Annotated in this window: 114 protein-coding genes, 1 tRNA gene and 1 riboswitch (1 of these 116 cut by a window edge); of the genes, 76 read left to right on the top strand and 39 right to left on the bottom strand. The window is 68.6% G+C overall.

Annotated elements, in window-relative coordinates; translation table 11 throughout:
* The 29 genes from tuf (at position 1) to rplQ (ending at position 17,296) form a co-directional block, all read left to right on the top strand.
* Complete coding sequence (gene tuf / locus ACLBWX_RS14005) at positions 1–1,191, top strand: elongation factor Tu (RefSeq protein WP_447677670.1); 1,191 nt, start codon at positions 1–3, stop codon at positions 1,189–1,191.
* 90 nt (positions 1,192–1,281) lie between these two features.
* The gene (gene rpsJ, locus ACLBWX_RS14010; RefSeq protein ID WP_018044230.1) at positions 1,282–1,590 is read left to right on the top strand and encodes a 30S ribosomal protein S10; all 309 of its coding nucleotides are present in this window, start codon (positions 1,282–1,284) and stop codon (positions 1,588–1,590) included.
* A 50-nt stretch (positions 1,591–1,640) separates the two neighbouring features.
* Positions 1,641–2,381: a 50S ribosomal protein L3 gene (gene rplC / locus ACLBWX_RS14015; protein WP_447677671.1), complete on the top strand. Its 741-nt coding sequence runs from the start codon at positions 1,641–1,643 to the stop codon at positions 2,379–2,381.
* Positions 2,381–3,001, top strand: coding sequence for a 50S ribosomal protein L4 (gene rplD / locus ACLBWX_RS14020; protein ID WP_447677672.1), 621 nt, complete (start codon positions 2,381–2,383; stop codon positions 2,999–3,001). Before rplC ends, rplD begins: the two co-directional genes overlap by 1 nt.
* Entirely contained in the window at positions 2,998–3,294 is a 297-nt protein-coding gene (locus ACLBWX_RS14025) for a 50S ribosomal protein L23 (protein ID WP_018044227.1), read from the top strand. Before rplD ends, ACLBWX_RS14025 begins: the two co-directional genes overlap by 4 nt.
* Before the next feature lie 27 nt (positions 3,295–3,321).
* Positions 3,322–4,158 carry a 50S ribosomal protein L2 gene (rplB, locus tag ACLBWX_RS14030; protein ID WP_055949274.1) on the top strand — a complete coding sequence of 279 codons (837 nt, stop codon included), beginning with the start codon at positions 3,322–3,324 and terminating at the stop codon, positions 4,156–4,158.
* A 5-nt stretch (positions 4,159–4,163) separates the two neighbouring features.
* Positions 4,164–4,442 (top strand): 30S ribosomal protein S19, encoded by a 279-nt coding sequence (gene rpsS, locus ACLBWX_RS14035; RefSeq protein WP_055949278.1) that lies wholly within the window; start codon positions 4,164–4,166, stop codon positions 4,440–4,442.
* 2 nt (positions 4,443–4,444) lie between these two features.
* Entirely contained in the window at positions 4,445–4,831 is a 387-nt protein-coding gene (rplV, locus tag ACLBWX_RS14040; RefSeq protein WP_055949281.1) for a 50S ribosomal protein L22, read from the top strand.
* Between the two features lie 10 nt (positions 4,832–4,841).
* Positions 4,842–5,582: a 30S ribosomal protein S3 gene (gene rpsC / locus ACLBWX_RS14045; RefSeq protein WP_056481096.1), complete on the top strand. Its 741-nt coding sequence runs from the start codon at positions 4,842–4,844 to the stop codon at positions 5,580–5,582.
* Positions 5,583–5,629: 47 nt separating this feature from the next.
* A complete protein-coding gene (gene rplP, locus ACLBWX_RS14050) occupies positions 5,630–6,043 on the top strand; it encodes a 50S ribosomal protein L16 (protein WP_055949287.1) in 414 nt (137 codons plus the stop codon).
* Between the two features lie 13 nt (positions 6,044–6,056).
* Positions 6,057–6,272 carry a 50S ribosomal protein L29 gene (rpmC, locus tag ACLBWX_RS14055; protein ID WP_018044221.1) on the top strand — a complete coding sequence of 72 codons (216 nt, stop codon included), beginning with the start codon at positions 6,057–6,059 and terminating at the stop codon, positions 6,270–6,272.
* A gap of 10 nt (positions 6,273–6,282) precedes the next feature.
* The gene (gene rpsQ, locus ACLBWX_RS14060) at positions 6,283–6,543 is read left to right on the top strand and encodes a 30S ribosomal protein S17 (protein WP_447677673.1); all 261 of its coding nucleotides are present in this window, start codon (positions 6,283–6,285) and stop codon (positions 6,541–6,543) included.
* A 349-nt stretch (positions 6,544–6,892) separates the two neighbouring features.
* Positions 6,893–7,261, top strand: a complete 369-nt coding sequence (gene rplN, locus ACLBWX_RS14065) for a 50S ribosomal protein L14 (RefSeq protein ID WP_055949294.1) — start codon at positions 6,893–6,895, stop codon at positions 7,259–7,261.
* Positions 7,261–7,578 (top strand): 50S ribosomal protein L24, encoded by a 318-nt coding sequence (rplX, locus tag ACLBWX_RS14070; RefSeq protein WP_056183523.1) that lies wholly within the window; start codon positions 7,261–7,263, stop codon positions 7,576–7,578. The genes rplN and rplX overlap by 1 nt, the downstream gene beginning before the upstream one ends.
* Positions 7,571–8,137: a 50S ribosomal protein L5 gene (gene rplE / locus ACLBWX_RS14075; protein WP_447677674.1), complete on the top strand. Its 567-nt coding sequence runs from the start codon at positions 7,571–7,573 to the stop codon at positions 8,135–8,137. The genes rplX and rplE overlap by 8 nt, the downstream gene beginning before the upstream one ends.
* Before the next feature lie 40 nt (positions 8,138–8,177).
* The gene (rpsN, locus tag ACLBWX_RS14080) at positions 8,178–8,483 is read left to right on the top strand and encodes a 30S ribosomal protein S14 (protein ID WP_056183527.1); all 306 of its coding nucleotides are present in this window, start codon (positions 8,178–8,180) and stop codon (positions 8,481–8,483) included.
* Positions 8,484–8,495: 12 nt separating this feature from the next.
* Entirely contained in the window at positions 8,496–8,891 is a 396-nt protein-coding gene (gene rpsH / locus ACLBWX_RS14085) for a 30S ribosomal protein S8 (RefSeq protein WP_055881679.1), read from the top strand.
* A gap of 24 nt (positions 8,892–8,915) precedes the next feature.
* Positions 8,916–9,449, top strand: coding sequence for a 50S ribosomal protein L6 (gene rplF, locus ACLBWX_RS14090; protein WP_055949306.1), 534 nt, complete (start codon positions 8,916–8,918; stop codon positions 9,447–9,449).
* Positions 9,450–9,461: 12 nt separating this feature from the next.
* Positions 9,462–9,824, top strand: coding sequence for a 50S ribosomal protein L18 (rplR, locus tag ACLBWX_RS14095; RefSeq protein ID WP_056183532.1), 363 nt, complete (start codon positions 9,462–9,464; stop codon positions 9,822–9,824).
* A 93-nt stretch (positions 9,825–9,917) separates the two neighbouring features.
* The gene (rpsE, locus tag ACLBWX_RS14100; protein WP_055949312.1) at positions 9,918–10,505 is read left to right on the top strand and encodes a 30S ribosomal protein S5; all 588 of its coding nucleotides are present in this window, start codon (positions 9,918–9,920) and stop codon (positions 10,503–10,505) included.
* Between the two features lie 12 nt (positions 10,506–10,517).
* Positions 10,518–10,709, top strand: a complete 192-nt coding sequence (rpmD, locus tag ACLBWX_RS14105) for a 50S ribosomal protein L30 (protein WP_056469605.1) — start codon at positions 10,518–10,520, stop codon at positions 10,707–10,709.
* Positions 10,710–10,720: 11 nt separating this feature from the next.
* On the top strand, positions 10,721–11,224 hold the full coding sequence (gene rplO / locus ACLBWX_RS14110) for a 50S ribosomal protein L15 (RefSeq protein ID WP_447677675.1): 504 nt from the start codon (positions 10,721–10,723) through the stop codon (positions 11,222–11,224).
* A gap of 121 nt (positions 11,225–11,345) precedes the next feature.
* Complete coding sequence (gene secY / locus ACLBWX_RS14115) at positions 11,346–12,683, top strand: preprotein translocase subunit SecY (protein WP_447677676.1); 1,338 nt, start codon at positions 11,346–11,348, stop codon at positions 12,681–12,683.
* Positions 12,684–12,793: 110 nt separating this feature from the next.
* Complete coding sequence (locus ACLBWX_RS14120; protein WP_447677677.1) at positions 12,794–13,393, top strand: adenylate kinase; 600 nt, start codon at positions 12,794–12,796, stop codon at positions 13,391–13,393.
* A 231-nt stretch (positions 13,394–13,624) separates the two neighbouring features.
* Positions 13,625–13,993, top strand: a complete 369-nt coding sequence (rpsM, locus tag ACLBWX_RS14125) for a 30S ribosomal protein S13 (protein WP_019904471.1) — start codon at positions 13,625–13,627, stop codon at positions 13,991–13,993.
* A gap of 170 nt (positions 13,994–14,163) precedes the next feature.
* Entirely contained in the window at positions 14,164–14,553 is a 390-nt protein-coding gene (gene rpsK / locus ACLBWX_RS14130; protein WP_056091630.1) for a 30S ribosomal protein S11, read from the top strand.
* A gap of 45 nt (positions 14,554–14,598) precedes the next feature.
* A complete protein-coding gene (locus ACLBWX_RS14135) occupies positions 14,599–15,474 on the top strand; it encodes an MBL fold metallo-hydrolase (protein ID WP_447677678.1) in 876 nt (291 codons plus the stop codon).
* 120 nt (positions 15,475–15,594) lie between these two features.
* A complete protein-coding gene (locus ACLBWX_RS14140) occupies positions 15,595–16,614 on the top strand; it encodes a DNA-directed RNA polymerase subunit alpha (RefSeq protein ID WP_056183544.1) in 1,020 nt (339 codons plus the stop codon).
* A gap of 271 nt (positions 16,615–16,885) precedes the next feature.
* On the top strand, positions 16,886–17,296 hold the full coding sequence (gene rplQ / locus ACLBWX_RS14145) for a 50S ribosomal protein L17 (protein WP_264048637.1): 411 nt from the start codon (positions 16,886–16,888) through the stop codon (positions 17,294–17,296).
* A 72-nt stretch (positions 17,297–17,368) separates the two neighbouring features.
* Here the strand turns inward: rplQ and ACLBWX_RS14150 are convergent, their stop codons facing one another.
* From ACLBWX_RS14150 to ACLBWX_RS14185, 8 genes are all read right to left on the bottom strand, one after another.
* Entirely contained in the window at positions 17,369–19,225 is a 1,857-nt protein-coding gene (locus tag ACLBWX_RS14150; RefSeq protein ID WP_447677679.1) for a response regulator, read from the bottom strand.
* A 2-nt stretch (positions 19,226–19,227) separates the two neighbouring features.
* The gene (locus ACLBWX_RS14155; protein WP_447677680.1) at positions 19,228–20,934 is read right to left on the bottom strand and encodes a response regulator; all 1,707 of its coding nucleotides are present in this window, start codon (positions 20,932–20,934) and stop codon (positions 19,228–19,230) included.
* A complete protein-coding gene (cheB, locus tag ACLBWX_RS14160; RefSeq protein WP_447677765.1) occupies positions 20,931–21,971 on the bottom strand; it encodes a chemotaxis-specific protein-glutamate methyltransferase CheB in 1,041 nt (346 codons plus the stop codon). The genes ACLBWX_RS14155 and cheB overlap by 4 nt, the downstream gene beginning before the upstream one ends.
* Before the next feature lie 53 nt (positions 21,972–22,024).
* A complete protein-coding gene (locus ACLBWX_RS14165) occupies positions 22,025–24,235 on the bottom strand; it encodes a hybrid sensor histidine kinase/response regulator (protein ID WP_447677681.1) in 2,211 nt (736 codons plus the stop codon).
* A 121-nt stretch (positions 24,236–24,356) separates the two neighbouring features.
* Complete coding sequence (locus ACLBWX_RS14170) at positions 24,357–26,027, bottom strand: methyl-accepting chemotaxis protein (protein ID WP_447677682.1); 1,671 nt, start codon at positions 26,025–26,027, stop codon at positions 24,357–24,359.
* 108 nt (positions 26,028–26,135) lie between these two features.
* Positions 26,136–26,684 carry a chemotaxis protein CheW gene (locus ACLBWX_RS14175; RefSeq protein ID WP_447677683.1) on the bottom strand — a complete coding sequence of 183 codons (549 nt, stop codon included), beginning with the start codon at positions 26,682–26,684 and terminating at the stop codon, positions 26,136–26,138.
* Positions 26,681–28,132 (bottom strand): CheR family methyltransferase, encoded by a 1,452-nt coding sequence (locus tag ACLBWX_RS14180; protein WP_447677684.1) that lies wholly within the window; start codon positions 28,130–28,132, stop codon positions 26,681–26,683. Before ACLBWX_RS14180 ends, ACLBWX_RS14175 begins: the two co-directional genes overlap by 4 nt.
* A 28-nt stretch (positions 28,133–28,160) precedes the next feature.
* Complete coding sequence (locus tag ACLBWX_RS14185) at positions 28,161–28,658, bottom strand: chemotaxis protein CheW (protein ID WP_447677766.1); 498 nt, start codon at positions 28,656–28,658, stop codon at positions 28,161–28,163.
* A 199-nt stretch (positions 28,659–28,857) separates the two neighbouring features.
* Here ACLBWX_RS14185 and ACLBWX_RS14190 point away from each other — a divergent pair, with 199 nt between their 5' ends.
* The 7 genes from ACLBWX_RS14190 to ACLBWX_RS14220 all read left to right on the top strand — a co-directional run bounded on the left by ACLBWX_RS14190 (position 28,858) and on the right by ACLBWX_RS14220 (position 35,552).
* Entirely contained in the window at positions 28,858–29,130 is a 273-nt protein-coding gene (locus tag ACLBWX_RS14190; protein WP_447677685.1) for a PepSY domain-containing protein, read from the top strand.
* A gap of 326 nt (positions 29,131–29,456) precedes the next feature.
* Entirely contained in the window at positions 29,457–31,232 is a 1,776-nt protein-coding gene (locus ACLBWX_RS14195; RefSeq protein ID WP_447677686.1) for an acetolactate synthase 3 large subunit, read from the top strand.
* Between the two features lie 116 nt (positions 31,233–31,348).
* Positions 31,349–31,891: an acetolactate synthase small subunit gene (ilvN, locus tag ACLBWX_RS14200; protein ID WP_056183565.1), complete on the top strand. Its 543-nt coding sequence runs from the start codon at positions 31,349–31,351 to the stop codon at positions 31,889–31,891.
* Positions 31,892–32,138: 247 nt separating this feature from the next.
* Positions 32,139–32,777: a glutathione S-transferase family protein gene (locus ACLBWX_RS14205; RefSeq protein ID WP_447677687.1), complete on the top strand. Its 639-nt coding sequence runs from the start codon at positions 32,139–32,141 to the stop codon at positions 32,775–32,777.
* An 85-nt stretch (positions 32,778–32,862) separates the two neighbouring features.
* Positions 32,863–33,510 carry a TetR/AcrR family transcriptional regulator gene (locus ACLBWX_RS14210; protein ID WP_447677688.1) on the top strand — a complete coding sequence of 216 codons (648 nt, stop codon included), beginning with the start codon at positions 32,863–32,865 and terminating at the stop codon, positions 33,508–33,510.
* Positions 33,511–33,535: 25 nt separating this feature from the next.
* Positions 33,536–34,555, top strand: coding sequence for a ketol-acid reductoisomerase (gene ilvC, locus ACLBWX_RS14215; RefSeq protein ID WP_056183570.1), 1,020 nt, complete (start codon positions 33,536–33,538; stop codon positions 34,553–34,555).
* 343 nt (positions 34,556–34,898) lie between these two features.
* Positions 34,899–35,552, top strand: coding sequence for a pyridoxamine 5'-phosphate oxidase family protein (locus ACLBWX_RS14220; protein ID WP_447677689.1), 654 nt, complete (start codon positions 34,899–34,901; stop codon positions 35,550–35,552).
* A 47-nt stretch (positions 35,553–35,599) separates the two neighbouring features.
* Here the strand turns inward: ACLBWX_RS14220 and trpS are convergent, their stop codons facing one another.
* Together trpS and ACLBWX_RS14230 are read right to left on the bottom strand one after the other, a co-directional pair.
* Positions 35,600–36,664 (bottom strand): tryptophan--tRNA ligase, encoded by a 1,065-nt coding sequence (gene trpS, locus ACLBWX_RS14225; protein ID WP_447677690.1) that lies wholly within the window; start codon positions 36,662–36,664, stop codon positions 35,600–35,602.
* 148 nt (positions 36,665–36,812) lie between these two features.
* Positions 36,813–37,604 (bottom strand): endonuclease III domain-containing protein, encoded by a 792-nt coding sequence (locus ACLBWX_RS14230; RefSeq protein WP_447677691.1) that lies wholly within the window; start codon positions 37,602–37,604, stop codon positions 36,813–36,815.
* 257 nt (positions 37,605–37,861) lie between these two features.
* A riboswitch (glycine riboswitch) is annotated at positions 37,862–37,970 on the top strand.
* Positions 37,971–38,021: 51 nt separating this feature from the next.
* On the opposite strand from ACLBWX_RS14230, the gene gcvT reads away from it, so the two are divergent.
* From gcvT to gcvP, 3 genes are all read left to right on the top strand, one after another.
* A complete protein-coding gene (gcvT, locus tag ACLBWX_RS14235) occupies positions 38,022–39,152 on the top strand; it encodes a glycine cleavage system aminomethyltransferase GcvT (RefSeq protein ID WP_447677692.1) in 1,131 nt (376 codons plus the stop codon).
* A 48-nt stretch (positions 39,153–39,200) separates the two neighbouring features.
* On the top strand, positions 39,201–39,563 hold the full coding sequence (gene gcvH / locus ACLBWX_RS14240; protein ID WP_447677693.1) for a glycine cleavage system protein GcvH: 363 nt from the start codon (positions 39,201–39,203) through the stop codon (positions 39,561–39,563).
* 309 nt (positions 39,564–39,872) lie between these two features.
* Positions 39,873–42,719, top strand: a complete 2,847-nt coding sequence (gcvP, locus tag ACLBWX_RS14245; RefSeq protein ID WP_447677694.1) for an aminomethyl-transferring glycine dehydrogenase — start codon at positions 39,873–39,875, stop codon at positions 42,717–42,719.
* Between the two features lie 414 nt (positions 42,720–43,133).
* Here gcvP and ACLBWX_RS14250 read toward each other — a convergent pair whose 3' ends face one another.
* Together ACLBWX_RS14250 and ACLBWX_RS14255 are read right to left on the bottom strand one after the other, a co-directional pair.
* On the bottom strand, positions 43,134–43,679 hold the full coding sequence (locus ACLBWX_RS14250) for a helix-turn-helix domain-containing protein (protein ID WP_447677695.1): 546 nt from the start codon (positions 43,677–43,679) through the stop codon (positions 43,134–43,136).
* A 214-nt stretch (positions 43,680–43,893) separates the two neighbouring features.
* Positions 43,894–44,895, bottom strand: coding sequence for a helix-turn-helix domain-containing protein (locus ACLBWX_RS14255; protein WP_447677696.1), 1,002 nt, complete (start codon positions 44,893–44,895; stop codon positions 43,894–43,896).
* A gap of 315 nt (positions 44,896–45,210) precedes the next feature.
* On the opposite strand from ACLBWX_RS14255, the gene ACLBWX_RS14260 reads away from it, so the two are divergent.
* Positions 45,211–45,723, top strand: coding sequence for a methylated-DNA--[protein]-cysteine S-methyltransferase (locus tag ACLBWX_RS14260; protein WP_447677697.1), 513 nt, complete (start codon positions 45,211–45,213; stop codon positions 45,721–45,723).
* 425 nt (positions 45,724–46,148) lie between these two features.
* On the opposite strand, the gene ACLBWX_RS14265 is transcribed toward ACLBWX_RS14260, so the two are convergent.
* Positions 46,149–46,862: a GyrI-like domain-containing protein gene (locus ACLBWX_RS14265; protein WP_447677698.1), complete on the bottom strand. Its 714-nt coding sequence runs from the start codon at positions 46,860–46,862 to the stop codon at positions 46,149–46,151.
* Positions 46,863–47,158: 296 nt separating this feature from the next.
* On the opposite strand from ACLBWX_RS14265, the gene dapF reads away from it, so the two are divergent.
* Together dapF and mtaB are read left to right on the top strand one after the other, a co-directional pair.
* Positions 47,159–48,064 (top strand): diaminopimelate epimerase, encoded by a 906-nt coding sequence (dapF, locus tag ACLBWX_RS14270; protein WP_447677699.1) that lies wholly within the window; start codon positions 47,159–47,161, stop codon positions 48,062–48,064.
* A gap of 1 nt (position 48,065) precedes the next feature.
* Positions 48,066–49,310 carry a tRNA (N(6)-L-threonylcarbamoyladenosine(37)-C(2))-methylthiotransferase MtaB gene (gene mtaB / locus ACLBWX_RS14275; RefSeq protein WP_447677767.1) on the top strand — a complete coding sequence of 415 codons (1,245 nt, stop codon included), beginning with the start codon at positions 48,066–48,068 and terminating at the stop codon, positions 49,308–49,310.
* A 29-nt stretch (positions 49,311–49,339) separates the two neighbouring features.
* Here the strand turns inward: mtaB and ACLBWX_RS14280 are convergent, their stop codons facing one another.
* The gene (locus tag ACLBWX_RS14280; protein WP_447677700.1) at positions 49,340–50,053 is read right to left on the bottom strand and encodes an RluA family pseudouridine synthase; all 714 of its coding nucleotides are present in this window, start codon (positions 50,051–50,053) and stop codon (positions 49,340–49,342) included.
* A gap of 41 nt (positions 50,054–50,094) precedes the next feature.
* On the opposite strand from ACLBWX_RS14280, the gene ftsY reads away from it, so the two are divergent.
* The 3 genes from ftsY (at position 50,095) to ACLBWX_RS14295 (ending at position 53,352) form a co-directional block, all read left to right on the top strand.
* Positions 50,095–51,549, top strand: coding sequence for a signal recognition particle-docking protein FtsY (gene ftsY, locus ACLBWX_RS14285; protein ID WP_447677701.1), 1,455 nt, complete (start codon positions 50,095–50,097; stop codon positions 51,547–51,549).
* Positions 51,550–51,617: 68 nt separating this feature from the next.
* On the top strand, positions 51,618–52,241 hold the full coding sequence (locus ACLBWX_RS14290) for a septation protein A (protein WP_447677702.1): 624 nt from the start codon (positions 51,618–51,620) through the stop codon (positions 52,239–52,241).
* Positions 52,242–52,635: 394 nt separating this feature from the next.
* A complete protein-coding gene (locus ACLBWX_RS14295) occupies positions 52,636–53,352 on the top strand; it encodes a Crp/Fnr family transcriptional regulator (protein WP_447677703.1) in 717 nt (238 codons plus the stop codon).
* Positions 53,353–53,364: 12 nt separating this feature from the next.
* Here the strand turns inward: ACLBWX_RS14295 and ACLBWX_RS14300 are convergent, their stop codons facing one another.
* The 6 genes from ACLBWX_RS14300 to ACLBWX_RS14325 form a co-directional block, all read right to left on the bottom strand.
* Entirely contained in the window at positions 53,365–53,973 is a 609-nt protein-coding gene (locus ACLBWX_RS14300) for a DsbE family thiol:disulfide interchange protein (protein WP_447677704.1), read from the bottom strand.
* A complete protein-coding gene (gene ccmD, locus ACLBWX_RS14305; RefSeq protein WP_447677705.1) occupies positions 53,970–54,134 on the bottom strand; it encodes a heme exporter protein CcmD in 165 nt (54 codons plus the stop codon). Before ccmD ends, ACLBWX_RS14300 begins: the two co-directional genes overlap by 4 nt.
* A 64-nt stretch (positions 54,135–54,198) precedes the next feature.
* Positions 54,199–54,996: a heme ABC transporter permease gene (locus ACLBWX_RS14310; RefSeq protein WP_447677706.1), complete on the bottom strand. Its 798-nt coding sequence runs from the start codon at positions 54,994–54,996 to the stop codon at positions 54,199–54,201.
* Positions 54,997–55,083: 87 nt separating this feature from the next.
* Positions 55,084–57,381: a PAS domain-containing protein gene (locus ACLBWX_RS14315; RefSeq protein ID WP_447677707.1), complete on the bottom strand. Its 2,298-nt coding sequence runs from the start codon at positions 57,379–57,381 to the stop codon at positions 55,084–55,086.
* A gap of 40 nt (positions 57,382–57,421) precedes the next feature.
* Positions 57,422–58,231: a Crp/Fnr family transcriptional regulator gene (locus tag ACLBWX_RS14320; RefSeq protein WP_447677768.1), complete on the bottom strand. Its 810-nt coding sequence runs from the start codon at positions 58,229–58,231 to the stop codon at positions 57,422–57,424.
* 194 nt (positions 58,232–58,425) lie between these two features.
* Positions 58,426–58,677 carry a hypothetical protein gene (locus ACLBWX_RS14325; RefSeq protein ID WP_056220000.1) on the bottom strand — a complete coding sequence of 84 codons (252 nt, stop codon included), beginning with the start codon at positions 58,675–58,677 and terminating at the stop codon, positions 58,426–58,428.
* Between the two features lie 224 nt (positions 58,678–58,901).
* On the opposite strand from ACLBWX_RS14325, the gene ACLBWX_RS14330 reads away from it, so the two are divergent.
* From ACLBWX_RS14330 to ACLBWX_RS14340, 3 genes are all read left to right on the top strand, one after another.
* The gene (locus ACLBWX_RS14330) at positions 58,902–59,117 is read left to right on the top strand and encodes a hypothetical protein (protein WP_056469719.1); all 216 of its coding nucleotides are present in this window, start codon (positions 58,902–58,904) and stop codon (positions 59,115–59,117) included.
* A 726-nt stretch (positions 59,118–59,843) separates the two neighbouring features.
* Positions 59,844–62,036, top strand: a complete 2,193-nt coding sequence (locus ACLBWX_RS14335; protein ID WP_447677708.1) for a TonB-dependent siderophore receptor — start codon at positions 59,844–59,846, stop codon at positions 62,034–62,036.
* A 121-nt stretch (positions 62,037–62,157) separates the two neighbouring features.
* Positions 62,158–63,045, top strand: a complete 888-nt coding sequence (locus ACLBWX_RS14340) for an alpha/beta hydrolase (RefSeq protein WP_447677709.1) — start codon at positions 62,158–62,160, stop codon at positions 63,043–63,045.
* A gap of 312 nt (positions 63,046–63,357) precedes the next feature.
* Here ACLBWX_RS14340 and ACLBWX_RS14345 read toward each other — a convergent pair whose 3' ends face one another.
* Positions 63,358–64,428, bottom strand: coding sequence for a hypothetical protein (locus tag ACLBWX_RS14345; protein ID WP_447677710.1), 1,071 nt, complete (start codon positions 64,426–64,428; stop codon positions 63,358–63,360).
* 165 nt (positions 64,429–64,593) lie between these two features.
* Positions 64,594–67,701, bottom strand: coding sequence for a penicillin-binding protein 1A (locus ACLBWX_RS14350; RefSeq protein ID WP_447677711.1), 3,108 nt, complete (start codon positions 67,699–67,701; stop codon positions 64,594–64,596).
* 216 nt (positions 67,702–67,917) lie between these two features.
* On the opposite strand from ACLBWX_RS14350, the gene ACLBWX_RS14355 reads away from it, so the two are divergent.
* The 3 genes from ACLBWX_RS14355 (at position 67,918) to ACLBWX_RS14365 (ending at position 71,451) form a co-directional block, all read left to right on the top strand.
* Complete coding sequence (locus ACLBWX_RS14355) at positions 67,918–69,585, top strand: alpha-amylase family protein (RefSeq protein WP_447677712.1); 1,668 nt, start codon at positions 67,918–67,920, stop codon at positions 69,583–69,585.
* A gap of 230 nt (positions 69,586–69,815) precedes the next feature.
* Complete coding sequence (locus tag ACLBWX_RS14360; RefSeq protein WP_447677713.1) at positions 69,816–70,796, top strand: phosphoribosyltransferase-like protein; 981 nt, start codon at positions 69,816–69,818, stop codon at positions 70,794–70,796.
* Between the two features lie 4 nt (positions 70,797–70,800).
* Positions 70,801–71,451, top strand: coding sequence for an NADAR family protein (locus ACLBWX_RS14365; RefSeq protein WP_447677714.1), 651 nt, complete (start codon positions 70,801–70,803; stop codon positions 71,449–71,451).
* A 98-nt stretch (positions 71,452–71,549) separates the two neighbouring features.
* On the opposite strand, the gene ACLBWX_RS14370 is transcribed toward ACLBWX_RS14365, so the two are convergent.
* Positions 71,550–71,810: a DUF3892 domain-containing protein gene (locus ACLBWX_RS14370; protein WP_447677715.1), complete on the bottom strand. Its 261-nt coding sequence runs from the start codon at positions 71,808–71,810 to the stop codon at positions 71,550–71,552.
* Positions 71,811–71,951: 141 nt separating this feature from the next.
* Between ACLBWX_RS14370 and ACLBWX_RS14375 the strand changes: the two genes are divergently transcribed.
* Positions 71,952–72,233, top strand: coding sequence for a HigA family addiction module antitoxin (locus ACLBWX_RS14375; RefSeq protein WP_447677716.1), 282 nt, complete (start codon positions 71,952–71,954; stop codon positions 72,231–72,233).
* Positions 72,234–72,266: 33 nt separating this feature from the next.
* Here the strand turns inward: ACLBWX_RS14375 and ACLBWX_RS14380 are convergent, their stop codons facing one another.
* Complete coding sequence (locus ACLBWX_RS14380) at positions 72,267–73,901, bottom strand: ABC1 kinase family protein (protein WP_447677717.1); 1,635 nt, start codon at positions 73,899–73,901, stop codon at positions 72,267–72,269.
* A 284-nt stretch (positions 73,902–74,185) separates the two neighbouring features.
* On the opposite strand from ACLBWX_RS14380, the gene ACLBWX_RS14385 reads away from it, so the two are divergent.
* Both ACLBWX_RS14385 and gyrB read left to right on the top strand, forming a co-directional pair.
* Positions 74,186–74,830: an MBL fold metallo-hydrolase gene (locus ACLBWX_RS14385; RefSeq protein WP_447677718.1), complete on the top strand. Its 645-nt coding sequence runs from the start codon at positions 74,186–74,188 to the stop codon at positions 74,828–74,830.
* 518 nt (positions 74,831–75,348) lie between these two features.
* Positions 75,349–77,796, top strand: coding sequence for a DNA topoisomerase (ATP-hydrolyzing) subunit B (gyrB, locus tag ACLBWX_RS14390; RefSeq protein ID WP_447677719.1), 2,448 nt, complete (start codon positions 75,349–75,351; stop codon positions 77,794–77,796).
* Between the two features lie 114 nt (positions 77,797–77,910).
* Here the strand turns inward: gyrB and ACLBWX_RS14395 are convergent, their stop codons facing one another.
* The gene (locus tag ACLBWX_RS14395) at positions 77,911–78,345 is read right to left on the bottom strand and encodes an EF-hand domain-containing protein (RefSeq protein WP_447677720.1); all 435 of its coding nucleotides are present in this window, start codon (positions 78,343–78,345) and stop codon (positions 77,911–77,913) included.
* Positions 78,346–78,426: 81 nt separating this feature from the next.
* Positions 78,427–78,771: a GCG_CRPN prefix-to-repeats domain-containing protein gene (locus ACLBWX_RS14400; RefSeq protein WP_447677721.1), complete on the bottom strand. Its 345-nt coding sequence runs from the start codon at positions 78,769–78,771 to the stop codon at positions 78,427–78,429.
* 188 nt (positions 78,772–78,959) lie between these two features.
* Here ACLBWX_RS14400 and ACLBWX_RS14405 point away from each other — a divergent pair, with 188 nt between their 5' ends.
* Both ACLBWX_RS14405 and ACLBWX_RS14410 read left to right on the top strand, forming a co-directional pair.
* Positions 78,960–79,679 (top strand): response regulator, encoded by a 720-nt coding sequence (locus ACLBWX_RS14405; RefSeq protein ID WP_447677722.1) that lies wholly within the window; start codon positions 78,960–78,962, stop codon positions 79,677–79,679.
* A complete protein-coding gene (locus ACLBWX_RS14410; RefSeq protein ID WP_447677723.1) occupies positions 79,676–81,094 on the top strand; it encodes an ATP-binding protein in 1,419 nt (472 codons plus the stop codon). The genes ACLBWX_RS14405 and ACLBWX_RS14410 overlap by 4 nt, the downstream gene beginning before the upstream one ends.
* A 128-nt stretch (positions 81,095–81,222) precedes the next feature.
* Here ACLBWX_RS14410 and ACLBWX_RS14415 read toward each other — a convergent pair whose 3' ends face one another.
* Positions 81,223–81,702: a MarR family winged helix-turn-helix transcriptional regulator gene (locus ACLBWX_RS14415; protein WP_447677724.1), complete on the bottom strand. Its 480-nt coding sequence runs from the start codon at positions 81,700–81,702 to the stop codon at positions 81,223–81,225.
* Between the two features lie 53 nt (positions 81,703–81,755).
* Between ACLBWX_RS14415 and ACLBWX_RS14420 the strand changes: the two genes are divergently transcribed.
* From ACLBWX_RS14420 to ACLBWX_RS14445, 6 genes are all read left to right on the top strand, one after another.
* A complete protein-coding gene (locus ACLBWX_RS14420) occupies positions 81,756–83,249 on the top strand; it encodes an FAD-dependent oxidoreductase (protein WP_447677769.1) in 1,494 nt (497 codons plus the stop codon).
* A 706-nt stretch (positions 83,250–83,955) separates the two neighbouring features.
* Positions 83,956–85,653 carry a putative bifunctional diguanylate cyclase/phosphodiesterase gene (locus tag ACLBWX_RS14425; protein ID WP_447677725.1) on the top strand — a complete coding sequence of 566 codons (1,698 nt, stop codon included), beginning with the start codon at positions 83,956–83,958 and terminating at the stop codon, positions 85,651–85,653.
* Positions 85,650–85,829 (top strand): hypothetical protein, encoded by a 180-nt coding sequence (locus ACLBWX_RS14430; protein ID WP_447677726.1) that lies wholly within the window; start codon positions 85,650–85,652, stop codon positions 85,827–85,829. Before ACLBWX_RS14425 ends, ACLBWX_RS14430 begins: the two co-directional genes overlap by 4 nt.
* A 502-nt stretch (positions 85,830–86,331) precedes the next feature.
* Positions 86,332–87,111, top strand: a complete 780-nt coding sequence (locus tag ACLBWX_RS14435) for a DUF4394 domain-containing protein (protein WP_447677727.1) — start codon at positions 86,332–86,334, stop codon at positions 87,109–87,111.
* A 60-nt stretch (positions 87,112–87,171) separates the two neighbouring features.
* Entirely contained in the window at positions 87,172–87,711 is a 540-nt protein-coding gene (locus ACLBWX_RS14440) for a sigma-70 family RNA polymerase sigma factor (RefSeq protein ID WP_447677728.1), read from the top strand.
* Positions 87,708–88,475 carry an anti-sigma factor gene (locus tag ACLBWX_RS14445; protein ID WP_447677729.1) on the top strand — a complete coding sequence of 256 codons (768 nt, stop codon included), beginning with the start codon at positions 87,708–87,710 and terminating at the stop codon, positions 88,473–88,475. The genes ACLBWX_RS14440 and ACLBWX_RS14445 overlap by 4 nt, the downstream gene beginning before the upstream one ends.
* A 481-nt stretch (positions 88,476–88,956) precedes the next feature.
* Here ACLBWX_RS14445 and ACLBWX_RS14450 read toward each other — a convergent pair whose 3' ends face one another.
* The gene (locus tag ACLBWX_RS14450) at positions 88,957–90,579 is read right to left on the bottom strand and encodes a Na+/H+ antiporter (RefSeq protein ID WP_447677730.1); all 1,623 of its coding nucleotides are present in this window, start codon (positions 90,577–90,579) and stop codon (positions 88,957–88,959) included.
* Between the two features lie 167 nt (positions 90,580–90,746).
* Between ACLBWX_RS14450 and ACLBWX_RS14455 the strand changes: the two genes are divergently transcribed.
* Positions 90,747–91,238 (top strand): HAD domain-containing protein, encoded by a 492-nt coding sequence (locus ACLBWX_RS14455; protein ID WP_447677731.1) that lies wholly within the window; start codon positions 90,747–90,749, stop codon positions 91,236–91,238.
* A gap of 270 nt (positions 91,239–91,508) precedes the next feature.
* Positions 91,509–92,246: a hypothetical protein gene (locus ACLBWX_RS14460; protein ID WP_447677732.1), complete on the top strand. Its 738-nt coding sequence runs from the start codon at positions 91,509–91,511 to the stop codon at positions 92,244–92,246.
* Positions 92,247–92,764: 518 nt separating this feature from the next.
* Here ACLBWX_RS14460 and ACLBWX_RS14465 read toward each other — a convergent pair.
* Positions 92,765–92,911: a hypothetical protein gene (locus ACLBWX_RS14465; protein WP_447677733.1), complete on the bottom strand. Its 147-nt coding sequence runs from the start codon at positions 92,909–92,911 to the stop codon at positions 92,765–92,767.
* 98 nt (positions 92,912–93,009) lie between these two features.
* On the opposite strand from ACLBWX_RS14465, the gene ACLBWX_RS14470 reads away from it, so the two are divergent.
* Positions 93,010–93,144, top strand: a complete 135-nt coding sequence (locus ACLBWX_RS14470; RefSeq protein WP_447677734.1) for a hypothetical protein — start codon at positions 93,010–93,012, stop codon at positions 93,142–93,144.
* Between the two features lie 88 nt (positions 93,145–93,232).
* Here the strand turns inward: ACLBWX_RS14470 and ACLBWX_RS14475 are convergent, their stop codons facing one another.
* Positions 93,233–93,475 carry a hypothetical protein gene (locus ACLBWX_RS14475; protein ID WP_447677735.1) on the bottom strand — a complete coding sequence of 81 codons (243 nt, stop codon included), beginning with the start codon at positions 93,473–93,475 and terminating at the stop codon, positions 93,233–93,235.
* Positions 93,476–93,868: 393 nt separating this feature from the next.
* On the opposite strand from ACLBWX_RS14475, the gene ACLBWX_RS14480 reads away from it, so the two are divergent.
* Both ACLBWX_RS14480 and ACLBWX_RS14485 read left to right on the top strand, forming a co-directional pair.
* Positions 93,869–94,243, top strand: coding sequence for a hypothetical protein (locus ACLBWX_RS14480; protein WP_447677736.1), 375 nt, complete (start codon positions 93,869–93,871; stop codon positions 94,241–94,243).
* 247 nt (positions 94,244–94,490) lie between these two features.
* Complete coding sequence (locus ACLBWX_RS14485; RefSeq protein WP_447677737.1) at positions 94,491–94,775, top strand: hypothetical protein; 285 nt, start codon at positions 94,491–94,493, stop codon at positions 94,773–94,775.
* Positions 94,776–94,965: 190 nt separating this feature from the next.
* On the opposite strand, the gene ACLBWX_RS14490 is transcribed toward ACLBWX_RS14485, so the two are convergent.
* Positions 94,966–95,364, bottom strand: a complete 399-nt coding sequence (locus tag ACLBWX_RS14490; RefSeq protein ID WP_447677738.1) for a hypothetical protein — start codon at positions 95,362–95,364, stop codon at positions 94,966–94,968.
* A 242-nt stretch (positions 95,365–95,606) separates the two neighbouring features.
* Positions 95,607–95,801 (bottom strand): hypothetical protein, encoded by a 195-nt coding sequence (locus tag ACLBWX_RS14495; protein WP_447677739.1) that lies wholly within the window; start codon positions 95,799–95,801, stop codon positions 95,607–95,609.
* Positions 95,802–96,035: 234 nt separating this feature from the next.
* Between ACLBWX_RS14495 and ACLBWX_RS14500 the strand changes: the two genes are divergently transcribed.
* Positions 96,036–96,269, top strand: a complete 234-nt coding sequence (locus ACLBWX_RS14500; protein ID WP_447677740.1) for a hypothetical protein — start codon at positions 96,036–96,038, stop codon at positions 96,267–96,269.
* A 161-nt stretch (positions 96,270–96,430) separates the two neighbouring features.
* Here ACLBWX_RS14500 and ACLBWX_RS14505 read toward each other — a convergent pair whose 3' ends face one another.
* The gene (locus ACLBWX_RS14505) at positions 96,431–96,640 is read right to left on the bottom strand and encodes a cold-shock protein (protein WP_447677741.1); all 210 of its coding nucleotides are present in this window, start codon (positions 96,638–96,640) and stop codon (positions 96,431–96,433) included.
* A gap of 253 nt (positions 96,641–96,893) precedes the next feature.
* On the opposite strand from ACLBWX_RS14505, the gene ACLBWX_RS14510 reads away from it, so the two are divergent.
* The 4 genes from ACLBWX_RS14510 (at position 96,894) to ACLBWX_RS14525 (ending at position 98,666) form a co-directional block, all read left to right on the top strand.
* Complete coding sequence (locus ACLBWX_RS14510) at positions 96,894–97,244, top strand: hypothetical protein (protein ID WP_447677742.1); 351 nt, start codon at positions 96,894–96,896, stop codon at positions 97,242–97,244.
* Between the two features lie 201 nt (positions 97,245–97,445).
* Complete coding sequence (locus ACLBWX_RS14515) at positions 97,446–97,688, top strand: hypothetical protein (protein ID WP_447677770.1); 243 nt, start codon at positions 97,446–97,448, stop codon at positions 97,686–97,688.
* A 28-nt stretch (positions 97,689–97,716) separates the two neighbouring features.
* Positions 97,717–98,076 carry a hypothetical protein gene (locus ACLBWX_RS14520; protein ID WP_447677743.1) on the top strand — a complete coding sequence of 120 codons (360 nt, stop codon included), beginning with the start codon at positions 97,717–97,719 and terminating at the stop codon, positions 98,074–98,076.
* A 275-nt stretch (positions 98,077–98,351) separates the two neighbouring features.
* Positions 98,352–98,666 (top strand): hypothetical protein, encoded by a 315-nt coding sequence (locus ACLBWX_RS14525; RefSeq protein WP_447677744.1) that lies wholly within the window; start codon positions 98,352–98,354, stop codon positions 98,664–98,666.
* 334 nt (positions 98,667–99,000) lie between these two features.
* On the opposite strand, the gene ACLBWX_RS14530 is transcribed toward ACLBWX_RS14525, so the two are convergent.
* A tRNA-Glu gene (locus ACLBWX_RS14530) sits at positions 99,001–99,075 on the bottom strand.
* A 166-nt stretch (positions 99,076–99,241) separates the two neighbouring features.
* On the opposite strand from ACLBWX_RS14530, the gene ACLBWX_RS14535 reads away from it, so the two are divergent.
* Positions 99,242–100,237 carry an RluA family pseudouridine synthase gene (locus ACLBWX_RS14535; protein WP_447677745.1) on the top strand — a complete coding sequence of 332 codons (996 nt, stop codon included), beginning with the start codon at positions 99,242–99,244 and terminating at the stop codon, positions 100,235–100,237.
* A 236-nt stretch (positions 100,238–100,473) separates the two neighbouring features.
* Positions 100,474–101,364, top strand: a complete 891-nt coding sequence (gene rpoH, locus ACLBWX_RS14540; protein ID WP_056469801.1) for an RNA polymerase sigma factor RpoH — start codon at positions 100,474–100,476, stop codon at positions 101,362–101,364.
* Between the two features lie 172 nt (positions 101,365–101,536).
* Here the strand turns inward: rpoH and ACLBWX_RS14545 are convergent, their stop codons facing one another.
* The 5 genes from ACLBWX_RS14545 to purB all read right to left on the bottom strand — a co-directional run bounded on the left by ACLBWX_RS14545 (position 101,537) and on the right by purB (position 107,480).
* Complete coding sequence (locus ACLBWX_RS14545; protein WP_447677746.1) at positions 101,537–103,063, bottom strand: histidine kinase; 1,527 nt, start codon at positions 103,061–103,063, stop codon at positions 101,537–101,539.
* Between the two features lie 147 nt (positions 103,064–103,210).
* Positions 103,211–104,503: an adenylosuccinate synthase gene (locus tag ACLBWX_RS14550; protein WP_447677747.1), complete on the bottom strand. Its 1,293-nt coding sequence runs from the start codon at positions 104,501–104,503 to the stop codon at positions 103,211–103,213.
* Between the two features lie 159 nt (positions 104,504–104,662).
* Complete coding sequence (locus ACLBWX_RS14555; protein ID WP_447677748.1) at positions 104,663–105,013, bottom strand: hypothetical protein; 351 nt, start codon at positions 105,011–105,013, stop codon at positions 104,663–104,665.
* Positions 105,014–105,249: 236 nt separating this feature from the next.
* A complete protein-coding gene (locus ACLBWX_RS14560; protein ID WP_447677749.1) occupies positions 105,250–106,110 on the bottom strand; it encodes a D-amino-acid transaminase in 861 nt (286 codons plus the stop codon).
* 62 nt (positions 106,111–106,172) lie between these two features.
* The gene (gene purB, locus ACLBWX_RS14565; RefSeq protein ID WP_447677750.1) at positions 106,173–107,480 is read right to left on the bottom strand and encodes an adenylosuccinate lyase; all 1,308 of its coding nucleotides are present in this window, start codon (positions 107,478–107,480) and stop codon (positions 106,173–106,175) included.
* A 371-nt stretch (positions 107,481–107,851) separates the two neighbouring features.
* Here purB and ACLBWX_RS14570 point away from each other — a divergent pair, with 371 nt between their 5' ends.
* On the top strand, positions 107,852–110,011 hold the full coding sequence (locus ACLBWX_RS14570) for a TonB-dependent receptor (RefSeq protein WP_447677751.1): 2,160 nt from the start codon (positions 107,852–107,854) through the stop codon (positions 110,009–110,011).
* A gap of 312 nt (positions 110,012–110,323) precedes the next feature.
* A protein-coding gene (locus ACLBWX_RS14575; protein ID WP_447677752.1) for a TonB-dependent receptor crosses the window boundary here: on the top strand, positions 110,324–111,724 show its 5' portion. The gene runs 741 nt beyond the window's last position; 1,401 of the gene's 2,142 nt are visible here — the first part of the coding sequence; it begins with the start codon at positions 110,324–110,326; its stop codon lies off the right edge, out of view.

Consider the following 111,724-nt stretch of genomic DNA (forward strand, 5'->3'; position numbering starts at 1 on the left):
ATGGCCAAAGAGAAATTCGCGCGTACGAAGCCGCACTGCAACATTGGCACGATTGGTCACGTGGATCACGGCAAGACGTCGCTGACGGCGGCGATCACGAAGGTTCTGGCCGAGACGGGCGGTGCGACGTTCACGGCCTACGACCAGATCGACAAGGCGCCGGAGGAGAAGGCGCGCGGGATCACGATCTCGACGGCGCACGTCGAGTACGAGACCGCCAACCGGCACTACGCACACGTGGATTGCCCGGGCCACGCCGACTACGTGAAGAACATGATCACGGGCGCGGCACAGATGGACGGCGCGATTCTGGTGGTGTCGGCGGCCGACGGCCCGATGCCGCAGACCCGCGAGCACATCCTGCTGGCGCGCCAGGTCGGCGTTCCGGCGCTGGTGGTGTTCCTGAACAAGGTCGACCTCGTGGACGACGCCGAGCTTCTCGAGCTCGTCGAGATGGAGGTGCGCGAGCTCCTCTCGAAGTACGACTTCCCCGGCGACGACATCCCGATCACCAAGGGCTCGGCCAAGGTGGCGCTGGACAACGGCGACAAGGCGGTCGGCCACGACGCGGTGCTGGCGCTGATGGCGTCGGTGGATGCCTACATCCCGCAGCCGGAGCGTCCGATCGACAAGCCGTTCCTGATGCCCATCGAGGACGTGTTCTCGATCTCGGGCCGCGGCACGGTGGTGACGGGTCGCGTGGAGCGCGGCATCGTCAAGGTCGGCGAGACGGTGGAGATCGTGGGCATCCGCGACACCCAGACCACGACGGTCACGGGCGTCGAGATGTTCCGCAAGCTGCTCGACCAGGGCCAGGCGGGCGACAACGTGGGCGTGCTGCTGCGCGGCACCAAGCGCGAGGACGTGGAGCGCGGCCAGGTCGTGTGCAAGCCCGGCTCGGTCAAGCCCCACACCAAGTTCAAGGCCGAGGCCTACATCCTGACCAAGGAGGAGGGCGGTCGCCACACGCCGTTCTTCACCAACTACCGCCCGCAGTTCTACTTCCGCACCACGGACGTGACCGGCGTGTGCGTGCTGCCCGAGGGCACCGAGATGGTGATGCCCGGCGACAGCGTGACCATGGACGTCACCCTGATCGTGCCGGTGGCCATGGAAGAGAAGCTGCGCTTCGCCATCCGTGAAGGCGGACGCACCGTCGGCGCCGGCGTCGTCGCCGCCATCAACGATTAATCGCGCCGTCCAAACGGTCAGTCTGCAGGGAACGATTGAGGGGCGGGTCCTCGCGCCCGCCCCTTAATCGCCCCGCCAAGGTTTCAGGTCATGAACGGTCAGAATATTCGTATCCGCCTCAAGGCGTTCGACCATCGCATCCTCGATGCGTCGACCCGCGAGATCGTCTCGACGGCCAAGCGTACCGGCGCCACCATCCGTGGCCCGATCCCGCTGCCGACGCATATCGAGAAGTTCACCGTCAACCGCTCGCCGCACATCGACAAGAAGTCGCGCGAGCAGTTCGAGATGCGCACCCACAAGCGCGTCCTCGATATCGTCGATCCGACGCCCCAGACCGTGGACGCGCTGATGAAGCTCGACCTCGCCGCCGGCGTGGACGTGGAGATCAAGCTCTAAGTCCCGCCGGGATTTGGAGCTTACCGTAGAATCGCGCGAGGGAGACACCTATGCGCTCAGGCGTCATCGCACAGAAGGTCGGCATGACCCGCATCTTTACGGATGCTGGGGAACATGTGCCCGTCACAGTGCTTAAAATCGATCAATGCCAGGTGGTTGCCCACCGTACCGTCGAGAAGAACGGCTACGTCGCCCTTCAGGTCGGCGTCGGCAAGGCGAAGGTCAAGAACGTGTCGGCTGCCGAGCGCGGCCGGTTCGCGGTCGCCAAGGTCGAGCCCAAACAGAAGCTCGCCGAGTTCCGCGTGTCCGAGGACAAGCTGATCCCGGTCGGCGCCGAAATCACCGCCGATCATTTCATTCCGGGGCAGTTCGTCGACGTGACGGGCACCACCACGGGTAAAGGGTTCGCCGGCGGCATGAAGCGCTGGAACTTCGGCGGTCTGCGCGCCACGCACGGCGTGTCCATCTCGCACCGTTCGATCGGTTCGACCGGTGGCCGTCAGGACCCGGGCAAGACCTTCAAGAACAAGAAGATGCCCGGTCACATGGGTGTCGACCGGGTCACGACCCAGAACCTGCGCGTCGTGCGCACGGATCCTGAGCGCGGCCTGATCCTCGTCGAAGGCGCCGTTCCCGGAGTCGCCGGTGGCTGGATCCAGATTCGCGACGCGGTGAAGCGCAAGCTCCCCGCGGACGTTCCGCAGCCTGGCAAGTTCCGTGAGCAGGGTGCCTCCGCCCCCGTCACCGAAGCGCCGGCTCCCGAGGCTCCCGCTTCCGAGGAGAACGCGTGATGAAGCTCGATATCACCACGCTCGACGGCACCGGTGCCGGTTCCGTCGACCTGGACGAGACCATCTTCGGTCTCGAGCCGCGTGTCGATCTGCTCCAGCGCATGGTCCGCTGGCAGCTCGCCAAGCGTCAGGCCGGCACCCATGCGGTCAAGAACCGTTCGGACGTGAACCGGACGCGCAAGAAGCTGTACAAGCAGAAGGGCACCGGTAACGCCCGTCACGGCGCCGCCTCCGCTCCGCAGTTCCGCGGCGGTGGACGCGCCTTCGGTCCGGTCGTGCGCAGCCATGCCCACGACCTGCCGAAGAAGGTCCGTGCGCTTGCTCTGAAGCACGCGCTCTCGGCGAAGGTGAAGGATTCGACCCTCATCATCGTCGACGACGTGAAGCTGGCTGAGGGCAAGACCAAGTCGCTCGTTGAGCGCTTCGAGAAGATGGGCCTGTCCAGCGCCCTGATCATCGGCGGTGCCGAGGTGGACGTGAACTTCGCGCGCGCCGCCCGCAACATCCCGCAGATCGACGTTCTGCCGATCCAGGGCATCAACGTGTACGACATCCTGCGTCGCGAGAAGCTTGTGCTGACCCGCGCAGCGATCGAAGCGCTGGAGGCGCGTTTCCAATGAGTGCCGATCCGCGCCACTACGACATCATCGTCTCCCCGGTCATCACCGAGAAGGCGACGAACCTCACCGAGCAGAACAAGGTCGTGTTCCGGGTTTCCCCGAAGGCGACCAAGCCGCAGATCAAAGAGGCGGTCGAGAAGCTGTTCGACGTCAAGGTGACGGGCGTGAACACGCTCGTCACCAAGGGCAAGAAGAAGATTTTCCGCGGGCTTCGCGGACAGCGCTCGGACGTGAAGAAAGCGATCGTGACCCTCGCCGAGGGTGAGACGATCGACGTCACGACCGGCCTCTGAGACAAGTCGGGTTAAGGATTACCACCGATGGCCTTGAAGACATTCAAACCGGTCACGCCGAGCCTTCGCCAGCTCGTGCTCGTCGACCGCCGTGAGCTCTACAAGGGCAAGCCGGTCAAGAAGCTCACCGAGGGCAAGTCGTCGTCCGGCGGCCGCAACAACCTCGGCCGCATCACGGTCCGCTTTCGCGGCGGCGGTCACAAGCGCACGCTCCGCAACGTGGACTTCAAGCGTCGCGAGCAGATGGGCGTGTCCGCAACGGTCGAGCGGATCGAATACGATCCGAACCGCACCGCATTCATCGCCCTGATCGCTTTTCCGGACGGCACGCAGAGCTACATCCTGGCTCCGCAGCGCCTGTCGCCCGGCGACAAGGTGATCGCGGCCGAACAGGTCGACATCAAGCCCGGCAATGCCGGACCGGTCGGCAACATGCCGGTGGGTACGATCGTCCACAACGTCGAGCTCAAGATCGGCAAGGGTGGCGCGATCGCCCGCTCCGCCGGCAACTACGCCCAGATCGTCGGCCGCGATCAGGGCTACGTGACACTGCGCCTGAATTCGGGCGAGCAGCGCCTGGTCCACGGTCAGTGCTTCGCCAGCGTCGGCGCGGTGTCGAACCCGGACCACATGAACATCTCGCTCGGCAAGGCCGGCCGCAACCGCTGGCTCGGCAAGCGCCCGCACGTGCGCGGTGTTGCCATGAACCCGGTCGACCACCCGCACGGCGGCGGCGAGGGACGTACCTCCGGCGGCCGTAACCCGGTCACGCCCTGGGGCGTTCCCACGAAGGGGAAGAAGACCCGCTCGAACAAGCGGACCGACGTCTTCATCCTGTCCAGCCGTCATAACCGTAAGAAGTAACGCCCATGGCACGCTCGCTCTGGAAGGGGCCGTTCATCGACGGCTACCTCCTCAAGAAGGCCGAAGCCGCTCGCGGTTCCAGCCGTAACGAAGTCATCAAGATCTGGAGCCGCCGCTCCACGATCCTGCCGCAGTTCGTCGGGCTCACCTTCGGTGTGCACAACGGGCAGAAGCACATCCCGGTCTACGTCTCCGAGGAAATGGTCGGCCACAAGTTCGGCGAGTTCTCGCCGACCCGCACCTTCCACGGTCACGCAGCCGACAAGAAGTCGAAGAGGCGCTGATCATGGGCAAGCCCGCCACTCCCCGCGCGCTCCCCGAGAACGAGGCTCAGGCCGTCGCGCGCATGCTGCGCGTCAGCCCGCAGAAGCTCAATCTCGTCGCGCAGCTCATTCGCGGCAAGAAGGTCGACTCGGCGCTCGCCGATCTCGAATTCTCCCGCAAGCGGATCGCCCGCGAGGTCAAGAAGTGCCTCGAGAGCGCCATCGCCAATGCCGAGAACAACCACAACCTGGACGTCGACGATCTCGTCGTCTCCCAGGCCTTCGTCGGCAAGGCGCTCGTGTTGAAGCGGTTCCACGCCCGTGCGCGTGGCCGCGGCGCCCGTATCCTGAAGCCCTTCGCGAACCTCACCATCGTGGTGCGCGAAGTCCCGACCGCCGAAGCGGCGTGAGGAGGACCTGATGGGCCAGAAAGTCAATCCGATCGGTCTGCGGCTCGGTATCAACCGGACCTGGGACTCCCGCTGGTTCGCCCAGAAGGGTGAATACGCCAAGCTCATGCACGAGGACGTCGCGATCCGCGCCGCCCTCATGAAACAGCTCAAGCAGGCCGCCGTCTCGAAGATCGTCATCGAGCGCCCGCACCGGAAGTGCCGCGTCACCATCCACTCGGGTCGTCCGGGCGTGGTCATCGGCAAGAAGGGTGCGGACATCGAAAAGCTGCGCAAATTGGTCGGCACGCTGACCAAGGCCGAGGTGACGATCAACATCGTCGAAGTGCGCAAGCCGGAGATCGACGCCACGTTGGTGGCCGACTCGATCGCCCAGCAGCTCGAGCGCCGCGTCGCATTCCGGCGCGCCATGAAGCGCGCCGTGCAGTCGGCCATGCGCCTTGGAGCCGAAGGCATCCGCATCAACTGCTCGGGCCGTCTCGGCGGCGCTGAGATCGCCCGCCAGGAATGGTACCGTGAGGGGCGCGTTCCCCTACATACCCTCCGCGCCGACGTCGATTACGGCGTCGCCACTGCCTTCACGACCTATGGGACGTGCGGCATCAAGGTGTGGGTGTTCAAGGGCGAGATCCTCGAACACGACCCGATGGCACAGGACAAGAAGGCGCAGGAAGAGGGTGGCCGTTCGGGCGGCCGTCGCGAGCGCGATGGTGAGGGTGGCCGCGAGCGCGGCCGGCGCGAACACGCCTGACGGCGTGTTCGTGACCCCGTCACCCAGAAAGGTGTTGAGAGGCTGCCATGTTGCAACCCAAGAAGACCAGGTTCCGTAAGCAGTTCAAGGGTCGCATCCACGGTGCGGCCAAGGGCGGCTTCGACCTCAACTTCGGGACGTTCGGCCTGAAGGCCGTCGAGCCCGAGCGCATCACCGCGCGCCAGATCGAGGCGGCCCGCCGCGCGATCACCCGCGAGATGAAGCGCCAGGGCCGCGTCTGGATCCGGATCTTCCCGGACGTCCCGGTCACGGCCAAGCCCACCGAGGTCCGCATGGGCTCCGGTAAGGGTGCTCCCGAGTTCTGGGCTGCCCGCGTGCATCCCGGTCGTATCATGTTCGAAGTCGACGGCGTGGCCGAGGACGTTGCGAAGGAGGCCCTGCGCCTCGGCGCTGCGAAGCTCCCGATCCGCACGCGCGTCGTTCAGCGCATCGCTGATTGAGAGGGAGGGGATCATGAAGTCGTCGCAGAGACAGTCGGATCTGGCCGCCCTATCGCCCGATCAGCTGAACGATGAGCTGCTGAACCTGAAGAAGGAGCAGTTCAACCTGCGCTTCCAGGGCGCCACCGGCCAGCTCGAGAACGTCGCGCGCGTCCGCGAAGTCCGCCGCGATATCGCCCGTGTCCGTACGCTTCAGCGTCAGAAGACGCTGAAGTCGGCGCAGGCTTGAGGAGTACATCATGCCGAAGCGCGTATTGCAGGGCGTCGTCGTCAGCGACAAGGGCGAGAAGACCATCGTCGTCAAGGTGGAGCGCCGCTTCACCCACCCGGTGATGAAGAAGACCGTCCGTCGCTCGAAGAACTACCACGCCCACGACGAAGCCAACGTGGCCAAGATCGGGCAAACCGTGTCGATCGAGGAGTGCCGTCCCTTCTCGAAGACCAAGACCTGGAAGCTCGTCGAGGGTGCCGCCGCTGGAGCCGCACCGGCCGAGGCCTGAGCGTCCTGCACGGACGTTGAAGCGGGCGCCGATCCTGGCGCCCGCTTTTTCGTTGCGACCTTCGGCTCGACGGCCGAAAGCTGCGCGATCCATGCGTTCCCGACGGAACGCGCGGTTCCGCGATTAGACCTTGCGCGTTGGAGCCGCCCGGTGTAGTGGGCATGCCTTCGCGACAGATAAGAGGGGTGTCCGCACCCCTCGTACGCGGCGACCGCGCCGGGGTCCACGGACACCGATTGCGCGGCGTTTCATATGAGCCGGGGACATCAGATCCCCATCAGGCGTCGTCCGCCGGACAATACCGTCCGCGTGCGGAAACCCGCCTGAAACAATGGAAAGGTCACTGCCCGTGATCCAGATGCAGACGAATCTGGACGTCGCCGACAACTCTGGTGCGCGCCGCGTGATGTGCATCAAGGTTCTGGGCGGGTCGAAGCGCAAATACGCCGGTGTTGGCGACATCATCGTGGTCTCCGTCAAGGAAGCGATTCCCCGGGGCCGCGTGAAGAAGGGCGACGTCATGAAGGCGGTCGTCGTTCGCACGGCGAAGGAAGTGAAGCGTCCCGACGGTTCGGTGATCCGCTTCGACAAGAACGCTGCCGTTCTGATCAACAATCAGAAAGAGCCGATCGGCACCCGCATCTTCGGACCGGTTCCGCGCGAACTGCGCGCCCGCAACCACATGAAGATCATCTCGCTCGCGCCGGAGGTGCTGTGATGGCCGCCAAGGTCAAGAAAGGCGACAAGGTCGTCGTCCTCACCGGTCGCGACAAGGGTCGCTCGGGCGAGGTCATCCAGGTGCTTCCGAAGGAAGATCGTGCGCTGGTGCGCGGCATCAACCTGGTCAAGAAGCACCAGAAGCAGACGCAGAACCAGGAAGGCGGCATCGTCTCCAAGGAAGCTGCGATTCACCTGTCCAACATCGCCGTCGCCGACCCCAAGGATGGTCAGCCCACGCGCGTTGGTTTCCGCATTCTCGACGACGGCCGCAAAGTCCGGTTCGCCAAGCGCTCGGGGGATCTGATCGATGGCTGAGAAGAACACTGACGGGTACGTCCCGCGCCTGCGCAAGCACTACGACGAGGTGGTGCGCCAGAAGCTGATCGAAGAGTTCGGCTACAAGAACCCCATGCAGGTTCCGGTCATCGAGAAGATCGTGATCAACATGGGCGTGGGCGAGTCGACCGCTGATTCGAAGAAGGCGACTGTCGCCGCTGGCGATCTCGCCCTCATCGCCGGCCAGAAGCCGGTCATCACCAAGGCCCGCAAGGCCATCGCGACCTTCAAGGTCCGCGAGGGCATGCCGATCGGCTGCAAGGTGACCCTGCGCAAGCAGCGCATGTACGAGTTCATGGATCGCCTGATCACGATCGCGCTCCCGCGCGTCCGCGATTTCCGCGGCCTGAACCCGCGTTCCTTCGATGGCAACGGCAACTACGCACTGGGCCTCAAGGAGCACCTCGTGTTCCCGGAGATCTCGTACGACAAGGCCGAGGCCACCTGGGGCATGGACATCGTCATCCAGACGACGGCCCGCACCGATGCTGAGGCGCGCGCGCTCCTCACGCAGTTCCGATTCCCGTTCCGGCAGTGAGCCCTTCCTAAGGTCTCAGACGCGGACACCGGAGAGAGAAATGGCAAAGAAAAGCTCGATCGAGAAGAACAAGCACCGCGAAGCGCTGGTGAAGCTCTATGCTCCCAAGCGCAAGGCGCTGCTCGCCACGGCGAATGACGAGTCCCTCGAGATGGAGGAGCGCTTCGAGGCGCGCCTCAAGCTCGCGGAACTACCCCGCAATTCGTCCCCCACCCGCATCCGCAACCGCTGCGGCATGACCGGCCGTCCGCGCGCTTTCTATCGCAAGATGGGCATCTCGCGCATCGCGCTGCGCGAACTCGGCAACCAGGGTCTGATCCCCGGTCTCGTCAAGTCGAGCTGGTAAGGAGCAACCACCATGGTCAACGATCCCGTGGGTGACATGCTCACCCGCATCCGCAACGGTCAGCAGCGCCGCCGCAACGTCGTTCAGACGCCCGGTTCTCGCCTGCGCGCCAGCGTGCTCGACGTCCTCAAGTCCGAGGGCTACATCCGCGACTACGCGACCACGGATTACGGCAACGGCCGGACCGAGTTCGCGATCGAGCTGAAGTACTATGACGGCCAGCCCGTCATCCGCTCGATCCAGCGTGTGTCGAAGCCCGGTCGCCGCGTCTACTCGTCGGTCGGCGAGCTGCCGCGTGTCGCCGATGGTCTCGGCGTCACCATCGTGTCCACCCCGCAGGGCGTCATGGCCGACCACGAGGCGCGCGAGCGCAACGTCGGCGGTGAAGTGCTCTGCAAGGTGTTCTGATCTCGGACTTGGAGGAATAAGGCGATGTCTCGCGTAGGCAAGAAGCCCGTTCCCGTCCCGTCCGGCGTGACGGCCACGGTGACCGGTCAAACGGTGAAGATGAAGGGCTCCAAGGGCGAGCTCCAGTACGTCGTGCCCAACGTGGTCGACGTGAAGTTCGAGGACGGTGCCGTTTCGGTGCAGCCCAAGAACCAGACCAAGGAGGCCCGCTCGCTCTGGGGCACCTCCCGGGCGCAGGTGGCGAACCTCGTTGAGGGCGTCTCCAAGGGTTTCGAGAAGAAGCTCGAGATCACCGGCGTGGGTTACCGCGCCGCGATGGCCGGCAAGGCTCTGAAGCTCTCGCTCGGCTACAGCCACGACATCGAGTACGAGATCCCCGCGGGGATCACGATCGCGGTGCCGAAGCCCACCGAGATCGTCATCTCCGGTATCGACCGGCAGGTGGTCGGCCAGGTGGCCGCCGAGATCCGCGACTATCGCGGCCCGGAGCCCTACAAGGGCAAGGGCGTGAAGTACGCGGGCGAGTTCATCTTCCGCAAGGAAGGCAAGAAGAAGTAAGGGCCGCCGAACATGTCACGCAAATTCGATGCACTCGACCGCCGCAAGGCGCGTGTGCGCCGCGCGCTGCGGGCGGCGGCCAATGGACGGCCCCGGCTCTCGGTGTTCCGTTCGTCCAAGCAGATCTACGTCCAGGTCATCGACGACGCGGCGGGCAAGACCCTCGCTTCGGCTTCGAGCCTCGACAAGGATCTCCGCACTGGCCTCAAGACCGGTGCCGACGTCTCGGCCGCCCAGGCCGTTGGCAAGCTTGTTGCCGAGCGCGCCAAGGCCGCTGGCGTCACCCAGGTGATCTTCGATCGCTCGGGGTACCTTTACCACGGGCGCGTCAAGGCGCTCGCCGATGCCGCCCGCGAAGGTGGCCTCGAGTTCTAGGATTGGCGGAGGAGGGCGGCTCGCGCCGCTCTCCGTTCCAAACGATTCAAGCGAGCGGGTCCGCCACCCGCGCCAGTGAGATGGACATTCAGTATGGCACGTGAACGTGAAGGCGGGGGCCGCGGCCGCCGCGATGAGCGCGAGGAGCGCGACAGCGAGTTCGTGGACAAGCTCGTCCACATCAACCGCGTCGCCAAGGTGGTGAAGGGCGGCCGTCGCTTCGGCTTCGCGGCCCTCGTCGTCGTCGGCGATCAGAAGGGCCGCGTCGGCTTCGGCCACGGCAAGGCACGCGAAGTGCCCGAGGCGATCCGCAAGGCTACGGAAGCCGCCAAGCGCGGACTCGTCCGCGTGGCGCTCCGCGAGGGCCGCACCCTGCACCACGACGTCTACGGTCGTCACGGCGCCGGCAAGGTCATTCTGCGCGCCGCCCCACAGGGCACCGGCATCATCGCCGGCGGTCCGATGCGCGCCGTGTTCGAGACGCTGGGCATGCAGGACGTCGTGGCCAAGAGCCTCGGCTCCTCGAACCCCTACAATCTCGTGCGCGCCACCTTCGAGGCGCTCAAGAACGAAGACAGCCCGCGTTCCGTCGCGGCCCGTCGCGGTCTCAAGGTGTCGGCCCTCCAGGCCCGTCGCCGCGATGCCGATCCGTCCGACATGTCCGAAGCCGCAGTCGCGTAAGGGGAGGGTCCGATGGCACAGAAGACTCTCCGGGTCGAGCAGATCGGCTCGCCCATCCGCCGCGAAGGCGACCAGCGCGCGACGCTGATCGGCCTGAAGCTCAACAAGCTGCACCGGGTCTCCGAGCTGGAGGATACCCCCTCCGTGCGCGGCATGATCCGCAAGGTGCAGCACCTCGTGCGCGTTCTCAGCGACGCGGCCTGAGGGAGGGCATCATGAAACTCAATGAACTCCGCGACAACGACGGCGCCACCAAGAACCGGATGCGCGTCGGTCGGGGCATCGGCTCCGGCAAGGGCAAGACCGCGGGACGCGGCGTGAAGGGTCAGAAGGCCCGCACCGGCGTCTCCATCAAGGGCTTCGAGGGCGGTCAGATGCCGCTGCATCGCCGCCTGCCGAAGCGCGGCTTCAACAACCTGTACTCCACGGACCTGAACGAGGTGAATCTCGGTCGCGTCCAGCAGGCTGTCGATGCCGGCCGCATCGAGGCGGGCGCCACCGTCACCGTCGAGACGCTGATCGCCGCCGGCATCTGCGCTCGCGCGCGGGACGGGGTGAAGCTCCTCGGCGTCGGTGAACTGACCACCAAGCTGACTTTCGAGGTCACCCGCGCGTCGAAGTCGGCGATCGAAGGTGTCGAGAAGGCCGGCGGCTCGGTCGCCGTGACCTTTGGCGACGGCGTCTCGACCCGGGGCAAGCCCGCCCGCGTGGTTGCGTAGCCCAACGCCAGACTTTAAGTCGAAGCTCTGAGCGGCGGCCCGTGCGACCTCGCGCGTGGCCGCCGTTTCAGTTTATGGGGAGCCTGGGCTCCCGTACGGATCGATATCAGGAACCGGTGCCATGGCCTCAGCCGCCGAGCAGCTTGCCGCGAACCTCAATTTCGGGGCCATCGCCAAGGCCGACGAGCTCAAGAAGCGCATCTGGTTCACGCTGGGCGCGCTCATCGTGTTCCGCCTCGGGACCTACATCCCGATTCCCGGCATCGATCCCGAGCAATTCGCGCGAAACTTCCAGCAGCAGTCGGGCGGCGTGCTCGGTCTCTTCAACATGTTCTCCGGCGGTGCCGTCGAGCGCATGGCGATCTTCGCGCTCAACATCATGCCGTACATCTCGGCCTCCATCATCATCCAGCTTCTCACTTCGGTGATCCCGAGCCTCGAAGCGCTGAAGAAGGAAGGCGAATCCGGCCGCAAGGTCATCAACCAGTACACCCGCTACCTCACGGTGGTGCTGGCACTGGTCCAGTCCTGGGGCATCGCCTTCGGCCTCCAGGGGTCGAGCGCCGCGATCGAGCCGGGTCCGTTCTTCATCCTGTCCACCGTCATCACGCTCACGGGCGGTACGCTGTTCCTGATGTGGATCGGCGAGCAGATCACCTCGCGCGGCATCGGCAACGGTTCATCGTTGATCATCTTCGCCGGCATCGTCGCTCACCTTCCGGTGGCGATCGTCGGGGCGCTGGAGCTCAGCCGCACCGGTGCACTCTCCTCCGCCGTCATCCTCGGAATGGGTGTGGCAGCCGTCGCGCTGGTCTACTTCATCGTGTTCATGGAGCGGGCCCAGCGTCGCTTGCTGATCAACTACCCGAAGCGTCAGGTCGGCAATCGCATGTACGAGGGCCAGACCTCGTTCCTGCCGCTGAAGCTCAACACCGCCGGCGTGATCCCGCCGATCTTCGCCTCCTCGCTGCTGCTCCTGCCCGCCACGGTCGCGAGTTTCTCGGCCAATAACGGCGGCACCGGCGTCCTGGCCACGATCACGACCTATATCGGGCATGGCCGGCCGCTCTACATGGTGCTCTACGCGGCCCTGATCATCTTCTTCGCGTTCTTCTACACCGCCGTGGTCTTCAATCCGGAGGAGACGGCAGACAACCTGAAGAAGCACGGCGGATTCATCCCCGGCATCCGTCCCGGCGAGCGGACCGCGGCCTTCATCGACAAGGTGCTGACCCGCATCACCCTGATCGGCGCGCTCTATCTCACCTTCGTCTGCCTGGTACCCGAGATCCTGGCATCTTACTCGTCGGCCGCCATCGGCTTCGGAGGCACCTCCCTGCTGATCGTGGTCTCGGTGACCATGGACACGGTGGCGCAGATCCACGGCCACCTGATGGCCCACCAGTACGAAGGCCTCGTCAAGAAGGCGAAGCTTCGTGGGGCGACGCGCCGGCGCTGATGACGTGGCGGCGGGCTTCGAGCCCGCGTCCGCCCCGCTAGAGTTCAGAAACCCGGCGCCGCCCAGGATCGCCGGATAACCAAGCCGAACCGATCTGAGGAAACGACACCATGCGCATCATCCTGCTTGGGCCGCCCGGCGCGGGGAAGGGGACGCAGTCCGAGCGGATCGTGGCACGCTATGGCATTCCGCAGCTCTCGACCGGCGACATGCTGCGCGCGGCCGTTGCGGCCGGCACCCCGGTCGGCCTGCAGGCAAAGAGCGTGATGGAATCGGGCGGCCTCGTTTCGGACGCGATCGTGGTCGGCATCGTCGCCGACCGCATTGAGGAGGCGGACGCCAAGACGGGCTTCATCCTCGACGGATTTCCGCGCACGGTGGAGCAGGCCAAGGCTCTCGACGCGATGCTGGCGCAGAAGGGCATCGCCCTCGACACCGTCATCGAATTCGCCGTGGACGAAGACGCCCTGGTCGGCCGAATTGCGAAGCGCGCCCAGGAAACGGCGGCCCGCGGTCTGCCCGTGCGTAAGGACGACACACCCGAGGTCTTCAAGACCCGGCTCGACGCCTACCGCAAGCAGACGGCGCCCCTGTCCGACTACTACGCCGGGACCGGGCTCCTGCAGACCATCGACGGTATGAAGCCGGTCGATGCCGTCTCCGAGGATCTCGCGGCGATCCTCGACCGCCACACCGCCTCCGCGAGCTGACCCGATGCGTGGGTGATGCGGCCGTTCCGCCGCGGCCTTCCCGGGTTGACACATTCTCCGGCCCGCGCTAGTGGGCCGGTCTTCGTTCAGCGGAAGTGGGTCCGGATCGCCTCTCCAAGAGGCTGATGCGGGCCGATTTGTCGTTTTGGACGGCGCGCAGGGGCCGGTCTCCACCGGACGCGCGTGACATCTGGCCCGGCCTCAGGTCCGGCGCCCCCATGGAGAGACATCTTGGCTCGTATCGCTGGCGTTAACATCCCGACCAACAAGCGCGTCGTCATCGCGCTGCAGTACATCCACGGCATCGGCCCCAAGAAGGCCGAGGAGATCACCGGCAAGGTCGGGATTCCGGCCGAGCGCCGCGTCAACCAGTTGACCGACGCCGAAGTGCTGTCGATCCGCGAGACCATCGACCGCGACTACATTGTCGAGGGCGACCTGCGCCGCGAAGTCTCGATGAACATCAAGCGCCTGATGGATCTCGGCTGCTACCGTGGCCTGCGCCATCGCCGCAACCTGCCCGTCCGCGGCCAGCGCACGCACACCAACGCGCGCACCCGCAAGGGCAAGTCCAAGCCGATCGCCGGCAAGAAGAAATAATCGGATCGAATTGGGAGGCCTCGCTCTGCTCGGCCTCCCGCCCGTTGCGCGGGATCTCCCGCGCGGCGGATCCCGCCACGTGGCACGGTGATTCAAGGCCGCGCCTCCGGCATCTTAGAAGACTCCCGAGCGCCTGGAATGACGGGCGCGCCTGAAGGACGAGAGAACACATGGCCAAGGAAGCAACCCGCGTTCGTCGCCGCGAACGCAAGAACATCGTTTCGGGCGTCGCGCACGTGAACGCCTCGTTCAACAACACGATGGTCACCATCACCGACGCCCAGGGCAACACCATCTCGTGGTCGTCCGCCGGCGCCATGGGCTTCAAGGGTTCGCGCAAGTCGACCCCCTACGCGGCTCAGGTCGCGGCCGAGGACGCTGCCCGCAAGGCTGCCGAGCACGGCATGCGCACCCTCGAGGTCGAAGTCTCCGGCCCGGGTTCCGGTCGTGAATCGGCGCTGCGCGCCCTGCAGGCTGCTGGCTTCACCGTGACGTCGATCCGCGACGTGACCTCGATCCCGCACAACGGCTGCCGTCCGCGCAAGCGTCGTCGCGTCTGAGCGGACGCCTTCGCGAACCTTTTGGGGCCTGTCACGGAGACGCGCGTGTCGAATGCTCAGAATCCGCTTCCGGGTGTGCTGCGGTGGAGCTTGGGTGATCTGACGGTCACGGTGATGAACGACGGCTACCTTCAAGGGTCGCTGGATCTCGTCACCGGGATTGATCGTGCGGAAGCCGGCGCGCTCCAGGCTGCCGGCTTTCGTGCGCAGGATCCCCGGATCACGCTCAACGCATTCCTGATCACGGGTTTCGGGCGCAAGCCGCTCCTCATCGATAGCGGGATGGGCCATTTCGGCGGCCCGTCCCTCGGCCGTGTCCCGGCCGCCCTCGCGGCGGCCGGCGTCGCGCCGGAAGCCATCGAGACGGTGCTGCTCACCCACCTGCATCCCGATCATGCCGGCGGCCTGATCACGGCGGAGGGCGCCGCGGCCTATCCGAATGCGGAACTCGTGGTGCATGCCGACGAGGCCTCACACTGGCTCGACGACGGGGCCCTCTCGCGCGCGCCGGATGGGTCGAAGCCGTATTTCGAGATGGCCCGCAAGGCGACCTCGCCCTACGGCCGGCGCCTTCGCACCGTCACCGGGGGCAGCGTAGCACCCGGGATCGAGGTGGTTCCGTTGCCGGGCCATACGCCGGGGCATGCCGGCTACCGCATCACGTCGGGCGACGCGTCGCTTTTGATGTGGGCGGACATCGTTCATCTGCCGGCGATCCAGTTCAAGCAGCCGGAAGCCGGTATGGTCTTCGACACCGACGGGGATCAGGCGCGCGCCGTGCGCCGCCGGATGCTCGACGCCGTCGCAGCCGACCGGACCTTCGTGGCGGGTGCGCATCTGGAATTTCCGGCCCTCGGCTACGTCGCCCGGGACGGAGCTGCCTACAGTTTCGTTCCGGAACTCTGGGTCGCGGCCCAGTAACGGTTCGCGCGCGACGCGGACGCAACAGTTTCCAGCCCGCCGGGCGCCGTTGGCGCGGTGCCGACGGGCAATGCGTGGACCACCTGTGTGGCCCGCGCCGATCTTGCGAGAGGTAGCATCGTGGTCATTCAGAAGAACTGGCAAGAGCTCATCAAGCCGAACAAGCTCCAGGTCTCGACCGGGCACGACCCCAAGCGGGTCGCCACCGTCGTCGCCGAGCCCCTGGAGCGCGGCTTCGGCACCACGCTCGGCAACTCCCTGCGCCGTGTGCTGCTGTCCTCGCTTCAGGGCGCGGCCGTGACTTCGGTGCAGATCGACGGTGTCCTGCACGAATTCTCGTCGATCCCCGGCGTGCGCGAGGACGTGACGGACATCGTCCTCAACATCAAGACCATCGCCATCCGCTCGCAGACCGAAGCGCCCAAGCGCCTGACCCTGCGCAAGACCGGACCCGGAATCGTCACCGCCGGCGACATCGGCACGGTCGGCGACGTCCAGATCCTGAACCCCGATCTGGTGATCTGCACCCTCGACGACGGCGCCGAGATCCGCATGGAGTTCACGGTCGCCACCGGCAAGGGCTACGTCCCGGCCGAGCGCAACCGTCCCGAGGACGCACCGATCGGCCTGATCCCGGTGGACGCGCTGTTCTCGCCGGTCACAAAGGTGTCCTACCGCATCGAGACCACCCGCGAGGGCCAGGATCTCGACAAGGACAAGCTGACGATGACGATCGAGACCAACGGCGCCGTGTCGCCGGAGGATGCCCTGGCCTATGCCGCGCGCATCATCCAGGACCAGCTCCAGGTGTTCGTCAACTTCGAGGAGCCCCGCAAGGAGGAGGCGCAGCCCCTCGCTCCGCAGCTCCCCTTCAACCCGGCCCTTCTCAAGAAGGTGGACGAGCTCGAGCTCTCGGTGCGTTCGGCGAACTGCCTGAAGAACGACAACATCGTCTACATCGGCGACCTCATCCAGAAGTCGGAGGGCGAGATGTTGCGCACCCCGAACTTCGGCCGCAAGTCGCTCAACGAGATCAAGGAAGTCCTCGCCGCGATGGGCCTCCACCTCGGCATGGACATCCCCGGCTGGCCGCCGGAGAACATCGAGGACCTCGCCAAGCGCTTCGAAGAGCACTACTAAGCCGCTCCAACGTCGTTCCGGGGCTGCGCGGCAGAACCCGGAACCCAGAAACGCCTGGGGTGCCGACCGGATCGGGACCCGAGGTCTGAATCCCGGGCTCGCCTTCCGCGCCCCGGGATGACGGGGCGGATGAAGCCTGCCAGATCCGGCAAGCTTCCCGGCACCGAGAATCCCGCCGCGGGGTCATGCGGAATGAACAGCCCCGAAGAACCATTCGGAGGGGCGCTTGGCCGTACCGTGGCACGGCGGCCATCAACCAAGGACAGCCATCATGCGTCATGGATTTCGCGGTCGTCGTTTCAACCGCACCACCGAGCACCGCAAGGCGATGTTCGCCAACATGTCCGCCGCGCTGATCAAGCACGAGCAGATCGTCACCACCCTGCCGAAGGCCAAGGACCTGCGTCCGGTCATCGAGAAGCTGATCACCCTCGGCAAGACCGACAGCCTGCATGCCCGCCGCCTCGCCATGTCGCAGATCCGCGACGAGGCTATGGTGCGCAAGCTCTTCGCCGTGATCGGCCCGCGCTACGACACCCGTCCGGGCGGCTACTGCCGGATCATGAAAGCCGGCTTCCGCTACGGCGACAACGCCCCGCTGGCCGTCATCGAGTTCGTGGACCGTGACGTCGACGCGCGCGGCAAGGATTCCGGCCCGGTGCTGGTGGACGACGCGGCGTAAGCGGCACCGCCATCGGACGACGAATCAGGCGGCCCTTCGGGCCGCCTTTTTTGTTGTCCGCCGGCACCGGCCTCAGGCGGCCCGGTCGAGGAGCCGCGAGACCGCAGCCGCGAGCTCGGCCGACTCGAAGGGCTTGCGCAGGACGGGCAGGTCGGCAGGGATCGGGATCGCCTCGGCGTGGCCGGTGACGATGAGCACCGGCACGTCGGACCAGCGCGCGCGCACGATCTCGGCGAGCTCGACGCCCGTCATGCCGGGCATCGCCAAGTCGGCGACGACGAGGTCGAAGCGACCCTGTTCCATCAGCGACAGGGCAGTCGAGCCATCGCTGGCCTCGCGCTCGCTGTAGCCGAAGCTCGACAGGAACGAGGCGGTCACGTGCCGGACCTCGGAATCGTCGTCGACGACGAGGATGCGCGCGGCCCGGGCGGCGGGCATTGCGGCGCCGGGCGGTTCCACTTCGCTCGTGCTCGCCGCCTCGACCCGCGGCAGAATGATCTGAACGCGAGTGCCTTGCCCCGGCGCGCTCTCGATACGAAGGCGCCCGTGGGATTGCTGGGCGAGACCGAACACCATGGCGAGGCCGAGGCCGGTGCCCTGGCCCACCGCCTTGGTGGTGAAGAACGGCTCGCAGACCCGGGCGAGGATTTCAGGGGCGATGCCGCTGCCCGAATCGGCGATCTCCACGGACAGGTACGCCCCGGCCGGCAGATCCGGATCGGCCTCGAGGGCGAGGCTGTGGGTGGCGACGACGATCCGGCCGCCCTCCGGCATCGCGTCGCGGGCGTTGATGCAGAGGTTGAGGATCGCGAGTTCGAGCTGGTCCGGGTCCACGCAGGCGGCGGGCACCTCCGGGGCGAGGATCGTCTCGACGGTGACGAGACCGCCGAGGCTCCCGGCGAGCAGGTCGTGCATCCCGGTGATGAGGCCATTCACGTCGACGGCGCGGGGGCGCAAGTCGCGGGAGCGGCTGAAGCTGAGGAGGCGCTTGGTCAGGGAGGCGCCGCGCTGAGCCGCCTGCATCGCGTTGCCGACGAGGCGCTGCACCCGCGGCTGCTCGGCGACCTTGGGCGCGACGAGTTCGAGGCTGCCGAGGATCGCCATCAGCAGGTTGTTGAAGTCATGCGCGATGCCGCCGGCCAGGGTCCCTAGCGCCTGCATCTTGTCCGACTGACGCAGGCGTGCCTCCAGGGTCTTCTGCTCGGTGACGTCACGCTCGATGGTGGCGAGGTGGGTGATCTGCCCCGATGCGTCGCGGATCGGCACGCGAGTGACGTGGCGCCAGCGTTCCGCTCCGATCGCGCCCTCGGCGATCAGGCTGTCGCTGGGCTCGCCGGCCGCGATGGCGGCGGCATCGGCGCTGCGGATCGCCTCCCCGTCGTCGAGAACCGCATCCTCGGTGCGCCCGAGACAGCCGGCGACATCGCCGCCGAGGCGCGCGGCCTTGCGGGCGTTGAGGCGCACGAAGCGTCCATCCGCATCCTTGAAGGAGATCGCGTCCTCGGCATTGTCGAGGAGGCCGCGCAGGAGCGCCCGCTCGGTGGCGAGGTCCCGGCCGAGCTGGTGGCGCTCGTAGGCCTGGCGCACGGTGTTGCGCAGCAGGGACGCGTCCCAGGGCTTCGTCGCGTAACCGGTGATGCCGCCCTGGTTCAGGGCCGCGACCACCGCGCTCATGTCGGCGTAGCCGGTGAGCAGGATCGCCTGGGCGTCGTGGACCTTGCGCGCCTCGGCCAGCATGGCGTCTCCGGTCATGCCCGGCATGCGCTGGTCCGAGAGGATGACGGCGATGTCCGGGTTGGCGGCCAGGATCTGAAGCGCCTCGGCCGGCTTCGTCGTCGTGACGACGCGGTACTGGTCCTCGAAAAGGTCTTCGAGAGCGATGAGGATGTCCGGTTCGTCGTCGACGGCGAGGATCGTGCCCAGTGACATGCTCAACCCGTCTGCCGTGGAATGCCGATCATGAAACAGGCCCCGCCTCCGGGAGCGGCCTCGACGCTGAGCGTGCCGCTATGCGCCTGGACGACACTGTAGGCAATCGCGAGGCCGAGGCCTGTCCCCGAGCCGACGGGCTTGGTGGTGAAGAACGGCTCGAAGATCTTCTCGCGCAGCGTTTCGGGAATGCCCGGTCCGGTGTCGCTGATGCGGATGACGTCGGTGTCGGGAAGGCTGCGCGTCTCGATGGTGATGGTTCCGGCATCGGGCATCGCGTCCGCGGCATTGCCGAGGATGTTCATGACGACCTGATTCAGGAGAGCGGGCGTGCAGTGGATCTCCGCCCGCCCAGCGAAATCGCGCACCACCGTGATCCGTTCGCCGAGCTTGTGCTGGATCAGCGCGAGCACGGTCTCGATCGCCTCCGGCACGTGCACCAGGGTGCGCTCGCCCTCGTCGAGGCGCGAGAATTTGCGCAGATTGAGGACGAGGTCCTGGATGCGGGTCAGGCCCATCCGCATGGCCCCGACCCGGTCGCCGCATTTTTTCAGTCGGCGCGGGCTGTCGGGCGAATCGGGTGCGGCGGCGACCTCGCCCAGAATGCGTTCCACGGTGCCCTGATGGGCGAGGATGAAGGCGAGGGGATTGTTGATCTCGTGGGCGATGCCCGCCACGAGCTCGCCGAGGGAAGCCATCTTGGCTGCCTGGACGAGCTTGGCCTGGGCGTCGGTGAGCTTGCGGTTGGCGGTGGCGAGGTCCGCATTGGCCTGCTCGAGGGCTCCGGCCAGGGCCGCCCGCGCCTCCGCCGCCTCCGCCTCCGCTCGGGCGCGCTCAAGGGCGCGCTCGCGGGCACCGAACTCCCCGGCTATCCGCCGGTTATCCTCTTCGAGAAGCTTGCGGCGCACGAGGCTGCGCACCCGCATCACCAGGATCTCGCCGTCGGCTTTCGACACGACATCGTCGGCGCCGGCCGCGAAGGCCTCGACGAGGAAATCCTTGGCCGGATTGGAACCAGCGATCCCGACCACCTGGAAGGTCGGGGCGCCAGACTCTCGGCCCGCGAGCCCGGCATTGCGGTGGTCGCTGATCGCCCGGCACAGGGCAAGTCCGTCATAGGTCGTGGCGAGGAGATCGATCGTCACACAGTCGAAGGCGGCGCCCTCCGCCGCGAGGGCCGCGAGGGCCGCGTCGTGGCTATCGGCGGTGGTGACCTCCTGGCCCTCGTGGGCCAGGAGGCTGGCCAGGAAGGTCCGGTAGGTGGCGCTGGCATCGACCACGAGGACGCGGCCGCGGCGGAAGGCGGAGACACCCGGCCCGTCGCTGCCGCCCATGCGCTCGCGCAGCAGGGCGCGGATGCGCAGCACGAGGAGGTCGCGATCGGCGGATTTCGCCACGTAGGCGTCGGCGCCGCTCTCCAGGCCCTGGCGCTCGCCATCGCGCGCGCCGGTGAGCATCAGCAGGGGCAGGGCGCGGGTGCGCAGGGAGAGCCGGAGCTGCCGGGCGAACTCGTCGCCGTTCATGCCGGGCAGATGATGATCCGCCACCACGAGATCGGGCAGGCGGGTGTTGAGGTGATCGAGGGCCGCCTCGGCGGTGGCACAGCGCTCCACCGCGTAACCCTTGGATTCGAGCAGGAGCCGCAATTCGAGGGCCTGGGTCTCGGAATCCTCGACGAGGAGGAGGCGGGGCGGAGCGGCCTCGGTCACGGCGCGGCCTCCGCGGCGCGGGCGAGATGGGCGGCGATCCGGTCCAGGGGCAGGACGGTTCCGGCAGCAGAAAGGCGGATGGCGGCGGCCGGCATCCCGAACACCACTGCGGTGCTCTCGTCCTCGGCTACGGTGAGACCTCCGGCGCGACGCATGTCGAGGAGGCCGAGGGCACCGTCCTCGCCCATCCCGGTGAGGAGGACACCGAGGCCGCGGGTGCCGGCATGCCGGGCGACGGATCGGAACAGGGCCGTGGCGGCCGGGCGCTGGCCACCGACCGGGGCAGCGTCGGTAATCCGCAGGTGACCGCCGCCGCCGAGCTCCAGGTGTCGGTCCCCGGGCGCCACGTAGACGCGGCCGGGCTCGGCCCGCTCGCCCTCGCGGGCGAGGGCGACGGGCAACCCAACGACCCCATTCAGCCAAGTCGCGAAGCCCTCCATGAAAGCGGGGCCCATGTGCTGGACGACGAGGACCGGAAGCGGAAAGCTCGCCGGCAGCGCCCCGATCACCCGGGCGAGGGCGGGCGGCCCGCCGGTCGAGGCGGCGATGGCGAGCACGCTGGCGGGTTCCGGAACCCTGAGGGCCGCGGACGCCGGCGGGGTCGCGACGCGGCCGGCCCATTCCGAACCGATCGGTCGGCGCCGGATCACCGGCACGGCGGCCATGATGCGCAGCTGCGTGCAGATCTCGCTGGCGGCGGCATCGTAGCCGGCATGGGTGGTGGCCACCGGCTTCTCCACCACGGACAGGGCGCCGGCCCGCAGGGCGTTCATCGAGATCCGAAGGGAGGAATCCTCGATCGAATCCGCGATGACCACGATGGGCGTCGGTCGCTCGGCCATGATCCGCCGCGTCGTCTCCAGGCCGTCGATGCCGGGAAGCCGGATATCCATCGAGACGACATCCGGCCGGACCTCGCCGATCGTCGCCAGGGCCTCCTCACCAGAGGCCACGGCCGCGACGACATCCAGGCGCGGATCCCGGCCGACGATGTGGATGAGGAGCTGGCGCACCACCAGGGAGTCCTCGACCAGCATCACCCGCACGGGCGCCGGCGCCCCCGGCGTGGTTTCGTCCCGCCCGTGTCCGCTCACAGCAATTGTCCGATGGTGTCGAGAAGCTTGCGCTGGTCGAAGGTCTGCTTCGTCAGGTAGGCGTCCGCCCCGAGGTCGAGGCCGCGGGCCACGTCCTCCGCATCGCCGCGCGACGTCATCAGGACGATCGGCAGGCGCGCGAAGGCCTCATCGGCGCGCAAGGCCTTGAGCAGGCCGAACCCGTCGAGGCGCGGCATCTCGACGTCGGCGACGACGAGGTCCACGGGCTCGATGCCCGCGCGCAGGCGGTCCAGCGCATCCTGGCCGTCCACGCAGACGACGACGCGGTATCCTGCCGCTTCCAAGATACCCTTCTCCAAGGTTCGCGTCGTGATGGAATCGTCTACGACAAGGATCGTCGAACGTGGCGTCTGCGCGATCGTTCCGCGGGTGCCCGTGGGTTGCGGCGCCGCAGCCGCGCCGGCCTCGCCTGCTCGTGCGACCAGCCCCTCGGCGTCGAGGACGAGGGCGGGCCGGTCCCCAGGCAGGATCACCGTTCCGGTGATCAAGCGGGGGTCGGTCCCGATCGGTGGGGCCGGCAGCACCCGCAGCGTCGTCACGTCCGACAGCGCATCCACGGCGAGCACGCAACGGCGCCCGTTGCCGCGGAGCAGGATCGCCGAACGGGTGGTCTCGCCCCCTTCCGCAGGATCCGGAAGGCCGAGGAGGACTCCCAGATCGAGGACCGGCAGGCTGACGGCGCTGCCGTCGATCTCCACCTGCGCCACGGTGCGGCCCATGACCTGCGCGAGATCGCCACGATCCAGACGCAGCAGGCGCTCGGCCGAGACGCTCGGGATCGCGTAGATGATCCCGCCCGCACGGACGAGGAGCATCGCCCGGCGGGCGGCCGCGAGTGGGAGCGCCATCACGAGTTCGGTTCCGAAGGGGCTGCGCGGACCGAGCCGGACCGTGCCGCCGAGCCGACGCACGGCGTCGGCCACCACCGAGAGGCCGATGCCGCGACCCGAGAGGGTGTCGATGGCGGAAGCGGTGGAGAAGCCGGGCTCGAACACCAGGGCGAGAAGCGCTTCCGGTGCCGGATCGGCATCCGGGCCGAGCAGGCCGCGGCGGCGGGCGGTCTCCGCGATGGCGGCGAGGTCCGGTCCGCGGCCGTCGTCGTGAACCCGGACGACGAGGCGCCCCCCCTGAACCTCGACGTCGAGGCCGATGGCCAGGGCCTCCGGCTTGCCGAGGCGCCGGCGCGTCTCTGGCGACTCGGCCCCGTGGCTCAAGGCGTTGCGAAGGGCGTGCAGGACGGGGTCCTTGAGGATCTGGAGCATCCCCCGGTCGACGGGAAGATCAAGGCCGCGCGCGGTCACCTCAATGGTCCGGTCGGCCTCGCGGGCATGGTCGCGCAGGGCCCGCGCGAAACCGCCGAAGGCCGTCTCGGCCGGGACCAGGGCCAGGCGCTCGGCCTCGCCGGCGACCCGGCTCATGGCGCCATCGACGGAAGAGGCGAGGGCGCTACGAACCCGTATGAGATCGGCGGCGTCGCGCGCCAGGGCGAGGAGCCCGGTCTCCAGAGCCCGCACGTCCGCCTCGGTTTCCGATCCGCGGGCGCCGCGCCGACGCTCGGTGAGGCGGGCGAGGTCCGCGGCCCGGCGGCCGAGGCGAGCGATGCCGTCGGCCAGCACCGCCTCGCCGCCGAGGGCGCTCGCGAGCTCGTGCGTCGCCCGCGTCAGCGCCTCGACCGCGTCGGCCGGGACCCGCAAGAGAGTCTGCGCACCCTCGCCGGGGACCTCCGCCTGAACGGGCTTTGGTGCCGGAGGCACGGGCAGGACGCCGGGGGCAGGCGAGGCAGGGGGAGCCGGCTCGGGCACCGCAATGGCCTGCGGGTCGAGGGCACGGTCGAGGGCCGAGAGGGCGTCGCCCGGCATGTCCGGACCGGCGCCGTCGGTCAGTCCCGCGACATAGGCCTCGATCCGGTCGAGGGCGAGGTGCACGGCGGCGGTGTCCGTGCGCGACAGGCCGGTCTCCTGTGCCACCACGCGCTCGAACAAAGTCTCCAGGCGATGGGCAACGGCTTCCACTGCCGGCAGGTCGACGGCCCGGGACGCGCCCTTCAGGCTGTGCGCCCGGCGGAAGACGTCGTTCCAATCGGGTACGTGCTCGCTGCCCTCGCCTCCGAGGGCGGCGCGGATCGCGTCGATGTGCTCGCGGTGCTCGACCTCGAACGCCGCGAGAAGAAGCTGGCGAATGTCCATCGGTCGCCTAGGGCCGCCCCAGGGTTGCAGCGGGTTCCGAATCGACGGAACCCGCGCGAAGCCATTCGTAAACCATGCGCTTCCAGGTCCTTTCGGCCTTCGAAAAAATCCGAAACCCGTGTCAGTGCCGGTAGCGCTCGGCCAGCGCCATCAGGGCCTGGGCGAGTTCGGTGAGATTGGCGGAGGCCGCCTCGACCTCGCGGGTGCCGGCCGCGGTCTGCTGGCTCGCCTGGCGGATGTTCTGGAGGGCGCCCATCACCTGCTCGATGCCGAGCTGCTGCTGGTTCGTCGAGGCGACGATCTGCTGGAAGGTCTGCACGCTCTCCTCCACCCGGGCGGTGATCTCCTCGATGGTCCGCTGGGTCGTGTCGGAGCGGGCCTTGCCGGCGGCGGCGCGCTTGACCGCTTCCTCGGTGAGCATGACCGAAGTGTTGATGCCGCGCTGGATCTCGCCGAGGATCGTGCGCACCTGTCCCGTGGCCGCCTTGGCCTGGTCGGCCAGGAGCTTCATCTCTGAGGCTACCACCGCGAAGCTGCGCCCGCCTTCTCCAGCCGCCGCCGCCTCGATGGCGGCGTTCAGCGCCAGGAGGTGGGTGCGCTCCGAGATGTCGTTGACCGTGGTGATGATGTCGCCGATCGCCTGGGTCTTCTCGGAGAGCGCGACGATGTTTCCGGCCACGGCCTCGGCCTGCTCGCGGATCGAGTCCATGGCGCGGGCCGTGTCGGCCACCGCGCGCAGGCCGGCCCTGGAGGTCTGGGCGGTGGATTGTGCGGTGGCGATGACCTCTCCGGCGCGCTTGCCGATCTGGGCGCCCGAATGGGTGATCTCGTCGACCGTCGCAGCCGTTTCCTGCACCGCGGCGAACTGTTCCTCGACGCTGGCCGCCTGCTCCTGGGCGGAGGCGCGGATCTCGGCCGCCGCGGCGTTGAGGTCCGAGGTGGCGGCCCGGTTGGTCCGGGCGAGGTCGGCGAGGCCCGCGACCATGCGGTTGAGGGTGCGCCCGAGGCGGCCGATCTCGTCCTTGCCGCGAGCGTCGAGGGTGCTCGAGAGATCGCCCTCGCCGACTCGCTCGGCGAAGGCCATCACCGCCTCCAGGGGCCGCACCACGGCGCGGCTGATGAGCAGGGTGATGAGAACGCTCAGGACGATGCAGGCGGCCAGCGTCAGCAGGATGGAGAGACGGCTGCGCTCGTAGAGATCGGCGACACTGCGCTGCCCGGCGGCGATGCCCTCGTCGAGGGCGTTGCGGGTGCGCTCGATGTCGTTCAGGAACATCTCCTGGCTGCGGTTGAGCGCCTCGTTGCGCGCTTCGACCCCATCGACATCCTTGGCGGCGACGGCGGCGAGCTGCGCCTCGCTCGCGCTGCGCAGCTCGCGCAGCTCGGCCATGGCTTCGATGGCGACGCCGTTGATCTTGCGCCAGGCGATGGCGCGTTCCTCGGATGCGGAGCGGGCGCGATAACCCTCCGTGGCGCGGACGAGTTCGGCCAGGATCGCGTCGGCCTCCGTAGCGGTCCGGCGCCAGGAGGCGGAGCCGTCATCCCGCTCCGGGCCGCCCCGGGCGCGCATCAGCAACGCGATGATCGCATTGCGGCGTTGGAGGCCCATGTCGCGGGCCTTGTTGGCGAGGTCGTCGAGCTGGCGCCCCACCAGGAGGTCGCGGGTGACGATGGCATCGGTGGTATCGCGCACCACGCCGATCTGCCCGAGCGCATAGAAGCCGAGCGCCACGATGACCACGGTGATGGCGACGAAGCCGAGGAGGATGCGTTTTCCGATCGAGATCGACACGAGGGGCTCCAGGCTCCGGAAAATCGACCGAGACCGTGGCAGGTGGCGCCCCGGGATCTCGGCATCACGAGAAGTCTCACCGCCGGAGCGGCATCGGGGCAGGATCGGTCACGGCAGGTAGCGGCGCAGCAGGTGCGCCACATCGACGATGACGAAGCCGGGTTCCCCATCCGGTCCGGCGCCGGGCGGGGCATAGCCCGAAACCGCCTCCGTGCTCAAACCGGCCTCACCGAAGGCCGGGGCCTCCGCCGCCTCGGCGATTTCGGCGACACCGAGAACGCGGTCGACGGCGAGCGCCACCGGCACTGCGCCCCCGCGCAGCAGGACCACGTGGCCCTCGCCGCTCGCCGCCTGCATGCCGCGTCCGAGGGCGCCCCCCAGGGCGATCAGGCTGACGACGCGGCCGGAGATGGCGATGAGACCGAGGACCGCCGGCGGGGCCCCGGGGAGAGGGGTCACGGGCCGGGCCGGCAGCACCTGCGCGACCTGGGAAAGGGCGAGGGCGAAGCGGTCGTCGCCGCAGGCACAGACGAGGACGGCGCGGGTCGGCGTCCCAGCCTCGGCCGTCGCGCGTCCGCGCCGGGCGAGCAGACGGGAGCGCTCGGCGCGCAGGGCCTGCAGGCGGACGGCGGGGGCTTCGGCCCGGGTCTGCGTCACGGCCCTTCTCCTGTCACGCCCGCACGGGCAAGGGCGGCGCTGCGCGCGAGCTCGTGCGGGCCCAGCCCATCGCCTTCGGCCACCACCGCATCCGGCGCCAGGGATTGGGCCAGACGGATGGCGTTGTCGAGGGCCCGCACCGCTTCCGAGCGCCGGCCGAGGCCGATCATCAGCAGACCGAGCTGGTAATGCGCCATCACGAACGCGCGGTCGAGGTAGAGCGCGCCGCGCCAGGCCCGCTCGGCTTCCGCCTCCCGTCCGAGGCTGTGGGCGAGGAGGCCGTCGTAGTAATGCAGGACAGGGTCGGTCGGTGCGGTCTGGATCGCCCCCCGCACCGTCCGCCAGGCCGCCGCGGTCTCGCCGGCATCGGCCAGCGTCCGGATCCGCTCCAGATCGCCCGACGGCCCGTCGGCCTCAGGCTCGACGCGCTCCCAGACCCCGGACAGTCCGACTTCTGCCAGAGATGGCACCGCGACGGCGGGCGCGAAGGCGGGACCGGGAGCCGGCGCGGGGTCGGGCATCGGCGCCGGCACCCAGGGCGCCGGCGCGACGACGGTCGAGACCACGCCCCGCGGACGATAGGCAACGGTCCCGGGCAGGTTCACGGGCTCCAGCATCGCCGCGATGGCGGGATTCGGCTCGGCATGGCCGATCAGGAGCCAGCCCTCCCGCGTCAGGCGTCGGCCAAGGCCGCGGACGATGCCGAGGACGATTTCGGCCTCGAAGTAGATGAGCACGTTGCGGCAGAGGATGAGATCGAACTCGGCCATGGGCGGGACGGCGCGGACATCGAGGAGGTCCATCAGGTTGCGTCGCTCGAAGCGCACCATCCGGCGGAATTCCGGGCGCAAGGCGTAGGTGCCGTCGCGGCCCGGCCCCGCGACGGCCGGACCCGGCACGAAATAGCGCAGGCGCTCGCCGGGTGGCAGGGTGCGCAGGGCCCAGCGGCCGTAGATCCCCGTCCGCGCGGTCTCGAGGGCGGCGGTGCTGATGTCGGTGCCGAGGATCGAGACCCGCCACTCGGGCAGGGCAGTCCCGAGGAGCTCGTGCAGCAGGATGGCGATGGAGTAGGGCTCGGCCCCCGTGGAGCAGCCGGCGCTCCAGACCCGGAGGGTGCGCTCGGCCGCACGGGCAGCGATCAGCGCGGGCAGGATGGTGGTGCGCAGGGCCGCGAACTGCTCCGCGTAGCGGAAGAAGAACGTCTCGCCGATCGTGATCTCGGCCTCGAGCGCCGCCCATTCCGGACCACCGGTCAGGCGGTCGTCGAGGCAGGCGGCGTACGCCGTCGAATCCGCGATCCCGAGTGCCCGGAAGCGCTTGCGCAGGCGGTCGAACAGCAGGTCGTCCTTGTCGGCATAATAGTGGTGGCCGGTGCGCGCGATGATCCGGGCCTTGAGGGCGGGGAAGCCCGGATCGACCTCCGGGCCGGAGCGCGGCGGACGCGTCATGGGCGCTGCATGCCGGATCGCGACCGGGTCAGGCGGTCGTCAGCGCGGCGAGGCGCTCGGCCGCCGCATCGGCCAGGGCCGACAGGCGCGCCTGCTCCTCCGCCGTCAGGAGGCGGGACATGCCGAGCACGTGGACCAGCCCGTCCTCGCGCGCGATCTCGGCGACCACGCAGCCGTTGAGCGTCCGCTCCGCCACGATCGGGCGGAGCGCCGCATCCTCGACCGTGATCAGGTCCTCGACGCGGTCGACCAGGAAACCGATGCCCCGTGGCGCATCGAGGAGAATGTGCCGGTAGGCGTCCTCAGCCTCGCCGCGCGCAGCTTCGGTGCGCAGACCGAGCAGCCAGGCGAGGTCGACCACGGGCACTGGTGTGCCGCCGAGATTGAGGAAGCCCGCCAACGGCCCGCCCCCAGCCGGCGGTACGTGCAGATCCGGGAGCGGCAGCACCTCGCTCACCGACGTCCGCGCGAGCGCGCAGGGGACACCCGCCACGTCCAGGAGAAGGAAGGCGCTGGTCTCGGACAGGGGCGGGAATCCTCGTAGGCAGGCCGGAACCGGACGCGATCCGAGCGCGGATCTCGGCCTTGATAGGACGGCGATGCACGAGGGGGCAAACACGAATCCGTGGTCTCGCCTCGGACAGCGCTCTCGCGATGCCGGTCGATCGCCCCTAGACTCTCCCGCACCGGCGCTCGCCGGAACGTCCCGTCCCAGGAGCCTTCGCATGTCCCGACCCGTCCATGCCATCCGTGCCGCTGCCCTGACCGTCTTGCTCCTCACCGGCCCCGGGATGGCGGCGGCCGATACGCCCGGCGCGGACTGGCTGACCCCGGCTCAGACGAAGCAGGCCCTGACGAGTGCCGGCTACAGCGAGATCACCAAGCTCGAAGCCGATGACGGTCACTGGGACGGCGAGGGGATCAAGGACGGGCGGCGCATGCGGTTCGATGCGGACCCGAAGACCGGCGCCATCCTCGGAGAAGTTCCGGTCGAGTAGATCGACCTCCGTCCGACGTCCGTGGCTTGGGAAAGTGCGACGCCGGAACCGGCAAGATCATGCGTCTCGGCGTTGACCGGTGTCTCGGCCTTCGGTATGACACCCCACACGATTTTTCGATTCGTCCTCTCGGGCGGACGAACGAGGCGGACGAAGACGCGATGCGTGCCATCCTTATCGTAATGGAAGCGCCACCGACGGGGCGGACCTGACAGCAGGGTCCGCGATCCGAATGGTGGCGCATGCAGGGTCCCTCGGGACCCTTTTTTATTGCCGCGACGCGCCGGACGACACGAGCAGCACAGACAGTTTCAAGGAGCAGGACGATGGGCGGCGAGGTCATGACCGGGGCCGAAATGGTCATCCGGGCGTTTCAGGATCAGGGTGTCGACACGCTGTTCGGGTATCCCGGCGGGGCGGTGCTGCCGATCTACGACGCGCTCTTCCACCAGGAGACCCTGAAGCACATCCTCGTGCGCCACGAGCAGGGCGCCGTCCACGCGGCGGAAGGCTATGCCCGCTCGTCCGGCAAGGTCGGCTGCGTGCTCGTCACCTCGGGGCCGGGCGCCACCAACATCATCACCGGCCTGACCGATGCGCTGCTCGACTCGATCCCGCTCGTCTGCATCACGGGCCAGGTTCCGACGCACCTGATCGGCACGGACGCCTTCCAGGAATGCGATACGGTCGGCATCACGCGCCATTGCACGAAGCACAACTACCTGGTCAAATCGATCGACGACCTGCCGCGCATCCTGCATGAGGCGTTCTACGTCGCCGCCAACGGGCGCCCCGGCCCGGTCGTCGTCGACCTGCCGAAGGACATCCAGTTCGCGTCCGGCGTCTACGAGCGCCCGACCCAGAACGGCCACAAGACCTACAAGCCGGCATTCAAGGGCGACGCAGGCCAGATCCAGGCCGCCGTCGAGCTGATGGCATCGGCTCGCCGGCCGATCCTCTACACGGGCGGCGGCGTCATCAATGCCGGCCCGCACGCCTCGGCCCTGCTGCGCAGGCTCGCCGCCGAAACGGGCTTTCCCGTCACCTCGACCCTGATGGGCCTCGGCGCCTTCCCGGCTTCCGACGATCAGTTCCTCGGCATGCTCGGCATGCACGGGACCTACGAGGCCAACCTGGCGATGCATGATTGCGACGTCATGGTCTGCATCGGCGCGCGCTTCGACGATCGCATCACCGGCCGCCTCGATGCCTTCGCGCCGTTCTCGAAGAAGATCCACATCGATATCGACGCCTCGTCGATCAACAAGGTCGTCAAGGTCGATGTCGGGATCGTCGGCGATTGCGGCTCGGTGCTGGAAGACATGCTCGCCGCCTGGACGGCGCTTCCGCGCCAGCCGGACAAGGCCCGCCTGGAGGATTGGTGGACGAAGATCCGCACCTGGAAGGCGCGCGACTGCCTCGCCTACTGGCCGTCGGGTACGATCATCAAGCCGCAATACGCCGTGCAGCGCCTCTACGAGGCCTGCAAGGATCGGGAGACCTACGTCACCACCGAGGTCGGCCAGCACCAGATGTGGGCGGCACAGTACTTCAAGTTCGATGAGCCGAACCGCTGGATGACCTCCGGCGGCCTCGGCACCATGGGCTATGGCCTGCCGGCGGCCATCGGCACGCAGCTCGCCCACCCGGACGGCCTCGTCATCGACATCGCCGGCGAGGCCTCGATCCTGATGAACATGCAGGAGCTCTCCACGGCTGTGCAGTACCGCCTGCCGGTCAAGATCTTCATCCTGAACAACGAGTACATGGGCATGGTGCGCCAGTGGCAGGAGCTGCTGCACGGCTCGCGCTACTCGCAGAGCTATTCCGAAAGCCTGCCCGACTTCGTGAAGCTTGCCGAGGCCTATGGCGCCAAGGGCATCCGCTGCGAGAAGCCGGGCGACCTCGACGCGGCGATCGCCGAGATGCTCGACTATGACGGCCCGGTCGTCTTCGACTGCGTCGTCGACAAGAAGGAGAACTGCTTCCCGATGATCCCGTCGGGCAAGGCGCACAACGAGATGCTGCTGTCCGACTATCTCGGCGAGACCGGAGTGGAGCTCGGCGACGTCATCTCCGCAGAGGGCAAGATGCTGGTCTGAGCCTCCGGACCCATCCTGACGCACTCGGACCGGGCGCCGCCGCGCCCGGTCTCATCCGATCGGCCCGGCCGGGCCTCACACGACACGCCATCGCAGACGAAGGTCCGGGGCACGCCATGAACGCCATGAACACGCACTATCCCGATGCCGGCCGGGTCGAGCCGATCAACCGGCACACCCTGGCCGTCATCGTCGACAACGAGCCCGGCGTGCTCGCCCGGATCTCGGGCATGTTCTCGGGACGGGGCTACAACATCGAGAGCCTGACGGTGTCGGAGACCGAGGTGGCGCGCCATCTCTCCCGCATCACCATCGTCACCGCCGGCACCGACGCGGTGATCCAGCAGATCAAGGCACAGCTCGACCGCCTCGTGCCCGTGCACCGGGTCGTCGATCTCACCCTCCAGGGCAAGGCCCTCGAGCGCGAGCTCTGCTTGGTCAAGGTGGCGGGCACGGGCGAACACCGCACCGAATCCCTCACCCTCGCGGCCGCCTTCGGTGCCAAGACCCTGGACGCGACCCTGAACTCCTTCGTGTTCGAGGTCACCGGCACGACCGAGGAGATCGACCGCTTCATCGGCCTGATGACGGTGATCGGCCTCGTGGAGATCTCGCGCACCGGTATCGCCGCGATGGGGCGCGGCGCCGAGCCGATGTAGGTTCGGCGCGCCGGCGCACAATGCGCCTTCCTTCCGGCGGAAGATCGAGCGTCGGGGGCTAGGCCGACGCGATCCGGGCACGCGTTCGTTCACCGGATTTCCGGCGGGATCGGAGCGACGTGCGGCGTCAGGATCGAGCCGGCGCCCGGCGGGCGCGCGCTCCGCACGATGGGTCATGGGCCGGGCGGGATGCTGGCGAGCGTCCGGCGCAGGCTCGACGCCGATTGAAGCGGCTTGGAAGGATGCCATGACAACCCTCTACTACGCCCCCGGCGCCTGCTCGCTCGCCGCCCACATCGCCCTTGAGGAGACCGGCACGCCCTACGAGACGGTGCGGCTCGACCTTGCCAGGGGCGATCAGCGCGCGGCCGAATACTTGGCCGTCAACGAACGCGGCCGCGTGCCGGCTTTGGTGGAAGGAGAGTGGGTTCTCACGGAGAACACCGCGATCCTGCGCCACATCGCCCGCACGCATCCCGGAGCCGGCCTCTGGCCGGAAGCGCCGCGCGACCAGGCCCGGGTGGACGAGTGGCTCGGATGGCTCTCCACCGGCCACCACATCGCCTACGCGCATATCCGCCGGGCCGAGCGCTACACGAATGACGAATCTGCTTTCCCGGGCATCCAGGCCAAGGGGGCGGAAAGCTGCGGCGACCTGTTCACGATGACCGAAGTCAAGCTTTCCAACGGCGGCTGGGCCGTCGGCGATGCCTACAGCGTCGCCGATCCCTACCTGTTGCTGTTCTGGATCTGGGGCCGCGGCCCGGCCCTCGGCTTCGACATGGCCGAGCGCTTCCCCGCTTGGACTGCGCATGCCCGCGCCATGGCCGCGCGACCCGCCGTACAGACGGTCTTCGCCCGCGAAGGCCTCAAACTGCCCGGATGAGGTCTGGCGAGGCCCCCTTGCCCGCGTGGCCGAATCGGCTTAGGAAGCTGCGTACCGTACGTTACGGTACTGGCACATCGGAAGCATGTCCTCGAGTTCGGCTCACCCAGGCGAGACGGTGCACGACGCGCCCTCGGCCCGCCAGCAGGCGGTGCTCGATGCCGTGCTCGCTCTCCTCGTCGAGAAAGGCGACCAACTCACCATGGATGCGGTGGCGCGCCGCGCGAGCTGCTCGAAGGAAACCCTCTACAAGTGGTTCGGGGACCGGGACGGTCTCCTCACCGCCACGGTGCGCTGGCAGGCCTCGCGCGTCCATGCGGGGCGCGACGCCGGGAGCGCCCTCGACGCGGCCACCCTGCGCAACCGCCTGCTCGACTTCGCGGTGACCTGGCTCGACGTCATCGCGGGCCGCACCTCGGTGGTCCTCAACCGCATCGCCATCGCGCATGCCGGCTCGCGCAAGAGCAACCTCGGTGGCATCGTGCTGGCGAACGGGCGGCTCGCGATCGGGGGGCGGGTCAAGCCCGTGCTCGAGGCGGGACGCGCGGCCGGGTTCCTGGCCTTCGAGGACAGCGAAACGGCCTTCCGGACCTTCCTGGGTCTGGTCGGGCGCGACATCCAGATCAGACTTCTTCTCGGCGACGCCCTCGACCTCGACGTCGCCGAGATCCGATGCGACGCGGCCCGCGCCGTCGACCAGTTCCTGGCCCTCTACGGCCAGGCCCGACCCTGACACCCACGAAAAGAGGAACCAACCCATGCGGGTCTATTACGATCGCGACGCCGACCTCAACCTGATCAAGGGCAAGAAGGTCGTCATCGTCGGCTACGGCAGCCAGGGCCATGCCCACGCGCTGAATCTCCGCGATTCGGGCGTCAAGGGCATCGTCATCGCGCTCCGCGAGGGCTCGGCCACTGCCAAGAAGGCGGAGCACGAGGGCTTCACGGTGATGAACGTCGCAGACGCCGCCAAGCAGGCCGACGTCGTCATGATGCTCACCCCCGACGAACTCCAGGGCGACATCTACAAGGAGTCGCTGGAGCCGAACATGAAGCAGGGCGCCGCCCTCCTGTTCGCCCACGGCCTCAACGTGCACTTCAACCTGATCGAGCCCCGCAAGGACCTCGACGTGCTCATGGTCGCCCCGAAGGGTCCCGGCCACACCGTGCGCGGCGAATACCTCAAGGGCGGCGGCGTTCCGACCCTGATCGCCATCGCGCAGGACGCCTCGGGCAACGCCCACGATCTCGGCCTCTCCTACGCCTCGGCCAATGGCGGCGGCCGCGCCGGCATCATCGAGACCACCTTCAAGGAAGAGTGCGAGACCGACCTGTTCGGCGAGCAGGCCGTGCTCTGCGGCGGCCTCGTCGAGCTGATCAAGGCCGGCTTCGAGACCCTGGTCGAGGGTGGCTACGCCCCCGAGATGGCCTATTTCGAGTGCCTCCACGAGGTGAAGCTCATCGTCGACCTCATCTACGAGGGCGGCATCGCCAACATGAACTACTCGATCTCCAACACCGCCGAGTACGGCGAGTACGTCACGGGTCCCCGCATCGTCACGCCCGAGACGAAGGCCGAGATGAAGCGCGTCCTCAACGACATCCAGTCGGGCAAGTTCACCCGCGATTGGATGCTGGAGAACAAGGTCGGCCAGACCTCGTTCAAGGCCACCCGCGCCAAGCTCGCCGCCCACCCGATCGAGGAGGTCGGCGCCAAGCTGCGCGGCATGATGCCGTGGATCTCCGAGAAGGCCCTGGTCGACAAGGCCAAGAACTGATCGGCGCCAAGAACTGATCGGCATTTCGAGGCCGGCTTCGCTCGGCCTCGGAGGACGAAAAACCCTCCCTCGCAACAGCCCTCGGGCTTGCCCGAGATCTGCCTCTAAGTGCTCGAGTCGGGCAGGCCCGACTTGAGGTGGGGGAGGGTGCCTGCGGAGCAGGCGGGAGAGGGAGCGACCTCTCCGGGACAGCGCGCTCCCCTCATCCGACCCGCTGACGCGGATCACCTTCTCCCGCAGGAAGGAGAAGGACGCGCGCCGCTGTTGTGATTCTCAGGAAATCCCGGCAATCCTCCCCGCAACGGCCGCCCATCTGAGAGCAGCCGAAACCCGGAGGACACCCATGGCATCCCTCTACTACGACGCGCATCGCGCGCTCCAGGAAGAGTTCAAGACCGTCAAGCTCGCCGAGCGCCTGGATACCGGCTGGGTGCAGGACAGGATCGGCGAGACCGAAGCCGCCTTCATCGGCAGCCGGGACATGTTCTTCCTCTCGACCGTCGACCCCGATGGCATGCCCACCGTCTCCTACAAGGGCGGCAGCCCCGGCTTCGTGAAGGTGATCGACGGCAACACCCTCGTGTTCCCCGGCTTCGACGGCAACGGCATGTGGTACTCGATGGGCAACATCGAGGGCCAGTCCAAGGTCGGCCTGCTGTTCATCGACTTCGAGACCCCGCACCGGGTCCGCGTCCAGGGCCATGCCCGGATGCTGCGCGACGATCCCCTGATGGCCGAATACACGGAAGCCAAGTACCTCGTCCGCGTCGAGGTCACGAAGGCCTGGGTCAACTGCCCGCGCTACATCCACAAGTACCAGAAGGTGTCGCAGAACCGATACGTCCCGACTCCCGAGAAGCAGACGCCGCTCGCCCTCTGGAAGCGCCTCGACATGGTCGCGGACGTCATCCCCGAGGAGGACAAGGCCCGCGTGGCGAAGGAGGGTAGGATCGAGCTGCCCGAGTACGAGGCTCGGGTGGCGCGCGGCGAGAGCTGAAAACAGCGAGACCGCCCTCTCTCGCTGGGAGAAGAGGGCGGGCCGCCTCAAACGCTCCGCAGCCGCGTCCGCCGAACGAAGCCCACGATGTCCTTGACGGCATCCAGGGTCGGGGCCGCGATGGCTTCGGCGCGCTCGGCGCCGTCGGCGAGCACCGCGTCGATCTCGGCCGGGTCGGCCACGAGGCGCTTCATCTCGGCGCCCAGCGGCGCCAGGGTCTCCACCGCGAGTTCCACGAGCGCGCCCTTGAAGGCCGAGAACTGGGCACCGCCGTAATCGCGCAGCACGTCCTCGCGCGCGACGTCCTTCAGGGCCGCGAAGATGCCCACGAGGTTGTCGGCCTCGGGGCGACCGGCGAGCCCGGCCACCTCGGAGGGGAGGGCGTCCGGGTCTGTCTTGGCTTTCCGCACCTTCGCTGCGATAGCATCGGCGTCGTCCGTGAGGTTGATGCGCGAATTGTCGGAGGCGTCCGATTTCGACATCTTCTTGGTGCCGTCGCGCAGGCTCATGACGCGAGCGGCCGGCCCGCCGATCAGCGGCTCGGTGACGGGGAAGAAGCCCGCACCCGCGTCGTGTCCATGGGCGGCGATCGATCCGGCGAAGTCGTTATTGAACTTCTGGGCGATGTCGCGGGTCAGTTCCAGGTGCTGCTTCTGGTCCTCGCCCACGGGAACGTGGGTGGCACGGTAGGCGAGGATGTCGGCCGCCATCAGCACGGGATAGTCGTAGAGACCGATCGAGGCGTTCTCCCGGTCCTTGCCGGCCTTGTCCTTGAACTGGGTCATGCGGTTGAGCCAGCCCAGCCGTGCCACGCAGTTGAAGATCCAGGCGAGTTCGGCGTGCTGGGGCACTTGGCTCTGGTTGAAGACGATCGATCGCTTCGGGTCGATGCCGGCCGCGAGGAAGGCGGCGGTGACCTCGCGGATCTGGCCCTTGAGCGCGGCCGGGTCCTGCCACAGGGTGATCGCGTGAAGGTCGACGACGCAGTACAGGCACTGCGCATCGCGTGCCTGCATCTCGACGAAACGCTTGATGGCGCCGAGATAATTGCCGAGATGCAGGTTCCCGGTCGGCTGTACGCCCGAGAACACCAGTTCCTTGAACGCGGTCATCGCGGCGGGGTCCTCGTGCGGATTGGGAGTGGCGGCGACCGGCAAGGCCGGCAGGGCCGCGCGCCGGTTTCTGGACGCCGCGCCGGAGCCGGTCAAGACTGATCGGTCCAGGCGATCCGATCACGGGGTGCCGCTCATACCCGCCCCATTACGGCTCCCTGAGCGCTCCACCCCCGCCCATGCGCGCCTGTCCCTCGGGGCAGAGGTCGAGGAGCACGCAGCGGCCGCAGGCAGGATTGCGGTGGTGGCAGACCTCCTGCCCGTGCAGCATCAGCACTTCGTGGTTGTCGTAGAGGGCCTGCGCGCTCCAGTCGGCGGGCAGTTGCGCCCGCAGGATCGGGTGCGCCGGCCCGACATCGACGCGGGGTCCGATGAGTCCCGTGCGCTGGGCCACCCGGTGGTGGTGGCTGTCCACCGGCAGAGCCGGCATCCGGAGGATGCTGAACGAGAGCACCGCCGCGCTGGTCTTCGGACCGACACCGGGAATCGCCTCGAGCCAGGCCCGTGCCTCCTCCACCGCCATGTCCTTCAGGAAGTCGAGGGTGAGTGCGCCGTGACGGGCCTGCACGGCGAAAAGGATCGCCTGGAGCCTTGGTGCCTTCAGTTCGGGCCAGGTCACCCCGGCGATCGTCGCCTCGATCTCGGAGACGGGCGCGGCCAGCATCAGCGCCCAATCGGGGTAGCGCGCCCGCAGAGCCTTGAAGGCGCGGCCGGATTCGGCGTTGCGGGTCCGATGGGAGAGGAGCGAGGAAACGAGTTCGCTCAACGGATCCAGACTGTGGAAGTACGGGATCGGGCAGCCGTAGACCAGACAGAGGCGCATGTGGATCGCCAGCGCCTTGTCGCTCAGGGCCGGGTCGACCGCAGCCGCTGCGGGCTTTGCGGAGCGGGTCCGGCGGGGGCGGGGGCCGGCGAGGTCGTGCCCTGATGGGATCGGCATGCTGGGTGAATCCAGCCCGAGTCTGCGTGGTTCCCGACGTCAATTCCGGACCATGCCCGGGCTGACGGATCCGGCGAAGCGTAACGTGCAAACCCGGCAGAGCGCCTTGCATGATGCAGTGCAATGTGAAACCCTGACTCGGTCATCAAAGACGATACGGGAGAGCCCAGGTCGAGCGTTTCACAGATAGAAGCCTTCGAACCATGGCGCCGACGGAGCAACCACCCCCGGAAACTCTCAGGCACAATCACCGTACCGTTGGACAATCTGGAGAGAGGCGCCTGACGGCGTCCACCGAAGGAGAAATCCCGAACCGCAACTGCGGTTGGGGAGAAGCTCTCAGGTAACCGCGACAGATGGGGGCAGCCGGAAACGCTCATTCGAGCTTCCGGAGGCTTTGTGTCGTGGAGAGATCCGATGTCCCTCGCTGTGGCCCGCACACCCCTGCATGCCCTGCACTTGCGCCATGGCGGCCGGATGGTTCCGTTCGCGGGCTATGCCATGCCGGTGCAGTACCCGGCGGGCCTGCTCAAGGAGCACCTGCACACGCGGGCCCAGGCCGGCCTCTTCGACGTGTCGCATATGGGCCAGATCCGGCTGGTCCCACGCTCGGGAGACATTGAGGACGCCGCGCGTGCCCTGGAGGCCCTTCTTCCCATCGACGTGCTCGGCCTGCAGCCGGGCCGACAGCGCTACGGACTCCTGCTCGACACGTCCGGCGGCATCCGCGACGATCTGATGGTCGCCCATTGCGGCGACAGCCTGTTCCTCGTGGTCAACGCGGCCAACAAGGTGGCCGACGAGGCCTATCTCCGAGCGCACCTATCGGACGTCTGCGAGGTGACCGTGCTGGCCCGTGCCCTCGTCGCCCTGCAAGGGCCGGGTGCGGAGGGAGCCCTGGCCCGGCTGGCGCCGGAGGTGGCCGAGATGCGCTTCATGGACGTGCGGATGCTCGGCCTCCTCGGCACATCCGCCATCGTCAGTCGCTCCGGCTATACCGGCGAGGACGGCTTCGAGATCTCCGTACCCGAGGACAGGGCCGAGGCCCTGGCCGAAGCGCTGCTGTCCGATCCGGCCGTGCTGCCGATCGGGCTCGGCGCCCGCGACTCTCTGCGCCTCGAAGCCGGATTGTGCCTGCACGGCAACGACATCGATCCCGGCACCGACCCGGTGGAGGCCGGCTTGTCCTGGGCCATTCCGAAGGTGCGCCGGCGCGGCGGGACCCGGGCCGGTGGCTTTCCCGGCGCCGCGCGTATCCTCGACGCCCTGGAGGCCGGACCGGCCCGCAGGCGCGTCGGCCTGGCGCCCGAAGGACCCACGCCCGTACGGGCAGGCGCGCCGCTCTTCGCCGACGAGACCGGCGCGGCGGTCGGCCAAGTGACCTCCGGCGGCTTCGGGCCGAGCCTGCAGGCCCCGATCGCCATGGGCTACCTGCCGGCCGCGCTGGCCGCCCCCGGCACCCGCGTCTTCGCCGAGGTGCGCGGCAAGCGCCTCGCCGTCGCGGTGGCGCGCCTTCCCTTCGTGCCGGCGGGCTTCAAGCGCGTCTGATCCGGCCCGTTCCATCACCCCGGCCTTGCCATCAACCAGGAGAGAGCGATGCGGAAGTTCACGGACGAGCACGAGTGGCTGGACTGCGTCGGCGACGTCGCCACGGTGGGCATCACCACCCATGCCGCCGAGCAGCTCGGAGATCTCGTCTTCATCGAACTGCCGAAGGTCGGCGCGAAGCTGACCAAGGGCGAGGCCGCGGCCGTCGTCGAATCGGTGAAGGCGGCCTCCGACGTCTACGCCCCGGTCTCGGGCGAGGTGACCGAGGTCAACGAGGCGGCGGTGGCCGACCCGTCCAGCGTCGGCGCCGACCCGCAGGGTGCCGGCTGGCTCTACCGCATCCGCCTCGACGATCCGGCCAGCCTCGACGGGCTGATGGACGAGGCCGCCTACGCCGAGTTCGCCAAGTAGTCGTCGCCAAGTAACCCTCGCCGAGCAGCCCTCGCCGAGTAGCGCCGCGCCGACGTGGGACGACGACCGCCTCACAGGGCACGCCGTCATTCCGGGTCGCCGCAGGTGAGCCCGGAATCCGGAACCGCCGACGGCGCCGCAGTCCGTGCACCACCGGCGGTTCCGGACCCTGGGCTCCGCTGCGCGGCCCCAGGATGACGCGGTGCTTCGAGCAGGTACCAGACACGCCCTACGCCCCCTGCGCTCCCTCTCGCAGAGACCGGTGAGAGCCTCGGCGCAGTCCATACACTTCACCTTCCGAGGCCACACATGACGACCGATCGCTACGACCCCTACGACTTCGCCAACCGCCGCCACATCGGACCGACGACGCAGGAAATCGACGCGATGCTGGGCATCGTGGGCGCCGAGAGTCTGCACACCCTGATGGACGAGACCCTGCCGGCCGACATCCGCCAGGAGGAGCGCCTCGATTTCGGGGTCGCCATGACCGAGCGACGGGTGATCGAGCACATGCGCGGCATCGCCGACCGGAACCGGCTGCTCGTCTCGCTGATCGGCCAGGGCTACCACGGCACCACCATGCCGCCGGTGATCCAGCGCAACATCTTCGAGAACCCGGCCTGGTACACCGCGTACTCGCCTTACCAGCCCGAGATCAGCCAGGGGCGCCTCGAAGCGCTCCTGAACTTCCAGACCCTGGTCTGCGACCTCACCGGCCTCGACATCGCCAACGCCTCGCTCCTCGACGAGGCCACCGCCGCCGCGGAAGCCATGGGCATGGCCCATCGGATCTCCGCCAATGGCAAGACGACCTTCTTCGTCGATGCCGAGTGCCTGCCCCAGACCATCGCGGTGCTGCGCACCCGCGCCGCGCCGCTGGGCTGGACCATCGCGGTCGGCGATCCGGCCAGCGACCTCGACCCCGCCCAGGTCTTCGGCGCGATCTTCCAGTATCCCGGCGTCTGCGGCGGCATCCGCGATCTGACCCGGCCCATCGCCGATCTGCACGCGGCCGGTGCGGTCGCGGTCGTGGCAGCCGACCCCCTGGCCCTGACGCTCCTAACCTCTCCGGGCGAGATGGGTGCCGACATCGCCGTCGGCTCGATGCAGCGCTACGGCGTGCCGATGGGCTATGGCGGCCCGCACGCGGCCTACATGGCCACCCGCGACGCGCACAAGCGCACCCTGCCGGGGCGTCTCGTCGGGGTCTCGGTGGATGCCCGCGGCAACCGCGCCTACCGCCTGGCGCTCCAGACCCGCGAGCAGCACATCCGCCGCGAGAAGGCGACGTCGAACATCTGCACCGCGCAGGTGCTGCTCGCCGTCATCGCCGGCATGTATGCGGTGTTCCACGGCCCGCGCGGGCTCAAGGCCATCGCCGCCCGGGTCCACCGCGACGCCGTGCGCCTCGCCGGCGGCTTGGAAGCCCTCGGCTTCACGGTGGAGCCGGAGCACTTCTTCGACACGATCACCGTGCGGGTCGGCGCCTTCCAGGGCCTGATCCTCGGACAGGCGGTGGCCAACGGCGTCAACCTGCGGAAAGTCGGCGAGGACCGCATCGGCATCACGGTGGACGAGCGCACCCGTCCCGACATCCTCCAGGCCGTCTGGCGCGCCTTCGGGGCCACGGACCCGGCCTATGACGAGGCCTGGCCCGAGACCCGCCTGCCCGCCGGACTGGTGCGGATCTCGCCCTACCTGACCCACCCGATCTTCCACATGAACCGCGCCGAGAGCGAGATGACGCGCTACATGCGCCGCCTCGCCGACCGGGACCTGGCCCTGGACCGGGCGATGATCCCCCTCGGCTCCTGCACGATGAAGCTCAATGCCACCGCCGAGATGCTGCCGATCTCGTGGCCGGAATTCGCCGAGATCCACCCCTTCGTGCCGGTCGATCAGGCGGAAGGGTATCAGGCCCTCATCGGCGACCTGTCCGAGAAGCTGTGCGCCATCACCGGCTACGCCGCGATCTCGATGCAGCCGAATTCCGGCGCGCAGGGGGAATACGCGGGGCTGCTGGCCATCCGCGCCTACCACCTGTCGCGGGGCGACACGCACCGGACCGTCTGCCTGATCCCGTCCTCGGCCCACGGCACCAACCCGGCCTCGGCGCAGATGTGCGGCATGAGCGTGGTTGTCGTCGGCGCCGACGCGCAGGGCAACGTCGATCTCGACGATTTCCGTCGGAAGGCCGAGCAGCATTCCGAAAAGCTCGCCGCGTGCATGATCACCTACCCGTCGACCCACGGGGTGTTCGAGGTCCAGGTCCGCGCGATCTGCGACATCGTCCACGGCCATGGCGGGCAGGTCTACCTCGACGGGGCCAACCTCAACGCCCTGGTGGGCCTGGCGCGGCCCGGCGACATCGGCGCCGATGTCAGCCACCTCAACCTGCACAAGACCTTCTGCATCCCGCATGGCGGCGGAGGCCCCGGCATGGGTCCGATCGGCGTCAAGGCGCATCTGATCCCGTTCCTGCCCTCCGACCCGCGCAACGGGGAAGAGGGGGCGGTCTCGGCCGCGCCCTACGGCTCGGCCTCGATCCTGCCGATCTCGTGGAGCTACTGCCTGCTCATGGGCGGGCGCGGCCTGACCCAGGCGACCCGCATCGCCATCCTCAACGCCAACTACATCGCGGCCCGCCTGAAGGGCGCCTATCCGGTGCTGTATTCCGGCGCCAACGGCCGGGTGGCGCACGAGTGCATCATCGACGTGCGGCCCTTCCAGAAAAGCGCCGGCGTGAGCGTCGACGATATCGCCAAGCGCCTGATCGATTGTGGCTTCCACCCGCCGACCATGTCCTGGCCGGTGGCCGGCACCCTGATGATCGAACCCACCGAATCCGAGACCAAGGGCGAGATCGACCGCTTCTGCGACGCCATGCTGGCGATCCGCGAGGAGATTCGCGCCATCGAGGAGGGCCGGATGGACAAGGCGAACAACCCCCTCAAGCACGCGCCGCACACGGTGCGCGATCTCGTCGGGACCTGGGAACGCCCCTATTCGCGCGAGGCGGCGTGCTTCCCCTCGGGAAGCCTCGGGATGGACAAGTACTGGCCCCCGATCAACCGGGTCGACAACGCCTATGGCGACCGCAACCTCGTCTGCGCCTGCCCGCCCGTCGAGTCCTACAGTGAGGCGGCAGAGTAGCGCCCGTCCGTCGAACGCTCCCGTCCCACCCGGGGCGGGAGCGCCGACCCGGGCTAGACCCGGTCGGGCAGCGTGATGGTTACCATCTTCCCGGTCAGAGGATCAAAGATCGTCACTGTCATGACAGCCTCCGCTGAAACAGCCGAGCGTCGAACCTTCCGCTCGAATGTGGCTGGAACTTGACCTTACGGTCATCCACAAGCATCGAGCCTGTTGATCGCCGGGGAAGACATTCCATTCCCGCAGCGAAACACGCCTCCCGCACACCGGCCTCGAAGGTCAGGAAACACGCGAATGCGCGGACCGCGCGACATCGCCACCAGCGACCGAGACTTTCCGAGCCGGGAGCGGAGGCCCACGACGCTGCGGGTGCCGGCGACGACTGCGCGGCCAAGGCCAGGCCGGGCGACCGAATTATCCGGCGCGGCGCGGGGACGTGGAGCCTTGTAACTGCGGGAGCTCGGCGACGCCGGGAGCGGCCGGGATGACCTTGGCCACCGCAATGGTACCGTCATCGAGGGTGAGAAAGCGGATGCCGCCCATTCGGAACGTCTCGACCACGAGCCGGTAGCTCCGCCGAGTCACGTCCTGCGGTTCCACTTCGACGCGCTTGATCGTCGAGATGGACAGACCGCTCTTCGAGGCCAGATCGGACATCGACCAGTTGAGCAACGCACGCGCCGCTCGCAGATGGTCTGCCGTCAGCCCGTCGGCCTCGATGTCGGCATCGCCCTCCGTCAGCACCACGTTCGGCCTGCCGAGCTTCTCGCAGAGCGTCGAGAACACGACCTCTCCGAGGCGCTTCTGCAGTTCGTCCTCGAGACCCGCAACCACGTCGACGGTCGGCGGTCGAAGGCCGATCGCGCCAGTCGGGGCGTCCTTGGCATAGGCCGGCGGCGCGACGCGTTCGCGCCGGTTCAGGTTCTCGAGCCAAGAAAGCGTGGGTTCAGTATACGGCATGGGGCGACACGGGCGGTTCGACCATCGACGGAGAGTTCACAACGCACACCATAGAATCTGGCAGCAAATACAACCGCGATAGCGGCAACACGTCGTAACGTCACCAGCATCGCTCCGATTTTATAGTAGAGACTGTCATAGTAAATGTCAAATTTTCGCAATATCGACACGAACTTGCGCAATCTTGACAAGCAAGACTGTGCCGTCGGTCGGATCAAGCCGGGCGATTGTTGTTCCGGCGCGTCTCGGTGGGTGTGCGGCCGTAGAGGCGGCGATACCTTTGAGCGAAGTCGCCCATGTGGACGAAACCCCAGTGGCGCGCGACATCGGCGATGGACAGGGGCTCCCCGGTGGACGAGACCAGATCCGCATGGGCCCGCGCCAGGCGCCGTTCGATGATGAACTGAACCGGCGTGCATCCGATCTCCCGCCGGAACTTGTCCTGGAGCGAGCGGACGCTGATCTCGGCGGCCGCCGCGATCTCGGCCAAGGTCAGAGCCTGCGACAGGTTCGCCTCGATGTAATCCAGCGCCGCCCGGAGACTGCGGGAGGAAATGTCCTTGGCACTGGACGGGGCAGATGCAACGCGCCTCGGCCAAGCCGACAGCAGCTGGTAGCTCAGGATCTCCTGGATAAGGGGAAAGATCAGGTCGTCGTGCCGGTCGGCTCCCTCGATTCGATGCTGGGCCTGCCGCAGCGTGAGGAACAGGGACCGTATGCCGGGTGCCGCCACATCGACGACGGGGGCGAGTTGGGCCAGATCGGGCTCGCTGCCGCCCGTGAGGGCGGCCTGGGCAGCCGCCAGGACATCGACTCCGAAGGTTCCGCCGACCGCACTGAAGGCGCTCGAGGCCTGGGTCTCGCGCAGATCGTCGAAATTGACGAGCGTCGCATGCGTCGGCATCCCTTCGATCTCGCCGCTCCGGCGCCGATAGACGATGTGCCCGGTCGTCACGAACCTGATCGAGAGCAGGCGTGCATTGTATTTCGGCTTGGTCACGAACCCGCTGGCTGAGTGCGTCCGCCACAGGCTCAAGGGTTCGCCGTAGAAGCCGGTGATCATGATTTCGGGCGTGGTCGAGCGCTGCGTGTCGAAATTGACCGCGATGCCGCCGTGATCGTTGAATTGCTGAAGCTGGCGCGGCGAGGTGATCGTCGCGGTGAAATGTCTCCGGGGAAGCGAGACGATCGGCTCGGAATGCGGATCACCCGCCATCGTGCTCACCTGAAATCCTGTCGATCGCCGAGATGTCGCACGGCACATTCATGTCAGGACGAGGAATCAAGACTTGCCGACACGTAAGGACAGCTCCTCCTACACACGCAAGCTATTTTCCTACGGTAAGTGGCCGATTCGCGGCCATTCTATCGCCCGCACCTAGGGAGCACCCGGGCGACATGCAAACTCTAGGTTGGTTTTTCTTCTTTTAGTTGGAGACGCAGGACGAAATTCAGACCTGTCGCCCGATAGCGCTTCGCAGCCGGCCGACATGCCCGTCGCGGGTGACGGGTTTGACCGATAGGGCGGCCCATGCCGAGACGACGCTACACGATCCTTCCGACCCCGATCGGTCCGCTGGTCCTCGCCGGCGCGGACGGGGCGCTGGCCTGCATCGGCTTTCGCAGTGGCCGGAGAGCGGTGACCCCGGCTCCGGACTGGCAGCGCGACGACGGTGCCTTCGCGCAAGCCCGCGTCCAGCTGGGTGCCTATTTCGACGGATGCCTCACCCGCTTCGACCTCGCCCTCGCACCACGAGGGACGCCGTTCCAGCACACGGTTTGGCAGGCACTCGCCGAGATCCCACCGGGCAAGACGATCAACTACGGCGAACTCGCCCGCCGGATCGGGCGCCCGAGCGCCAGCCGGGCCGTCGGTGCGGCCAACGGTGCCAACCCACTGCCCATCGTGGTGCCGTGCCACAGAGTCATCGGCGCCGGCGGAGCCCTGACAGGTTTCGCCGGCGGCCTCGAGACGAAGCGCTTCCTGCTGGAACTGGAACGGGGCCGGCGTACCGAGCGATCCCCGCAGGCCAGTCTGTTTTGAGGGAGCCGCCGCAGCCCAGTGCCCCTTCGGTGCGCGGCAAAACGATCTCCTTCCTATCGCTTTCGCCAGCATCTTCGCACCACCGGACTTCAGGTCAGGTCCGTAAAGCTAAGCCAGCGTGCAGGTCCTGCCTCCAAAGCCTCCGGCGGATGGCCTGCAGAACGGGGGGGCCAGCGGTCTCGAGGCCTATTCCGACGATTCGCTGAAGATGGAGATCCACTTCGACGGCTCTCGGCCGATCAAGAACTTCGTGGATCGCCTGCCAGATCTGCCCTCCAGGCAGTCGCCGCCCGACCTGAGGCGCGCGGGATGGAGCCCGATCGTCGTCGGCCATGACGACCGCTCCTTCGATGGGCGGGCCCGCGTGATCCAGCTCAAAAGCGGGAGGCGGCGCGGCTCCGCCCCGAACGCGGTCCGGCCGGCCGCTATTTCGGCAGGGCGTAGATGTTCACGTCGAGCTTCTCGTCGGCCTTGTCGTTCAGGTCGGTGACGTATTCCTCGATGAACCGGTCCTGCACCACGATGTCCTTGGCGTCGAGATAGGCCGTCAGGGTCTCGTAGGTGCCGTCGATCTCGTCGTAGGAGCCCTTGTGCGGGAAGCGCAGGGCGCGTCCGCTCGGTGTGGAGCCGAAGCGCAGACCGTCGGCCTCCGCGGGCTTAGGGTCTGGTATCGCGGCGATCGGGATCATCGCATCGTACTGGAAGCCATCGTCGTCCGTCTTGGCGAAGACCGCGATCGGACGCCCCACCGCCTGGATGCCGGCCTTGGCCAGGTCCGCCTCGATGCGCTGGAAGGCCGCCTTGAGGCTCGGCACCGCCTCCTCCCACTTCGTCCGCCCGGCGAGGATCGCCGCCGGCTTGGCGGGCAACGAGACCTCGTCGACGTCGTTGGCGTCGCCGGGCGTCGCCACCAGGGTCTGGCGCGGGCCGGCCGTCGGCGTCGCAGAGGGGGCCGCGCCGGCCTGGGCCGGCACCGGGATGTCCGCCGTGCCGGGCGACTTCGGATCGGGATTGGTGGTGGTCGGCAGCGGGTCGGCCGCGGCCGGCGGCGTCACCGGCTGAGCCGGAGCCGGGCTCGCGGCCCAGGCAACCGAGAGAGCGAGGCCCCCGGCGAGCAACTTCAAGCGTGGGCGGGTCAAGGCGGTGGCTCCGGATCGGCGCGGGGCAGGGCGAATCGCATGCCTCCGGGCTCGTGCCAGGAAACTAGGCCCGATGCTCCCGCCCGGCGAGACGTCCCGGGTGTCGCGCCGCACGAAGCCGGCGGGGCGCGGCGCTTCTGCAACGCAGCCGCGCCACTGGAGGCCCGTGCGTGCGCTGTCGCTTTGGCCTATAGCCCCGCGGGAGGCCTCGGCCTCACGGAAGGCCTTGGCCCCGATGGGGACCGGAGCCCCACGCGATCGAACACCCCGGACGCAAGGCACAGAGACGAGGCGGCATGAGCGAACTTGCCCATCGGCGGTTCCTGAAGATGCACGGAGCCGGCAACCAGATCGTGGTCCTGGACCTGCGCGGGACACAGACGCAGGTGACGGCCGGGGAGGCGCGCGCCATCGCGGCCTATCCGCGTGCGTCGTTCGATCAGCTCATGGTGATCCACGATGCCCGCACAGCCGGCACCGATGCGTTCCTGCGGATCTACAACACCGACGGTTCGGAAGCCGGGGCCTGCGGCAACGGCACGCGCTGCGTCGCCTATGCGATGCTCGACGATCCCGCCATGGCGCGGCCCGCCGAGAGCGGCCGGCTGCTTCTCGAGACCCGGGGGGGCCTCGTGGGCGTCAAGCGCGTCGCAGAGCGTTCCTTCACCGTCGACATGGGTCGGCCGAAGCTGGCCTGGACCGACATTCCCCTGGCCGAGCCGTTCCAGGACACCCGCCGGATCGAGCTTCAGATCGGCCCGATCGACGATCCGGTTCTGCATTCGCCCGGCGTCGTCAACATGGGTAATCCGCACGCGGTGTTCTTCGTGGACCGCGATCCCGACACCTACGACCTCGCCCGCATCGGCCCGATGCTGGAGAACCACCCGATCTTCCCGGACCGTGCCAACATCTCGGTCGCCCAGGTCGTCGGGCCGGACCGGATCAAGCTGCGGGTCTGGGAACGTGGGGCCGGACTGACGCTGGCCTGCGGCACCGCCGCCTGCGCCACGGTGGTGGCCGCCGCGCGCCTGCGCATGATCGGCCGCGGCGCGACCGTCGGCCTTCCGGGCGGCGACCTCGTCATCGAGTGGCGCGCCGACGACCACGTGCTGATGACCGGCCCGGTGGCCCTGGAATGGGACGGCAGCCTGCCCCCCGGGATCTTCGCCGCCGAGGATCCGGACGGGGATGCTGCCTGAGATGGCGGTCGAGACCCTGACCTTCGGCTGCCGCCTCAACACCGTCGAGTCCGAGGTGATGCGTGGGCACGCGGAGTCGGGCGCCGCCTCCGCGGACCTCGTCATCGTCAACACCTGCGCGGTGACCACGGAGGCCGGGCGCCAAGCCCGCAAGGCCATCCGCAAGCTCGCCCGCGCACGGCCCGGCGCAGAGGTCGTGGTCACCGGCTGCGGCGCCCAGGTGGAGACCGACGCCTACGCGGCGATGCCGGAGGTCGCGCGCCTCGTCGGCAACGACGCGAAGGGCCGGGCCGAGACCTGGTCACTGCCGGTCCGGCCGGATATGCGAACCAGTGTCGACGACATCATGGCGGTGCGTCGTGCGAGCCCGACCCGGATCGCCGGCATCGCCGGACAGACCCGCGCCTTCGTGCCCGTCCAGAACGGCTGCGACCATCGCTGCACGTTCTGCGTCATCCCGTTCGGCCGCGGAAATTCACGTTCCGTGCCTGTGGCGGATGTGGTCGACCAGGTCGCCCGCATCGTCGAGGCCGGCGGGTGCGAGGTGGTGCTCACGGGCGTCGACCTGACCGCCTATGGGCGCGACCTCGACGCGTCTCCGAGCCTGGGATTTCTGATACGGACCATCCTCGCGCGGGTCCCCGGGCTTGCCCGGCTACGCCTCTCCTCCATCGATTCCATCGAGGCCGACGCGGCGCTGATGGAGGCGATCGCGCACGAAGCGCGGCTGATGCCGCACTTTCACCTCTCCCTCCAGGCTGGCGACGATCTCATCCTGAAGCGGATGAAGCGACGGCACGCCCGCGCCGACGCGATCGAATTCTGCAACAGAGTCAGGATCTTGCGCCCCGATGCCGTCTTCGGGGCCGACCTCATCGCAGGCTTCCCCACGGAGACCGAGACGCAGTTCGCCCGCTCCCTCGACCTCGTCGCCGAATGCGGCCTGACCCATCTCCACGTCTTCCCGTACTCCGCCCGCCCCGGCACGCCCGCCGCCCGGATGCCGCCCGTGCCCGGCGACGTCGTCCGAGCCCGTGCCGCCCGCCTCCGTGCCGCCGGCGACGCCGCCCTGACGACGTACCTCGCCAGCGAAGTGGGCCGCACGCGCCGAGTCCTGACCGAGCGGGGCGGCCTCGGCCGCACGGAAGCCTTCACGCCGGTCCGGCTCCCCTCCGGAACGTCGCCAGGGATTCTCACCGACGTGACGATCACGGGGCATGACGGCAGGATGCTGATCGCCGCCTGAGCGCCCGCCGAAAGGCGGCCCGATCTCCCTCAGGACGGTCCAGAGGGCTCGGCTCCGCAGGCCGCCAAGCCTGCCCGCATGTGTGCGGGTACAGGTGCCTCGACCCGGATCGGTGGCTTCTTCGGGTAGAGCGGCACGCTGAGGGCGCGGGCATGCAGTTGCAGACCGGGCCCTCCGCTGCGGGGCGCAGTACCGTAGATGGAGTCGCCGAGAATCGGGAATCCCATCGTGGCGCAATGGACCCGCAGTTGGTGGGTCCGGCCGGTGACCGGCGAGAGGGCGAGCCAAGTCAGGCCGCCGCCGCGTCCAAGGACCGTGAAGCGGGTCAGCGCAGGGTCGCCGGCCGGATCGGCCTTCATCCACCAGGAGCGCGGATCGTCGGAGCGCCGCGCCAGCGCCAGGTCGATCGCGCCGGCTTGCTCTTCGGGGCCGCCTTCCACCAAGGCCCAGTAGGTCTTTTCCACCGTACCGCTGGCGGCGAAAAGCCTGTTGAGGCGCGCGAGCGCCTTGGCGTGGCGTCCGAGGGCGAGGCAGCCGGAGGTGTCGCGATCGAGGCGGTGGGCGGCCTCCGGCCGACGGGGCAACCCGAAGCGCAGGGCGTCGAGGTGATCGGTGAGGGTTTCGCCACCCTTGGGGCCGGGATGCACGGGCAAACCGGCCGGCTTGTCGATGACGAGCACTAGGGCATCGCGGTAGAGGAGGCGCGCGCCTATGTCTGTTACGAGGGCATCGGCTGGGGGCATACCCTCGCGCTAACCATGCCGGGTCCGGGGAGCAAGCGGGAATGAGCGAAGACAAGAGGCCGGGCTGGCTGCTGCGCAAGATGTTCGGCACCAAGGAGGAGGAGCGGCCCGCGCCGGTACCGGTGCAGCCGCCGGACCCGAAGCCGGTCGAGACACAGGTTCCTGCGCCTGCAGCGCAGTCCGAGCCGCTCGTCGCCCCGATCGCGCCCCCGCCGGACTCCCCAGCCTCGTTCTCCGAAGGCCAGCCGGACTTTGCCACCGCCGCCACGGACGTCTCCCACGTACCGCCTCCGCCCGGCGAGCCTGCCACGGGCACGCCCGACAAGAACGCAGTGCCCGACGAACTCGAAGGGGCCGACCTCCAGCCCGTGGAGGGAGCCGAAGAGCGTCCGCCCGCCGGCACCGCCGGCGACGACCCAAATCGAGGCGCCGAGGCCGCCGGCACGACGAGCGAGGCATTCGCTCCCGTGCCTGCCGTCGCCCCCGAGGCGGGGCCCATGCCAGTATCCGAGCCCGACGAGGTCTCGACACAGATCTTCATGCCCGAGCCCGACGCGGCGGGCGAGGAGCCCAAGCGTGGCTGGTGGAGCCGCCTCACGGGAGGCATGAAGCGCACCTCCACGGCGCTGACCGAGAGGGTCACCGGCCTGTTCACCAAGCGCAAGCTTGACGCCGATACCCTGGAGGAACTGGAGGACGCCCTGATCCAGGCCGATTTCGGCATTGAGACCGCGACGCGGATCTCCGAGGCCGTGGGCAAGGGTCGCTACGAGAAGGGCATCTCGCCGGATGCCGTGCGCGAGATCCTGGCGACGGAGGTGGAGCGTGCGCTCACACCCGTGGCGATCCCCTTCCGCATCGATGCCACGAAGAAGCCCTTCGTGATCCTGATGATCGGTGTCAACGGGGCCGGCAAGACCACCACCATCGGTAAACTCGCACTCAAACTCAAAGCGGAGGGGCACTCGCTGATGCTGGCGGCAGGCGATACCTTTCGGGCGGCAGCGATCGAGCAGCTCAAGGTCTGGGGCCAGCGCACGCAGACGCCGGTGATCGCCCGGGCGCAGGGGTCGGACGCGGCGGGACTCGCCTTCGACGCCTACGAGGCGGCGAAAACCCAGGGCACCGACGTGCTCCTCATCGACACCGCCGGGCGGCTCCAGAACAAGGCCGGGCTGATGGCGGAGTTGGAGAAAATTCTGCGGGTGATCCGCAAGATCGATGCGCAGGCACCCCACGCCGTGATCCTCGTTCTCGACGCCACCGTGGGTCAGAACGCGCTGAGCCAAGTCGAGCTGTTCTCGAAGGCCGCAAACGTGACCGGCCTCGTCATGACCAAGCTCGACGGCACGGCGCGCGGCGGCATCCTGGTGGCACTGGCGGCCAAGTTCGGTCTGCCGGTTCACTTCATCGGGGTGGGCGAGGGGGTGGAGGACCTGGAGCCCTTCGAGGCCCGCGACTTCGCCCGCGCCATCGCGGGCCTGGACGCCGGCTGAGCCGGCACTCGCCACTGAAACGCCTTGTCGCGGCGGGTCGTCGCCCGCAATCTCCTAAGATGGACATCATGCAGATCGAAGCCGTTCCCCCGCACCGCCACCTTCCACCCCTCCTCAAGCTCGTCCTCGAGCTCGGGCCGCTGATGGTCTTCTTCTTCGGGAACGCCTACGCGGAGCGCCTCGGTGTGCATCCCGACCAGAAGCTGTTCGTGGCCACCGGTATCTTCATCGCCGCCACCGTGGTGGCACTCGGCATCCACTACGCACTGATGCGGCGCCTCCCCATCATGCCTCTGGTGTCCGGCGTGGTGGTCGTGGTGTTCGGTGGCCTCACCCTGGCGCTCCAGGACAAGACCTTCATCATGATGAAGCCCACCATCGTGAACACACTGTTCGGCCTGGTGCTGCTGGGCGGCCTCGCCTTCGGCAAGTCTCTGCTCTCGGTGGTGCTCGACTCGATGTTCGCCCTCACGGAAGACGGCTGGCGCAAGCTCACCTTTCGCTGGGGCGTGTTTTTCCTGGTGCTGGCAGCCATCAACGAGGTGGTGTGGCGCACCCAGACGGAGGATTTCTGGGTCAGCTTCAAGGTCTTCGGCATCATGCCACTGACCATTGCGTTCGCGCTGGCTCAGACGCCGCTCCTGATGCGCCATGAGCGCAAGGAGCCGGATGCGGGCGTGGGTCCAGCCTGAGGATATCCGGTCGGGTGCCGCTCCTCAGACGTCCTGAAGAAGGCGAGCGTATTCGGCCTCCGGAGCACCGTAGGACGCACCGGCGATCACCAGGAGCACGGCACGATCGCGGATCCCGATCCGAAAACCTCCGGCGGTCCAGACCTTTGGGACAGCCGCACTTTTGAAGTCACGGATCAATCCGGAAAGATGCTGCTCGAAATCGGGTTTTCATCGTCCGGTAGCGTGCTGGGCGAAGCACCATCAGACGAAGCGCGGCCATGCGAATTGTACGACATAGTACAAATGGCATCCTATGCGGTTTATTAGAACCTGGATCCGGCTATGAGAGACGTTCGTCCCCTATCCGAGCAGCAAAACGTTTAAAGGCTGCTCTAACGAGCCACCACGTTTCATGCCGGTGCCGTCCCAGCGCTACGTTCGAAACCACCTCCTCAGTATCCTTAGCCCCGATGATTATGCGGCGATCCACGCCGCATCGGAGGGCGTGGCAATGGGACGCCGGGACATCCTGATCGCTGCCAACAAGCCGATCACGCACGTCTATTTTCTGGAGTCAGGAATCGCTTCGGAGATTGCCGCTACACCAGAGGGGCGTCGCATCGAGGTGTGCATCACCGGGCCGGAGGGCATGGTCGGGGTCCCGCTTCTGCTCGACGTCGACCGGACGCCGCACGAGACATTCGTGCAGATCGAGGGGGACACCTGGCGGATTGAAGCCGCAGCCTTTCTGCGCCTCATCGAGGACCGACGGAACCTGCGTCGGCTCCTTGCTCACTATGCTTACGTGGCCCATCTCCAGACCGCAGGAACCGCCCTCTCCAATGGCAGCCACACCCTGGAGGAACGCCTCGCTCGCTGGCTGTTGATGTGCCACGACCGAGTGGACGGGGATGAATTTCCGGTCACTCACGAGTTCCTCTCGACGATGCTCGGTGTACGCCGACCCGGCGTGACGACAGCGATCCACAGCCTCGAGGGGGCCGGCATGATCAAAGCCAGACGCTCGCACGTGCAGGTGCTCGACCGGACCAAGCTGAAGGTCGCGGCCGGCGACAGCTATGGTGTGCCCGAGACCGAGTACCGCCGACTGATCCGGTCGGGGCGCTGAACACCCGGCGGGTCAGCGGGACGGAGGCGGCGCTCCGATGGAGCGGATCCGATCGAGCACGCCCGGATAGCTCTCCGGCGTGAGGATGCCCACGAGTTTGTCGCGGATGGTACCATCCGGTCCGATGATGAAGGTCTCGGGGACGCCGTAGACGCCGAAATCGATTCCGGTTCGCCCCTCCGAATCCATGCCAACCGCCTGGAAAGGAACGCCGTTCCGGGTCAGGAAGCGGCGCCCGTTCTCCGGGGTATCCTTGTAGTCGATGCCCACCAAGCGGATGCCGGGCTCGCGCGCCAGACGCATGAGCTGCGGGTGCTCGATCTGGCAGGGCGCGCACCACGAAGCCCAGAAATTGACCACCGTGACCTGTCCCAGGAGATCGGCGCGCGACAGGCCGGGGACGGGTGATCCGCCAGGGGCAAGACCCGGCATGCCGGGAAGGGTGAAGGCGGGCGCCGGCTTGCCGATCAGCGCTGAGGGAATGGCGGCTGGATCGGCGCCGGAGCGCAGCCGCAGGAAGAAGATGCCGGCGAGGACCGCGAAGGTGATGAGGGGCAGGATCACCAGGAGGGAGCGTCGGGCCGGCTCCGGAGCCTTTACGGCGGGCTCAGGCGCGCTCACGACCGGGCCCCCGCACCATCCTTTAACTCGCCCTGAAGGCGCTCCAGGGCCCGTTTCTGGGCTCGGTGATCGCGCAAGCCGTGGACGACCAATCCGGCGATCACCAGAGTGGCGAAGGCGTAGGCGCCCAGGATGTAGCCGGCATGTTGGCCGAGATTCATGGTCGGGACCACATTAACGAGGGTTCGAAGACGCGCAACTTTCGGGCGTACATCGACGCGAGGCTCACAGTCCCTCGACGACCCGACCGATCGGCGCATGGCCTACCGGCAGGTCCCGGCCGGGTACCGGGCCGGCATCCAGGCGCTCGGCCTCACGAAGGGTCAGCGCACGGACGCGGCGACGCAGGATTTCCGTGCGCATGGCATAGAGATGCTGTGTGACGCCGAGAAGGGTGAAGGCGAGGATCATCTCCAGCAGTGGATAGAGCATGCTCGGATCGATGGACGACCCACCCATCCGCATGATCGAGGCGGGCTGATGCAGGGTCGACCACCAGTTCACCGAGAACTTGATGATCGGCAGGTTCACCGCGCCGACCAGAGTGAGGATGGCGATGGCGCGTGCGGCCCGGTTCGGGTCCTCGATCGTCCGCCACAGGGCTATGATCCCGCAATAGATCAGGAACAGCACGAGCATCGACGTCAAGCGCGCGTCCCAGACCCAGTAGGTCCCCCACATGGGCTTACCCCACAGCGACCCGGTCACGAGGCAGATCAGCGTGAAGGCCGCTCCGATCGGAGCAGCGGCACGCTGGGCGACGTCCGCCAAGGGGTGACGCCAGACCAGCGTTCCGACGGCGGAAATCGCCATGGCGCCGTAGAAGAAGACGCCGAGCCAGGCCGCCGGCACGTGGATGTACATGATCCGCACGGTCTCACCCTGCTGGTAGTCGGGTGGCACGACGAACCAAGTGAGATACAGGCCGATGACGAGCAGCAACCCCGACAGTCCGGCGAGCCAGGGCATCGCGGGCTGAGTCCAGCGCAGGAAGTGGCCGGGATGGGCAAGGCGTGTCCACATGGTCCCGCCCTCTAGCCCAAGGTGCGGTGCAGCGGCAATGCGTGGGTTACGCGCAGGACGCGCGATGTCGGTCACGTTCTCAGGCGCTCACCCACCAGCCTGGAAGCCCTCGAGCGGGGCCACCACGCGGCAGACGAGGCCGCCCGGGAGGTATTCGAGGCTGATGGCGCCGCCGACGGCACCGACGAGGCCGCGCTCGATCAGCCGCGAGCCGAACCCCTTGTGCGTCGGCTGCGTGACGCGGGGCCCATCCGTCTCCGACCAGGTGAGCCGTACCGTGGTGCCGGCGGCGCCATCGTCGAGGCTCCAGGCCAGGATGACGCGGCCATCCGGAACCGAGAGGGCGCCGTACTTGGCCGCGTTGGTTGCCAACTCGTGCAGCATGAGCGCGAGAGCCAAGGCCGCCTTCGATCCGAGAAGGACAGGCGGCCCCGAGACATGGAAGCGGCCGGGCTGGCGATCGTCATGGATCGAGAGAGCACCGCGCATCACCGCCTCCATGTCGGCGCTCTCGTGCACGCCATCGAGCAGGATGTCGTGCGCCTTGCCCAAGGCGATGAGGCGGGCGGCGAGGGCTTCCTTGGCCGCCTCGATATCGGTGACGCTGCGCAGGGTCTGCGAGGCGATGGCCTGGACCATGGCGAGGGTGTTCTTCAGGCGATGGCTCAGCTCCCGGTTGAGGGTGCGCTGCTGCTCGTCCGCCTCGATCCGGGTGAGGCCGCCCCAGGCACGATCGGCCACCTCTCGCGCGAAGGCGATCTCGCCGGCACTCCAGTCGCGGGGCTCCTGGTCGAGAACGTACAGGATGCCGACCAGCCGTCCCCAGCGCAGGACCGGGACCTTGATGACCGCCCGCATCCCGAGCCGAGCATAGCCCTCCGGATCGTCGACGCGCTCGGGGGTCGCCGCCACGTCGGCGACGCTGATGACGTCACCGCGCCCCAATCGGTCGACGCTCGCGGCCAGCGTCGAGCGGGACGCGGTCGGCAGACCGAGGACGGTACTCGGATCCGCGACGCCCTCGGCGGTCCAGTCGGGATTGAGCGAGGCGATCTGGCCACCGGGATCGACCTGGGCGTAGCCGGCGCGGGCGACGGCGAGGGTCCGGCCCAGGCTTTCGGCCGTCGTCGCCACCACGTCTGCATGGGTGTGCAGGTCGCGGAGGCGATCGCCGAGGGCGATCAGGGCCTCGCGGCGGGCATCGGCGCGCTTCTCCTCGGTGATGTCCTCGATCATCGCCGTGGCGTGGACGTCGCCCCCCAGGCGCTGCGAGACGAGATTGACCCGCGCCCAGATGATGCGCCCGTCCATCCGGCGGTACCGCTTCTCCAGGCGGAGTTGCAGGGTTTCCCCGTTGGCGAGGCGCGCGTGCAGGGCGGCCCGGGCGTCGTCGTCCTCCGGCGGTGTCCAGCGGGCGAGCGAGTGCCCGAGGATCTCGGATTCCGGCGCCCCCCAGATCTCGCAGAGCTTGGCGTTGACCGCGAAGGCGCGGACGGTGCGCGGATCGAACTGGACGATGCCGACATTGGCGCCCTGGAACACCGCACGGAATTGGGCGCCGACCCGGTTGCGCTCGGTGAGGTCGAGCATCGCGGCGATCACCCGCAGGGCAGTACCGTCCGGATCGCGGACCAGGGTTCCCCGGTCGAGGACGTCGGCGTAGCTGCCGTCGGCGCGCAGGAAGCGGTACTCGTGGCTCCAGGTCTCGCCGTCGCCCGCGATGGCGCTGCGCAGGCTGGCCTCGACGCCGGACCGGTCGCCGGGATGGATTTGGGCGAGCCACCAGGCGCAGGTCGGCGCGACCGCGTCCGGCACCCAGCCATAGGCGGCCAGGTCGGCGTTCCACCGAATGGTGTCGGTGGCGAGGTCCCAGCCGCGGATGGCGTCGCGGGTGGGGCGGACGGTCGGCTCGGCCGTCCTCGTCTCGGTGACGTCCCGCATCGTGCCGACGAGGCGGGCCGGTCGCGCGTGGTCGACCACGCGGCGCGCGCGGGCCAGTATCCAACGGGGTCGTGTCGAGGTCACGCCCCGGAACGTGCAGTCCAGTGTCCCGGCGCCCGCCGGATCGAGGGCGGCGCCGACAGCCGCGTCCACGACGGCGCGATCCTCGGGGTGGAGGGCGGCCAGGAAACTGCCGGCATAGCCGACGGGTCCGTCCCGGGCGAGGCCGAGCAGGGTCCGGAGGCGGGCGTCGGCGCGGAGGGTCCCGGCGGCGGGGTCGTAGGCGAAGAGACCGAGGCCGGTCGAGTCCGCGGCAAGGCGCAGGAGCGCCGCCGCCTCGGCGGGCTCGAAGGCAGGGTCGACGGCGGCCGTTCCGTCCGCGTCGGCCGGGGACGGGACGGTCGAGGCCGGGCCGGGCTGCTGGTCTGCGGCGCGCTTCGTCATCGGGGGCGGGCGGGGGATCGGATCGTCGCGAGGGAGAGGGTCAGGCCGGTTCGGACGTCGCGAGTTCGCGCGACGCCTCGGTCTCCCGCCGGTCGGGCGGCGGCTCCACCGCCAGGAGGGCGCCGCCGGGATCGTAGACCGCGCCGAGCACCGTGGCGTAGTGGTTCCGGACGACGCCGTGGCACTCGCAGGCAGCCATCTCCACCAGCGCCCGGCTGCGGACGGTGATGCGGCCGCGCCCGACCTCGATCAGGCCCTGCTGCTGCAGGGCGCGCAGGATGCGCGTGAGATAGGTCCGCTGCACTCCGAGCATGGCGGCGAGCAACTCCTGGGTCACGGGCAGGACGTCGGTGCCGATGCGGTCCTGCAGGGTCAGGAGCCAGCGCAGGCAGCGCGACTCGATCGGGTGCAGGGCGTTGCAGGCCACCGATTGCAGGACCTGGGCGAGGAGGCAGTCGGCGTAGCGGGTGAACAGGTTGCGCAGGGCCGGGGAGTGCCGCTTGGCCTCCTGGAGGCGGAGCGCGTCCATGCGCAGGATCGGGCCGCCGATTTGGACGACGGCGTTGGAGGAGGCGGGCAGGAAGCCGCTGCTGACCACGCCGCCGACGGCGCCCTCCCGTCCCACCGTGGCGACCTCGGCGCTGCGGCCGTCGCGCATGGCGACGATGAGCGTGACCACCGTCTGCCGGCAGGGGAAGGCGATGGCGGTGACGTCGCTGCCGGCCTGGAACAGCGATTCGCCGCGCTCCCGCGGCAGGGGGTCGAGATGGGGTTCGAGCAGGGCGCGATCCTCGGGCCGGAGGCCGTCGAGGAGCAGATTGCCCGTGAGTCGATCGGAGGCCGGGCCCATGCAACGCGCTGTGTTCACCGTCTGTCTCTTCGGCCTCTAGCGCGGAGGCGACGCATCCGTCTGTCTACAAGTAGACTTTTGCTGAGACAATCTTGTCGTTTTGATGGGAACTCCGTCGGAATGTTCGACGAACGCCGTGAAATCCGGCCCCGAGCGGCGTCGGCCGATGAAGGAGCGGGGTCCCGCGCCGAACCTCAGCGGGCCTGTCCCGCCTCGTCGCCTTCGCCGATACAGTCGAGAGCTCGCTCCACGGCGGTCACCGCGTCCAGGAGGTTCTGGACCGTCCGCTCGACCTCGCGGGCCGGGCGTCCCATGGCGGCGGCCCGGGCGCTCACGAGCTCCAGCTGCTCCAGGAGCGCGAAGAGATCGTCGGCGACGGCCACCACGTCGGTGACGACGACCGGCGGAGCGGCGGGGCGGCGGAGGAAGGGGACGACGTTGCTCATCGGCACTATGTCTCGCGTGTTCGCGGGCAAAGCGCCAGCCTGGGAGCCCCCGGATTCCACATCTTCACCCCCGAACCGCCGCTTCCTTGCCGAGGTGGTGAGCATTTTCGTGGCACGGCGACATCAGTGCGGCAGGAACCGGAGACGATTCGTTAGCCTTTCGCTTGACGGGCGAGGGGGCCGGGCAGCACCACGGTCGCTGCTCTCGTCACAGGAAAACACCGATGCGCCTCGCTTCCCTCGCCCTCGCCGCCGCCCTCCTCGGCGGGCTCTGCGCCTGCAACAGCGACAGCCCGAGCGGGCGCAGCGGCATCTCGGATGCCTTCGACACCAGCAACTACCGTCAGTCCAGCGACACCAACGGCACCCAGACCCGCCGCGACGTCAACCGCCAGTACACCCAGCCCTCGATTCCTTCGATCGCCTTCCGCGGCAACTGAGGGGATGGCGGTTTCCCCCGGCGCGCCTTTTCCCCCCTCGTGGGGAGGGGGCATGGCGGTCGCGCCGCCCTCAGCGCGAGGCCCGCAGCGACGGGGCCCGACTCCGTCCAGCCGGGGCGATCGCCGGAACGGCTTCGGTCCCACCCCGTCATCCCGGGGCCGCGAAGCGGAGCCCGGGATCCAGACGCGCAGGTGGCGCAAGGCTTTGCACAGTCGGCGGCTCTGGATTCCGGGCTCGCCTACGGCGCCCCGGAATGACAATGTGGTGCCGTCGGCGATCGTACGGCCTGGACGACAGGCGCGTTCTTCCCCCCCTGGTGGGGAGAGGTTAGGCGGCGGGGTAGTTGGGTGACCCTCAGGCCGAGGAGGCCGGGGTCAGAACCCGATCCGCTCGAGCCTGCGAAGAGCTGCTGTGTGTGGGGAGCGGCCCCTGATCCTTCGCTCTGAAGCAGACGTTCCGCCATCGACCCGACTTCAGCGCTACAATCAGTCATTCCACTGCCATGAAGCAGCGTCTCAAGATTGATTGAACCGCCCAAGAAAGACAATCATGATAGGCTTATGTAAGATCTCACTATTCGCCGTTATGTGGAGCTAGATTAGAACGACTTCAGATTTGAAGCGCTCTAAGTGTGTGATAAATAACACGATTTCAACTTGCCACGTAAGTCGTATCTCGCAATGAGTACGATACTGCGCCGTTCGAGGCGCCTGCCAGCGTGCCCCATGCCCAATCGCTCTTCCCTCCGCGCTCTGCTGCTCGCCACGACGGCTCTCACCGGGGCCGCGACGGCTCAGGAACGAAGCGTTCGGCTCGACCAGCTCTCCGTCGAAGGGGCCTCCCCTGGGCCGGCGGCAGGTAGCGGAGCGAATCTTAGCGGTGGTGATGGGGGGACGGCGGCGACCAGCGGCGGCGGCGGCGGCCCTTCCGGGATCACCGGCTACACCGCCCGGGTCAGCCCCACGGCAACCAAAACCAACACGCCCCTGCTCGAAACCCCGCAATCGGTCACCGTGCTCACCCGCGAGGCGCTCAACGATCGCAACGTCCAGACCCTCAACGAGGCCATCGGCTATGTGGCCGGCGTCTCTTCGAACGTCTTCGGCTTCGATCCGCGCTTCGACTCGTTCTTCGTCCGCGGGTTCAGCCTGACCTACGACGGCATCTACCGGGACGGCCTGCGCCAGATCGCGTCGGGCCTGACGGTGCCGCGCATCGAGCCCTACGGCATCGAGGCGGCGACGATCCTGCGCGGACCGGCGTCCGGACTCTACGGGCTCGGCTCGCCCGGCGGCATCCTCGATGTCACCACGAAGCGGCCGGTCTTCGTGCCCTTCGGCGAGGTTCAGCTGCAGGTCGGCAACTTCGACCGCTACCAGGGCAATTTCGACATCGGCGGTCCGGTCGAGGGCACGGGCGGCACGCTCGCGTACCGCGTCACCGGCATCAAGCGACAGTCAGACACCTTCATCCCCGGGGGCTCGGACGACCGGAGCTACATCGCGCCGTCCTTCACCTGGAAGCCGTCCGCCGACACCACCTTCACGTTCCTGAGCGAGTATCAGGAAACCAAGCTTCCGGGCTCGACGACGTTCTTCAACCAGAACCTGCGCCCGACCCGGATTTACTCGGGCGATCCGGCCTTCAACGACTTCCGGCAGAAGCAGGGACGCGTCGGCTACGCGTTCGAGCACCGCTTCGACGCGGATCTGGTCTTCCGGCAGAACTTCCGCTTCTACGACATCAGCAACGATTATCGCTACGCGTCGATCGCCGCTCTCAGCCCCGACGGCACGAGCGCCAGCCGGTCGACCGGATACTCGCGGCAGTTCCTCAGCCAGATCACGCTCGACAACCAGATCGAGGCGCACATCACCACGGGACCGGTCGCGCATACGCTGGTGGCGGGTCTCGACTACGCGCATTCGGACTTCAATTATCGCTTCGGCTTCGGCGCGGCCCCCGATCTCAACCTCGTCACGCGCAATTACGGCCAGCAGCCGATCCTCGCGCCGCTGTTGGGTCCACGTACCGCGCAGAGCCAGGATCAGGTCGGCCTATACCTGCAGGAGCAGGCCAAGTTCGACCGCTTCGTGCTGACTCTGACCGGGCGCTACGACTGGGTGTCACAGACCACGACCGCGGCTCCCGCTGCCGCGACCCAGCAGAACGACCAAGCCTTCACGGGCCGCGTCGGTCTCAATTATCTCCTGGCGCCCGGGCTGGTCCCCTATGCCAGCTACGCCACCACCTTCGCGCCGCAGCCGGGCGTCGATGCCGCCGGGCGTGCCTTCAGACCGGCGACGGGGGACCAGATCGAGGCCGGCGTCAAATACCTGATCCCCGGCACGAACATCCAGGCAGGGTTCGCCGGCTTCGATATCGTTCAGAGCAGCGTCCTGCGCACGGATCCGAACAACGTCGCCTTCCAAGTGGCGACCGGCGCCGTAGAGTCCCGCGGCTTCGAGATGGAGGCCATCGCCAACTTCGCGCCGGGCACCAACCTCACCCTCGCCTACACGCACCTCAACCTGCGCTATCTGAGCCAGACCTCGTTCGCGGGCCAGTCCCTGGACGGCAACGCCCTTTCCGGCATTCCCGGGGACACGTTCACCGGCTTCCTGAGCTACCTGTTCCCGTCGAGTTCGGCCCTGCGCGGCTTGACCGTCGGCGGCGGCATCCGCTTCAACGCCAACAGCTTCGCAAACGACGAGAACACGGTCCGGAACCCGACGGTGACGCTGTTCGACGCGTTGATCGCCTACGATTTCGCCGCCATCGACCCGGCCTACAAGGGCTTCCGCGCTCAGGTGAACGCGAACAACATCTTCGACCGCGATTACTTCACCTGTCAGGCGGGCTTCTGCTATCGCGGCGCGCCAGCAACGGTCATCGGCAGCCTGATCTACCGATGGTAGACGGCGGACCCAGCACCGGGGCACCCATCTCCGCATCCGTTGGGTCGATCGCGAGCTGTGTCCGATGAGGGCACTTCTCTCGCGGCGCGGCCTGGCGGCTCTTCCAGGCGCCGCTTGGCTGATGCTCAAGCCGAGCTTGGCCGGTGCGGCTTCAGACGAGCCGGCTCGGCTCACCGGCGCCGTCGCCTTCGATCTTGGCGGCAACGGCAAGCAGATGCCGTGGCGGATCACGCTCTACGTTCCGCCCGGCGCGGTGCCCGCGGACGGTTGGCCGGTGCTGTATCTGCTGGACGGCAACGCGGTGACGGCCACGGCGATCGATATCGAACGCGTACAGGCGCCCTATCCTGACGCTACGGGTATCGCGACGCGCTTTGTCGTCGTCGGCATCGGCTATCCGGGGGACGAGCCTTATGATGGCTCGCGTCGGTCCTGGGACTACACGCCGCCGCCGGGACGGTCCTACCCACCGTCGAAGCTCGGCGGTCCTCCGGTCCAGACGGGCGGCGCCGACGCGTTCCTACGCTTCGTCTTGGACGACCTCCAGCCTGCGATCGCACGGCGCTGCAAGGTCGATCCATCGCGGCGGGCGGTGTTCGGCCACTCGTTCGGTGGGCTGTTCGTCCTCTACGCCCTCGCTCGGGCGCCCGCGGCCTTCTCGCACTGGATCGCCGCCAGCCCGTCCATCTACTGGGAAGACGCCGTGGTGCTCGGAAGCATCGCCGACTTGAAGAGGGCCGGCCCAAACGGCGCGCGCGTGCTTCTGCTGGCAGGCGCCTACGAGGAAGCGCTCGCCCCGTTCCAACGGGACGCTCCGGACCAGGAGGCCCGCCGCGCCCGCCTCGCATCGACGCGCACCGTTGAACTGACCCGTGCGATGACGGAGCGGTTGAGCCGGATCTCGGGCGTGACGAGCACCTTCCGCCTCATCGACGGCCGAACTCACATGACCCTCCTGCCCGAAGCCCTGAACGAGGCGGTCGCCTTCTTCATGCAACGATCGGGATAGCCTCGCGACGGCGGTCGAAGGCTTCAGCACACGGCTCGGATCGTTCGTTGAGGCACACGACAGAGTTGCTGACGGCCGCTGCTCCTCGCGAACGTCCGAAGTCACGAATTTACGTCCTGTGCGCAGTGCATCACTAACCCAGTCGTAGAGCTCTGCCTCATTGAATGCTCCGAAGCGGACGTTCCCAGCTTCGGCAAAGCGTCGGGTGCAGACCCTCGCAGGGCCAAGCGAGTCGGGTTTCAACCCGAGCGGAGCCACCCCACCGTCAACGCCACCCCACAAGGGGGAGGGGGGAGCTCCATCCCCCCATCCTCAGTTCTTGGCCAGCGCGTCCGCGAAGGCGATCATGCGGTTGCGGGCGTAGGTCGGCAGGCCGGCGCTGATCGAGGTGCCGGTGTTGAAGGACGAGTTGCCCATCAGCACCTGGGCCGGCAGCAGGTTCTTGAGCACCGGAACGCGGGCGTATTCCTGCTTGCGGTCGAGGACGTCGCCCTTGATCGCCAGCGCCATGTAGGTGGTCACCACGGTCTTGCCCGGGTCGCCCGGCATGGGCTGGAACACCGCCAGGAACTTGCCGAAGCGCAGGATCTGGTTGACCCAGAAGATCGTCTGCTCCAGCCCGCCGGTCACCGGCGTGTCGACCTTGGTGAGGTTGCCCAGGGCCGCGATCTCCGCCGGGGGCAGGGTGCGCAGCTCGCTCTGGAACGAGACGAACTCGGCGATCTTCTTCGTCGCCCCGTCCTCGAGGCGGTTGGCGAGCTTGACGCCCAGCGGCAGCTTGCCCTCGAGGTCGTAGCGCGACTCGATGCAGGTGGTGCCGACCTCGCACCAGGGCCGGTCCGGCCGCTTGGCGAAGGCGGCGGCCGGGTCCTTGTTCGGGGTCGCGTCGGCGGGGTTGAGCGCCTTGTGCTTGATCACCGGGTCCATCTTCGCGACGAAGCCGAGGGTGGCGTAGGACGCCAGGTCGATGCTCTCCGGGGCCTTCGCCACCACGAAGCGCCCCTGCGCCACGTAGACCTTGAGGGTCTCGTGCCGGCGCTTGGCGACCCCGTTGAGGGTCTGCACGTAGTCGGGTTCGGCGTAGTCCGGGTGCGGCGCCAGCACCGCGCGCTCGCCGGGGCGCAGCTTGCCCCAGTCGAGATAGGGCACGAGGCCGTTCTCGGGCTTGGCCGGATCGTCACGATGGTCGGTGAACAGGATGGTGCCGGGCTTCAGGCTCGCCAGACCCGCCGCCTCGATGGCGGGGACATCCTTGATCCGCTCCGAGACCACCGGGGCGGCGGGCGGCTGGAGCTTGATGCCCTCCTGGGCGCGCGCCGGACGCAGGGCGCCGCCCGTCAGGGCGAGCGCGAGGAGAAGGGTCGCCGGAAGTTGCCTGTGCACGTCGGGGCCTCGGAGGTCGGGAGAGGGGGGTCGGGAGCGGCGCCCGGGTCGAAGCGCCCTCATGCGGACTCCGGTCGATCCCATCGGGATGGCGGAGTTCGGTAATCCGCGAGCGCCGCGCGGGCTTGCCGAGACGGCGCCCATTTCGATCGCGCGGCCGTCGTATCAGAAGCGCGGCTCGTCGCCGAACAGGTAGTCGGGATCGCGGCGGCGCTGGCGCGGCCGGACCTCCTCCTCGTCGCCGAAGGGCGAGCGCTGCGTGCCCGGCCAGGGCTGGTAGGTCTCGGACTGCGCCCGGCGATTGCGCCGCTCGCCGAACGGATCGAGGACATCGGAATCGGGCTGCGCCCGGCGCCGATCGGAATCGGGCTGCGCCCGACGCGGGTCGTAATCGGGCTGCGCCCGACGCGGGTCGTAATCGGGCTGCGCCCGTCTTGCACCGTCGAGGTCGCCGAACAGGCCGCCCGCCACGTCGGGGGCGTCGTCCGCGGCGCCGAGGTCGCCGTCCTCGGGATCGGGCCGCATGGCGGTCCGGGTCTCGCGCGGCAGCAGCTTGTACTGGGTGTCGGCCATGCGGCCGTCCTTGATCCGGAAATGCTCCTGGAAGCCGCCGCCCTCCACGCGCTCGCCGCTGCGCGGGTCGATGGCGGCATCGGCGAGGTACGGGCGCGCCTCCGGGGAGGGGGGTGCGAGGGAGGTGCGCGGGACGCCGTTGGCCCAGGCCGCCTGGAGGATGGTGCCCGCGATGGGCACCGCGAGATGGCCGCCGGTCTGCCCGCGCCCGAGGGTCCGGCGGGTGCCGTCGGCATTGTCGTAGCCGACCCAGACCACGATGGTGATCTCGTTGGTGAAGCCCGCGAACCAGGCGTCGTTCTCGTTCTCGGAGGTGCCGGTCTTGCCGGCGATGGCGGACGAGAACCGGCTGAGCGCCGCGGCGGTGCCGTGGTTGGTCACCCCCTGCAGCATGGTCTTCAACTGGTAGAACGCCACCCGGTCGGCCGACCCGATGCGGGCCGGCGCCCGCGCCTCGCGGGTATAGAGGGTCTTGCCGTCGCGCTCGACGGATTCCAGGGCGTAGGGCGCCGGACGGGCGCCCTCGTTGGCCACCGCCGCGTAGAACGCCGCGAGGTCCACCATCCGCACCGGCTGGGCGCCGAGCACGAAGGGGTAGTAGCGCTCGCACTCGGCGTAGATCTGGGCCTCCAGGGCGAGGTCGCAGACCTTCTGGAGGCTGGCCGGCGCCTTGTCGGCGATGCCGCCCTGGAGCAGGCGGGCGGTGACGAGGTTCTTCGAGAATTCGAGGCCCCGGCGCAGGGTCGTGGCCCCGGCCCCGGAGCCCTCGTAGTTCTTCGGCGACCAGGAATCGCCGACCCCGCCGATGGGCGGCAGGGTGATGGCGGAATCCATCACCAGGGTGTTGGGCTGCAGGCCGGCATTGAGCGCGGCGAGGTAGGTGAGGGGCTTCAGGGTCGAGCCCGGCTGGCGCACCGTCTGGGTGACGCGGTTGAGCTGGCTCACCGGATAGGAGAAGCCGCCCGCCATGGCGAGGATGCGCCCGGTCCGGTTCTCCAGCACCAGGGCGGCGCCCTGGACGGCCGGGCGGACCCGCAGGTCGGCGCGCGGCACCTTCGCCCCGGGATCGCGCAGCTTCACCCGCACCACGTCGTAGGGCTGGAGCTTTCCGCGCGCGGGGCCGGGCTCCAGGCTGGCGGTGCGGCCGTCGGCGAGGCCGACCTTCGCGGCGCCGCCGCGCCCGGCCTCGAGGACCACGGCCAGCGGCCAGTGCACGTCGTAGAGCACGGGCCGAGCGGTCTCCAGCGCCCGCTGCCAGGCCGGCTTCGGGCGCTCGACCTTGGGCGCGGCCTTCTCGGCCTCGGCGGCCGCCTTGCGCTCGGCCCGGGTCTTGGGGGGCGGAACGGGCTTGACCGGATCGCCCGTGAGGAGGGGCACGCCCAGCGGCGAGGCCTCGGCCGCGGGCACCGCCGCCGCGAGCTTGCGCACCGCGTCCGCGAGGTTGAGCTCCGGCCCCTCGTAGCGGGCGCGGCCGGTGGAACGCTCGTAGGTGGAGAGCCCCTCCTGCAGGGCCGTTTCGGTGGCGGTCTGCAGGCCCGCATTGAGGGTGGAGCGTACCACGTGGCTCGCGGCGGTCAGCGACTCGACGCCCGCGAAGGTGCGCACCTCGCGGGCGAGGTGGTCGACGAAGTAGAAGCCGGAATCGCGCCGGGCCGCCTCGATCGGCTTGAGGCCGAGGGGCGCGTTGGCCGCCTCGCCGAGCTGCGCCTCGGTGATGAGGCCCTCTTCCTTCATGCGCGCGAGCACGTAGGCCCGGCGCTCGCGCGCCCGGTCGGGATACTTGTCGGGGCTGTAGAAGTTCGGCCCCTTGGGCATGCCGGCGAGCAGCGCGGCCTCCGGCACGGTGAGCTGGCCCACCGATTTGCCGAAATAGCTGCGCGCGGCCATCTCGATGCCGTAGGCGCCGCGGCCGAGATAGATGCCGTTGAGGTAGAGTTCGAGGATGCCGGGCTTCGACAGGATGTGCTCCAGGCGGGAGGCCACGATCATCTCGCGGATCTTGCGCTCGTAGGTGACGTCGTCGCCGACCGAGAGGTTCTTGACCACCTGCTGGGTGATGGTGGAGCCGCCGGCCGGGCGGCCCGGCGAGGCGAGGTTGCCGATGAAAGCCCGGATCACGCCGCGCTCGTCGATGCCCTTGTGGGTCTCGAAGCGCTTGTCCTCGGCCGCCACGAAGGCCTTCTGCACCATCACCGGCACCTCGGCGATGGGCACGCTGAGGCGCCGGCCATTGGCCTCGAAGGCCTCGGCGTAGCGCTTGCCCGCGCCGTCGAGGATGAGGCTGGCGCCGGGGAGGTTGCGCTCCTTCAGAGCCTCGGCGGAGGGCAGGTCGGCCACCGCCTTGTTGTAGAAGGCGATGACCTCGGCCGCGTCGAAGGGCGAGTCCTTCGGGTTCTCGCCCTTGCAGAACTGGCGGTAGCTGACGTTCAGCTCGCCGATGTCGAGGCCGTGCAGGATCTTCGGGGCGCTGGCGCCCGCCACCGCGCTCGGGTCCTCCATGGCCGTGGAGATCAGCTCGTCGAGGTTGATGTCCTCGATGTCGAAGGCCTTGCGCATGTGGGCGCAGCCGTCGCGCAGGATCTGCACCACCTGGCCCTTGTCGGCCACGGGATCGAACTGCGTCTTCACCGCATCCGGCCGCGTCGTGACCTGACTGAGCGTCAGCGCGGTGGCGAACAGCTTGATCAGGATGATGTTCATGCGGGCCGGGATACCGGAGGTTGGGCGTGGCGCGGTCGGGGCCGCACGGTCATAGCCGAGACCGCGCGCCGGAGCGTGGCAGATGCGCTGCACAAGGCGGCTGATTTAAGGACGGCGGGGCCGCGCTCGCGGCCTCCCGCCCCCGGCGCCGCGCACGGCAACGCTGGCCCGGGGATCCGCGTTGGATCCCGGGCGCCCGCCCGCGGGGACGACGGCATGATCAAGGACCTCTGGTACAAGAACGCCGTCGTCTACTGCCTGTCGGTGCGGACCTTCCTCGACGGCAACGGCGACGGCATCGGCGACTTCGCCGGGCTGGAGCGCCGGCTCGACTACCTGCAGGGCATCGGCATCACGGCGATCTGGCTGATGCCGTTCCAGCCCTCGCCGAAGCGCGACGGCGGCTACGACATCGCCGACTATTACGGCGTCGACCCGGATTACGGCTCGCTCGGCGACTTCGTCGCCTTCACCCACGCGGCCAAGCAGCGGGGCCTGCGCGTCCTCATCGACCTCGTGGTCAACCACACCTCGGACCAGCATCCCTGGTTCCAGTCCGCCCGCTCGGACCCCGACTCACCCTACCGGGACTGGTACGTCTGGTCGAAGACCCGCCCGCCGCACGCCGACGAGGGCATGGTCTTCCCCGGCGTCCAGACCACGACCTGGACCCGGGACGCCAAGGCGGGGGCCTACTACTTCCACCGCTTCATGCCGTTCCAGCCGGACCTCAACACCGCCCACCCGGCGGTGCGGGCCGAGATCCAGAAGATCATGGGCTTCTGGATCCAGCTCGGCGTCTCGGGCTTCCGCATGGACGCGGTGCCCTTCGTCATCGCCAAGAAGGGGCCGGACGTCACGGGCGAGCCCGACGAGCAGTTCGACATGCTGCGCGACTTCCGCGAGTTCCTGCAGTGGCGCCAGGGCGACGCCATCATCCTGGGCGAGGCCAACATCCTGCCCAGGAAGGACCTGGACTATTTCGGCGCCGACGCCGACCGGCTCCACATGCTGTTCAACTTCCAGGTCAACCAGGCCCTGTTCTACGGGCTCGCCGCCGGCGACGGACGCCCGCTGGCCAAGGCGATGCGCAAGACCTGGAACCGGCCGGATTCGGCCCAGTGGGCGGTGTTCCTGCGCAACCACGACGAGCTCGACCTCGGACGCCTCACCGAGGCCCAGCGCCAGGCGGTGTTCTCCGCCTTCGGACCCGAGAAGGGGATGCAGCTCTACGACCGCGGCATCCGGCGCCGCCTCGCCCCGATGCTCGGGGGCGACCAGCAGCGCATCGAACTCGCCTATTCCCTGATGTTCACCCTGCCGGGCACGCCGGTGCTGCGCTACGGCGACGAGATCGGGATGGGCGACGACCTCTCGCTCAAGGAGCGCGACTGCGCCCGCACGCCGATGCAGTGGAGCGCCGAGGCCCAGGGCGGCTTCACCAAGAGCGAGACCCCGACCCTGCCGGTGATCGGCAGCGGCGCCTACGGCTTCGACCACGTCAACGTGGCCAGCCAGCGCCACGACCGCGGCTCGCTCCTGAACTGGATGGAGAGCATCATCCGCACCCGCAAGGAGGTGCCGGAGATCGGCTGGGGCGACTTCGCGGTGATCGAGACGGCCTCGCCGGCGATCCTGGCGATCCGCTACGACTGGGAGGGTAATTCCGTGCTCTGCGTGCACAACCTCGCGGGCACGCCGATGGAGATCGAACTCTCGGCCGGGGTCGAGGGACCGGAGGGCCGGATCCTCGTCGACCTCCTCACCGGCCGCCGCTGCGAGGCCGACGACGCGGGCCGCCACTGCCTGATGATGGAACGCTACGGCTACCACTGGTTCCGCGTCGGCGGCCTCGACGCGCCGCTGAAGCGGCGGGTGGGGTGAGGGGGCCGCTCCACCCGACAGGCGACGCCCGCAAGGGCCCTTTGAACGCCGTGGGCGCGGGAGACAGGGTCAACCTGACAATGCAGGGTGCCGGCGAGCGGTGACGCCTTCGCAAGGGAAACGTCCTCGGTTCGCAACTTGAACGATTGCCAAGCTATACAACTACAAGTAGGATTTCCCGATCATGGGGTTGGGCGGCGAGACCCGACGCCGAATGGCGGGAGGACTTGATGCCCGAACGGGCCAGGCTGCTGCAATCGATCGCAGCGATGACACAAGACTACCGTGCCGGTGATTTGCCGCCACCTACGCCCGACCATGTCGACCGATGGATCACTCAATTTCCAGAAGGCCTCCAGCAACCGATCCTTGCCGAGATGGAGCATGTCCTGGGAAAGACATACTTTTCCCGCGCGGACGTGACGCGCTTCCTCAGGCGCCTCATCAACCACAGGACGTGGACGAATGGCGATCCGACGTCGTTCTGGCCTCAGGTGAATTTTCTCGACATCCAGCCTCGCGGCCGGTCGCAGACCGAACTCCTCGCTCTGTTCGATGCGACGCTGCAGGAGGAATGCGGGATATCGATCGCGGCCTGCGGCCAGGGAAATCACTTTCTCTACCTGGACGACGGACTGTTCTCCGGGGGCCGGCTCGGTACCGATCTGCAACATTGGATCAAGGGCGCGGCGCCGCAGAAGGCACAGCTTCTCGTCGCGCTCGCTGCCCGGCATACGCAGGGCACTTATTTCACGAAGAAGAGACTGGCCGAAGCAATCGCTGCCTCACACAAAGACATTACATCAAGCTGGGTGTGCGAGATTGAGATCGAGGACGGTCTCTTTCGATGCGACGACTCGGATGTCCTAAGGCCGACCGGTCCCGGAGGCGATCCCGACGTCGTGGCCTATGTCCAATCGCTCGGCAAAGACCAGATCTGGCGAACCGGCAACAGCTTAGGGCCGAAGCAATTCTTCTCATCGAGCCAAGGGCGAGAGCTTCTGGAACAGGATTTTCTTCGAATGGGTGTCGCGATCCGTGCGAGGTGTCCCTACCTAAACGTGCACCAGAGGCCATTGGGCAACACGACGATGCGGACGACGGGCTTCGGGACCCTGTTCGTCACATTTCGGAACTGTCCGAACAACGCGCCCTTGGTTTTATGGGCCGGCGATCCGTGGTACCCTCTCTTCCGTAGGCTAACGAACTGAAGTGATGGCCGAACCCGACCCGAGGATGTACCGCGCCGACGAGGTCGTCGCCTTTCGTAAGACGGGCGAGGCGTTCGGTGGCCTGTCGAACATGGCACCCGGCTTTCCGCTTCGGGTGGCCGGGGTATCGTTGCGCACCTCGGAAGCTCTCTATCAGGCGTGCCGGTTCCCGCATCGCCCCGAGGTCCAGAAGCTCATCGTGGAGCAGGTCAGCCCGATGACGGCGAAGATGCGCTCAAAACCCTATCGAAACGACAGTCGTGAGCACTGGGACGACCTGCGCGTGCCCGTCATGAAGTGGTGTCTTCGGGTCAAGCTGGCGCAGAACTGGACAAGCTTCGGAGATCTTCTTCTCGCAACGAGCGAAAGAGCGATCGTCGAGGATTCTCGAAAAGACGATTTTTGGGGCGCAATCAGGGGCCGCAACGGCAACTTCCATGGCAGGAACGTCTTGGGGCGGCTCCTCATGGAGTTGCGTGAGAAGCTGAGGCATGACCCGGATAGCCTGAAGGAGGTCGCCCCGCTCAAGCTTCCGGATTTCACCTTGCTGGGCCATGAGATCCCGCCGGTGGCGGTCGATCTGTCGAGGAATGGGGATCGACGCAAACCCGCCCAGGCGCGGAACGAGACTCTGCACTTGTGGGCCTCGTCCTGACGCGCGTTCTGCCACAGAATTGCGATGCGCGCTTCCGGGACGGCGGCCCCGCCGGAAGCCGGGCCGCCGCGGGGTTCACGCCCGGACCCTGAACGGAGTCAGCAATCCGGAAGATCGTCCAGGTTGTTCCGGGTGGTCTGATCCCGATCCGTGCGCAGATACTTGCCGTTCGGCCCCTGGACGACCCGGATCTCGGTCCGTCCGTTGGTCCAAGGCACGTGATAGGTGTGAAGTCCGGTCTCGATGTCGTTGATGGCGTCCTGCTTGCGGCGGGGCGACCACGCATCGCCATCGTTGCACAGCGCCGTGATATCGCCCTGAGCGTTCTTTCCGGTCTTCCTGACGGCGCGATCAGCCATGGTGCACACTTCCTTTCGTTGGCAGCCCACTGAGAGATGCAAACCTCAGGTAATTTTCACCACGGAAATTACAACCTCACGGAACCTACCCGCGGTGCCTCGACCGCAGACCTGATCGCGCGATGACCCAGGAGATCGGCCATGGCCCGCATCCGCACCCATCCCGGCGAAATCCTCGTCGAGGAGTACCTGACGCCGCTTCACCTCTCCGCCCGGCAGTTCGCGGCGGAGATCGGCGTGCCGCCCAACCGCGTCTCCGAGATCATCCGCGGGCGGCGCGGCATCACTGCCGATACCGCGATCCGGCTCGGCGTCCGGTTCGGAACGGCACCGCAGTTCTGGCTCAACCTGCAGAACGCCCACGACCTGTCGAAGGCGCACGCCACGGTGGATGACTCCGATGTCCGCCCCCGCGAGGCCTAGCCCGCCGCGACGTCCTGAGGATGGCCCCACCCGCTACTTGTTGCGCCCCAGCAGCACGAGCCAGCCGATCCCGATCACGCAGACCACCGCGCCGACGGTGATGAAGGCCGGCGTGCCGAGGTCCATGAAGCGGGGGGCGAGCTGCGTCGCGAAGGCGGCGACGATGAGCGCCACCGCGATGCGGGCGGCGGCACGCTCGATGCCGCGGGTGAGCTTCTCGATGCCCTTGAGCTCGATCTCGACGGTGACGCGGCCCTGTTTCAGGCGCACCAGCATCAGGTGGATCAGGGTCGGCAGCTCGGAGGCCGCGCCGAACAGGCCGGCGCCCACCGCCTCGACCTTGCGGGTGAGGCCCTTGATCGAGAACTGCGAGGCGAGCTTGCGCCGCACGGTGGGGCCGGCGGCCGAGAACAGGTCGAAGCCGGGATCGAGCTGGCGCATCACCCCGTCGGCCGTCACCAGCCCCTTGAACAGGATGGCGAGGTCGGTGGGCATGGCGAGGTCGTTCTCGCGGGCCATGGTCATGAAGTCGGTGAGCAGCGCCCCGAAATCGAGGGTGGCGCCGGTGTGGCGGGCGACGAAGGCCTGCGAGGAAGCTTCCAGCTTGGTCAGGTCCGGGTTGCTCGAGCCGCTCCAGTCGAGGAGCACGGCCATCAGCCCGTCGGAATCCTCCTTGAGCATGGCGCCGATCAGCATCAGGAGCTGCGTGCGCCGGCGCTGGGACAGGCGCCCGATGATGCCGAAATCGATGAAGCCGATCCGGTTGTCCGGCATGATCAGCATGTTGCCGGGATGCGGGTCGGCGTGGAACACGCCCTCGATCAGGGCCATCTGCAGGAAGGCGTCGGTGCCCTTCTGGGCGAGCAGCACCTTGTCGTAGCCGGCGGCATCCAGGCGGGCATGGTCGTTGGGCGGGATGCCGTGCACGAATTCCTGCACGAGCACGCGCTCGGAGGTCCATTCCCAGTGGATCTTGGGCACCACGATATCGTCGCGGTCGGCGAAGATCGCCGCAATGGTCTCGCAGTTGCGCGCCTCGTTGATCAGGTCGAGCTCGCCGTAGAGGCCGCTGGCCAGGTGGCGCATCTGCTCCTGGGGCTGGTAGCGGCCGAATTCCGGCCACTCGTCCACGACGATGCGGGTGGCGTGGCCCATCAGGCGCAAGTCCGCCTCGATGGTCTTGCGCAGGCCCGGCCGCAGCACCTTCACCACCACCTCCTCGCCCGTCTGCAGGCGGGCGCGGTAGACCTGGGCGATGGAGGCGGCGGCGAGCGGCGTGGTGTCGAACTCGGCGAAGATCTCCGAGGCCGGGCCGCCCAGATCCTCCTCGAGCTGGGGCCGGATGCGCTCCCACGGGATCGGCGAGACCTGGCTGTGGAGCTTCTCCAGCTCCTCGGTCCATTCCGGGGTGAGCAGGTCGGGCCGGCTCGCCAGGATCTGGCCGAGCTTCACGAAGGTCGGCCCCAGGGTCTCGATCGCCCGGCGCACCCGCTGGGGCTGCGACAGGCGGGCGATGTCCACCTGCGGCGTCCGGCGCTTGGCGAGGCGCGCCACCTGGGCGAGGCCGAGGCGCTCGACCACCTTGGTGACGCCGAAGCCGATGAGGACGGACGCGATCTCCCCGAGGCGCTGCCGGTCCCGTGCGGCGACGAAGGCGGTTTTCAGCATGTGCGCAAGGGGCCCGGATGGGGAGAGGGAAAGCGGAACGGGTCGGCCCGCGAGGCGGTGCGGCCGGACCGTGGTTAAGGCTCCGTTAGTCCCGTGGCGAGGCCGAAGTTTGACCAAGAGGCCGCCGCGGGCGCGGCGGAACCGCGCCCGCGGCCAGCGCGACCGATTCGCGCCCGCGCCGATCTCGGGCTAGACAGGCCTCCCTCGGCGCCGGAGCGGCGCCGACCCCCTGCCGGGGCGGGCGGCCAGCCGCACCGCCGCGGCGCCATCCCGCGAGACCCTTGATGCCAGGCACGCCCCGCGCCGGAATCATTCCGGTGACCCCCTTCCAGCAGAACTGCACCCTGATCTGGTCGGACGAGACCAAGGTCGGGGCCGTGGTCGATCCGGGCGGCGACCTCGACCGGATCGAGGCGGCGATCGCCGCCCAGGGCATCACCATCGAGAAGATCCTGCTCACCCACGGGCATATCGACCATGCCGGCGGCGCGGCCGAGTTGCGCGAGCGCCTGGGCGTGCCGATCGAGGGGCCGCACGAGGCCGACCGCTACCTCCTCGACAGCCTGCCGGAGACGGGGGCCAATTACGGCATCGACGGCGCCCGGGTGGTGACGCCGGACCGCTGGCTGACCGACGGCGACGTGGTCGAGGTCGGCGGCCTCGCCTTCGACATCCTGCACGCCCCCGGCCACTCCCCCGGCAGCGTGGTCTTCATGAGCCGCGACGCGCGCTTCGCCCTGGTGGGCGACGTGGTGTTTAAGGGCTCGGTCGGGCGCACCGACCTGCCCGGCGGCAGCCACGAGCAGCTGATCCGGGCGATCAGGGACAAGGTCCTGCCGCTGGGCGACGACGTCGCCTTCATCCCCGGCCACGGCCCCACCAGCACGCTCGGCGAGGAGCGGGTCTCGAACCCCTTCCTGCAGGATTAGGATTCCGCGGGATTCGCTCGTCGGAAACCCGCTCGCGGCACCCCGTCATCCGGGGGCCGCATAGCGGAGCCCGGGATCCGGGAACACGGGTTGTGCAAGACCCTACACCGTCGGCGGCTCCGGATCGCACGCCGCTGGCGCGCCCCTTCGGGTCCGGGCTGCTCGCCCGCGGCGCTCCAGAACGACGGCGTAGTGCCATCCGCAATCGCTCTGCCCGCCACGGCAGGAACGCCGCACCCGTGTCCCCATTCCCGGCGCCCGGCCCGCATCCGGACCGGTCGACGGACGCCGCGCGCGGCGCGGAGGGCGCGCCCGGCGCGCCGGCGGGGCGCCCTTGACCGAACGTTAAAGCCGGCCCGCCCATCATCCCGCCGTTTCCGGGCTCCCGGAGCACCGGAAACGATGCATTCTCAACGCGAAACGCATATATTGCGTGGGTAAGCAAGAAACGCAGGCGCGCGGGGGTTCGGCCGGGGCCGACGTGCCCAGCCCGAGTGCCCGCCTGCCCGAGGAAGTCCATGTCCGACAGCTCCCACAATCTCGCCGCCGATGCCTACGGCGCGGAATCCATCCGGGTCCTCAAGGGCCTCGACGCGGTGCGCAAGCGCCCCGGCATGTATATCGGCGACACCGACGACGGCTCGGGCCTGCACCACATGGTCTACGAGGTGGTCGACAACGCCATCGACGAGGCGCTCGCGGGCCACGCGGACCTCGTCACCGTCACGCTGAACGCGGACGGCTCCGTCACGGTCTCCGACAACGGCCGCGGCATCCCCACCGACATCCACAAGGAGGAGGGGGTCTCGGCCGCCGAGGTCATCATGACCCAGCTCCATGCCGGCGGTAAGTTCGACCAGAATTCCTACAAGGTCTCCGGCGGCCTGCACGGCGTCGGCGTCTCCGTGGTCAACGCGCTCTCGCAGTGGCTCCGCCTGCGCATCTGGCGCAACGACCGCGAGCACGCGATGGAGTTCCGCCACGGCGACGCGGTCTCGCCGCTGATCGTCGTGGGCGACGGCAACGGCCGGCGCGGCACCGAGGTGTCGTTCCTGCCCTCCACCGACACCTTCACGATGATCGAGTTCGATTACGCGACGCTGGAGAAGCGCCTGCGCGAGCTCGCCTTCCTCAATTCCGGCGTGCGCATCGTGCTCACCGACGCGCGCCACGCCGAGCACAAGCGCGAGGAGCTGTTCTACGAGGGCGGCATCGAGGCCTTCGTGCGCTACCTCGACCGCTCGCGCAAACCCATCGACGGCATGCAGAAGCCCGTGATGGTGCGGGCCGAGCGCGACAACATCCGCGTCGAGGTGGCTTTGTGGTGGAACGACTCGTTCAACGAGACCGTGCTGCCCTTCACCAACAACATCCCGCAGCGCGACGGCGGCACCCACATGGCGGGCTTCCGCGCCGCCCTGACCCGGCAGATCACCGGCTATTCCGAGTCGTCGGGCATCGCCAAGCGCGAGAAGATCTCGCTCACCGGCGAGGATTGCCGCGAGGGCCTCACCGCCGTGATCTCGGTGCAGGTGCCGGACCCGAAATTCTCCTCACAGACCAAGGACAAGCTCGTCTCCTCCGAGGTGCGCCCGGCCGTCGAGAACGTCCTCAACGAGGGCCTGTCGAACTGGCTGGAGGAGAACCCGGCGCTCGCCCGCTCGGTGATGGCCAAGGTCATCATGGCGGCTTCCGCCCGCGAGGCCGCGCGCAAGGCCCGCGAGACCGTGACCCGAAAGGGCGTCCTCGACATCGCCTCGCTGCCCGGCAAGCTCGCCGACTGCCAGGAGCGCGACCCCTCGAAATGCGAGATCCTGCTGGTGGAGGGCGATTCCGCCGGCGGCTCGGCCAAGCAGGGCCGCGACCGGACCTTCCAGGCGGTGCTCCCCTTGCGCGGCAAGATCCTCAACGTCGAGCGCGTCAGGGCGGACCGGATGCTGTCCTCGGCCGAGATCGGCACCCTGATCACGGCGCTCGGCGCCGGCATCGGGCGGTCGTCCACGGACCGCGAGGGCTTCAACCCCGAGAAGCTGCGCTACCACCGCATCATCATCATGACGGATGCCGACGTCGACGGCTCGCACATCCGCACCCTGCTGCTGACCTTCTTCTTCCGGCAGATGCCCGAGGTGATCGAGCGCGGGCACCTCTACATCGCCCAGCCGCCGCTCTACAAAGCCGCCAAGGGCAAGTCCGCGATCTACCTCAAGGACGAGCGGGCGCTGGAGGACTACCTGATCGACGCGGGCGTCGACGGCGCCGTGCTGCGGCTGGCCTCCGGCACCGAATTCGGCGGCGTGCAGCTGAAATCCCTGGTCGAGGAGGCCCGCCAGTTCCGCGGGCTCATGCAGGCCCTCCACACCCGCTACGACCGGGCCGTGGTCGAGCAGGCGCTGATCGCCGGCGCCTTCCGAACCCATGTCGACGAGGCCCAGGCCGAGGCGGAGATACTGGCCGAGGAGGTCGCCCGGCGCATGGACCGGATCGCCGACGACATCGAGCGCGGCTGGGAAGGGTCCGTCTCGGAGGGCGGCTACGTCCTGAGCCGCACCCTGCGCGGCGTGCGCCAGGTGGCGACCCTGGACGCCTCGCTGCTCGCCTCGCAGGAGGCGCGCCGCCTCGCCGATCGGGCGGAGGCCCTGCGCGAGATCTACGACCAGCCCGTCACCTACGCGCGCAAGGGCGACGAGACCGTCCTGCACGGGCCGGTCGGCCTGTTCGAGGCGGTGATGGCCTTCGGCCGCAAGGGCCTGCAGCTCCAGCGCTACAAGGGCCTGGGCGAGATGACCGCCCAGCAGCTCTGGGAGACCACCCTCGACCGCGACGTGCGCTCGCTCCTCCAGGTCAAGGTCAAGGACACCCAGGACGCCGACGACCTGTTCGTGAAGCTGATGGGCGACGTGGTGGAGCCCCGCCGCGAGTTCATCCAGGACAACGCGCTCAGCGTCGCCAACCTCGACGTGTGAGGACGGGGCGTCGGAACGTCCGGCGTGCCGTGACGGCCCGACCGGCGGTCGCGGCCGCTCCGGAGATCGGCGATGCGGACGATCGGAGCGTGCCGATCATCCTGACTTTCCGCTTCACTTCGTCCGGCAGGGTCGCTCCGCGCGCATGACGCGCCCGTCGTGATTGTCGTCGAGGCGCGCGAAGCGCTTCGCCGTGACGGCGTCGATCTCCTCGGCCGTGACGAAGCCATCTCCGTTGGCATCGAGCCGGCGGAAGCGCTTCGCCGGATCGGCCGGCCCCTTGCCCGGACGGGCGGCCCACCAGGCCTTCCATTCCGGTTCGCTGATCCGGTTGTCGTGATCCGTGTCCGCCCGCATCAGGCGCATCCGATGCCGCGCCTGGAAGGTCGCCAGGTCGACGCCCGCTTCCGTCCGGTCCCCGAGCCCGGACGGGGGCGCGGGCGGCTCGGCCGTCCGGGCCTCGGGCGTCGTCACTTCGGGCGTCTGGGCGATGGCGGCGGATGCCGACAGGAACGCCGCGAGCGTCAGGCACAAGGGTCTACGGGTCATAGCGGCAGCCTTTCTGGAGGAGGGGAACGGGATCGCACCCGGCGCGGGCGCGATCCCGAGGCGAAGGCCGGGCCGGCCTCGTTACCAGCGGTGATGCCAGCCGACGTGGCGGTAGCCGCCCCAGCGGTGCCAGCGCGGGCCGCCCCAGCCGATCCGGCGGGGACCGTAGAAGCGAGGCCCGTAGAACCGGGGTCCGTAGAAGGCCGGCCGAACGACGGAGGGCGCGTAGACGACGCGCGGTCCGAGGTTCGGGCGGCAATCGCCGTAGATTCCGCGGTGGAAGCCGAGGCCGCAGCCGTCGCGGGCTTCCGCCGTGCCGGCGGTGGCCAGCGGCGCCGCCAGCCCCACCACCAGGAATGCCGCCGGAGCCAAGCGCTTCAGGCCGGTGGAGGCGGCGGTGGAGGCGATGGTCTTCAGGTCCGTCATTGCAGGGTCTCCCGGTTGGGTGATTGCGATGCGGAGAGATTGCCCGCGTCCTGTCGCAGGACTTTGCCGGGATGCCCCGATTGTGTCGCGGATGGTCGCGGATCCGGGCGGCCTGACACAGATTGCGACAACTTCGTCGAGAGCCGGATATCCGGCCGCGCTAGAACCCGCGGATGGGACACTCAGCCATGGACCACGCCCATGTCCTGGTGGTCGACGACCACCGCGACATCCGCGACCCCCTCGCGGCCTATCTCAAGCGGCACGACCTTCGCGTCAGCGTGGCCGCCGACGCGGCCGCGGCCCGTGCCGTCCTCGCGGGCTCCGCCATCGACCTCGTGATCCTCGACGTGATGATGCCGGGCGAGGACGGGCTCTCGCTCTGCCGGCACATCCGCGAGGTCCACGACGCGCCGGTCATCCTGCTGACCGCGCTGGCCGAGCAGACGGACCGCATCGTCGGCCTGGAGATCGGCGCGGACGACTACGTCGTGAAGCCCTTCGACCCGCGCGAGCTCCTGGCCCGGGTCAAGAACCTCCTGCGCCGCGCCCGGGCGCTCCCCCGACTGCGCGACGCCGGCGACGGAAGCCGGCTCGCCTTCGACCGCTGGGTGTTCGACACCGACCGGCGCGAACTCGTCGACGCGGCGGGCCGGGCGGTGGCCCTGAGCACCGCCGAGTTCCGCCTGCTCTGCGCGCTGACGCGGCATCCGCGCGTCGTCCTCTCGCGCGACCAGCTCCTCGACCTGACCAGCGGCCGGGCCGCCGAGGGGTTCGACCGCAGCATCGACAACCAGGTCAGCCGGCTGCGGCGCAAGCTGGAACGCGACCCGGCCCATCCGGAGCTTCTCAAGACCGTCTGGGGTGGCGGCTACGTTCTGGCGACCGATGTCAGGGCCGCGCCGTGAGACCGGGGCGCGGTTCCCTCGCCGGCCGGCTGGCGCTCCTGCTGGTGCTGGCGGTGGTGGGCGCGCAGGCCGCCGCCTTCGCGATGTTCACGCGGGAATCGTCCCTGGTCGGGCGTGCGGCGGCCCGCACCCAGGTCGTCGACCGCGTCGCCACCCTCGTTCGCCTGCTGGATACGGTGCCGCCGGACGCCGTCCCCGGCGTGATCGAAGCCTATGGTTCGCCCCGGCACCGCTTCACCATCGACACCGCCAGCCTGGTGCCGGACGACGCGATGGATGCCGACGAGGCCAGACTCGCCCGTCGCCTCGACCGGCGCATGCGGGAGGGCGCGAGCCAGGCCCGCCTCCTGCTCGTCGAGCGGGATCAGGATCGGCCACCCGAGGCGGCCTCGGACCGCCTCGCCGCCAGACCGCAGGTCCTGAGGGTCTCCGTCCGCCTCGACGACGGCCGCTGGCTCAACGGCGAGGCGCCCCTCGCGCTCTCGACGCCGCCGTGGATTCGCATCGGGCTGATCCAGCTCGCGACCAGCGTCGTCGCCGTCCTGATCGTGACCGGCATCGCCCTGCGCGGCATCGTCGGCCCCGTGCAGGCCCTGGCACGGGCCGCCGAATCCGCCGGCCGGGGCGTGGCCGTCGCGCCCCTGCCGGAGCGGGGGCCACGCGAGCTGCGGACCATGACGGCCGCCTTCAACCTGATGCAGGCGCGCTCGCGGGCCTTCGTCTCGGACCGCACCCGGATGCTGGCCGCCATCAGTCACGACCTGCGCACCCCCATCGCCTCGCTCTGGTTGCGCGCGGAGATGGTCGAGGACGCGGACCTGCGCGGCGCGATGGTGCGCACGATCGCGGACATGCGCGACATGGTCGAGGCGACGCTCGCCTTCGCGCGCGATGACGCGCTCAGCCAGGACGACGACCCCTTCGATCTCGCCGGGCTGCTGGCGGGCATCGTCGATGAGCACAGGGTCCTGGGGCACGACGTGACCCTGTCCGCCCCGGATGCCCTCCCGTTTCACGGACGCGCGACCGCCCTGCGCCGCGCGTTCGACAATCTCGTGGCCAATGCCGTCCGCTATGGCGGATGTGCCAGGATCGTCCTCGAACACCGGGACGACGTCGTCGTGGGCACGATCGACGACGATGGCCCCGGCCTCCCGTCCGAGCGGATCGAAGAGATGTTCGCCCCGTTCACGCGCCTCGACGAGTCGCGCAGCGTCGAGACCGGCGGGGTCGGGCTCGGTCTCGCCATCGCGCGCTCGGGCATCCGCGCCCATGGCGGCGAGATCGCCCTGCGCAACCGGGAGGGCGGGGGCCTGAGGGTGGACGTGACCCTGCCCGCCTCCGCGGCGCGGCGCCGAACCGGGGGCTCTCCGGCCGCGGACGGGCCGGGACGCGGGATGAGCCGCGACTCCTGAGCCGGATCCGGTCGGGACCCGCCCGTCCGCGCCCTGTCCGGGTGGGGCGGTCTGCGGGCCGTCCCGTCTCGCCCCGATCGCCGCGGATATCGCCCCCCATCACGGACCGTCGCCACCGGGACAGAGCGTCAGCGCTTGACCTTCGGGTCTTTCTGTATGGCATCGGCGAAACGCCGCATCAGCCGCGCCAGATCGACGACATCCTGGTCCGTCCAATCGGCGAAGACCTTGTGCGCCATCGCCTCGCGCGCCGCGTCGATCTTGTCGGTCAAGGCCTTGCCGCTGGCCGTGATCACGGCTTCGTGCACACGCCCGTCCGTCGCGTTCGATCGGCGCACGACCAGGCCGAGGCTTTCCAGTTTGCTCACCTGGCGGCTGACCGTCGTGTGATCGCGTCCCACCCGGTCGGCGAGGTCGACGATGCCGATCGGCCAGAGCCGTTGCACCGTCACCAGCAGCGGGAACAGCGCACGATCGAGCACGATCCCCGCCTCTTGGACCATCACCGCGTCACGCTGGGGGCGGTTCATCACGCTCATGATGTCGATCATGGCTGCATGCAGGTCCTGCAACCGCTCCGGTGTAAGCGTCTCATGCGCGTTTTTCATTGACCCGGATCCGCCCCCTCTCATATGTGCATAATGCACGCATCGAGGGTGGGATGATAAACGATTTTGCGGCGGACGTGCTGATCTGCGGAGCGGGCGCAGCTGGTCTGACGCTGGCGATCGACCTGGCCCGGCGCGGCATTTCGTTTCACCTCTTCGAGAAGTTGAACGACCCGTTCCGGGGCTCGCGCGGCAAGGGTATCCAGCCCCGCACGCAGGAGGTGTTCGAAGACCTCGGCATCCTCGACCGGATCGCCGCGGCGGGGGGCTACTATCCCAGAGAGCGCACCTATGCGGATGACGGTCGCTTCACCGAAACCGACGTGATGGAAGCCGGGCCTGCGACACCCGCGGAGCCGTATTCCCTGCCGCTGATGGTGCCGCAGTTCCTGACCGAGCGCGTCATGCGCGAGCGCCTCGCCGTGCTGGGCCATTCGCCCGCGTTCGGCTGCGAGCTGCTCGGCTTCACGCAGGACGACGACGGTGTGACAGCCCAGGTCGCCACCAAGACCGGCACGGAGACGATCCGCGTCCGCTGGCTGGTCGGCGCGGATGGCGGGCGCTCCTTCGTCCGCCACGCGCTCGGGATCGGCTTTCCGGGAAAGACGCTGGGCGTGCGCGCGATCGTCGCCGACGTGACCCTGTCGGGGCTGTCACGCGACGTGTGGCACCGCTTCGGCGAAGGCGACATGCAGCGCCGGATCGCCGCCTGTCCCCTGGCCGGGACCGACCTCTTCCAGCTTCAGGGACCGATCCCGCTGGACGGGGACGTCGATCTCTCGGCCGAGGGGCTGACCGCGTTGCTGCGCGAGCGGACCGGCCGGGACGATCTCCGCGTCCGGAGCGTCGCCTGGGCGTCGGCCTACCGCATGAACGCGCGGCTCGCCGACCGCTACCGCGTCGGCCGCGTGTTCCTCGTCGGCGATGCCGCGCACATCCATCCCCCGACCGGCGGGCAGGGCCTCAACACCAGCGTGCAGGACGCCTACAATCTCGGCTGGAAGCTCGGGGCGGTGATGCGCGGCGCGGGGGACGCCTTGCTCGACACCTACGAGGCGGAGCGCCGCCCCGTCGCACAGGCCATGCTCGGCCTCGCGACCGGCCTGCTCGATGCGTTGAGGCGTGGCGAGATCCGGCGCGGGCGCGACACGCATCAGCTCGATATCGGCTATCCCGAATCCCCTCTGGCGGCGGAATCACCCGGACGGCAGGGTGTTCTCCTCGCGGGCGACCGCGCGCCCGACGCGCAGATCCGAGGCGCGGCAGGCCAGCCGCATCGCGTGTTCGACCTGTTCAAGGGCCCGCACTGGACGCTGCTCAGCTATGGCGGTGCGCCCATCGCCGCACGGCCGGGATTGCAGGTCCACACGATCGGCGCGCATGGCGATCTCACCGACGGTGCCGGACAGTTTCAGGCGTCCTATGGCGCCACGCCCGGGGACCGAGTGCTGGTGCGTCCGGACGGCTATGTCGGGGCGATCGTCTCCGCCGGTGACGATGCGGCGCTGGATGACTACCTGACGCAGGTTGGATTGAGAGCCGCCTAGCTCCGGCCGCCGTCGCGAGAACGAGCGGGAGGCGGGCGGAAGATCGTCCTCTGGCCTTTCGCTGCCGTCCCGCCCGTTCCCGCACGCCGCGGATGCCGGACGCCCTGCCCAGCCGACAGCGCATCGGTGACGTCCCACGGGGCGACGTCGTCGGCCGGGGCTTTGCCGTGGACGGCCGGCGACGCGTCGCGGTCGACACCGGGAGGGCGTTCCGAGCGAACGCCGCCGAGCCTGTCCCGGTCGCCGTCCCCGCGGGTCTCGGCACCGCCCATCATCCGGGTCGGCCGCTCACGGATGGGTCGGCCTCGGGCGACATCGACCCGGTTCTCGACCGGAACCGGCCGTTTCGGCTCCGGCCCCGATCGGCGATCGAGGCCGCGGTGCCTTCGCGGAGGTTCCGGGCACGACCTTCCATCGCGCGGGCAAGTCTTCGGAGTGCCAAGGCAGGCCGCCCGCGTGCCGGGTCAGCCGTCCGGCTCATCGATGCCCGCGACCGCCAAGTACGGGGTGCTCGGTGTCTGGTGCCCGAACGCCGGGACCTCCTTCGGTTTCCGGAATTGCAGTGGCCACGAATGTAAGGATTCCTTTAGAGCATTTTTTATAAAATGATAAACCTTCGCCTTCTTCGCGATGCACAAATTCCAAGTGGTGACGACGTGCGATGACTGAGATCCCGGCGGCTTGTCGGCCGCGCCACGAGAGCGACTTGGATTTCCCCGAAACGGCTGTCGCAGGCGCCTTCGGACTGGCTCGGGCCGCCGCCCATGCCTTCATCGCCAGCGATGGCGAGGGCCGCATCACCTTCGCGAACGAGGCGGCCGCCTCCCTCTTCGGCTACGGCGTCGAAGCGTTGATGGGCGCGAACATCGACGTGATCGTTCCGGAGCGATTCCGTGCCAGCCACGAGGCGGGCATGGCGCGGATGGCCCGCGACGAGCCCTCTCGCCTGTCCGGTCGAACGGTCGAGGTCATGGCGCGCCGTCGCGACGGCAGCGAGTTTCCCGCCGAGTTCACGCTCTCGACGTGGCGGGACCGCTCCGGGCTCGGCTTCGGCGCGATCCTGCGCGACATCTCCGAATGGCGGGCGCGCGACGAGCGTCTGGTCCAACTGGCCCATCATGACATCCTGACCGGGCTGCCGAACCGCGCCTTCTTCGAGGAGACGCTCGAGGCGAGGCTGGCGGCCGGCAAGGCCGCCGGCGTCCTCATGCTGGACCTCGACGGCTTCAAGGAGGTGAACGACAGTTGGGGGCACAGCACGGGCGATGCGGTGCTCCAGACCCTGGCCATCCGGCTGCCCGCCTGGCTCGGGGCGGATGCGGTCTTCGCGCGATTCGGCGGCGACGAGTTCGCCGTCATGCTGCCGGATGCGGGCGATCTCCCGACGCTCGCCGCGAACGCGCGCACGCTCCTCGACGCCTTCGGCACCCCGCTCCGGGTCGGGTGCCACACCTTCCACCTCGGGGTCAGCATCGGAGGGGCCGTCGGTCCGACGCAGGGGACGTCCGCGGAGGAACTCGTCGGCAATGCGGACCTGGCCATGTTTCGCGCCAAGCAGGAGGGCAAGCGCAGCTTTCGCCCCTTCCAGCCCGCGATGCGCAGCGCGCTCCTGTCCCGGCTGGCCCTGCGGGCCGAACTGCACGAGGCGGTGCGGGCGGGCGAGTTCGTGCTCCACTACCAGCCCCAGGTCGCTCTCGACACCGGACGCATCGTCGGGGCCGAGGCCCTCCTGCGCTGGCAGCATCCCCGGCGCGGCCTGCTCCTGCCGGGCGCCTTCCTGTCCCATCTCGAGGACCATCCCCTGGCCCTGGAAGTCGGGCACTGGATCGTCGACGCGGCCTGCCGGCAGGCCGCGGCCTGGAGAGACGCGGGCCATCCGGCCCTGCGGATGGGCGTGAACCTCTTCGCGGCCCAGGTGCGCTCGCGGACGCTGGCGTCGGACGTCGCCGACGCGCTCCGGCGGCATCGGCTGGCCCCCGGGATGCTGGAACTCGAAATCACGGAAACCATCGTGCTGAGCGTCGACGAGGACGACCTCGACCAGTTCCGCGGCCTCCAGGGCCAGGGGGTCGGTATCGCCTTCGACGATTTCGGCACCGGCTATGCCTCGCTGAGTTCGCTCAAGCGGTTCCCGCTGACGCGCCTCAAGATCGACCGGGGCTTCATCCGGGATTTGATGAGCGAGCGGCACGATGCCGCCATCGTGCGCGCCATCGTCCAGATCGGACACGACATCGGCCTGGACGTCATCGCGGAGGGCATCGAGACCCGGGATCAGGAGGCGCGGCTGCTGGAGATGGGCTGCCGGCAGGGCCAGGGCTACTTCTACGGCAAGCCGATGCCGGCGGCGCAGTTCGCGGATCTCGTCCGGGCTCCCGGCAGCCTCGGGCGGTTGGCCGGGTGAACGGGCGGCGCGAGGGGCGCAGGTTCGGCGCCCGGACGGGCCTCGTCAGCCGGCCCGACGCCATCCGGGCGGCCGGGAACGCCGCGCTCGGGACCCTGCGCGCCGACGGCATCGACCTGCCGTCCCGGCACCGGATCGATGCGGCCGCGAACCGGTCCGGGATCGACGGAGCCTGACGGGTCCCGACCCGATCACGCTGGAGAAGCCGGGAGACAGGGCGGCCGGAAGCGGGCGCCTTGCGGGCCGAAGGCGAGGCCGCCCGCGGATGCAGCGCCGCGCCGGTCCGCCCCGCTGGGCGACGACCCGGGTCGTGGCCAGGGTGTCGCGCACCCGGTGCTTCAACGCGGCGACCAGGCCGGCCTGCGACGCTGGATCGGTCGGATCGGGGTTCGTCACGGCACAGCCTCCCGAACGCGCGGGTACCCGGTCGCGGAGGCCCTTCTCGCCCGCGGCGTCCCATTCCCCGTCACAACCGGCTACGATGAAGCGGCGCTCGCCGCGCATCACGCGCTCGTCAAAGTCCTGAGCGGGCGCGGCGGCAACGTCCGCTCTCGTTTGTCGCCTCCTGAGAGCGGACACTCCGCCGAAGGGCGAAAAATACCCGATGCCGGCTGCATCCGATCCTGTCGTTCCTGGCTAGCGCTTTCGATGCCGCCTTCGCGGCAGATGGAGAACGCCATGCGACTGAGCCTCATCGCCACGACCTTGCTGGCCGGGACCTGTCTCGGAACCGCCGCTCGCGCGGAAACCGTTGCGGCACTCGTCGGCGACGCCACGCTGGCACATGTCGACACGGCCGCGAAGAAGGTCACGAAAACGGTGACGATCACCGGGATCGGCGGCAGCGTCCTCGGCATCGACGTGCGGCCGGCCGACGGCATGCTCTACGCCGTGATCTCGGATGGCAGCGTGGTCACGATCGATCCGATGTCCGGCAAGGCGACGGCGAAGGCGAAGCTCGACACGATGCTGGCCGCCGGCACCGCGGCAACGGTCGACTTCAATCCCGTGGCCGACCGCCTGCGCCTCATCGGCTCGGACGGCACCAACCTCCGCGCCAATGTCGATGACGGCAAGGTGACGAAGGACGGCCAGCTCAAGTTCGCCGAGACCGATTCGATGAAGGGCAAGACCCCGAAGGTGGTGGCCGGGGCCTACACCAATGCCTTCAAGGGCACGAAGGAGACGGCCCTGTTCGACATCGACGCCGCCGGCGCGCTGCTCAAGCAGGCCCCGCCGAACGATGGCATCCTGAACACCGTCGGCATGCTCGGCATGTCGGGCGAGGGCGTGGCCTTCGACATCCTGTCCGACGGCCAGGGCGGCAACCAGGCCTGGGCCATGGCCGGCGACACGCTCTACACGGTGGATCTCGCGACCGGAAAGGGCGAGATGGCTGCCAAGATCGCCGGCGTGTCCGGTCGGGTGCGTGACATCGCGATCCTGCCGAACCTGTAACATCGCGCCGCCACTGCGGGACCGGCCCGGCGGCCGGTCCTTCCGATCGCCGGGAGGGTCATGGAGCCGTTCGATCACGCCGCCGCGTTGGCGGGCTGCGCCCGCGGGGATACGGCGTCGCTGCGTCGTCTCTACGATGAGGAGGCCGGCTTCCTGCTCGCCGTCGCCCTGAGAATTGTGCGGCGGCGCGATGTCGCCGCCGACGTCCTGCACGATGCCATCATGGACATCTGGGAGCATGCCGGCACCTTCGACGGCAGCCGCGGCGCGGGCCGTGCCTGGATCACCAGCATCGTGCGGCACCGCGCGCTCAAACACATCCGGGTCGTCGGCCGGGAGACGAACCTCGATGCAGCCGGGGAGGCCGAGATCGCGGACGATGCGCCCGATCCATTCGCCGAGCTGGCGACCGCGCAGGACGGGGCACGCCTTCACGGCTGCCTTGCGCGGCTGGACCCCAAAAGGCGGGCGGTGATCCTGCTCGCCTATGTCGAGGGACTGTCGCAGGCCGAGATCGCCGAGCGGCTGGGAACACCGCTCGGGACCGTGAAGGCGTGGGTCCGCCGCAGCCTCATCGCCTTGAAGGATTGCCTGTCATGATCCCGAGCGATCCGGAAGACCGCGACGTCCTGGCGGGCGAATACGTCCTGGGCCTGCTCGACGCCGCCACCACCGCGGAGGTCGCGCGGGCCTTGGCTTCGGATGCCGACCTCGCGCGCCGCATCGCCTTCTGGGAAGAGCGGCTGTTGCCGGCCTCCGCGGCGCTCGGGAAGGCCGAGGTCGATCCGGCGCAATGGGCGCGGATCGAGCGGGCCCTCGTGACGCGCCGGCGGGCGCTCGGCCAGACGACGGCGCCCGCCCTCACACGGCCGCGACACGGGTCGTTGGGGGCGGCGTGGCGGAGCCCCGCTCTGTGGCGGGCCACCACGGGCCTCGCCACGGCCGCCGCGATCCTTCTCGCGGTCCTGCCGAGCCGCGTGTCGGCGCCTGTCGAGAGCCCGACGCGGTACTACGCGATCCTGCAGAGCCGCGACGCCTCCGGGCAGGAGAACGGCCCGGGATGGCTGATCCAGGTCGCCCAGAACGGCACCGTGCGGTCCCTGCCGCTGGCTGACGTGCGGCCAGGAAGCGGGCGCGCGCTGCAGCTCTGGACCCTGTGGGATCAGGCGCGCGGTCCGGTCTCCCTCGGCGTGCTGCCCCCGGGTGGAGCGATCCGCCTGCCGCCGGAGCGGCTCGAAGCCATCGGCGACGGGCAGCTCTTCGAGATCACGCTGGAACCCGAGGCGGGCTCCCCCGTCGGTCGCCCGACGGGCCGGATCCTGTTCATCGGCCGCGCGAAGGGGGCCGCGACACAGGATCTGTAGTGGGACGATCGAGATGCGCGAGGAGATTCATTCGAGCGCGAGGCGCGTCGCGAGAGCTCGTGGCCGTCGTTAGTTTCAGATTCCGATCGACGCGAACCCTCGCACATTCAACCGATCCGGTCGTGGAGCGGACCGGCACACAGCGATTTACCCACGCCGTTCCGGCACGTCGTGTCCGGCTTCCGGGAGCGGGCAACCCCGACGCGGCACCGCGCGGATCGGCGCCCGCTCATCCCGATCGCGCGCCACGCGGGCGCTCGACCGGCCAGCGCCCCTCCGCCATCCGCGTGGGCATTCCAGATACCGGGCATCCATCCGCTCCCAGTCGATGGGCCTCGATCGCCGCGCCGAACGCACCCCGGGGCGAGCCGTCGCCGGCAAAGGGCCGCAGGAAGGCTGCCTGACAGTCGATGCAGGCACGCAAGACCCCGCGGCTTCTGCCGGCGCGGGGCTTTTCGCCGTTCCTCCCGCCGCTCGGTCCTCAGGCGTTCAGGCGCACTTCGACGAGATCGATCTCCCGCACGAGCTTGCGCAGGACGACATCGTCGATGGCTTGGGATCGGCGCAATCGGTAGAGCGCCTGGCGCTCGGCCTCGATGCCGGTCAGGCGCAGGCGCTTCTCGGCCAGGGCCAGCTGCTTGAGCCGGCCCCCTTCCTTGCGAGGCTCTGCCGTCGGCGCCTCCAGGCCTTCGTAGCGATCCATGGCGCGCGCGCTGGCTTCGACGGCGACGGAGGCGTCCTCCTGCTCCTCGACGAGGCGATGCTGCAGGGCTTCGATCGCCTTGACGGCGTCGTCGCGGGCGGCAGCACGGGCCGCATCCTCCTCGGCGTCGTGGCTCGGCTCGGGCGGGAGCCGGAGACCCCGCAGGAGCGGCGGCAGAACCGTGCTCGCCACGAGGAGCGAGGTCAGGATCACGCCCATGGCGAGGAGGATCGACAGGTCGCGCGCCGGGAACGGGCTGCCGTCCTTGAGCGTCAGGGGCAGCGTCAGGATGCCCGCGAGGGTGATGGCGCCCTTGACCCCCGCGAGGGTCGTGGCCGCCACGAGTCGGAGCGTCGGCGTCTCGCGCCGGTCGCCCCGCCAGCGGGCCTTCATCAGGACGAACTGCAGCGAGACCCAGACCCAGACGAACCGGATCGCCATCAGGCCGGCGGTGATGGCCAGGATCCAGGCGACGAGCCAACCGGCGCCCTGAACGTCGGCCTGCGTCACGGCGTGCTTGAGAACCTCGGGCAGCTGCTCACCGAGCAGCACGAAGATCGAACCGTTGGCCGCGAGCGCGACCGTGTCCCAGACAGCGGTTCGCCGAACGCGCGTGGCGCCCAGACTGCGTCCCTGGATCTCGACGTATGTCATGGCGATGCCGGCGGCGACGGCGGCCAGGATGCCCGAGGCGTGCACGTGCTCAGCGGCGAGGTAGGCGCCGAACGGCGTGAGCAGGCTGAACAGGATCTGCAGGCCCGGGTCCTCGCCGGTGCGCCGGCGCAGCAGCTCCTGCGCACCCATGAGGACGAAGGTCGTCGCGGCGCCGATGCCGATGCCGCCGAGGGCGAGCCAGACGAACGTGGTCGCGGCTTCGGGAAGCGAGAACGTCCCCGTCAGGGCCGCGGCGATGGCAAAGCGCAGGCAGACGAGACCGGTGGCGTCGTTGAGAAGGGCTTCCCCCTCCAGGATGTGCATGAGGCGACGCGGGACGGGCGCCTGCGCTGCCACGGACGAGACCGCGATGGGGTCGGTGGGAGACAGCACGGCCGCGAGCGCGAAGGCCACCGCCAGGGGAATGCCGGGGATCATCGCGTGGATCAGCGTCCCGATCCCGAGAACCGTGAGGACGACGAGGCCGAGGGCCAGGGCCAGAACGGTCCTGCCATCACGGAAGAGGTCGCGTTTCGGGATGCGCCAGCCGTCCAGGAACAGCAGCGGCGGCAGGAAGACGAGGAAGAAGATTTCGGGGTCGAGCGACGTGCTCGGGAGCGGCCCCAGGGCGAGCGCCACGCCGATGACGATCTGGATCAGGGGCAAGGGCAACGGCAGGAGGCGGCCGAGGGCGCCGCTGACGAGGACGGACAGCAGCAGGGCCAGGACGACGGTGACGCTTTCCATTCAGCTCTTTCGCGCGGGGGACGAGGTGTGCCGCGTGCATAGCTCGTCGACGCACGGCGACCTACCGTCGATCCACCGGATCGAGAGGATGCTGGACGGCCACGGCGTCGCGCTGTAGCCGTGCGGCGGCGGGAGCAGGGCTGCCGCAGGGATACGAGGACGGCATCTTGGACGAACGTGCGCACGAGGTACGGCCGACGATCTACCTCGACGTGGACGGCGTCGTGACCACCGTCGCCTACCAACGTCGGGCGGGCAAAGACAGGCTCGACCCGACCCAGGTCGCGCGTGTCGCCGCTTTGGTGGAGATGTTCGACGCACAGGTGGTCGTGTCCTCGACGTGGCGCGTCGCCGATTGCCGTCCGACGCTCGTCGAAGCCGGTCTGCCGAAGGACTGCTTCCACCCCGATTGGCGGACGGCCATCCTGCCGACCAGTCGCGATGCCGAAACCGGCGGGATGCTGCCCGCCGAGCGCGCCCGCCGCGGCGACGAGATCGCCGAGCATTCGATCCGGAACCGCATCACGAACTACCTCGTCCTGGACGACGTCGACGTCGGCCCCGCCCATGCGGGTCGGCATGTCCGGCCGGATGCCGAGCGCGGCTTGAGCGAAGCGGACGATGTCCGCGCGCGGGATCTTCTCGCGAAGGCGGCCTGATCGATAAGGCGGCCTGATCGATCCTGCGTCAGGAGAGCGCAGGCCGGGCATTCACCGCTTTACACTTTCGTAGCACTTGAACTTTGCGCGGGCGCCGATCATTGCATGACGGTGGTGTGACGGTCGCGTCGTGCCACCTCCCGACATCGACACGGTCATCCCGACCCTCGCCGGACCCGCCCGTCCGGCCGCCCTGCGGCTCGTCGCACCCGTGCGATTCGCGAGGGCGTGTCGCGTCGGATCACCGATCGGCAGGAAGGAGTGGCTGCGATGCGTCGTTTTCAGAACCGGGTTCGGACATCCAGTCCCTCGCTCGCCGCCCTGGGCATCGTGGAACGCTCGGCCGCCGGGGCGCACGCCTCCCTCATCGCGCAGGGGTGGGCCGAGATCGGCTACGGGTATCACGGCAGCGTCCACGCCCATCCGGACCACCCGGAGATCGTCGTGCGTCTCGCCCGCAAGGCGGACGGGTTCGGCGACTATGCGGCCCTGCTTCGGCGGGGGTTCGCCGGCTCGGACGGCCCGCACGCACCCCGTGTCCACGACCTGCACGTCAGCCGCTGCGGGGCCCTGATGACCGTCGGCGCGCGCCTCACCAATCCGACGCCGGAGACCTGGTGGTTGCCCTACGCTCACGCCGTTCTGGCCGACCAGGCCGGCGTGGTGCTGGATGAGGGTGTCCGCGAGCGGTTCAAGGCGGAATGGCCCGCCCATGAGCCCCGGGTCGATCATCCGAGCTTCGACGGACTTCGCGAGGATTTCAGAGCCGCGTGGCCGGGATTCGAGGCGTTCGTGGCAACCCTCCGCGCTGCGGCGCCGCGGTCCCTCGATCCCAACGTCGGAAACGTGCTCGTCGGACAGGACGGCAGCCCCGTGGTCAACGATCCGCTCTGCGATGACGGATTCGGCCTGTGGCGGTCGCCGCTGTCACGCTTGACGATACGCTGTGCGGACGCCCTTCGCCGCTTCGCGGGCGCATCGTTCGGTCGAGCGCCCGCCGCCGCCTGAGCGTCATCCCCGCGCCGCGCCCCACCCGGGCGCCGTCGCCGCGCCTTCGGAGCAGACCCTGCGCCCGCCCGCGCGCCGGCTTTTCGGCCATGGCCGCCCGGCGCCGAACGGTCCGCGCGATGGTGGCCCGCGCAGACATCCCGTTCCTGGACCGCTCTCCGCCGGTCGAGCGCCGCCGACCTGCCTGCTCCCCATGGATCAGGTCAGCAACCGGGCGAGCCACACGACAAGCCGCTCGAGGCCGTACAGAAGCATCATCACCCAAACGACCGTGAGCCCGAGGCCCACGACGATGCCGGCGACAGCGATGGGCCCCGAAAGCGGCGCTCTTACACGGGCGCTGGGCGGTTCTGGGTTGTCCTGCATACGATGCCCGTCCGCACCGCCTCTCCGTTGAGGCGTGCGGATTCCGAACACCCGTTCTCGACATTTTGGAGTCCGCAACGGCCCCCTCACCGACTGGTGAAGCCATGCGCATCGCCCGCGAGGGACGGCGCCCGTGCACGGCCACACGGGAATCAGCCCGTGACCTTCAACACGTACCTCAGGACCAGCGCCCCGGTGAAGCCGGAGATGACGACGGCCATCTGCATGCCGAAGATCGTGAGTTCATCCGACAGAGAGCAGTAATCCTGCTTTGGGTCAGTGCCTGTTCCAGCTTGCATCAAATCCTCATGATCTGTCGCCCTGAGCACTTACCAGCGCAAACCACGAACCAGCGTCAGACGTCGATCTGGAAACCACGAATGGACATTTCGTCCATTTGGGAGCCGCGCCGATTGCTCGCGAGGTCTGGCGCCTGGAGGCGTGCAAGGATTCGGTGGGGCTCTGGACCATCGCCATCGGCCACACCTCGGCACAGTGCGACACGATCTTCGCGCGCGACGTGCGGAGCTAACCTCGCGGCCCTGCAAAAGGGGTCAAAGGCGGGTGTCGCTCCAGGCGCAACCGCACCGAGCATCGGCCGCCCCGCCTAGGGGCACGGCCTAGATGGCCAGGCCTCGCCCGAAGTACCCCAGGACGAGCAAGCCGGTGACCAACAAGAACAGGATGTAGAACTTCACGCCGAAGATCTGACGCGTCCACCAAACACCTTCAGGGGTCATTGCCGGCCCTTCCTGGAAATCCGAGCCCCGGCGGTACCGGCGCACTTCCTCGACGACAGACTCTACCATGACCCGCATGCTTCCGCGCGCGGCGATGGCCCGCTCTGGCTCCGCCTTCGCCACCCGAGGTCGTCGCGACCGCCCCGGTCACCGCCGTCGTCCTGCCCAGATGCAGGAGACAGACAGGACGTCCCGGAAGGAGGCCGAAGCGCACCGCGAGCCTGAACGCCGCCTGCTGGAGGAGCGCCGGCAGCAGGCGAAGCGGCTCGCGGAGGAACGTCACCAGGAGCACTGGGCAATGGTCGAAGCGGTCCAGGGGCCGGCATGCGGCACGCGGGACATTCGCTGCGTGGGCCGATCCCCCGAATGAAGGATGCGGGAACCCGCCGACCTGATACGAATCAGGCCCCTCTCCCGAGGGACTCATCTCGGACTTCACCCGCCCGGAGCCATCCGCGGCGGGTTTTTCGTTCCGTTGCCTGTCGTTCTGGATCGGCCTGCGCTAAGACGCCGGCCATGAAGATCCCGCGCCTCATCCAAAAGCTGGTCCCCAGCGCGCCGAAGGACCGGATCCCGGGTTTCGACGAGGTCTACTACCGCTATTGGTATCGCGATATCGACCAGTATACCGGCACGCCGCTGCAGCACTATCTGCGGCACGGCTGGAAGGAAGGGCGAGACCCCAGCGCCGGCTTCAGCACGGACGGGTATCTCGCAGCCAATCCGGACGTGAGGTCCAACGGGTTCAATCCCCTGTCCCACTTTCTGGAGTTCGGCTTGGCCGAGGGCCGGAAAGGCTGGGAGAAGGATCCGCATGCTCCGCCGCCGGGCCCTCGCTATCTCGCCGATGGGCAGTCACAGAAGCTGCTGATGCCCCCGCGCGCGCGGTAGCGCTTTCCCACCGCTGTTCCTGTCGCAGCGCTTCGTCCGAACCCGTACGCTTCGGCGGCCCCGCACCAGGAGGCGGGCTCACGCTCTCTCCGGTCGCCGCTCGACCAGCGCCCCACGCACGAACGGTGGTCGACGACGCAACCCACTCAGCACCAGCCGGGCGGGTCTTTGCAGAACCGGATTCGTCAGCTTCCGGATTGAACCCGTACGTTTCTGCTCAGGTTCTCCTGCTTACACAGGAGCATCCATGAAAACCCTCATCCTCTCGACCTGCGCTCTGGCTCTGTCGTCTCTCGTCCTCGTTCAGATGAGCACGGAGGCCGATGCACGCTCACGGCACAAGAAGCGCGGCGGCGTCGCCACGAGCATGCAGAACTCCACGGGCGGACGCCCCGGCCGCGTTCGGTCGCGCGGCGCGACCGGAGCAGACACGATCAACTCGAACTCGGCGGCGGGCGGCAACGCCGGCCAGCCGTCGCGCGCCGGCAGCACCGGGAGCGCGGGTGGCGGCAGCCCCGGCGGCGGCATGTAGCCTGAGCGCCCCGTAGGCGCAGAACTCACCTCACCCGCCCGGCCTCAGGCCGCGGCGGGTTTCTCGTTTCGGGCGATGGACGATCGGCGCGACCTTCCGGAACGAGCTTGAGCAGCATCGAACGGATATGGGCTCGAAGGCGAGTCATCTGGTCCATCGCCTGTTAACGGCTGAACCCGGGCCAATAGTTTCAGAACCATCGCAATACGCGGCCTTCACGCGATCCGCCGCCGCCTGCTGCGTCGCCGCGTGACCGCTGCGGGTGCACCCGACCGTGCCCGGCGCGGATCCCGTCCGCGGCCCTGGACGAGGCCGGCCCGGAAAGATTCTGGACGAAGTCGCGCAGGGCGTCGGGGCGATCGAGCCCGTGCGGACCCAGGTGATCGTCACGTCTCTCCGGCGGGGCGGGCAGGATCGCGTTGCGCACGGCGACGCGCTTCGGGTGCTCGGTGGCATCCTTGTTTGCGACCGTCGCCGTCGTCCGCACGTACGCCTTGATGACATCGGCGAGGTCGATGCAGGAGCTGTGGCCGAACAGGAAAGCCGTGGTCTTCGGGTCAGCCATGAAGAAGTCTGCCGCGCGGATCATCTTCGTTTCGAAGGCATCTCCGGTCTGGGGTTCTCGGCCAGGCGCCTGGGGGAGCATGCAGTTGGGCAGCATCACCGACCGAGTGCCAGATGCGCCACCGCGCCGGACGGAATTGGGAAGCGGCCTTGCCGATGACATTCTTCCGGCGCTTCCTCGTTGCCCCGTCGTCACGAGGTGCGAAGCCTCACGCAGCAATCGGACGCTTCGTGTTCACTGCGACAGGCTCAGCGTCGGCGTGAAGGCTACCGGACTCGATGCGTGCCCTGGTCAGCCTCGTCGACGGGTCTTGCGGAAAGAGCGTCGGCACCGTCTTCGTCATACTGAAAACGAGGGTGATCGACGACGGGGAACAGATCCTCCAGACCCCGCGCAACCCCGTAAATCACCGGGGACGAGGGGAATTCTTCGAGCGGCTGGCAGTAATTCACTTCGCGCATGATGCTCTCGGACGACGACAGGCCTCCTCGAGAGGCGCTGTCGGATCAAGGAAAGTCGATTGTTATCCCACGTTAATGATGAAATTTGAGATAGGTTTCGTAATCGGCGAATTTAAATTGGATGCATCGCATAAACGCACCAACTCTACTATGCGCGTTATCTAATTGCGCACAATCTGGTTGATCTGACGGAGTAGACCGAACTGCAGATCACGAACGGAAAGCGATAGGACGATGACGAGTGACGACAGCGGCGCGCAGGATCGCCGGGAGACCAAGGCTGCGAAGTTGGTGGAAAAGGCCCGCGAAGGGGGCGAGGCACGCGCAGATTACGACGCCGCCCAGCAGGCCACGGAGGACAAGACGGTGCGTCTCAAAGCCCTTCGGCTCGCCAAGGAGGAGGCCGATCTGACGGCCAGCAAGAAGGCCGACAAGAAAACGGCCAAGAAGGCCGCCAAAAAGGGATAGGCCAGTCGCGTGTGCGATCCGCCGGAACACCGACGCGCAGGCGCAACCTTCTCATGGAATGAGAAGGTTGGCCGTCGAAGATCGCTCGTCGGCGCGCACGAGGCGCAGGACGCTGATCTTCCTGGTTTCGACAGGCAGGCTCGACGCCTGCCCGTCGAAGGTCAGGCCGACTGGAGGTTGCCGGCGCTGTCCTTCCCGGAGCGCTTGTCGGTTTCCACGTCGTAGGAGACCTTCTGGCCCTCGATCAAATTGCGCATGCCGGCGCGCTCCACAGCGGAGATGTGGACGAACACGTCCTTGCCGCCGTCATCCGGCTGGATGAAGCCATAGCCCTTCGTCTCGTTGAACCACTTTACGGTGCCGGTGCTCATAGAGTTCTTCCCAGTCAGTTTCGTTCGTTTGGGACTCGGCCAGAAACCAAGACCCAAGGCCAAGTTCAAGAGTGAAACTGGCCGGAGAGTTCCAAAGCGGGGCTGAGCGGTTCCCGGACATTTCAGCCTGTGCATCAGGAGCCATACCGATTTGACCCGACGGACCCCTCCCCACGGCCGACCCACAGGTGGCTTGGTCCCAGGCCGTTCGTGTGGCCAGTGCACGGCTTGCTGCCGGGTTCTCGCGATCGAGGTGCTCGCCAAGCCTGCCGGCATCCTGTGTCGGCACAACACCGGCGTCGCGTGCGGAATCTATCAGGATCGCCCGGAGCCGTGCGTGCAGTGGCACTGCCTCTGGCGCAAGATCGGCGCTCTTCCGGACGACCTGAGGCCGGACCGATCGGGCGTGATGTTCGGGATCGAGCGCCGTTCCCCGTGCGTGGACGGTCTCGAAGGGGCCTGCGTCGTCGGCCGCGCCGTACCCGGAGCAAGTGCCTTCGCCAGCCAGGATGTGGCCGAGGCATTCGCCATGTTCACGCGCGAAGGGTCTTTGCCGGTGTGGAAGGTGTCCGGCCATGATGCCACCAGGATCCCCCCAAACTGATCTCCCCGGGCGGCGGACCCGGGCATTCGCCCCACTCTCATGAGGAGCGGTGTGCTCGCACGGACACATCGCCGACCGACCTTCTCCGGTACGGACAAGCTGCCACACTCGGTCCCCAGATCTCGCGCAAGCCTCGTCGATCGAGATTTGCAGAGGAGAGTGGCCATGAGCAATCAAGGGCAGACGGCCGGGGCGGAGATCATGCCGTTTCCACCTCGCATCGCTCCCACGACCCCGGACGCCGACATCGCCTCCATGATCGAGGTCCTTCAGGATCAACTCGCCTTGGCGCGTGAGGGCAAGCTGCGCTCGGTGGCCGTCGTCTCCGTTTCTTCGGACGGCGAGGCCATCGGTACGCAGTGGTCTTGCAAGGGCGCGGACGTGACCGGCCTGATCGGCAAGTTGACGGTGCTGACGCACGACTTGATGGCCGCTCGGAGGTAGCGCGCGCTGCCGGCTCGAAGCGCCGTCGATGGCGGCGAGCGGCGTCGGCAATACGTACGGACGCGCGCTTCAGGTGCTCGGTGGCATCCGCGTTCGCGGCAGCCACCTGCGCCCGCCGGTGGTGGCCCACGGCTTCGGCGGGATCGATGCGGTCGCCCTTACCGAACAGGAAGGCCATCGTGGTCGGGTCCGCCACGAAGGCGTCGACCGCGGCAACCACATCCGCCTCGAAGATGACCTTCGCCCCGTAGAGATCGCCGGCGATCGCGTTCGCACGCGGTCGGCCAGCGTCACGGCCCGAACTGCCAGAGCGGCACCGCAGCGCTGGGAAGGCCGGACTTGTCCCGATGGCCGGTCATGTCGGCGAATCGCATCGGCGTCTCCGTGATCGCCGAACCCCCATCGGCCGAGAGCGCAAGCGCCCCACAATCCTCCGGGCGGCTCTGACCGCGGCATCGTCCAGGCGATGCGCGGGATCGACTGCGCGATTTTCGGCGAGTTTCGACTGAGAAATGGCCCGGCCGCAAGGTGAATTGTGGACACGGCGCAAAGTTCAGTGCTGCCGACATGAAATCGTCCGCAATAGGTATTGACGTTTCGATTTGGCGCTGGAATATCAATACAGTTTTCCGGCAATGAATTCAGCATTATCGGCGGTGCGCCATGCAGTCCGAATTGATGATTTTGGGCGAAACTGCAAAGATTTCCAGGCCATCGACGCGAGAACTGAAAAAACCAACCATCGGCTTACCATCGCACATTCATGGCTGGATCAGCTCGCTCATCGAAGCGCTGATAAAATTGAAGAAATCCGATGAATGGACGGTATTCACCGGTTTTACTCCAATAAAGCTTATCGATGGAACTCATTCAGGAACCGCTGAAAAACTCATGCGGCGTAGGAATGGGACTGCATGGCAGTACAGAAGGCTCTCGGCTGAAGAAGATTTCGAATTGATGGATCGGGAAGCTTGGTAGAATGAAATCCAATAAGACCACATGACATCGTTTACCGACCGCCATGTGCTCATATTCGAGACGTTTTCCACCATGTGGATGTCCGGTGTCATCGGTCGCACAAAACGGCTGGCCATGCCTGTTCGCGACGAGTGCGAACAGGCGTCGACGCGCTCAGGCTTCGGTGAGGCCGTCACTGGGTCCGACGGCTCGGAAGGGCCAAGACGGGACAGGGGGAGGGGCGGGAGACGCCTCCGCATGCGTCAGCGCGTCATCCAGCAACCCTCTCGGACGGCCATGTGAGCCGCGAGCATGGAGCGAGATACGATTTCGAACTGAACGGCTGAAGGTGTTTTGGCGCGCCCACGGGGAATCGAACCCCGGTCTGATCCGTGAGAGGGACCTGTCCTAACCGCTAGACGATGGGCGCGGACCGGAGGGAAGCGCCTGGAGATCGCTGCGGCGATCCGTGCTTCCCGGCCGATGGGCGATCGTATAGCGAGGGTCGCGCGGCCCGACAAGGCCCGAAATCGCGCCGGCGCGGCGCAAGCGACATTTTGAACCGAAGGATCGCCTTTTTGCCGGGACTCGAAGATTTGCCGGGATCTGTGGACCGGCACGCGACGCTCGCCGAGGACGCCGCGACCGAGCGCCTGGACCGGGCCCTGGCCCGGGCCTTTCCCGATGTCTCGCGCTCGCGCCTGCAGGACCTCATCCGCGCCGGGCAGGTCCGCCGCGACGGCGCCGTCAGCCGCGACCCGTCCGTGAAGGTCGGCCCCGGGGCCGAGCTCGCCGTCACGGTCCCGGAGGCGGTGGCGCCCGAGCCGGTGGCCCAGGCCCTCGACCTCGCCATCGTGTACGAGGACGACGACCTCATCGTCGTCGACAAGCCGGCCGGGCTGGTGGTCCACCCGGCCCCCGGCCACGAATCGGGGACCCTGGTGAACGGGCTCATCGCCCATTGCGGCGACAGCCTGTCGGGGATCGGCGGCGTGCGCCGGCCGGGCATCGTCCACCGCATCGACAAGGACACCAGCGGCCTGCTGGTGGTGGCCAAGAACGACCTCGCCCATGCGGGACTGACGGCGCAGTTCGCCGATCACGGCCGCACCGGGCCCCTGGAGCGGGCCTACCTGGCCCTGGCCTGGGGCGTGCCCGAGCCCCGGGCCGGCACCATCGAGGCGAACCTCGCCCGCAGCGTCCGCAACCGCGAGAAGATCGCGGTGGTGCGCGGCGAGGGCGGGCGGCACGCGATCACGCATTACCGCGTCGAGGCGGTCCTGGGCAGCGACGCGCCGGTGGCGCTCGTGCGCTGCACGCTGGAGACGGGGCGCACGCACCAGATCCGCGTGCACCTGAGCCATCGCGGTCACCCGCTGCTGGGCGACGCGGTCTATGGCGGGGCCTTCAAGACCAAGGCAGGCCGTCTCGGCCCGGCGGCGCGGGACGCCCTCACCACTCTGGGGCGCCAGGCGCTCCATGCCAGCGTGCTGGGCTTCGCCCATCCGCGCACCGGCGAGACCCTGCATTTCGAGAGCCCGCTGCCGGCCGATCTGCAGGCGCTCGTCGCCGCGCTGAAGGCGGGGGCGTAGCGCGGCCGACACAGTCAAGACCGCACGGGCGTGCGCCAGGACACGCCGGGCTGCGGCCATTCGTGCCATGAGAGACCCAAGCGAGATCCCGCGCGTTGATGACGAACGCGTCCCACGCGTCGCCTTTCCGTCTCCACCGGTTTCCCGCTACACTGGGGAATCGGACGGTCGGCTCGAGGAAGCGGCGGTTCGCTTCGGACCGCCCCTCTCGGGGGTCCTTTCAAGGAGGTAAGATCATGGCCGGCGCATTGCCAGTGCTCGCCACCGAAGGTGGCCTCTCACGCTACCTCGACGAGATCCGCAAGTTCCCGATGCTCGAGCCGAACGAGGAGTTCACGCTCGCGAAGGACTGGCGCGAGAAGGGCGACCGCAACGCGGCCCACCGCCTCGTCACGTCGCACCTGCGCCTCGTGGCCAAGATCGCCATGGGCTATCGCGGCTACGGCCTGCCGATCGGCGAGGTCGTGTCCGAGGGCAATGTCGGGCTGATGCAGGCGGTCAAGCGCTTCGAGCCGGACAAGGGCTTCCGGCTGGCCACCTACGCCATGTGGTGGATCAAGGCGGCGATCCAGGAATACATCCTGCGCTCGTGGTCGCTCGTGAAGATGGGCACCACCGCCAACCAGAAGAAGCTGTTCTTCAACCTGCGCAAGGCCAAGGGCCGGATCTCGGCGCTCGACGAGGGCGACCTCAAGCCGGACCAGGTCGCACAGATCGCCGTCAAGCTCGGCGTGCCCGAGCAGGAGGTGATCGACATGAACCGTCGCCTCTCGGGCGACACCTCCCTCAACGCGCCCCTGCGCGAGGAGGGCGAGGGCGAGTGGCAGGACTGGCTCGTGGACAACAGTCCGAGCCAGGAGACCGTGCTCGCCCGCGAGGAGGAGGGGCAGAACCGCCTCACGGCCCTGCGCGACGCACTCTCGGTGCTGAACCCGCGCGAGCGCCGCATCTTCGAGGCGCGGCGGCTGGCCGACGACCCGATCACCCTGGAGGACCTCTCCGGCGAGTTCGGCGTCTCGCGCGAGCGCGTCCGCCAGATCGAGGTCCGCGCCTTCGAGAAGATCCAGGAAGCGGTCAAGCGCAACCTCGCCACCCGCGAGGCTCCGCGGGCCGAGGCGCACGCCTGATCCGCTCCTCCCGATGTTACGAATCGCGAACAGCCCCCCGGCCACGAGGCCGGGGGGCTGTTTTCGTTTCGCGGGCCAGAGTTTCAGCGCCGGCGGAGTGGGGTCGCCCGCGCCGGCGGGATGATGCCCCGCCCGGGGGCGCGGTCCGACCCGGCGCGGTCGGGCACGGGCTCTAGCGCCACTGATCGAAGGCGCTCTGCAGCACCTGGGTGCCGGCGCTGCCCTTCTCGAAGGCCACGATCCCACGCGGGCCGGCGGCGAACTTCAGGGTGATGTCGAACCAGTTCTTGTGCAGCAGGATGTCGGTGTTGCGCTCGACGTCGTTGGGCAGCGACGAGAGCCCGATCAGGAACAGGTTCTCGCGCACCCGCACCGGCAGGCCGGCCACCGGCGAGCCGCGGGCGCCCTCCTCGTCCTTGCCCTGGAGCAGGCCGATGTCCTGGACGTTGTGGCGCGCGGCGTTGGGGCCGCTCGGGGTGAAGACGAGTTCGACGGTGTGCGAGGCCGGGAGGGTGGCGTCGAGGTTGCGGCGCAGGGTCATGGCGAGGGTCAGACCCGCCTCCGGGAACTCCGCCGAGGCCCGCACCACGGTCTCGAGTTGCTGGCCCTGCTCGCCCGGCACCGTGTCGAGGCGCCAGACCACCCGGCCCTGGGTGGTCGTCGGCGCGGCGTTGGCGCCGCCGCCCACGGTCTCTTCGTAGAGCATGGCCCGCTGGGTCACCGCGAGGTCGGGCTGGGCCGGGTTCGGCGCGGCGGGGATCGGCGCGGGGGTCGATGCGGGCGCCGAGCGACGCGCCGGCGCGGCGGGGGCGGACGGGGCCGCGTCGCCGCCGACCCGGTCGGCGAACTTTGAGTCGGCGCCGTCCGGCGCGGCGTCCTGCTGCTCCGTGGCGATCGGCTGGAGGTCGGCGGGCTTGTCGCGCAGGAGGAAGGCCGCCACCGCGATGAGGCCGATCACGGCGATCAGGATGCTGCCGACGAGGACGTTGCGCAGGAGGCGCGAGCGCCCGTCCCGGGGGCCGACCACCTCGATCCGCGGCCGCTGGCGCTGGCCGTTCCCATCCGGCGCCGGCGGTTCGGAGCCGGCCTCGTCGGCGGCCGGGACCGGCTCGCCCGCCGCGTCCGGCGCCTCGGCGGCCATGAAGGGCGGGGACTTGGCCTTGCGGGCCTGGATGCGGACGGGCGGCGGGATGGTGTCGGGGGCCGGGCCGGCCGCGCTCGGCCCGGGCGGAACCGGGGACCCGCGCGGTGGCGCGACCGGGATCGGCGGCGCGACCGGCACCGACAGTACCGGCTCGGGGGAGGCGGGCTCGGGACGCGTGGGCTCGGGAGGTATGGGCTCGGGCGCTGCCGCGGCCGGCACACCGAAATCCGGCGGCGGCGCGGGCGGCAGGGTTGCCTCGGGCAGGTCGACGGGATCGTTGGCCGGCGGCGGCGGGAGGAAGGGCTCCGGCTCGGGGGCGGGGGGCGCCGCCACGAAGGGTGCCGCACCGCCATGGTCGCGTTCGAGGCGCAGGATCGCGGCTTCGAGGGCATTACGCTCGAGGTCGATGTCGTCCTCGGACAGGGGCGGATCGAGGGACCGGAGCTGCCCGATCAGCGCGCCGCGCGCGCGCTCGTAGACGGCCTGGCGCAGGGCCGGGGAGCGGTCGGGCATCGCGTCGAGCGCCCGTGCCAGCAGGGGATAATAGTCGGCCATCGTGCCTCAGGTCCGCCTTCTCACCGACGGCTGGCTGGCCGCCTCGTCCCGCAGCCCCACGGACGGACGCGCACCGGCCGACCGCCGCGGTCCCATCGCGGGCGCATCTTCCTCACGCGGCCGCACCCCCATCAAGCGAAAACGGCCCTAATCCTCAAAGGGGTTGTGCATGAGGATCGTGTCGTTGCGCTCCGGCGACGTCGAGAGCAGCGCCACCGGCGCGCCGATCAGTTCCTCGATCCTGCGCACGTACTTGATCGCCTGGGCCGGCAGGTCGGCCCAGGAGCGGGCCCCGGCGGTGGTGCCCGACCAGCCCTCGATGGTCTCGTAGATCGGCTCGACCTTGGCCTGGGCCGCCTGATTGGCGGGGAGGTGATCCACCACCTGGCCGTCGAGGCGATAGCCGGTGCAGACCTTGATCTCCTCGAACCCGTCGAGGATGTCGAGCTTGGTCAGGGCGATGCCGTCGATGCCCGAGGTCCGCACGGTCTGACGCACCAGCACCGCGTCGAACCAGCCGCAGCGGCGCTTGCGGCCGGTGTTCACGCCGAACTCGCGGCCGCGGGAGCCGATCGTCTCGCCGATCTCGTCGAAGAGCTCGGTGGGGAAGGGGCCTTCGCCGACGCGGGTGGTGTAGGCCTTGGCGATGCCCAGAACGTAGCCGATGGCGGAGGGACCCATGCCGGAGCCGGTCGCCGCCTGTGCCGCCACGATGTTCGAGGAGGTCACGAAGGGATAGGTGCCGTGGTCGACGTCGAGGAGCGCGCCCTGCGCGCCCTCGAACAGGATGCGCTTGCCGGCGCGGCGCTCGTCGTCGAGGAGCTTCCAGACCGTGTCGGCGTAGGGCAGGATCGTCGGCGCGATCGCCTTCAGCTCGGAGAGCAGCGCGCCCGCATCGACCTCGTCGATGCCGAGGCCCCGGCGCAGGGCGTTGTGGTGCGTGAGCACCCGCTCGATCTTGGCCTCGAGGGTCGACTCGTCGGCGAGGTCGACGACCCGGATCGCGCGGCGGCCGACCTTGTCCTCGTAGGCCGGACCGATGCCGCGCTTCGTGGTGCCGATCTTCAGGCCCGCGTTCGAGGTCTCGCGGAAATGGTCGAGCTCGCGGTGCAGCGGCAGGATCAGGGTGGCGTTGTCGGCGATGCGCAGGGTGCGGGGCGAGATCTCGACGCCCTGGGCCTGGAGCCGGGCGATCTCGTCGACGAGGTGCCAGGGATCGACCACGACGCCGTTGCCGATCACCGACAGCTTGCCGCCGCGCACCACGCCGGACGGGAGAAGGGCGAGCTTGTAGGTCACGCCGTCGACCACGAGCGTGTGGCCGGCATTGTGACCGCCCTGGAAGCGGACCACCACGTCGGCCTGCTCGGAGAGCCAGTCGACGATCTTGCCCTTGCCTTCGTCACCCCACTGGGCGCCTACGACGACGACGTTTGCCATTCACTGAAGACCTGTGCCGTAACCCGCGCGAAAGCGGTCCGACCTGACGGGCGGACCGCTCCTGCTGTCCTCGGGTCTTTCCGCGATCCGTGCGCGGAAATCAAGCAAGGGGGCCGCTCGCCCCCACGGGGGCGGCCATGCCGCCCTGGCCGTCCCGCCTCACCGGGCCTCGGTGCCGGGCTTCTGGCCGGGCAGGTCGCCGGGCTTGATCACCGGCATTCCGCCCGGGTTCGGATCCGGCGGGGTCACCACCATGCCGGGGGCGGTGTTGCCCGGCGGCTTGATCACGCCGTCGCTCTTCTCGAGCTTTTCGCTGAGAGTGCCCGTGTCGCCGGACGTGCCCTTGTCGGCGGTCCCCTCGGACGGGCGGATCTTGTCGGGGATGGTCTGGTTGGGCGGCGGCAGGGCCGGATCGGTGTCCCGGCCCTTCAGCGGCGCGTCGGGGGACTGCGCGAAGGCCGCGCCGGCGATCAGGCCGAGGCCGACCGCGAGGGTGAGGATCGAGCGCATAGGATCTCCCTGTCTCGGATGCGAGGTTCGAGGGAGAACAGACCCGGGGCCGAAGCGTTCCTGTCCCATCGGTCCTGTGATGGGAACAGGGTCCTGGGAGGGCTTCGGGGAAGGGCTTCGGGGGAGAGCTTCGGGGGAGAGCTTCGGGAAGGGGCTGGTGCCGCGGATTTCTCGTTCCCCCCCTCTGCGAGGGAGGGAAAGCGTCGGATGGGCTCCGGTTCGTCCGTCCGTCCGCCTCAGGCGCTCTCGCGCGCCATGCCGAGGTAGAGTTCGCGCAGGCGCCGGGTATGCGGGCCGGGGCGGCCGTCGCCGACGGCCTGGCCGTCGATCGCGACCACCGGCATCACGAAGGCCGAGGCGCTGGTGTAGAAGGCCTCCGCCGCCGCCAGGGCCTCCGCGACGCTGAACAGCCGCTCCTCCAGGGCGAGCCCGGCCTCCTCGGCGAGGCGCAGGACCGCCTTGCGGGTGATGCCGGGCAGGAGCGCCGTGGACAGGGGCCGGGTGACCAGGGCGCCGGCCTTCGTCACGATGAAGGCCGTGGAGGACGAGCCCTCGGTGACCGCGTCGTCCTCGACCATCCAGGCTTCCGCCACCCCGGCTGCGGCGGCCTGCTGCTTGGCGAGCACCTGGGCGAGCAGCGCCACGGACTTGATGTCGCGGCGCTTCCAGCGCAGGTCCGGCACCGTGATGACCTTGGCGCCGGTCTCGGCGAGCGGGTTGTTCGCCACCGCCTTGGCCTGCGTGAACATCACCACGGTGGGCGCCGTGCCGGCCGGCGGGTAGGCGAAGTCGCGCTCGTGCACGCCCCGCGTCACCTGCATGTAGACCAGCCCCTCGGTGAGCCCGTTGCGGGCGATCAGATCCGTCTGGAGCGCCACCCATTCGGCCAGCGCGTGCGGGTTGGCGATGTCGATCTCGCCCAGCGAGCGGTCGAGGCGGGCGAGGTGGGCCTCGTTGTCGACGAGGCGTCCGTCGAGCACCGCCGAGACCTCGTAGATCCCGTCGGCGAAGAGGAAGCCCCGGTCCATGATCGGCACGCGCGCCTCGGCGAAGGGCAGGAAGTCGCCGTTCAGGTAGACGATGCGGGCTTGGGACACGGGGCTGACCTCATCTGGCCGAAGGTGGGGGACGGACGCAGGATCTGTGCGCGAGGTTCGGATCAGGCGGCTCCGAAGACCCGCGCGAAGATCGTGTCCACGTGCTTGAAGTGGTAGCCGAGGTCGAAGCACTCCGCGATCTGCTCCGGGGTCAGCGCGGCGGTGACGTCGGCATCGGCCTTGAGGAGGGCGAGGAAGTCGCCCTCGCCGCGCCAGACCGGCATCGCGTTGCGCTGGACGAGGCGGTAGGCATCCTCGCGCGAGACCCCGGCCTGGGTCAGGGCCAGCAGCACCCGCTGCGAGTGGACGAGGCCGCCGAGCTTGTCGAGATTGCGCTGCATGTTCTCGGGATAGATCAGCAGCTTGTCGATGACGCCGGTGAGGCGCGCCAGCGCGAAGTCGAGGGTCACGGTGGCGTCCGGCCCGATCATGCGCTCCACCGAGGAGTGCGAGATGTCGCGCTCGTGCCAGAGAGCCACGTTCTCCATGGCGGGCAGGGCGTAGGAGCGCACCATGCGGGCGAGGCCCGTGAGGTTCTCGGTGAGCACGGGGTTGCGCTTGTGCGGCATCGCCGAGGAGCCCTTCTGCCCCTCGGAGAAGAACTCTTCGGCTTCCAGCACCTCCGTGCGCTGAAGATGGCGGACTTCGATGGAGAGGCGCTCCACCGAGGAGGCGACCACGCCCAGGATCGCGAAGAACATGGCGTGGCGGTCGCGCGGGATGACCTGGGTGGAGACCGGCTCCGGGGTCAGGCCCATGGCCTCGGCGACGTATTCCTCCACCCGCGGGTCGATGTTGGCGAAGGTGCCGACGGCGCCGGAGATGGCGCAGGTGGCGATTTCTTCCCGCGCGGCGACGAGGCGGGCGCGGGCGCGCTCGAACTCGGCATAGGCCCCGGCGAGCTTGAGGCCGAAGGTCACCGGCTCGGCGTGGATGCCGTGCGAGCGGCCGATGGTCGGCGTCATCCTGTGCTCGAAGGCCCGGCGCTTGAGGGCGGCCAGGAGGGCGTCGACGTCCTTGATCAGGAGGTCGGCGGCGCGCACCAACTGGACGTTGAGGCAGGTGTCGAGCACGTCCGACGAGGTCATGCCCTGGTGGACGAAGCGGGCCTCGGGGCCGACGATCTCGGCGAGATGCGTCAGGAACGCGATGACGTCGTGCTTGGTCACCGCCTCGATGGCATCGATCCGCGCCACGTCGAAGACCGCGTCGCGGCCCTTCTCCCAGATCGTGTCGGCGGCCGCCTTCGGAACCACGCCGAGTTCGGCGAGCGCCGTCGTCGCGTGGGCCTCGATCTCGAACCAGATCCGGAAACGCGATTCGGGCGACCAGATCGCGGTCATCTCGGGGCGGCTGTAGCGGGGGATCATGCGGGCGCCTCGGTCAACGCGACGATGGTGATGTGGCTGGCGCCTAGCACGGGCGCGGGTGCCGCTCAACGCACAGCGACCGCCCGGCCCGACGAGCGGGTGTGTCTTTCCGGTGCCACCGGCGACGGTCCTCGCACGATGGGATCGACCCGTGGGCGTGGACCGGCGACCGGATTCGCGAAGCCGCTCAGACACCTGATGCACAGTCCGGACTTATACTTATATTGATTAAAGACTATCCATGCCGATCGAGGCTAGAGCGGACGGTGGAACTCGAATACGTAGGAGGTATGTAAATATATATCGCCGACCTTCCGACCACAACGGGTCCGGCGAGAGAAATAGTTCAGCTTATCCGGATGAGGGGTTCCATGCTCAGCCACCGTCACGTCGGTCTTCTCGCGGTGCTGCTCGGCGGGACCTGCCTCGTCGAAATCCGCGCAGCGGTCGCGCAGGACGCGCCGGCCGGGAACGCCGCGGATGCCGAGGTCAGCCTGGACCAACTCCACGTGGAGGGAACGGCCGGATCGGGCACCGGCTATCGGGCGGCGCGGGCCCGGAGCGCCACGAAGACGGACACGGCCCTGATCGATACGCCGCAGGCGGTGACGGTCGTCACGCGGGAGCAGATCCAGGATCAGGGCTTCCAGGGCGCGACGGAGGCCCTGCGCTACGTGCCCGGCGTGTTCCTGCACCAGGGCGCCGCCAACCGCGACGAGATCGTGATTCGCGGGCAGCAGTCGAGCGCCGACTTCTACGTCAACGGTATCCGCGACGACGCGCAGTATTTTCGCGATCTCTACAACGTCGAGCGCGTCGAGGTCCTCAAGGGGCCGAACGCGATGATCTTCGGGCGCGGCGGCGGCGGCGGCGTGGTCAACCGCGTCCTCAAGGAGGCCAACGGCATCCCGCTGCGCGAGGCGGTCCTCCAGACCGGGCAGTTCGGCACGAAGCGCCTCGCCCTCGACGTCGGCGACCGGGTCTCGGACAGCGTCTTCTTCCGCCTCAACGGCCTGTTCGAGGACAGCGGGACCTTTCGCGATTTCGTCGATCTGCGGCGCTGGGGCGTGAACCCCACCGCGACCGTGCTGCTCGGCCCCGACACGACTCTCAGGCTCTCCTACGAGTACTTCCACGACGAGCGGACCGCCGACCGGGGCATCCCCGCGCAGGACGGCCGGCCCTATCGCTACCGCCAGAACATCCGGACCTTCTTCGGCAATCCCGACCTCAGCACCGCCCGGGTCGACGCGCATATCGCGACCGCCAGCCTCGAGCATCGCTTCGCGTCCGGCGTGGAGATGCGCAGCCAGGTCCGCTTCGCCGATTACGACAAGTTCTATCAGATCGTGTATCCGAGCATCCGGGCGGGGGGCGCCGTGAACGCGGCCGGGACGCGCCTCGAACTCAGCGCCTTCAACAACGACACGCCGCGCACGAACCTCTTCAACCAGAACGACTTCACCTACCGCTTCACCACCGGCCCCCTGGCGCACACGCTGCTCGCCGGCTTCGAACTCGGCCACCAGTCGGGGACCAACCTGCGCGAGGACGGCTTCTTCGCGACGACGGGCACGCAGGCCATCGTGGTCAACCCGCTCTCGGCCCTCTCGCGGGTGCCGGTGAGCTTCCGCAACATCGCTTCGGGCATCAACAACCGCTACGACCTCGGGCTGGCGGCGGTCTACGCGCAGGACCAGATCGAGATCGGGCCGCACCTGCAGATCATCGGCGGCCTGCGCTACGACCATTTCGACTTCCGCTCGACCGACCGGCGCAGCCAGGACGGTCTCACCCGCGTGGACGACCTGCTGTCGCCCCGGATCGGCGCGGTGCTGAAACCCTTCGAGGCCCTGGCCTTCTACGCCAATTACAGCGTCTCCTACCTGCCGTCCGCCGGCGACCAGTTCAACGCCCTGAGCACCGGCCTCGCCGCCGCCCCGCCGGAGCGGTTCGAGAACCGCGAGGTCGGCGTGAAGTGGGACGTGACGCCCGCGCTCCAACTCACCGGCGCGCTGTACGACCTCGACCGCTACAACCAGCGCCTCGCCGATCCGAACCGCCCCGGATTCTTCCTGCTCAGCGGCCAGACCAACGCGCGCGGCGTCGAGGTCGGCGCGAACGGCTTCCTCACCGATTGGTGGCAGGTCGCGGGGGGCTACGCCTTCACGGATGCGCGCATCGTCAACGGCTTCGGCGGGGCGCTGATCCTTCCGGGCAACCGGGTCGGGGTCGTCCCCTTCAGCGCCGTGACGCTGTGGAACAAGTTCAGCGTGACGCCGGAACTCGCCATCGGCATCGGCACGATCCACCAGACCCACACCTTCGCCAGCGCCGACAACACGGTCCGCCTGCCCGGCTACACCCGCTTCGACCTCGGCCTGTTCTACCAGGTCACGGACGGGGTCCGGGCGCAGATCAATGTCGAGAACCTGTTCGACCGCGGCTACATCGCCACCGCGGACGGCAACAACAACATCTCCCCCGGCGCGCCGCGCCTGATCCGGGCGCAGATCGTGGCGCGGTTCTGAGCCGACCGGCGCCCTCGTCACCGCCCCGGCGGGACCCTCGGGCCGTGGCATTGCGGCAACACCGCCCAGGAGATCGGCCGGACCTGGAATCGTTCCAGGATTAAAATCGGAAACACTTTTGCCAAACATCGCGAAGGCGTTGGCCCGCTGTTTCGAGCGGTTCTTAGAAAGGCTGTAAAACAAAGACCAGGAAAGACCGGTCCGATCGCTTGCTTCGCCCGGGCGCACTCTACAAGGGAGCTCTCACGCCACTGAACTGAATTAGCGGCGCAAGATCAACAAGACAAGATTTCGAGATCGGGCGACACGACGATGGGCATTGGAGCAGCACCACGGATCTTCGCGACCCTCCTGTGCGGAACCGCGCTCGCGACGGCCGCCCGGGCACAGCCCGCCATCCTGCCGGGGGGAACGGCCGTGACGTTGGACCAGCTCAGCGTCGAGGGCCTGCGCGGCAACACGGTCGGCTACCTGACCCGCGCCACCCGCAGCGCGACGAAGACCGACACCCCGCTCCTCGACACCCCGCAATCGGTGACGATCGTCAGCCAGGAACAGATCCGGGACCAGAACTTCCAGAACCTCACCGACCAGCTGCGCTACGTGCCCGGCGTGATCCCGGCCCAGGGTGAGAGCAACCGCGACGAAGTCGTGATCCGCGGGCAGAAGACCAACGCGGACTTCTTCGTCAACGGCGTGCGCGACGACGTGCAGTATTTCCGCGACCTGTACAACATCGAGCGGATCGAGGTGCTGAAGGGTCCCGATTCGCTGATCTTCGGCCGCGGCGGCGGCGGCGGCGTGATCAACCGCGTCCTCAAGGAGGCCGACGGCCTGCGGGTGCGCCAGATCACGGCCGGCTTCGGGCAGTTCAACCAGAAGCGTGTGGCGGTCGATGTCGGCGACCGCATCAGCGACGGCGTGTTCTTCCGCCTCAACGGCGTGTTCGAGGACAGCCAGACCTACCGCCAGTTCGGCGACCTGCAGCGCTACGGCATCAACCCGACGATGACCTTCCTCATCGGCCCGGCGACCACGCTGAAGCTCTCCTACGAGTTCTTCCACGACGACCGCTTCCCCGATCGCGGCATCCCCTCGCAGAACGGCCGGCCGTACAATTACCGCAACAACATCCGCACCTTCTTCGGCAATCCGGACGTGAACACCACCCGGGTCGACGCCAACATCGCCACGGCGACCCTCGACCACACGTTCGAGTCCGGCGTGCAGATGCGCAACCAGCTGCGCTTCGCCGACTACAACCGCTTCTACGCCAACACCCTGCCGGGGGCGCCGGTCAACGCCGCGGGCACGCAGGTGCCGATCACCGGCTACCGCAACGAGACCGACCGGACCAACTACTTCAGCCAGAACGACTTCACCTACAAGTTCCTCACCGGCGACGTGAAGCACACCCTGCTGGCCGGCTTCGAACTCGGCTACCAGGAGGGCCTCGCCTTCCGGCAGACCGCGTTCTTCAACACCGGCAACAGCCTCGTCACCAGCGTGGTGGTGAACCCGATGTCGCCGATCACCCGCGCGCCGGTGACCTTCCGCAACAACGGCACCACGGACGCCAACTTCCGCTACGATCTCGGCCTGGCCGCGGCCTATGCCCAGGACCAGATCGACCTGAACGAGTACGTCCAGATCGTCGGCGGCCTGCGCTACGACTACTTCGACTTCTCGTCGCAGAGCCGGATCAACGGCCTC

The sequence above is a fragment of the Methylobacterium sp. M6A4_1b genome, from assembly GCF_053345175.1.

Coding starts and splice junctions, on each gene's coding strand:
- tuf (WP_447677670.1), top strand. CDS start 1: ATGGCCAAAGAGAAATTCGCGCGTACGAAGCCGCACTGCAACATTGGC.
- rpsJ (WP_018044230.1), top strand. CDS start 1,282: ATGAACGGTCAGAATATTCGTATCCGCCTCAAGGCGTTCGACCATCGC.
- rplC (WP_447677671.1), top strand. CDS start 1,641: ATGCGCTCAGGCGTCATCGCACAGAAGGTCGGCATGACCCGCATCTTT.
- rplD (WP_447677672.1), top strand. CDS start 2,381: ATGAAGCTCGATATCACCACGCTCGACGGCACCGGTGCCGGTTCCGTC.
- ACLBWX_RS14025 (WP_018044227.1), top strand. CDS start 2,998: ATGAGTGCCGATCCGCGCCACTACGACATCATCGTCTCCCCGGTCATC.
- rplB (WP_055949274.1), top strand. CDS start 3,322: ATGGCCTTGAAGACATTCAAACCGGTCACGCCGAGCCTTCGCCAGCTC.
- rpsS (WP_055949278.1), top strand. CDS start 4,164: ATGGCACGCTCGCTCTGGAAGGGGCCGTTCATCGACGGCTACCTCCTC.
- rplV (WP_055949281.1), top strand. CDS start 4,445: ATGGGCAAGCCCGCCACTCCCCGCGCGCTCCCCGAGAACGAGGCTCAG.
- rpsC (WP_056481096.1), top strand. CDS start 4,842: ATGGGCCAGAAAGTCAATCCGATCGGTCTGCGGCTCGGTATCAACCGG.
- rplP (WP_055949287.1), top strand. CDS start 5,630: ATGTTGCAACCCAAGAAGACCAGGTTCCGTAAGCAGTTCAAGGGTCGC.
- rpmC (WP_018044221.1), top strand. CDS start 6,057: ATGAAGTCGTCGCAGAGACAGTCGGATCTGGCCGCCCTATCGCCCGAT.
- rpsQ (WP_447677673.1), top strand. CDS start 6,283: ATGCCGAAGCGCGTATTGCAGGGCGTCGTCGTCAGCGACAAGGGCGAG.
- rplX (WP_056183523.1), top strand. CDS start 7,261: ATGGCCGCCAAGGTCAAGAAAGGCGACAAGGTCGTCGTCCTCACCGGT.
- rplE (WP_447677674.1), top strand. CDS start 7,571: ATGGCTGAGAAGAACACTGACGGGTACGTCCCGCGCCTGCGCAAGCAC.
- rpsN (WP_056183527.1), top strand. CDS start 8,178: ATGGCAAAGAAAAGCTCGATCGAGAAGAACAAGCACCGCGAAGCGCTG.
- rpsH (WP_055881679.1), top strand. CDS start 8,496: ATGGTCAACGATCCCGTGGGTGACATGCTCACCCGCATCCGCAACGGT.
- rplF (WP_055949306.1), top strand. CDS start 8,916: ATGTCTCGCGTAGGCAAGAAGCCCGTTCCCGTCCCGTCCGGCGTGACG.
- rplR (WP_056183532.1), top strand. CDS start 9,462: ATGTCACGCAAATTCGATGCACTCGACCGCCGCAAGGCGCGTGTGCGC.
- rpsE (WP_055949312.1), top strand. CDS start 9,918: ATGGCACGTGAACGTGAAGGCGGGGGCCGCGGCCGCCGCGATGAGCGC.
- rpmD (WP_056469605.1), top strand. CDS start 10,518: ATGGCACAGAAGACTCTCCGGGTCGAGCAGATCGGCTCGCCCATCCGC.
- rplO (WP_447677675.1), top strand. CDS start 10,721: ATGAAACTCAATGAACTCCGCGACAACGACGGCGCCACCAAGAACCGG.
- secY (WP_447677676.1), top strand. CDS start 11,346: ATGGCCTCAGCCGCCGAGCAGCTTGCCGCGAACCTCAATTTCGGGGCC.
- ACLBWX_RS14120 (WP_447677677.1), top strand. CDS start 12,794: ATGCGCATCATCCTGCTTGGGCCGCCCGGCGCGGGGAAGGGGACGCAG.
- rpsK (WP_056091630.1), top strand. CDS start 14,164: ATGGCCAAGGAAGCAACCCGCGTTCGTCGCCGCGAACGCAAGAACATC.
- rplQ (WP_264048637.1), top strand. CDS start 16,886: ATGCGTCATGGATTTCGCGGTCGTCGTTTCAACCGCACCACCGAGCAC.
- ACLBWX_RS14150 (WP_447677679.1), bottom strand. CDS start 19,225: ATGTCACTGGGCACGATCCTCGCCGTCGACGACGAACCGGACATCCTC.
- cheB (WP_447677765.1), bottom strand. CDS start 21,971: ATGCTGGTCGAGGACTCCCTGGTGGTGCGCCAGCTCCTCATCCACATC.
- ACLBWX_RS14165 (WP_447677681.1), bottom strand. CDS start 24,235: ATGGACATTCGCCAGCTTCTTCTCGCGGCGTTCGAGGTCGAGCACCGC.
- ACLBWX_RS14180 (WP_447677684.1), bottom strand. CDS start 28,132: ATGACGCGTCCGCCGCGCTCCGGCCCGGAGGTCGATCCGGGCTTCCCC.
- ACLBWX_RS14190 (WP_447677685.1), top strand. CDS start 28,858: ATGTCCCGACCCGTCCATGCCATCCGTGCCGCTGCCCTGACCGTCTTG.
- ACLBWX_RS14195 (WP_447677686.1), top strand. CDS start 29,457: ATGGGCGGCGAGGTCATGACCGGGGCCGAAATGGTCATCCGGGCGTTT.
- ilvN (WP_056183565.1), top strand. CDS start 31,349: ATGAACGCCATGAACACGCACTATCCCGATGCCGGCCGGGTCGAGCCG.
- ACLBWX_RS14205 (WP_447677687.1), top strand. CDS start 32,139: ATGACAACCCTCTACTACGCCCCCGGCGCCTGCTCGCTCGCCGCCCAC.
- ACLBWX_RS14210 (WP_447677688.1), top strand. CDS start 32,863: ATGTCCTCGAGTTCGGCTCACCCAGGCGAGACGGTGCACGACGCGCCC.
- ilvC (WP_056183570.1), top strand. CDS start 33,536: ATGCGGGTCTATTACGATCGCGACGCCGACCTCAACCTGATCAAGGGC.
- ACLBWX_RS14220 (WP_447677689.1), top strand. CDS start 34,899: ATGGCATCCCTCTACTACGACGCGCATCGCGCGCTCCAGGAAGAGTTC.
- trpS (WP_447677690.1), bottom strand. CDS start 36,664: ATGACCGCGTTCAAGGAACTGGTGTTCTCGGGCGTACAGCCGACCGGG.
- ACLBWX_RS14230 (WP_447677691.1), bottom strand. CDS start 37,604: ATGCCGATCCCATCAGGGCACGACCTCGCCGGCCCCCGCCCCCGCCGG.
- gcvT (WP_447677692.1), top strand. CDS start 38,022: ATGTCCCTCGCTGTGGCCCGCACACCCCTGCATGCCCTGCACTTGCGC.
- gcvH (WP_447677693.1), top strand. CDS start 39,201: ATGCGGAAGTTCACGGACGAGCACGAGTGGCTGGACTGCGTCGGCGAC.
- gcvP (WP_447677694.1), top strand. CDS start 39,873: ATGACGACCGATCGCTACGACCCCTACGACTTCGCCAACCGCCGCCAC.
- ACLBWX_RS14250 (WP_447677695.1), bottom strand. CDS start 43,679: ATGCCGTATACTGAACCCACGCTTTCTTGGCTCGAGAACCTGAACCGG.
- ACLBWX_RS14255 (WP_447677696.1), bottom strand. CDS start 44,895: ATGGCGGGTGATCCGCATTCCGAGCCGATCGTCTCGCTTCCCCGGAGA.
- ACLBWX_RS14260 (WP_447677697.1), top strand. CDS start 45,211: ATGCCGAGACGACGCTACACGATCCTTCCGACCCCGATCGGTCCGCTG.
- dapF (WP_447677699.1), top strand. CDS start 47,159: ATGAGCGAACTTGCCCATCGGCGGTTCCTGAAGATGCACGGAGCCGGC.
- mtaB (WP_447677767.1), top strand. CDS start 48,066: ATGGCGGTCGAGACCCTGACCTTCGGCTGCCGCCTCAACACCGTCGAG.
- ACLBWX_RS14280 (WP_447677700.1), bottom strand. CDS start 50,053: ATGCCCCCAGCCGATGCCCTCGTAACAGACATAGGCGCGCGCCTCCTC.
- ftsY (WP_447677701.1), top strand. CDS start 50,095: ATGAGCGAAGACAAGAGGCCGGGCTGGCTGCTGCGCAAGATGTTCGGC.
- ACLBWX_RS14290 (WP_447677702.1), top strand. CDS start 51,618: ATGCAGATCGAAGCCGTTCCCCCGCACCGCCACCTTCCACCCCTCCTC.
- ACLBWX_RS14295 (WP_447677703.1), top strand. CDS start 52,636: ATGCCGGTGCCGTCCCAGCGCTACGTTCGAAACCACCTCCTCAGTATC.
- ccmD (WP_447677705.1), bottom strand. CDS start 54,134: ATGAATCTCGGCCAACATGCCGGCTACATCCTGGGCGCCTACGCCTTC.
- ACLBWX_RS14310 (WP_447677706.1), bottom strand. CDS start 54,996: ATGTGGACACGCCTTGCCCATCCCGGCCACTTCCTGCGCTGGACTCAG.
- ACLBWX_RS14315 (WP_447677707.1), bottom strand. CDS start 57,381: ATGACGAAGCGCGCCGCAGACCAGCAGCCCGGCCCGGCCTCGACCGTC.
- ACLBWX_RS14320 (WP_447677768.1), bottom strand. CDS start 58,231: ATGGGCCCGGCCTCCGATCGACTCACGGGCAATCTGCTCCTCGACGGC.
- ACLBWX_RS14325 (WP_056220000.1), bottom strand. CDS start 58,677: ATGAGCAACGTCGTCCCCTTCCTCCGCCGCCCCGCCGCTCCGCCGGTC.
- ACLBWX_RS14330 (WP_056469719.1), top strand. CDS start 58,902: ATGCGCCTCGCTTCCCTCGCCCTCGCCGCCGCCCTCCTCGGCGGGCTC.
- ACLBWX_RS14335 (WP_447677708.1), top strand. CDS start 59,844: ATGCCCAATCGCTCTTCCCTCCGCGCTCTGCTGCTCGCCACGACGGCT.
- ACLBWX_RS14340 (WP_447677709.1), top strand. CDS start 62,158: ATGCTCAAGCCGAGCTTGGCCGGTGCGGCTTCAGACGAGCCGGCTCGG.
- ACLBWX_RS14350 (WP_447677711.1), bottom strand. CDS start 67,701: ATGAACATCATCCTGATCAAGCTGTTCGCCACCGCGCTGACGCTCAGT.
- ACLBWX_RS14355 (WP_447677712.1), top strand. CDS start 67,918: ATGATCAAGGACCTCTGGTACAAGAACGCCGTCGTCTACTGCCTGTCG.
- ACLBWX_RS14360 (WP_447677713.1), top strand. CDS start 69,816: ATGCCCGAACGGGCCAGGCTGCTGCAATCGATCGCAGCGATGACACAA.
- ACLBWX_RS14365 (WP_447677714.1), top strand. CDS start 70,801: ATGGCCGAACCCGACCCGAGGATGTACCGCGCCGACGAGGTCGTCGCC.
- ACLBWX_RS14370 (WP_447677715.1), bottom strand. CDS start 71,810: ATGGCTGATCGCGCCGTCAGGAAGACCGGAAAGAACGCTCAGGGCGAT.
- ACLBWX_RS14375 (WP_447677716.1), top strand. CDS start 71,952: ATGGCCCGCATCCGCACCCATCCCGGCGAAATCCTCGTCGAGGAGTAC.
- ACLBWX_RS14380 (WP_447677717.1), bottom strand. CDS start 73,901: ATGCTGAAAACCGCCTTCGTCGCCGCACGGGACCGGCAGCGCCTCGGG.
- ACLBWX_RS14385 (WP_447677718.1), top strand. CDS start 74,186: ATGCCAGGCACGCCCCGCGCCGGAATCATTCCGGTGACCCCCTTCCAG.
- gyrB (WP_447677719.1), top strand. CDS start 75,349: ATGTCCGACAGCTCCCACAATCTCGCCGCCGATGCCTACGGCGCGGAA.
- ACLBWX_RS14395 (WP_447677720.1), bottom strand. CDS start 78,345: ATGACCCGTAGACCCTTGTGCCTGACGCTCGCGGCGTTCCTGTCGGCA.
- ACLBWX_RS14400 (WP_447677721.1), bottom strand. CDS start 78,771: ATGACGGACCTGAAGACCATCGCCTCCACCGCCGCCTCCACCGGCCTG.
- ACLBWX_RS14405 (WP_447677722.1), top strand. CDS start 78,960: ATGGACCACGCCCATGTCCTGGTGGTCGACGACCACCGCGACATCCGC.
- ACLBWX_RS14415 (WP_447677724.1), bottom strand. CDS start 81,702: ATGAAAAACGCGCATGAGACGCTTACACCGGAGCGGTTGCAGGACCTG.
- ACLBWX_RS14420 (WP_447677769.1), top strand. CDS start 81,756: ATGATAAACGATTTTGCGGCGGACGTGCTGATCTGCGGAGCGGGCGCA.
- ACLBWX_RS14435 (WP_447677727.1), top strand. CDS start 86,332: ATGCGACTGAGCCTCATCGCCACGACCTTGCTGGCCGGGACCTGTCTC.
- ACLBWX_RS14440 (WP_447677728.1), top strand. CDS start 87,172: ATGGAGCCGTTCGATCACGCCGCCGCGTTGGCGGGCTGCGCCCGCGGG.
- ACLBWX_RS14445 (WP_447677729.1), top strand. CDS start 87,708: ATGATCCCGAGCGATCCGGAAGACCGCGACGTCCTGGCGGGCGAATAC.
- ACLBWX_RS14450 (WP_447677730.1), bottom strand. CDS start 90,579: ATGGAAAGCGTCACCGTCGTCCTGGCCCTGCTGCTGTCCGTCCTCGTC.
- ACLBWX_RS14460 (WP_447677732.1), top strand. CDS start 91,509: ATGCGTCGTTTTCAGAACCGGGTTCGGACATCCAGTCCCTCGCTCGCC.
- ACLBWX_RS14465 (WP_447677733.1), bottom strand. CDS start 92,911: ATGCAAGCTGGAACAGGCACTGACCCAAAGCAGGATTACTGCTCTCTG.
- ACLBWX_RS14480 (WP_447677736.1), top strand. CDS start 93,869: ATGAAGATCCCGCGCCTCATCCAAAAGCTGGTCCCCAGCGCGCCGAAG.
- ACLBWX_RS14485 (WP_447677737.1), top strand. CDS start 94,491: ATGAAAACCCTCATCCTCTCGACCTGCGCTCTGGCTCTGTCGTCTCTC.
- ACLBWX_RS14490 (WP_447677738.1), bottom strand. CDS start 95,364: ATGATCCGCGCGGCAGACTTCTTCATGGCTGACCCGAAGACCACGGCT.
- ACLBWX_RS14495 (WP_447677739.1), bottom strand. CDS start 95,801: ATGCGCGAAGTGAATTACTGCCAGCCGCTCGAAGAATTCCCCTCGTCC.
- ACLBWX_RS14500 (WP_447677740.1), top strand. CDS start 96,036: ATGACGAGTGACGACAGCGGCGCGCAGGATCGCCGGGAGACCAAGGCT.
- ACLBWX_RS14505 (WP_447677741.1), bottom strand. CDS start 96,640: ATGAGCACCGGCACCGTAAAGTGGTTCAACGAGACGAAGGGCTATGGC.
- ACLBWX_RS14515 (WP_447677770.1), top strand. CDS start 97,446: ATGCCGTTTCCACCTCGCATCGCTCCCACGACCCCGGACGCCGACATC.
- ACLBWX_RS14520 (WP_447677743.1), top strand. CDS start 97,717: ATGGCGGCGAGCGGCGTCGGCAATACGTACGGACGCGCGCTTCAGGTG.
- ACLBWX_RS14525 (WP_447677744.1), top strand. CDS start 98,352: ATGCAGTCCGAATTGATGATTTTGGGCGAAACTGCAAAGATTTCCAGG.
- rpoH (WP_056469801.1), top strand. CDS start 100,474: ATGGCCGGCGCATTGCCAGTGCTCGCCACCGAAGGTGGCCTCTCACGC.
- ACLBWX_RS14545 (WP_447677746.1), bottom strand. CDS start 103,063: ATGGCCGACTATTATCCCCTGCTGGCACGGGCGCTCGACGCGATGCCC.
- ACLBWX_RS14550 (WP_447677747.1), bottom strand. CDS start 104,503: ATGGCAAACGTCGTCGTCGTAGGCGCCCAGTGGGGTGACGAAGGCAAG.
- ACLBWX_RS14555 (WP_447677748.1), bottom strand. CDS start 105,013: ATGCGCTCGATCCTCACCCTCGCGGTCGGCCTCGGCCTGATCGCCGGC.
- purB (WP_447677750.1), bottom strand. CDS start 107,480: ATGATCCCCCGCTACAGCCGCCCCGAGATGACCGCGATCTGGTCGCCC.
- ACLBWX_RS14570 (WP_447677751.1), top strand. CDS start 107,852: ATGCTCAGCCACCGTCACGTCGGTCTTCTCGCGGTGCTGCTCGGCGGG.